Source organism: Xanthomonas indica, from assembly GCF_040529045.1.
Taxonomy (GTDB): domain Bacteria; phylum Pseudomonadota; class Gammaproteobacteria; order Xanthomonadales; family Xanthomonadaceae; genus Xanthomonas_A; species Xanthomonas_A indica.
The window spans coordinates 3735692-3847739 of the sequence record NZ_CP131914.1 but is presented as its reverse complement, the minus strand read 5'-3'; the positions used below and the strand labels follow the sequence as shown (position 1 = coordinate 3847739).

At 69.6% G+C, this 112048-nt stretch carries 100 protein-coding genes and 1 other RNA gene (2 of these 101 cut by a window edge); 35 read left to right on the top strand and 66 right to left on the bottom strand.

What is annotated here, in order from left to right:
- The 5 genes from Q7W82_RS16720 to Q7W82_RS16700 form a co-directional block, all read left to right on the top strand.
- Window positions 1–821, top strand: the 3' portion of a protein-coding gene (locus Q7W82_RS16720) for an aspartate carbamoyltransferase catalytic subunit (RefSeq protein ID WP_242159414.1). Its footprint begins 127 nt before the window's first position; 821 of the gene's 948 nt are visible here — the last part of the coding sequence; its start codon lies off the left edge, out of view; the stop codon is at window positions 819–821.
- A 193-nt stretch (window positions 822–1014) separates the two neighbouring features.
- Complete coding sequence (locus Q7W82_RS16715; protein WP_242159413.1) at window positions 1015–3018, top strand: M1 family metallopeptidase; 2004 nt, start codon at window positions 1015–1017, stop codon at window positions 3016–3018.
- A gap of 417 nt (window positions 3019–3435) precedes the next feature.
- A complete protein-coding gene (locus tag Q7W82_RS16710; protein WP_242159412.1) occupies window positions 3436–4500 on the top strand; it encodes a polysaccharide lyase family 1 protein in 1065 nt (354 codons plus the stop codon).
- 461 nt (window positions 4501–4961) lie between these two features.
- Complete coding sequence (locus Q7W82_RS16705) at window positions 4962–7226, top strand: methyl-accepting chemotaxis protein (protein WP_242159411.1); 2265 nt, start codon at window positions 4962–4964, stop codon at window positions 7224–7226.
- A gap of 798 nt (window positions 7227–8024) precedes the next feature.
- Entirely contained in the window at window positions 8025–10280 is a 2256-nt protein-coding gene (locus Q7W82_RS16700) for a methyl-accepting chemotaxis protein (protein WP_242159410.1), read from the top strand.
- 322 nt (window positions 10281–10602) lie between these two features.
- On the opposite strand, the gene Q7W82_RS16695 is transcribed toward Q7W82_RS16700, so the two are convergent.
- Window positions 10603–11085, bottom strand: coding sequence for a hypothetical protein (locus Q7W82_RS16695; RefSeq protein ID WP_242159409.1), 483 nt, complete (start codon window positions 11083–11085; stop codon window positions 10603–10605).
- Between the two features lie 516 nt (window positions 11086–11601).
- On the opposite strand from Q7W82_RS16695, the gene Q7W82_RS16690 reads away from it, so the two are divergent.
- A complete protein-coding gene (locus Q7W82_RS16690; RefSeq protein ID WP_242159408.1) occupies window positions 11602–12978 on the top strand; it encodes an amino acid permease in 1377 nt (458 codons plus the stop codon).
- 379 nt (window positions 12979–13357) lie between these two features.
- Here the strand turns inward: Q7W82_RS16690 and Q7W82_RS16685 are convergent, their stop codons facing one another.
- The 17 genes from Q7W82_RS16685 to Q7W82_RS16605 all read right to left on the bottom strand — a co-directional run bounded on the left by Q7W82_RS16685 (window position 13358) and on the right by Q7W82_RS16605 (window position 28816).
- Window positions 13358–14626: an arsenic transporter gene (locus tag Q7W82_RS16685; RefSeq protein WP_242159407.1), complete on the bottom strand. Its 1269-nt coding sequence runs from the start codon at window positions 14624–14626 to the stop codon at window positions 13358–13360.
- 487 nt (window positions 14627–15113) lie between these two features.
- Window positions 15114–15563, bottom strand: coding sequence for a hypothetical protein (locus Q7W82_RS16680; RefSeq protein ID WP_242159406.1), 450 nt, complete (start codon window positions 15561–15563; stop codon window positions 15114–15116).
- A gap of 189 nt (window positions 15564–15752) precedes the next feature.
- Window positions 15753–16571, bottom strand: a complete 819-nt coding sequence (locus tag Q7W82_RS16675) for a prolyl oligopeptidase family serine peptidase (RefSeq protein ID WP_242159405.1) — start codon at window positions 16569–16571, stop codon at window positions 15753–15755.
- Between the two features lie 287 nt (window positions 16572–16858).
- Window positions 16859–18217 (bottom strand): magnesium transporter, encoded by a 1359-nt coding sequence (mgtE, locus tag Q7W82_RS16670; protein ID WP_017913818.1) that lies wholly within the window; start codon window positions 18215–18217, stop codon window positions 16859–16861.
- A 377-nt stretch (window positions 18218–18594) separates the two neighbouring features.
- A complete protein-coding gene (gene ptsP, locus Q7W82_RS16665; RefSeq protein ID WP_242159404.1) occupies window positions 18595–20301 on the bottom strand; it encodes a phosphoenolpyruvate--protein phosphotransferase in 1707 nt (568 codons plus the stop codon).
- Between the two features lie 58 nt (window positions 20302–20359).
- Window positions 20360–20629 (bottom strand): HPr family phosphocarrier protein, encoded by a 270-nt coding sequence (locus Q7W82_RS16660; RefSeq protein WP_010344110.1) that lies wholly within the window; start codon window positions 20627–20629, stop codon window positions 20360–20362.
- Window positions 20622–21014 carry a PTS fructose IIA subunit family protein gene (locus Q7W82_RS16655; protein ID WP_160948445.1) on the bottom strand — a complete coding sequence of 131 codons (393 nt, stop codon included), beginning with the start codon at window positions 21012–21014 and terminating at the stop codon, window positions 20622–20624. Before Q7W82_RS16655 ends, Q7W82_RS16660 begins: the two co-directional genes overlap by 8 nt.
- Before the next feature lie 145 nt (window positions 21015–21159).
- Window positions 21160–22038, bottom strand: a complete 879-nt coding sequence (rapZ, locus tag Q7W82_RS16650; protein ID WP_019795905.1) for an RNase adapter RapZ — start codon at window positions 22036–22038, stop codon at window positions 21160–21162.
- Window positions 22035–22985, bottom strand: a complete 951-nt coding sequence (gene hprK / locus Q7W82_RS16645; protein WP_019795906.1) for an HPr(Ser) kinase/phosphatase — start codon at window positions 22983–22985, stop codon at window positions 22035–22037. The genes rapZ and hprK overlap by 4 nt, the downstream gene beginning before the upstream one ends.
- Window positions 22982–23434: a PTS sugar transporter subunit IIA gene (locus tag Q7W82_RS16640; protein WP_242159403.1), complete on the bottom strand. Its 453-nt coding sequence runs from the start codon at window positions 23432–23434 to the stop codon at window positions 22982–22984. The genes hprK and Q7W82_RS16640 overlap by 4 nt, the downstream gene beginning before the upstream one ends.
- Window positions 23435–23455: 21 nt before the next feature.
- The gene (gene raiA / locus Q7W82_RS16635) at window positions 23456–23773 is read right to left on the bottom strand and encodes a ribosome-associated translation inhibitor RaiA (RefSeq protein ID WP_010344105.1); all 318 of its coding nucleotides are present in this window, start codon (window positions 23771–23773) and stop codon (window positions 23456–23458) included.
- A gap of 50 nt (window positions 23774–23823) precedes the next feature.
- Window positions 23824–25281, bottom strand: a complete 1458-nt coding sequence (locus tag Q7W82_RS16630) for an RNA polymerase factor sigma-54 (RefSeq protein WP_242159402.1) — start codon at window positions 25279–25281, stop codon at window positions 23824–23826.
- A 43-nt stretch (window positions 25282–25324) separates the two neighbouring features.
- Window positions 25325–26044, bottom strand: coding sequence for an LPS export ABC transporter ATP-binding protein (gene lptB / locus Q7W82_RS16625; RefSeq protein ID WP_152239442.1), 720 nt, complete (start codon window positions 26042–26044; stop codon window positions 25325–25327).
- Window positions 26044–26637: a lipopolysaccharide transport periplasmic protein LptA gene (lptA, locus tag Q7W82_RS16620; RefSeq protein ID WP_242159401.1), complete on the bottom strand. Its 594-nt coding sequence runs from the start codon at window positions 26635–26637 to the stop codon at window positions 26044–26046. The genes lptB and lptA overlap by 1 nt, the downstream gene beginning before the upstream one ends.
- Window positions 26615–27181, bottom strand: coding sequence for an LPS export ABC transporter periplasmic protein LptC (gene lptC / locus Q7W82_RS16615; protein ID WP_019799409.1), 567 nt, complete (start codon window positions 27179–27181; stop codon window positions 26615–26617). The genes lptA and lptC overlap by 23 nt, the downstream gene beginning before the upstream one ends.
- Window positions 27178–27726 carry an HAD hydrolase family protein gene (locus Q7W82_RS16610; protein ID WP_242159400.1) on the bottom strand — a complete coding sequence of 183 codons (549 nt, stop codon included), beginning with the start codon at window positions 27724–27726 and terminating at the stop codon, window positions 27178–27180. Before Q7W82_RS16610 ends, lptC begins: the two co-directional genes overlap by 4 nt.
- 88 nt (window positions 27727–27814) lie before the next feature.
- Window positions 27815–28816: a KpsF/GutQ family sugar-phosphate isomerase gene (locus tag Q7W82_RS16605; RefSeq protein WP_242159399.1), complete on the bottom strand. Its 1002-nt coding sequence runs from the start codon at window positions 28814–28816 to the stop codon at window positions 27815–27817.
- A gap of 52 nt (window positions 28817–28868) precedes the next feature.
- Here Q7W82_RS16605 and Q7W82_RS16600 point away from each other — a divergent pair, with 52 nt between their 5' ends.
- Genes Q7W82_RS16600 through Q7W82_RS16590 form a run of 3 tightly spaced genes read left to right on the top strand, consistent with a single transcriptional unit; the run spans window position 28869 to window position 30745 of the window.
- On the top strand, window positions 28869–29111 hold the full coding sequence (locus Q7W82_RS16600) for a BolA/IbaG family iron-sulfur metabolism protein (RefSeq protein WP_242159398.1): 243 nt from the start codon (window positions 28869–28871) through the stop codon (window positions 29109–29111).
- Between the two features lie 48 nt (window positions 29112–29159).
- Entirely contained in the window at window positions 29160–30434 is a 1275-nt protein-coding gene (gene murA, locus Q7W82_RS16595) for a UDP-N-acetylglucosamine 1-carboxyvinyltransferase (RefSeq protein ID WP_017910669.1), read from the top strand.
- Complete coding sequence (locus Q7W82_RS16590) at window positions 30431–30745, top strand: EF-hand domain-containing protein (RefSeq protein WP_242159397.1); 315 nt, start codon at window positions 30431–30433, stop codon at window positions 30743–30745. Before murA ends, Q7W82_RS16590 begins: the two co-directional genes overlap by 4 nt.
- Window positions 30746–31092: 347 nt before the next feature.
- Here the strand turns inward: Q7W82_RS16590 and Q7W82_RS16585 are convergent, their stop codons facing one another.
- From Q7W82_RS16585 to purM, 4 genes are all read right to left on the bottom strand, one after another.
- Window positions 31093–31776 carry a DUF3108 domain-containing protein gene (locus Q7W82_RS16585; RefSeq protein ID WP_019797113.1) on the bottom strand — a complete coding sequence of 228 codons (684 nt, stop codon included), beginning with the start codon at window positions 31774–31776 and terminating at the stop codon, window positions 31093–31095.
- A 2-nt stretch (window positions 31777–31778) separates the two neighbouring features.
- A complete protein-coding gene (locus tag Q7W82_RS16580) occupies window positions 31779–32630 on the bottom strand; it encodes a DUF3108 domain-containing protein (protein ID WP_242159396.1) in 852 nt (283 codons plus the stop codon).
- 63 nt (window positions 32631–32693) lie between these two features.
- Window positions 32694–33347 (bottom strand): phosphoribosylglycinamide formyltransferase, encoded by a 654-nt coding sequence (gene purN / locus Q7W82_RS16575; protein WP_242159395.1) that lies wholly within the window; start codon window positions 33345–33347, stop codon window positions 32694–32696.
- A 157-nt stretch (window positions 33348–33504) separates the two neighbouring features.
- Entirely contained in the window at window positions 33505–34563 is a 1059-nt protein-coding gene (gene purM / locus Q7W82_RS16570) for a phosphoribosylformylglycinamidine cyclo-ligase (protein WP_242159394.1), read from the bottom strand.
- A gap of 106 nt (window positions 34564–34669) precedes the next feature.
- On the opposite strand from purM, the gene Q7W82_RS16565 reads away from it, so the two are divergent.
- Genes Q7W82_RS16565 through hda form a run of 3 tightly spaced genes read left to right on the top strand, consistent with a single transcriptional unit; the run spans window position 34670 to window position 37655 of the window.
- Window positions 34670–35773: a DUF2066 domain-containing protein gene (locus Q7W82_RS16565; protein WP_242080813.1), complete on the top strand. Its 1104-nt coding sequence runs from the start codon at window positions 34670–34672 to the stop codon at window positions 35771–35773.
- The gene (locus Q7W82_RS16560; RefSeq protein WP_242159393.1) at window positions 35770–36939 is read left to right on the top strand and encodes an AI-2E family transporter; all 1170 of its coding nucleotides are present in this window, start codon (window positions 35770–35772) and stop codon (window positions 36937–36939) included. Before Q7W82_RS16565 ends, Q7W82_RS16560 begins: the two co-directional genes overlap by 4 nt.
- Entirely contained in the window at window positions 36936–37655 is a 720-nt protein-coding gene (gene hda / locus Q7W82_RS16555; protein ID WP_242159392.1) for a DnaA regulatory inactivator Hda, read from the top strand. The genes Q7W82_RS16560 and hda overlap by 4 nt, the downstream gene beginning before the upstream one ends.
- Before the next feature lie 169 nt (window positions 37656–37824).
- On the opposite strand, the gene murU is transcribed toward hda, so the two are convergent.
- The 4 genes from murU to Q7W82_RS16535 form a co-directional block, all read right to left on the bottom strand.
- Window positions 37825–38556, bottom strand: a complete 732-nt coding sequence (murU, locus tag Q7W82_RS16550; RefSeq protein ID WP_242159391.1) for an N-acetylmuramate alpha-1-phosphate uridylyltransferase MurU — start codon at window positions 38554–38556, stop codon at window positions 37825–37827.
- Window positions 38553–39581: a phosphotransferase gene (locus Q7W82_RS16545; protein ID WP_242159390.1), complete on the bottom strand. Its 1029-nt coding sequence runs from the start codon at window positions 39579–39581 to the stop codon at window positions 38553–38555. Before Q7W82_RS16545 ends, murU begins: the two co-directional genes overlap by 4 nt.
- 73 nt (window positions 39582–39654) lie before the next feature.
- Window positions 39655–39924: a GlsB/YeaQ/YmgE family stress response membrane protein gene (locus Q7W82_RS16540; protein WP_010344083.1), complete on the bottom strand. Its 270-nt coding sequence runs from the start codon at window positions 39922–39924 to the stop codon at window positions 39655–39657.
- Window positions 39925–40175: 251 nt separating this feature from the next.
- The gene (locus Q7W82_RS16535) at window positions 40176–41666 is read right to left on the bottom strand and encodes a M20 family metallopeptidase (RefSeq protein WP_242159389.1); all 1491 of its coding nucleotides are present in this window, start codon (window positions 41664–41666) and stop codon (window positions 40176–40178) included.
- A 204-nt stretch (window positions 41667–41870) separates the two neighbouring features.
- Here Q7W82_RS16535 and Q7W82_RS16530 point away from each other — a divergent pair, with 204 nt between their 5' ends.
- From Q7W82_RS16530 to Q7W82_RS16520, 3 genes are all read left to right on the top strand, one after another.
- Complete coding sequence (locus Q7W82_RS16530; protein ID WP_017909203.1) at window positions 41871–42203, top strand: ComEA family DNA-binding protein; 333 nt, start codon at window positions 41871–41873, stop codon at window positions 42201–42203.
- 230 nt (window positions 42204–42433) lie between these two features.
- Window positions 42434–43042 carry a HutD family protein gene (locus Q7W82_RS16525; protein WP_242159388.1) on the top strand — a complete coding sequence of 203 codons (609 nt, stop codon included), beginning with the start codon at window positions 42434–42436 and terminating at the stop codon, window positions 43040–43042.
- 117 nt (window positions 43043–43159) lie between these two features.
- The gene (locus tag Q7W82_RS16520; RefSeq protein WP_260114919.1) at window positions 43160–43867 is read left to right on the top strand and encodes a response regulator transcription factor; all 708 of its coding nucleotides are present in this window, start codon (window positions 43160–43162) and stop codon (window positions 43865–43867) included.
- A gap of 189 nt (window positions 43868–44056) precedes the next feature.
- Here Q7W82_RS16520 and Q7W82_RS16515 read toward each other — a convergent pair whose 3' ends face one another.
- The 5 genes from Q7W82_RS16515 to Q7W82_RS16495 all read right to left on the bottom strand — a co-directional run bounded on the left by Q7W82_RS16515 (window position 44057) and on the right by Q7W82_RS16495 (window position 51525).
- Window positions 44057–44977, bottom strand: coding sequence for an FAD:protein FMN transferase (locus Q7W82_RS16515; protein ID WP_242159496.1), 921 nt, complete (start codon window positions 44975–44977; stop codon window positions 44057–44059).
- A 169-nt stretch (window positions 44978–45146) separates the two neighbouring features.
- Window positions 45147–45839 carry a Fe2+-dependent dioxygenase gene (locus tag Q7W82_RS16510; protein WP_242159386.1) on the bottom strand — a complete coding sequence of 231 codons (693 nt, stop codon included), beginning with the start codon at window positions 45837–45839 and terminating at the stop codon, window positions 45147–45149.
- Between the two features lie 63 nt (window positions 45840–45902).
- On the bottom strand, window positions 45903–48200 hold the full coding sequence (locus tag Q7W82_RS16505) for a catecholate siderophore receptor Fiu (protein ID WP_242159385.1): 2298 nt from the start codon (window positions 48198–48200) through the stop codon (window positions 45903–45905).
- Window positions 48201–48759: 559 nt separating this feature from the next.
- Window positions 48760–49779: a hypothetical protein gene (locus tag Q7W82_RS16500; RefSeq protein WP_353949494.1), complete on the bottom strand. Its 1020-nt coding sequence runs from the start codon at window positions 49777–49779 to the stop codon at window positions 48760–48762.
- Window positions 49780–50028: 249 nt separating this feature from the next.
- Entirely contained in the window at window positions 50029–51525 is a 1497-nt protein-coding gene (locus Q7W82_RS16495) for an aminotransferase class III-fold pyridoxal phosphate-dependent enzyme (protein ID WP_242159383.1), read from the bottom strand.
- 128 nt (window positions 51526–51653) lie between these two features.
- On the opposite strand from Q7W82_RS16495, the gene Q7W82_RS16490 reads away from it, so the two are divergent.
- The 3 genes from Q7W82_RS16490 (at window position 51654) to Q7W82_RS16480 (ending at window position 55446) form a co-directional block, all read left to right on the top strand.
- The gene (locus tag Q7W82_RS16490) at window positions 51654–52085 is read left to right on the top strand and encodes an Lrp/AsnC family transcriptional regulator (protein WP_010344072.1); all 432 of its coding nucleotides are present in this window, start codon (window positions 51654–51656) and stop codon (window positions 52083–52085) included.
- Window positions 52086–52230: 145 nt separating this feature from the next.
- On the top strand, window positions 52231–53280 hold the full coding sequence (gene queA / locus Q7W82_RS16485; protein WP_242159382.1) for a tRNA preQ1(34) S-adenosylmethionine ribosyltransferase-isomerase QueA: 1050 nt from the start codon (window positions 52231–52233) through the stop codon (window positions 53278–53280).
- Window positions 53281–53598: 318 nt separating this feature from the next.
- Window positions 53599–55446: a S8/S53 family peptidase gene (locus tag Q7W82_RS16480; RefSeq protein WP_242159381.1), complete on the top strand. Its 1848-nt coding sequence runs from the start codon at window positions 53599–53601 to the stop codon at window positions 55444–55446.
- Window positions 55447–55705: 259 nt separating this feature from the next.
- Here the strand turns inward: Q7W82_RS16480 and Q7W82_RS16475 are convergent, their stop codons facing one another.
- A complete protein-coding gene (locus tag Q7W82_RS16475) occupies window positions 55706–57520 on the bottom strand; it encodes a DUF885 domain-containing protein (RefSeq protein ID WP_242159380.1) in 1815 nt (604 codons plus the stop codon).
- A gap of 309 nt (window positions 57521–57829) precedes the next feature.
- Here Q7W82_RS16475 and Q7W82_RS16470 point away from each other — a divergent pair, with 309 nt between their 5' ends.
- A complete protein-coding gene (locus tag Q7W82_RS16470) occupies window positions 57830–58657 on the top strand; it encodes a DUF4349 domain-containing protein (RefSeq protein WP_242159379.1) in 828 nt (275 codons plus the stop codon).
- 371 nt (window positions 58658–59028) lie between these two features.
- Here the strand turns inward: Q7W82_RS16470 and Q7W82_RS16465 are convergent, their stop codons facing one another.
- The 5 genes from Q7W82_RS16465 to Q7W82_RS16445 all read right to left on the bottom strand — a co-directional run bounded on the left by Q7W82_RS16465 (window position 59029) and on the right by Q7W82_RS16445 (window position 63208).
- A complete protein-coding gene (locus Q7W82_RS16465) occupies window positions 59029–59322 on the bottom strand; it encodes a hypothetical protein (RefSeq protein ID WP_242159378.1) in 294 nt (97 codons plus the stop codon).
- Window positions 59323–59388: 66 nt separating this feature from the next.
- Entirely contained in the window at window positions 59389–60822 is a 1434-nt protein-coding gene (locus tag Q7W82_RS16460; protein ID WP_242159377.1) for a DUF2867 domain-containing protein, read from the bottom strand.
- A gap of 30 nt (window positions 60823–60852) precedes the next feature.
- The gene (locus Q7W82_RS16455; RefSeq protein ID WP_242159376.1) at window positions 60853–61167 is read right to left on the bottom strand and encodes a metalloregulator ArsR/SmtB family transcription factor; all 315 of its coding nucleotides are present in this window, start codon (window positions 61165–61167) and stop codon (window positions 60853–60855) included.
- A gap of 158 nt (window positions 61168–61325) precedes the next feature.
- A complete protein-coding gene (locus Q7W82_RS16450; protein WP_242159375.1) occupies window positions 61326–62105 on the bottom strand; it encodes a response regulator in 780 nt (259 codons plus the stop codon).
- Complete coding sequence (locus tag Q7W82_RS16445) at window positions 62102–63208, bottom strand: histidine kinase (RefSeq protein ID WP_242159374.1); 1107 nt, start codon at window positions 63206–63208, stop codon at window positions 62102–62104. The genes Q7W82_RS16450 and Q7W82_RS16445 overlap by 4 nt, the downstream gene beginning before the upstream one ends.
- Before the next feature lie 210 nt (window positions 63209–63418).
- On the opposite strand from Q7W82_RS16445, the gene Q7W82_RS16440 reads away from it, so the two are divergent.
- Window positions 63419–63805, top strand: coding sequence for a hypothetical protein (locus Q7W82_RS16440; RefSeq protein WP_242159373.1), 387 nt, complete (start codon window positions 63419–63421; stop codon window positions 63803–63805).
- Window positions 63806–64103: 298 nt separating this feature from the next.
- Here the strand turns inward: Q7W82_RS16440 and Q7W82_RS16435 are convergent, their stop codons facing one another.
- Window positions 64104–65045 (bottom strand): LysR substrate-binding domain-containing protein, encoded by a 942-nt coding sequence (locus Q7W82_RS16435; protein WP_242159372.1) that lies wholly within the window; start codon window positions 65043–65045, stop codon window positions 64104–64106.
- A 214-nt stretch (window positions 65046–65259) separates the two neighbouring features.
- Between Q7W82_RS16435 and Q7W82_RS16430 the strand changes: the two genes are divergently transcribed.
- Window positions 65260–66186: a DMT family transporter gene (locus Q7W82_RS16430; protein ID WP_242159371.1), complete on the top strand. Its 927-nt coding sequence runs from the start codon at window positions 65260–65262 to the stop codon at window positions 66184–66186.
- Window positions 66187–66283: 97 nt separating this feature from the next.
- A complete protein-coding gene (locus tag Q7W82_RS16425) occupies window positions 66284–66907 on the top strand; it encodes a DinB family protein (protein ID WP_353949493.1) in 624 nt (207 codons plus the stop codon).
- A gap of 30 nt (window positions 66908–66937) precedes the next feature.
- Here Q7W82_RS16425 and Q7W82_RS16420 read toward each other — a convergent pair whose 3' ends face one another.
- Window positions 66938–67858, bottom strand: coding sequence for a peptidylprolyl isomerase (locus Q7W82_RS16420; RefSeq protein ID WP_242159369.1), 921 nt, complete (start codon window positions 67856–67858; stop codon window positions 66938–66940).
- Window positions 67859–67956: 98 nt separating this feature from the next.
- Window positions 67957–69735, bottom strand: coding sequence for an XVIPCD domain-containing protein (locus Q7W82_RS16415; RefSeq protein ID WP_242159368.1), 1779 nt, complete (start codon window positions 69733–69735; stop codon window positions 67957–67959).
- A 171-nt stretch (window positions 69736–69906) separates the two neighbouring features.
- Here Q7W82_RS16415 and Q7W82_RS16410 point away from each other — a divergent pair, with 171 nt between their 5' ends.
- Both Q7W82_RS16410 and Q7W82_RS16405 read left to right on the top strand, forming a co-directional pair.
- Complete coding sequence (locus tag Q7W82_RS16410; RefSeq protein WP_242159367.1) at window positions 69907–70272, top strand: PadR family transcriptional regulator; 366 nt, start codon at window positions 69907–69909, stop codon at window positions 70270–70272.
- Complete coding sequence (locus Q7W82_RS16405) at window positions 70269–71198, top strand: sensor domain-containing protein (RefSeq protein WP_242159366.1); 930 nt, start codon at window positions 70269–70271, stop codon at window positions 71196–71198. Before Q7W82_RS16410 ends, Q7W82_RS16405 begins: the two co-directional genes overlap by 4 nt.
- A 51-nt stretch (window positions 71199–71249) precedes the next feature.
- Here Q7W82_RS16405 and phaZ read toward each other — a convergent pair whose 3' ends face one another.
- Window positions 71250–72560, bottom strand: coding sequence for a polyhydroxyalkanoate depolymerase (phaZ, locus tag Q7W82_RS16400; protein WP_242159365.1), 1311 nt, complete (start codon window positions 72558–72560; stop codon window positions 71250–71252).
- 63 nt (window positions 72561–72623) lie between these two features.
- Complete coding sequence (locus Q7W82_RS16395; protein WP_010344055.1) at window positions 72624–73229, bottom strand: class I SAM-dependent methyltransferase; 606 nt, start codon at window positions 73227–73229, stop codon at window positions 72624–72626.
- Window positions 73230–73310: 81 nt separating this feature from the next.
- Between Q7W82_RS16395 and Q7W82_RS16390 the strand changes: the two genes are divergently transcribed.
- Window positions 73311–73766: a CopD family protein gene (locus Q7W82_RS16390; RefSeq protein ID WP_019797166.1), complete on the top strand. Its 456-nt coding sequence runs from the start codon at window positions 73311–73313 to the stop codon at window positions 73764–73766.
- 171 nt (window positions 73767–73937) lie between these two features.
- Here Q7W82_RS16390 and Q7W82_RS16385 read toward each other — a convergent pair whose 3' ends face one another.
- The 23 genes from Q7W82_RS16385 to Q7W82_RS16275 form a co-directional block, all read right to left on the bottom strand.
- Window positions 73938–74897, bottom strand: a complete 960-nt coding sequence (locus Q7W82_RS16385) for an acetyl-CoA carboxylase carboxyltransferase subunit alpha (protein WP_242159364.1) — start codon at window positions 74895–74897, stop codon at window positions 73938–73940.
- 197 nt (window positions 74898–75094) lie between these two features.
- Window positions 75095–78682 carry a DNA polymerase III subunit alpha gene (dnaE, locus tag Q7W82_RS16380; protein ID WP_242159363.1) on the bottom strand — a complete coding sequence of 1196 codons (3588 nt, stop codon included), beginning with the start codon at window positions 78680–78682 and terminating at the stop codon, window positions 75095–75097.
- 158 nt (window positions 78683–78840) lie between these two features.
- A complete protein-coding gene (locus tag Q7W82_RS16375; protein WP_242159362.1) occupies window positions 78841–79536 on the bottom strand; it encodes a ribonuclease HII in 696 nt (231 codons plus the stop codon).
- On the bottom strand, window positions 79533–80816 hold the full coding sequence (lpxB, locus tag Q7W82_RS16370; protein ID WP_242159361.1) for a lipid-A-disaccharide synthase: 1284 nt from the start codon (window positions 80814–80816) through the stop codon (window positions 79533–79535). The genes Q7W82_RS16375 and lpxB overlap by 4 nt, the downstream gene beginning before the upstream one ends.
- Before the next feature lie 23 nt (window positions 80817–80839).
- Window positions 80840–81631 (bottom strand): acyl-ACP--UDP-N-acetylglucosamine O-acyltransferase, encoded by a 792-nt coding sequence (gene lpxA / locus Q7W82_RS16365; protein ID WP_010344049.1) that lies wholly within the window; start codon window positions 81629–81631, stop codon window positions 80840–80842.
- 19 nt (window positions 81632–81650) lie between these two features.
- A complete protein-coding gene (fabZ, locus tag Q7W82_RS16360) occupies window positions 81651–82106 on the bottom strand; it encodes a 3-hydroxyacyl-ACP dehydratase FabZ (RefSeq protein ID WP_242159360.1) in 456 nt (151 codons plus the stop codon).
- Window positions 82103–83125, bottom strand: coding sequence for a UDP-3-O-(3-hydroxymyristoyl)glucosamine N-acyltransferase (gene lpxD / locus Q7W82_RS16355; protein WP_242159359.1), 1023 nt, complete (start codon window positions 83123–83125; stop codon window positions 82103–82105). The genes fabZ and lpxD overlap by 4 nt, the downstream gene beginning before the upstream one ends.
- A 238-nt stretch (window positions 83126–83363) precedes the next feature.
- Window positions 83364–85784, bottom strand: a complete 2421-nt coding sequence (gene bamA, locus Q7W82_RS16350) for an outer membrane protein assembly factor BamA (protein WP_242159358.1) — start codon at window positions 85782–85784, stop codon at window positions 83364–83366.
- Window positions 85785–85864: 80 nt separating this feature from the next.
- Window positions 85865–87223, bottom strand: coding sequence for an RIP metalloprotease RseP (gene rseP, locus Q7W82_RS16345; protein WP_242159357.1), 1359 nt, complete (start codon window positions 87221–87223; stop codon window positions 85865–85867).
- Window positions 87224–87249: 26 nt separating this feature from the next.
- Window positions 87250–88410 carry a 1-deoxy-D-xylulose-5-phosphate reductoisomerase gene (gene dxr / locus Q7W82_RS16340; RefSeq protein ID WP_242159491.1) on the bottom strand — a complete coding sequence of 387 codons (1161 nt, stop codon included), beginning with the start codon at window positions 88408–88410 and terminating at the stop codon, window positions 87250–87252.
- Window positions 88411–88460: 50 nt separating this feature from the next.
- Window positions 88461–89285 carry a phosphatidate cytidylyltransferase gene (locus Q7W82_RS16335; RefSeq protein WP_017908843.1) on the bottom strand — a complete coding sequence of 275 codons (825 nt, stop codon included), beginning with the start codon at window positions 89283–89285 and terminating at the stop codon, window positions 88461–88463.
- Complete coding sequence (gene uppS / locus Q7W82_RS16330) at window positions 89282–90022, bottom strand: polyprenyl diphosphate synthase (RefSeq protein WP_160963978.1); 741 nt, start codon at window positions 90020–90022, stop codon at window positions 89282–89284. The genes Q7W82_RS16335 and uppS overlap by 4 nt, the downstream gene beginning before the upstream one ends.
- 38 nt (window positions 90023–90060) lie before the next feature.
- Window positions 90061–90618, bottom strand: coding sequence for a ribosome recycling factor (gene frr / locus Q7W82_RS16325; protein WP_019796890.1), 558 nt, complete (start codon window positions 90616–90618; stop codon window positions 90061–90063).
- Between the two features lie 193 nt (window positions 90619–90811).
- Window positions 90812–91534: a UMP kinase gene (gene pyrH / locus Q7W82_RS16320; RefSeq protein ID WP_160945796.1), complete on the bottom strand. Its 723-nt coding sequence runs from the start codon at window positions 91532–91534 to the stop codon at window positions 90812–90814.
- A gap of 81 nt (window positions 91535–91615) precedes the next feature.
- Entirely contained in the window at window positions 91616–93109 is a 1494-nt protein-coding gene (locus Q7W82_RS16315; RefSeq protein ID WP_242159356.1) for a GGDEF domain-containing protein, read from the bottom strand.
- A 119-nt stretch (window positions 93110–93228) separates the two neighbouring features.
- Window positions 93229–94107: a translation elongation factor Ts gene (tsf, locus tag Q7W82_RS16310; protein WP_017908840.1), complete on the bottom strand. Its 879-nt coding sequence runs from the start codon at window positions 94105–94107 to the stop codon at window positions 93229–93231.
- A gap of 151 nt (window positions 94108–94258) precedes the next feature.
- On the bottom strand, window positions 94259–95056 hold the full coding sequence (gene rpsB / locus Q7W82_RS16305; RefSeq protein ID WP_017908839.1) for a 30S ribosomal protein S2: 798 nt from the start codon (window positions 95054–95056) through the stop codon (window positions 94259–94261).
- A 278-nt stretch (window positions 95057–95334) separates the two neighbouring features.
- Entirely contained in the window at window positions 95335–96048 is a 714-nt protein-coding gene (locus tag Q7W82_RS16300; RefSeq protein ID WP_242159355.1) for a fimbria/pilus periplasmic chaperone, read from the bottom strand.
- Window positions 96049–96068: 20 nt separating this feature from the next.
- Window positions 96069–96389 carry a hypothetical protein gene (locus Q7W82_RS16295; RefSeq protein WP_242159354.1) on the bottom strand — a complete coding sequence of 107 codons (321 nt, stop codon included), beginning with the start codon at window positions 96387–96389 and terminating at the stop codon, window positions 96069–96071.
- An 81-nt stretch (window positions 96390–96470) separates the two neighbouring features.
- Window positions 96471–97493: a spore coat U domain-containing protein gene (locus Q7W82_RS16290; RefSeq protein ID WP_242159353.1), complete on the bottom strand. Its 1023-nt coding sequence runs from the start codon at window positions 97491–97493 to the stop codon at window positions 96471–96473.
- Window positions 97490–99805 (bottom strand): fimbria/pilus outer membrane usher protein, encoded by a 2316-nt coding sequence (locus Q7W82_RS16285; protein ID WP_242159352.1) that lies wholly within the window; start codon window positions 99803–99805, stop codon window positions 97490–97492. Before Q7W82_RS16285 ends, Q7W82_RS16290 begins: the two co-directional genes overlap by 4 nt.
- 4 nt (window positions 99806–99809) lie before the next feature.
- Complete coding sequence (locus Q7W82_RS16280; protein WP_242159351.1) at window positions 99810–100550, bottom strand: molecular chaperone; 741 nt, start codon at window positions 100548–100550, stop codon at window positions 99810–99812.
- Window positions 100551–100564: 14 nt separating this feature from the next.
- On the bottom strand, window positions 100565–101068 hold the full coding sequence (locus Q7W82_RS16275; RefSeq protein ID WP_242159350.1) for a spore coat U domain-containing protein: 504 nt from the start codon (window positions 101066–101068) through the stop codon (window positions 100565–100567).
- 226 nt (window positions 101069–101294) lie between these two features.
- Here Q7W82_RS16275 and map point away from each other — a divergent pair, with 226 nt between their 5' ends.
- The 10 genes from map (at window position 101295) to Q7W82_RS16225 (ending at window position 111852) form a co-directional block, all read left to right on the top strand.
- Window positions 101295–102071, top strand: a complete 777-nt coding sequence (gene map, locus Q7W82_RS16270; RefSeq protein ID WP_160946051.1) for a type I methionyl aminopeptidase — start codon at window positions 101295–101297, stop codon at window positions 102069–102071.
- A 29-nt stretch (window positions 102072–102100) separates the two neighbouring features.
- A complete protein-coding gene (locus Q7W82_RS16265) occupies window positions 102101–104701 on the top strand; it encodes a [protein-PII] uridylyltransferase (protein ID WP_242159489.1) in 2601 nt (866 codons plus the stop codon).
- Complete coding sequence (gene dapD, locus Q7W82_RS16260; RefSeq protein ID WP_242159349.1) at window positions 104701–105711, top strand: 2,3,4,5-tetrahydropyridine-2,6-dicarboxylate N-succinyltransferase; 1011 nt, start codon at window positions 104701–104703, stop codon at window positions 105709–105711. Before Q7W82_RS16265 ends, dapD begins: the two co-directional genes overlap by 1 nt.
- Before the next feature lie 556 nt (window positions 105712–106267).
- Entirely contained in the window at window positions 106268–106867 is a 600-nt protein-coding gene (locus Q7W82_RS16255) for a hypothetical protein (protein WP_242159348.1), read from the top strand.
- Window positions 106868–107090: 223 nt separating this feature from the next.
- Window positions 107091–107168, top strand: a non-coding RNA gene (locus Q7W82_RS16250) — sX9 sRNA.
- A 28-nt stretch (window positions 107169–107196) separates the two neighbouring features.
- Window positions 107197–107553 carry an arsenate reductase gene (locus tag Q7W82_RS16245; protein ID WP_242159347.1) on the top strand — a complete coding sequence of 119 codons (357 nt, stop codon included), beginning with the start codon at window positions 107197–107199 and terminating at the stop codon, window positions 107551–107553.
- Window positions 107550–108008: a GNAT family N-acetyltransferase gene (locus Q7W82_RS16240; protein WP_242159346.1), complete on the top strand. Its 459-nt coding sequence runs from the start codon at window positions 107550–107552 to the stop codon at window positions 108006–108008. The genes Q7W82_RS16245 and Q7W82_RS16240 overlap by 4 nt, the downstream gene beginning before the upstream one ends.
- A 162-nt stretch (window positions 108009–108170) precedes the next feature.
- Window positions 108171–109301, top strand: coding sequence for a succinyl-diaminopimelate desuccinylase (dapE, locus tag Q7W82_RS16235; protein WP_242159345.1), 1131 nt, complete (start codon window positions 108171–108173; stop codon window positions 109299–109301).
- A 251-nt stretch (window positions 109302–109552) separates the two neighbouring features.
- Entirely contained in the window at window positions 109553–111244 is a 1692-nt protein-coding gene (gene asnB / locus Q7W82_RS16230; protein ID WP_242159344.1) for an asparagine synthase B, read from the top strand.
- Window positions 111241–111852: a LysE family transporter gene (locus Q7W82_RS16225; protein WP_242159343.1), complete on the top strand. Its 612-nt coding sequence runs from the start codon at window positions 111241–111243 to the stop codon at window positions 111850–111852. Before asnB ends, Q7W82_RS16225 begins: the two co-directional genes overlap by 4 nt.
- 13 nt (window positions 111853–111865) lie before the next feature.
- Here Q7W82_RS16225 and Q7W82_RS16220 read toward each other — a convergent pair whose 3' ends face one another.
- Window positions 111866–112048 carry the 3' end of a GGDEF domain-containing protein gene (locus Q7W82_RS16220; protein WP_242159342.1) on the bottom strand. The gene runs 897 nt beyond the window's last position, so only the last 183 of its 1080 coding nucleotides appear in the window; its start codon lies off the right edge, out of view; it ends in the stop codon at window positions 111866–111868.

The following is a 112048-nucleotide window of genomic DNA, read 5'->3' as shown; positions in this document are numbered from 1 at the left end:
GGGTCGGCAAGCGCAACGTACTGGCCGGCACCGCGGTGTGCACGCTGTTCTTCGAACCGTCCACGCGCACCCGCAGCTCGTTCCACCTGGCCGCGCAGCGGCTCGGCGCCGACGTGCTGAACTTCGATGCCTCCACCTCGTCCACGCGCAAGGGCGAGACCGCGCGCGACACGCTGAAGAATCTGGAAGCGATGGGCGTGCGCGGTTTCATCGTGCGCCATCCGGAGGACGGCGCGGTGGAGCGCCTGGCCGAAGCCGCGGGCGAGGGCACCGCGCTGATCAACGCCGGCGACGGCCGCAGCGCGCATCCCACCCAGGGCCTGCTCGACATGCTGACCCTGCGCCACGCCAAGGGTGGTGATTTCTCCAAGCTCAAGCTGGTCATCGTCGGCGACGTCAAGCACTCGCGGGTGGCGCGCTCGGACCTGCACGCGCTGCGCACCCTCGGCGCCGGCGAAGTGCGGGTGTGCGGCCCGCGCGCGCTGCTGCCCGACGACGGCACCCTGGACGGCTGCGTGGTCGGCGAGGATTTCGACGCCATGCTCGACGGCGTGGACGCGGTGATGATGCTGCGCCTGCAGCGCGAGCGCATGGAGGAAGGCCTAGTGACCTCGCTGGAGGATTACCACGGCCAGTACGGCCTCACCGCCGAGCGCCTGCGCCGCGCGTCGAAGGATGCGGTGGTGCTGCATCCGGGCCCGATCAACCGCGGCGTGGAGATCACCGACGAGGTCGCCGACGGCGCGCAGTCGTGCATCCTGCGCCAGGTCGCCAACGGCGTGGCGGTGCGCATGGCGGTGCTGGAGACCTTGCTGGGCTGAGCCCCGGCGAGTAGCGCCACGCCGGCGTAGGAGCGGCTTCAGCCGCGACAGGCGTTACTGGGAATGCCTGTCGCGGCTGAGGCCGCTCCTCCCCCGTCTTGCCAGGCATCCGCTGCCGAAGATGGCGATCGGCACATCCACGCCCTCCCGATTCGGCCTACCATCGGCGGCGATCCTCCCCACGGACGCCACCATGATCCCTGTTCTGCGCCGCGCTGCGTTCGCCGCGGCCTGCCTCCCGCTTGCCGCCGCCGCCCAGGCCGGCACCGCCACCGCCACCAACGCCGCGGACCGCCCAGGCGGCTACGATCCGCAGGCGCTGTTCGCACCGCTGCAACTGCCGCAGCCGGCCAACGCCTACCGCAGTGGCGGCGGCGTGCCCGGCCCGCAGTACTGGCAGAACCGCGCCGACTACGACCTGCACGCCACCCTGGAGCCGGCCACGCACACGCTGCGTGGCCAGGAGACCATCACCTACAGCAACCGCAGCCCGGACACGCTGGATGTGCTGTGGCTGCAGTTGGACCAGAACCTGTACCGCGCCGACGCGCGTGCCCGCACCTTGCGTGCGGCGCGTGCCGACCGGCCCGCGCCGCAGAGCACCGACGGCTACCGCATCGCCAGGGTGGAACTGGAGCAGGGCGGCAAGCGCGTGCCGGCCACCTTCCTGATCGACGACACGCGCATGCGCGTGGACCTGCCGCAGCCGCTGGCCAGTGGCAAGGCGCTGAAGCTGCACATCGACTACGCCTACACCGTCCCCGGCACCTGGGGCGGGCGTACCGCGGTCACGCCCACCGCCGACGGCGACATCTACGAGGTCGCGCAGTGGTATCCGCGCATGGCGGTGTACGACGACCTGCGCGGCTGGGACACGCAGCCCTACCTGGGGGCGGAGTTCTACCTGGAGTACGGCGATTTCGACTATGCGGTGACGGTGCCGTGGAACTACCTGGTCGCCGGTTCCGGCGAACTGGTGAATCCGGCGCAGGTGCTCACCGCCACCCAGCGCCAGCGCCTGGCGCAGGCGGCTGCCAGCGACACGACGGTGACCATCCGCGGCGCCGATGAAGTGGGCAAGCCGGACAGCCGGCCCAGCGCCAGCGGCACCCAGACCTGGCGCTTCCACATGGACCATACCCGCGACGTGGCCTTCGCCGCCTCGCCGGCCTTCGTCTGGGATGCGGCGCGGATCAACCTGCCCGAGGGCAAGCATGCGCTGGCGATGTCGGTGTATCCGCGCAGCGCGGTCGGCACCGACAAGTGGGGCCGCTCCACCGAGTTCGTGAAAGCGTCGATCGAGCACTTCTCGCAGTGGTATCCGTACCCGTGGCCGGCGGCGGTGAACCTGGGCGGCCACGGCGCCGGCATGGAGTATCCGGGCATCGTCTTCGACGACATGGAGGACGGCGGCAAGCAACTGTTCTGGATCACCGCGCACGAACTGGGCCACGGCTGGTTCCCGATGATCGTCGGCTCCAACGAGCGCCGCCATGCCTTCATGGACGAGGGCTTCAACACCTTCATCGACGTCTACGCCTCCGACGCGATCAACCACGGCGAATTCGCACCCAAGCGCGACGGCGAATACGCGCCCGGCGGCGGCAACCCGGTGGACGAGATCCTGCCGCTGCTGGCCGACGCGCAAGCGCCGACCCTGCTCGATCGCGCCGACGCCACCAGCGAGACCTACCGGCATCCGCTGACCTACTTCAAGGGCGCGCTGGGCCTGGTGCTGCTGCGCGAACAGATCCTCGGCCCGGCGCGCTTCGATCCGGCGTTCCGCAAGTACATCGCCAGTTGGGCCTACAAGCATCCGACGCCGTCGGATTTCTTCCGGTTGATGGAGAGCGAGGCCGGCGAGGACCTGAGCTGGTGGTGGCGCGGCTGGTACTTCAACAACTGGCAGCTGGACATGGGCGTGCGCGCGGCGGCCTACGTCGACCACGACCCGGCCAAGGGCCTGCTGGTGACCCTGTGCAGTCGCCAGAAGCTGGTGATGCCGGCGACCTTGCGCATCGACTTCGCCGACGGCAGCCACCTGGACCAGCGTGTGCCGGTGGAGACCTGGATGCAGCAGACCCAGCCGCAGATCCGCGTGCCGAGCACGCAGAAGGTGCTGCACGTGACCCTGGATCCGGATCATGTGCTGCCCGACGCCGACCGCAGCGACAACCGCCTCGATACGGTGAGCTGATCGCGCCGTGGCCATCCGCGCCGTCGTCGGCGTCGGATGGCCCGCGCAAACGTGCTGCGGCCGCAACATTTGCCGTTGCGCGCCGCCAGTGCGCGCTTGTCCCGATGCAGTGCACCGGCGTCGATGCCGATGCGTGCGATGCGCGTGCGTTCGCCGTCATTGCCGGCTGCCTGCGCCCACCGCGGCGCGCGCGTGGCTTGCTTGTCCCCGCCTGTCGCTGGCTGTCTCCTGCGGACCGTGCGTGTCCGCTTGTCCTGTCCTGTGCGGCGAACGGAGTGCGGGATTCCAGTTCGGCGTCGCGGCGATTGCGCGGGCCGCCGCGCGCATTCGAAGAATGCGCCGGCCCCCACGCCCCCGTGCCGGCGCATGCGCGATGCCATGCGGCCTGCACTCATCGCGACAACTGGGAGACACCGCATGCAGCAGCAATTCCGAACAGGCGCACTGGCGCTCGCGTTGGCCGTAGGCGCCGCTCCGGCCTTCGCCGGCCCGGTCGGTTACGGGGCCAATACCACCGGCGGCGGCAATGCCATCCCGGTCAACGTCGCCACGATGGAGGCGATGCAGGCGGCGATCGACAACTACGCCGGCTCAGGCGGCCTAGTGCTCAACTACACCGGCAGCTTCAACTTCGCCAGCATCACCGACGTGTGCACGCAATGGAAGCTGCCGGCCAAGACCGTGCAGATCAAGAACAAGCGCGACATCACCATCAAGGGTGCCAACGGCTCCTCGGCGAACTTCGGCGTGCGCGTGGTCGGCAATGCGCACAACGTCATCATCCGCAACATGACCCTCGGCCTGCTGCCGGGCGGCGAAGATGCCGATTCGATTTCCCTGGAAGGCAATTCCAGCGGCCAGCCGTCCAACATCTGGGTGGACCACAACACCATCTTTGCCTCGCTGACCAAGTGTCCCGGCGCCGGCGACGCCTCCTTCGACGGCGGCATCGACATGAAGAAGGGCGTCAACCACGTCACCGTGTCCTACAACTACATCCACGACTACCAGAAGGTCGCGCTCAACGGCTACAGCGACAGCGACACCCAGAACGCCGCCGCGCGCACCACCTACCACCACAACCGCTTCGAGAACGTGGAATCGCGCCTGCCGCTGCAACGGCGCGGCTTGAGCCACATCTACAACAACTACTTCAACAACGTCTTCACTTCCGGCATCAACGTGCGCATGGGCGGGGTGGCGCTGATCGAGGCCAACTACTTCGAGAACATCAAGAACCCGGTCACCTCGCGCGACAGCAGCGAGATCGGCTACTGGGACCTGATCAACAACTACGTCGGCGGCGGCATCACCTGGACGGTGCCGGAGAGCACCAGCAAGCCCTACGCCAACGCGACGACCTGGATTTCGTCCAAGACCTACCCGGAGCCGCTGGGCTACCTGTACACGGCGATTCCCGCCGCGCAGGTCAAGGCCAAGGTCATCGCCACCGCCGGTGCCGGCACCAACCTGGCCGAGTGAAACACCCGGCCTCCGCGCGCGGCGGCGCGGAGGCCGTTGTTGGGTGCGTCATAAATCTGTCGCGAAATATATGCCGTTTGCAACATTTTGCGCGCACGGCCAAAAGCCCCGGATTGGTGCGCAACGCGACTGCGTTCGCACCCCGGGGGTGCCAAGTTTGTCGTTTTTTCACATGGATTTGACGTGGTCTGGCGAAATCCGGGGCGTGCGCGCGGGGCCATGCACACCAGTATCACGACGCTGAGGAAGTTCAAAAATTGTGCGTAGTTACGCATCAAGAATCGGGTGCGGCCGCCGCTACCTAAAGCGAGTCCCCGCACGTGACATTCCCGATGCGGCCGGTGCTGGAAGTGTCTTTGTCTTCTTCTCCGTCGCATCGCATCAGGCCTTCCGGCTGGCAGTGTCGTGCGCGATCCCGGGTCGTGACGCGGGGCTCCCCCCTTCCTCACTTGGTACTCCCCATGATCGGTTTCCTGCAACGCTACAACGTCGGGACGCGGCTTGCCTGCGCCTTCGGTGTCCTCATCCTGTTGTCCTGCGCCCTCGTCGTGGCCGGCTTGCTGACGTTGAAACAGTCACGCGACATGATGGACACCATCGTCAATCGGCGCATGCAGATCCTCGATTACACCGCCGAGATGCGCAACGCCAGCTCGCTGATCGCGATCAACCTGCGCAACATCGTGATGCCGACCACGCACGAGGAGAACGAGGGTTTCGCCAAGGTCGTCGACGAGCAGCGACGTTACTACGGCGAGATCCACGACAAGCTCTACGCGATCCCCACCACCAGTGCGGTCGGCGTGCAGATGCGCAAGGCGATCGACGATGCCTATGCGCGGACGCGGGTCGCCAACCAGGAGGTGCTGGACCTGGGCATGCAGGACAATGACGCCGAGGCGCTGAAGGTGCTGACGGCCCAGGCCGCACCGGCGACCCAGCAATGGCAGGACGCGCTCAACGTCTATGCGAACCGGCAGCGCGAGCAGGGCGCCCAGGCCTATGCGACCGCCGAGGCGGCGATGGATCGCGGCCGTGCGCTCTTGCTCTCCGGCGGCGCCATCGTCGTGCTCGTCAGCGGCCTGCTGGCCTGGCTGATCACGCGTAGTCTGACCGTGCCGCTGACCCGCGCCACGCGCGCTGCCGAGGCCATCGCCAGTGGCAAGCTCGACAACGACGTGCGCACCGACGCGCGCGACGAGACCGGCCGGCTGCTGGTCGCGATGCAGGGCATGCAGCAGCAGGTCAGCAACCTGATCGGCGCACAGCTGGAGATGGCCAAGCGCCACGATGCCGGCGAAGTCAGCCATCGCATCGAAGCGCAGGCCTTCCCCGGCGACTACGGCCGCATGGCCGCCGAGACCAATGCGCTGGTGGCCTCGCACCTGGCGGTGAAGACGCGCCTGGCGCAGATCATGGGCCGTTATGCGATCGGCGACCTGTCGCAGGACATGGACCGTCTGCCCGGCGAGGAAGCGGTGCTGAGCCAGACCATGGACGAGGTCAAGGCCAACCTGTCGGCGATGAACGGGCAGATCAAGCAACTGGCGACCTCCGCCGCCGATGGCGATTTCAGCGCCCGCGGCGACGCCGAGCGCTTCCAGTACGACTTCCGGGTGATGGTGGAGAGCCTGAACCAGCTGATGGCCACCGCCGACGGCAACCTGCAGGCGCTGTCGACGCTGCTGCAGGCGATCGCCGCGGGCGACCTGACCGCGCGCATGCACGGCGATTTCCGCGGCGTGTTCGCGCAGATGCGCGACGACGCCAACGCCACGGCCGAACAGTTGGCCGGCATCGTCGGCCGCATCAAGCATTCGGCGGCATCGATCAACGCCGCGGCCAGCGAGATCGCCGCCGGCAACGACGACCTGTCGCGCCGCACCGAGCAGCAGGCCGCCAGTCTGGAAGAGACCGCGGCTTCGATGGAGGAGCTGACCTCCACCGTGCGGCAGAACGCCGAACATGCGCGCCAGGCCAACCAGCTGGCGGCGGGCGCGGCCTCGGTCGCTTCGCAGGGCGGTAGCGTGGTCGGCCAGGTGGTGACCACCATGGACGGCATCGAGGCGGCCTCCAAGAAGATCGCCGACATCATCGGCGTCATCGACGGCATCGCCTTCCAGACCAACATCCTCGCGCTCAATGCCGCGGTGGAAGCCGCGCGCGCCGGCGACCAGGGCCGTGGTTTCGCGGTGGTCGCCAGCGAGGTGCGTACGCTGGCGCAGCGCTCGGCCAGCGCCGCCAAGGAGATCAAGAGCCTGATCGACGACTCGGTCAGCCGCGTCGCCGAAGGCTCGGCCCTGGTCGACCAGGCCGGCAAGACCATGGACGAGATCGTGAGCTCGGTGCAGCGCGTCACCGACATCATGGGCGAGATCTCCGCGGCCTCGCAGGAACAGTCGGCCGGCATCGAGCAGGTCAACCAGACCGTGACGCAGATGGACGAGACCACCCAGCAGAACGCGGCGCTGGTGGAAGAGGCCAGTGCGGCGGCGCGCTCGATGGAGCAGCAGGCGGTGGAGCTGAGCCAGGCGGTGGCGCTGTTCAAGCTGGACGCATCCGCGGCCACGCCGGTGGCGCAGGCGCCGCGGCACCTCGCCACCGCGCCGTCTGCCGCCAAGCCCAGCGCTCGTCCCACCGCAGCCAAGCCCGCGCCGGTGCGGCGCGCGGCGCAGCCGGCTGCGGCTGCGGCGGTGGCGCTGGACACGGACTGGCAGGAGTTCTGAACCACAGGGCGCGTGCGCCAGAGTGGGCGGCGCATGCGCGCCGTCCACTGTCGAAAGCCGGCACGGCAACGTGCCGCTGCCGGTGACGCATCCAGTCGCTGCAGGCGCCTGCTGCTGCGGGGCGCGATGCCGTACCTGCGGCGGCTCACCACCGGATCCTGACGAAGGCCGCGCCGCTTGCTGGGTGCCGGGCGGCCCTCGCCACTGCGTCGTCGCGCGCGCGTCCCAATGTGGACGCGCCGTCATGCTGCGTCACGTCCGCGACCACCGCTGTGCGGCCAACGCGTTGCGTTGAGGGTGACGTCCCATTGCATGAATGCGCCAAGGCGGCGGCTGCTCCGCCTCGGCGATGGCGCTGACGCCACCATGTGACTGCGATCGCATTCCTGGCCCAGCGCCGCGCGCTGGGAGATCACCGTGCAGGGAGCAATCGGAACATTTTTTCCTCGCGGTCCGATGACGCCGCAAGCAAGCGCCATGCCGACGATTGCAACACGGCGCGCACACGCTCTTCACGCAAAAACGCCGATTCGGGCGAGGCGTGAATCGACCCTCCACATCCCCATCATGTGCCTGAGGACGTTCAATAAATTCCCCGCAATCGCCTCTCAAGTCCCTTCGCAGCGAGCCGTTACTTCGCCCGCACATTGAGCGGGATGCGTCATCAAGCGTCTGATTCGAAACGCTTTTTCACGATTTGTTCATCCTGTTTCGATGCGGGCGCGCACGACGGCCATGGGCCGGCGTGCGTGGTCCGGGGCGCCCATTGCCCCTCATTCCCCCAAACAGGCCATGTCCATGATTGCATTCCTTCAGCGCTACAACGTCGGCGCCCGGCTCGCCACCGCGTTCGGCATCCTCATCCTGCTGTCCTCGGCGCTGGTCGTCGCCGGGCTGCTCACCCTGTTCCAGGCGCGCGAGCGGCTGGACGGCATCGTCCACCGCAACATCGCCGCCATCCGTGCCGCCAGCGACATGCTCAACGCGAGCTCGGCCGTGGCCATCAATGTCCGCAACATCGTGTTGCCCACCTCCCAGGAGGACAACATCCGCTTCGCCAAGGTCATCACCGAGCAGCGCGCGCGCTATCAGGAGGCACGCAAGCGGGCGGGCGCCATTCCCAGCGGCGCGCAGAGCCAGGCCGTGCTGGAGGAAGTCGATCGCACCCGGCAGAAGACCGTGGACGTCAACAACCGCGTCATCGACCTGGGCATGCACTACAAGCCGGACGAGGCGCTGGCCCTGCTGATGGGGGAGTCTGCCCCGCTGACGCAGAAATGGCAGGACGCGATCGCCCGCTATGCCGATCTGCAGGCCACGCGCAGCAGCGAGGCCTATGCGGCCGCGACGGCCGCGATGGCGCGTGGGCGCGCCATGCTCATCGCCGGCGGCCTGGCGGTGGTGTTGGTCAGCAGCGTGCTGGCCTGGCTGATCACCCGCAGCCTGACCGTGCCGCTCAACCGCGCCACCCGTGCCGCCGAGGCCATCGCCGACGGTCGCCTGGATAACGACGTGGCCACCGAGGCGCGCGACGAACCTGGCCGCCTGCTGCAGGCGATGGGCGGCATGCAGACCCAGTTGCAGCGTTTCTCCAGCGAAACCGCGTTGATGATCGAGCTGCATGCCGACAAGGACATGAGCCACCGCATGCCGCAGGACTTCCCGGGCGTGTACGGCGAGCTCAGCAAGGGCATCAACACCATGATGTTCGAGCACCTGGACGCCATCGTCGACGCCATCGGCGTGCTCAACGAATACGCCAACGGCGACCTGCGCCGCGATGCGCGCCGCCTGCCCGGTAGCCGTGCGGTGCTGCACGAATCGATGGATGCGGCCAAGACCAGCCTGTTGGCGATCAACACCGAGATCAAGCGCCTGGCCGCGGCGGCCGCCGCGGGCGACTTCAGCGCCCGTGGCGATGCGGCGCACTTCCAGCACGACTTCCGCCTGATGGTGCAGGACCTCAACGCGATGATGGAGGTCAGCGACCGCAACCTTGGCAAGCTGTCGGCGTTGCTGCAGGCCATCGCCGCCGGCGACCTCACTGCGCGCATGCACGGCGAGTTCCACGGCGTGTTCGCGCGGATGCGCGACGACGCCAACGCCACCGCCGACCAGTTGACCGGCATCGTCGGCCGCATCCAGACCGCCGCGGTCAGCATCAATGCCGCGGCCAGCGAGATCGCCACCGGCAACGACGACCTGTCGCGGCGCACCGAGCAGCAGGCCGCCAGCCTGGAGGAAACCGCTGCGTCGATGGAGGAACTGACCTCCACGGTGAAGCAGAACGCCGAGCACGCGCGCCAGGCCAACCAGCTCGCCAGTGGCGCGGCCTCGGTCGCCTCGCAGGGCGGCGCGGTGGTGGGTCAGGTGGTCGAGACCATGAGCGGCATCGAAGCGTCCTCCAAGAAGATCGCCGACATCATCGGCGTGATCGATGGCATCGCCTTCCAGACCAACATCCTGGCGTTGAATGCGGCGGTGGAGGCGGCGCGTGCCGGCGAGCAGGGTCGCGGCTTCGCGGTGGTCGCCAGCGAAGTGCGCACGCTGGCGCAGCGTTCGGCCAATGCCGCCAAGGAGATCAAGACGCTGATCGACGATTCGGTGACCCGCGTCGCCGAAGGCTCGGCGCTGGTCGACAAGGCCGGCAGCACCATGCAGGAGATCGTGGCCTCGGTGCAGCGCGTCACCGACATCATGGGCGAGATTTCCGCCGCCTCGCAGGAGCAGTCGGCCGGCATCGAGCAGGTCAACCAGACCGTGACGCAGATGGACGAAAGCACGCAGCAGAATGCGGCGCTGGTGGAGGAAGCCACGGCGGCAGCACGCTCGATGGAGCAGCAATCGGTGGAGCTGACCCAGGCGGTGGCGCTGTTCAAGCTGGAGGGCGCGCATGCTGCAACGCTGTCGCCAGCACCGTCGCCGTCGCGCACCAGGCCTGTTGCGCCGACCGCCACGCGCAGCCCGCGCCCGCTGGCTGCGGCGGCGCCGGCACGACGTGCGCCGGCGTTCGCGGCGGCGGTGGCCGTGGACAAGGACTGGCAGGAGTTCTGATCCGACGCGGTCCGATCGTTTGGGCCGTTCTTGCGCGGCCGCCTTCCTCGGAAGGCGGCCGCTTGCATTTGCGCGTGGCTGCCCGATGCGCGCGATGGAGCGCTGCATGCGAGCGGCGGCGATAGCCGGCGCGGGAGATGCGGTACGACGCACCAGGTTGCACCAGGCAGCCCCCCCGGCGGCAGGCGGGGGTGACGCAGCCCGCGGAGGCCATCGCCCTCACCGAGCGCGGCCGCGTGTTTCCACCACGCGACTGACGCCATGGCCGTCAGCAACCACTCGCGCCACGGCCGCAGGTGCGGCCGCGGCGCACAGGCAGTGCTTACTGCGGCGGACCGCTGCGCGGGGTCTTGATCACGTACGAGGTGATGTACTCGCCGTTGGAGCCGTAGACCACCACGATGGTGGTGTTGGCGTCGCGGTAGACCACGGTGGCGTTGCACGGGCAGCTCGCCGCGGCGGTGACCATGCCCAGCGGCTGGTTCTTCGCGTCGTTGACCGCGATCATCTGCTCCTCGGCGGCGCTGCCGATCGGCAGCCGGGTCTCGGTGCCCGGTGTGGCGCTGAGCACGGTGATGACCTCGTCCTGCAGCGAGTTGATCTGCACGAAACGCAGGCCGGCCTTCTCGAACGTGTAGACCTTGAACAGCGGCGACAGGCTCACGTTCTTCTTGCCGATGGGCAGGCGTTCGCCCATGCCCTGGATGGCATCGGCGGCATAGAGCGGCGCCCGCTCGGCGGCCCGCAGGCACGGAACGGCCAGCGTGGCCGCCAGTACCGTCAGGGTGAGCAGCGGTTTGATCATGGTGTCTCTCCTTGTCTGGATGTACGGACCTGTACGCCATGGGACGAGCGGCAGCCGTGGTCCTTTCCGGCCGGAGCGCCCGCAACGGGCCGTCTCCCGGTCCGTCGTCGCCTGCCGCCCCTGGCTCCGTGTTCGCGCCCTCATCGGCAGGTACGGAGAAAGGAGATCTGGCGGGCGTCGAGTTCAGTATTTCTGACGTTAGTATCGCTGTCAATACGCCAAATCAACGAGATGCGAGAAATCTGCGGTGTGAGTGATGGTTTGGCATTTCCGCACTTCGCGCGGTCGCGGCGATGGCGCCGCGTGGTCGGGGCAGGCAGCAAGCCACGGCGGTCTTCGCCGGCGCCCGGCGGCTGGTGCCCAGCGGCGGCCGCGTGCGCGGATCCGCGCTGCGTTGCAGCAGCCGTGCCGCTGCGGCGGGCCGATCCGCGGCCGTAAGCGGCCAAACGCGTGCGCAGCCGCACGTCGTCGCCCTCAGCCTGTATCGTGTCGCGTTTTCCGCACCCGACCGAGCCGATGCCGCATTCGTCCGCGCCTGTCCCGCCTGCCGCCGCACCCGCCCTGCGCCACGCGCTGAAACCGCGGCAATTGATCATGATGGGATTGGGCAGCGCGATCGGCGCCGGCCTGTTCTTGGGCTCCGGCGTCGGCGTGCACGCGGCGGGGCCGGCGGTGCTGATTTCCTACCTGGTCGCCGGCGCGCTGGTAATCATCGTGATGAACGCGCTGGGCGAGATGGCCGCGGCCAAGCCGGCCAGCGGCGCGTTCTCGGTGTACGCCGCCGACGCGATGGGGCCGACCGCCGGCGCCACGGTGGGCTGGCTGTGGTGGCTGCAACTGGTGATCGTGATCGCCGCCGAGGCGGTGGGCGCGGCCGGCCTGCTGTCCACGGTGTGGCCGGGCTTGCCGGTGCCGCTGGCCGCGATCGCGTTCATGGCCGCGTTCACCGCGATCAACCTGCTGGGCGTGCGCAACTTCGGCGAGTTCGAATTCTGGTTCGCCATCCTCAAGGTGGCGGCGATCGTCGGCTTCATCCTGGTCGGCATCGCCTTGCTGGCCGGCTGGCTGCCCGGCGTGGCCTCGCCGGGCCTGTCCAACGTCACCGGCAACGGCGGCTTCGCGCCGAAGGGCCTGGCCGGCATCGGCGCGGCGCTGCTGGTGGTGGTGTTCGCCTTCGGCGGCACCGAGATCGTGGCGGTGGCCGCGGCCGAGACCGCCGACCCGGAGCGCAGCATCGCCCGCGCCATCCGCACCGTCGCCTGGCGCATCCTGGTGTTCTACATCGGCTCGCTGAGCGTGATCATCGCGGTGGTGCCGTGGCAGAGCCAGGCGCTGAGCTCGCCGTTCGCTGCGGTGCTGCAGGTGGCCAGGATCCCCGGCGCCGCCACCGCCATCACCCTGATCGCGGTGATCGCGTTGCTGTCGGCGCTCAACGCCAATCTGTACGGCGCCTCGCGGATGATCTTCTCGTTGGCCCAGCGCGGCGAAGCGCCGCGCGCGCTGGCCGCGTCCAGCCGGCAGCAGGTGCCGTGGCTGGCGGTGCTGGCCAGCGTGCTGTTCGGCTTCGTCGCCGCGGTGCTGGAACTGCTGTATCCCAACCGGGTGCTGCCGGTGCTGCTGAACATCGTCGGCGCCACATGCCTGCTGGTGTGGACGATCTCGCTGCTGTCGCAGCTGATCCTGCGCGCGCGCGCCGACCGCGCCGGCACCCGCCTGCCGTTCCGCATGCGCGGCTACCCGGTGCTCACCGTGCTGGCGCTGGCGATCCTGGCGCTGATCTTCGGCCTGCTGGTGGCCTCGCCGGACACCCGCACGCAGTTCCTCTCGATGGCGGCGCTGACCGCGGTCATCGCCGTGGTCAGCGGCGTGGCGCGGCGGTTGCGCGCGGGGTAGGGCGGCGCATTCCATCGGTGTGTCGTGCCGTTGTGGGAGCGACTTCAGTCCCGACGGGGGGCGATGGCCGATGGCGTCGCGCGTCGCGACTGACGTCGCTCCCACGGGGGCTTCGTCCGCGTCACGTGTGCTGCCATAGCAGCGGCGCCTGTTGCTTCTTGGAGCAACCGCAGCAGGTCTTCGCGGTAAGGCCTGTCGCGGCTGAAGCCGCTCCTACGACGGCAGCGACAGCGCGCAGAATCCTCTGTAGGAGCGGCTTCAGCCGCGACGCGTTGCGGTAGAAGCTGTCGCGGCCGACCCGCGGTCGCCGCAGGCCAGGCCTTGGCGACCGTCCCGGGCGCCTGGCCATGGGCAATTCACCAAGTGCACGCGCACCCGCTCAGCCCAGCAGCAGGCGCGCGCCCAGCGCGCACAGCAACGCCGGCGGCATCACCAGCGCGCCGACCTTGAGGAAGCGCCAGAAGCCCACGTCCTCGCCTTCGCGGCGGATCGCGGTCAGCCACAGGATGGTCGCCAGCGAACCGGTGATCGACAGGTTCGGACCCAGGTCCACGCCGATCAGCAGCGCATCCACCACCAGCTGCGGCGGTTGCGCCTGGGCGACGGTGGTGCTGGCGATCAGGCCGGCCGGCAGGTTGTTCATCAGGTTCGAGCCGAACGCCAGCAGGGTGCCGGCGACGCCGGCGGTGGCCTGCGGCGAGTGCGCGGCGGCGTCGGCCAGGGTGCGTGCGAGCAGGCCGATCACGCCGGTGCGCGACAGCGCCTCCACCAGCACGAACAGGCCAGCCACCAGCGGCAGCACCGACCACGACACCGCCTTGGCCATCGGCAGCGGCGATTGCCGGCCGCCCAGACAGACCGCGCCGAGGGTGGCCAGGCCGGCCAGGCAGGTCGGCAGACCCAGGTCCAGGCCCAGCGCGGAGACGCCGACCAGCAGCACCGCGGTGGCGAGGATGCCGACCAGGGCGAAGGTGCCGCCGCGGGTCAGCGGTACCGTGTCCACGCGCGCGGCGCAGCGGCCGGTCAGGTCCTTGCGCTCGGCCCAGCGCAGCATCACGAAGGTCACGCCGATCGCCAGCAGCGACGGCAGCGCGAACGCGGCCATCCACGCGCCCAGGGTCGGCATCTTGCCGCCGTACAGCACCAGGTTGGCGGGGTTGGAGATCGGCAGCACGAAGCTGGCGGCGTTGGCGATCAGCGCGCAGGCGAACAGCAGCGGCAGCGGCTTGGCCCCGGCCTTGCGCGCGGCCGCGTACACCGCGGGGGTGAGCACCACCGCGGTGGCGTCATTGGACAGGAACGCGGTGACCACGATGCCGACGCCGAACACCAGCGCGAACAGGCGCTGGGTCGAGCCCTTGGCCAGGTTCACCGCATGCATCGCGACCCAGTCGAACAGGCCTTCGGCACGTGCGGTTTCCGACAACAGCATCATGCCGATCAGGAACAGGTAGACGTCCAGGCCCTTGAGCACCGCCTGCCAGGCCTCGCCGCCGGGCATCAGCCCCAACGCCATCAGCAGCAGCGCGCCACCCACCGCCCAGCACGCCTCGGGCAGCTTGAACGGCCGCGTGATCACCCCGGCGGTGGCCAGCGCGCAGATGCCCCAGGTGGCGAGATTGGCCGTGTGCGCGCCGGGCATGCTCATGCCGCCGCTGCCGTGTCGCGGGCAGGCAGACGCACGCGCGAGGAGGCCGCACGGGCAGGGCAGGGGCGGGCAGCGGGGGAGGGCACGGGCATGGGGCGTCGGGCAGCGGAGTCCGAGGGGCGTGCAGGATAGCAGCGGGACAGGCCCAACCCAGGCCAGCAGGGGCAGCCCGGCGCTTGCGGTTTAGCTTGCGTAGACGCGCCTTGTGCTGTCGCGCATCAGCACCTCGGCCGCGCGACGCGACGCGATGCGGTCGGGCGGTGTGCCGCGGACGCTGTCGGAACTGTCGGCGCTTCCTCGGCGAGGCTAGCCAGCACGCGGCGCATGCCACGGGCGAGTCGCGTCGTCCTTCGCCAGCCGCGATCGCGGCGGATCCCGAGAGGGCGCGCGAGCGCCATTCCTGCAGAACCGCACCGACCTTCGCCCGCTTCACCCATGGCGCACCGCCATGGACGCCAGCCATGCGCCCCACGGCCGTGTGGCGGCCTTACCCCAGATGACGCGCGATCCATCCTTGCACGAACGCCACCGGCCCGGTCCGTGGCGGTGGCGTCAGCCCGGCGCTGCGCACGAAGCCGGCCGCAGCCTGGGCCAGCGCCTGGTTGGCGCGGCGCAGCGCTTGCTGCGCGGCCGCCTGCTGCTGGCGCAACTGCACCAGGTGCAGCGAGGGCCGCCCGGGCGGCGCGAACTTCTGGTCGCGGCGCAGCGCATCGGCGGACAGACTGGTGGCCTGCGTGGCCTGGTGCAGGGCGTCCAGGGCGTCCAGCACCTGCAACAGCCAGCGTCCGCTGTCGCTGAGCTCCAGCGTCGTGGCGTCGTCGTGTGCCGGCACCAGCAGCGATGGAATTGCCGCGCCGGCGATCGCCGCAGCGCTCGGATCCAGGGCGCGCAGGCGGGCGTGGAAGGCGGTCTGCGATGCGGAAGGGATGGTCGCCATGCGTGCCTGTGCGCGAAAGCGTGGACTGTAAGCCGTTTTGGTGCGCTTGCTGCACAGGCCGCGACGACGCGTCGGTGCGGATCGATATGGACGGCCTTTTCGGCGAACGCTGAGCGTCGCGGTGCGGCCCAAGTTGCGCGGACTGTCGTTGGGCACCCACCGCGCACGGATGCCGATGGTGGGAACTGTTTACTTGTCGGCGGTGATCTCGTTGCCGGCGTCGCTGCGCTTCTGCGCGAACAGCCACTGCCACATCTTCGGATCGCGGTAGGTGGCATCCCAGGCGTTGTGGTTGCCCTGCGGGTACTCGGTGTAGCGCACGTCGGCGTCGACGTTCTTGAGCGCACGCACGATCTTGCGGTCGTCGTGCGGCAGCACCACGTCGTCCTGGGCGCCGTGGAAGATCCACACCGGCACGTGCCGCAGGCGCTGCGCCAGCGCCGTATACGGATCGGCCAGATAGGCCACCGGCGTGACCACCAGGTACTCGCGGTCTTCGTGCGGGGACAGGATCGCGCCGCAGATCGGCACCAGCGCGGCGAAGCGCTGCGGCTGCTTCAGGGCGATTTCCCAGGTGCCGTAGCCGCCCATCGACATGCCGGTCAGGTAGGTGCGCTGCGGGTCGCCGTTGAACTCGGCGCTGCTGTCGTCCAGCGCCTGCAGCGCCATGGTCGCGTTGACGCCGTTCCACTCCTCGCCGTCGGGCACCTGCGGCATCACCACCAGCGCCGGGAAATCGGCCAGGTGGCGGCGCAGGTACGGGCCCAGCCCGGCCGTGGTCTGGTCGCGGCCGTCGTCGCCGCGCTCGCCGGAGCCGTGCAGGAACAGCACCACCGGCACCGGGCCCTGGCGATGCGCCGGCGCCGGCACGAACACCTGGTAGCGGTAGACGCGCCCGTCGAGGGTGAGCTGGCGGCCGACGAAGTGGCCGGTGGCCGGGTTGCTGGGCAAGCTGCTGCATCCCACCATCGACAGGCACAGCAGAAGCAGCAACGAACGCATCGACATGGCCGGCCCTCGGGTGGGAAGGCCGCAGTATCGTGGCCTGGGCCTCTCCACGACAACCCGAGCGGGGGCGGCGGACATGCGCCAGTCAGCCGACGGGCGGCGGCGCGGGCGGCGCAGCGTGCGCTTGCCGCGCAGGGTGCCGATGGCGGCAGCGGGAGGGGGATGCGCCCGATCCGCCGCGGGCCGATCGTGGCCGGCAGCGCGCCGGCCGATCACGGCTGCGCGACGATCGCAGTTGCCGCTTCGAGCGGTGGGCGGGGAAGCCGCGCCCGCCGTCCGCACACGCCCTACAGCAGGACCAGGGTGGCCAGGCCGAGGAAGCTGAGGAAGCCCATCACGTCGGTCAGCGTGGTCAGGATCACCCCGCCGGCCAGCGCCGGGTCGAAGCCCAGGCGCTTGAGCGTCAACGGCACCAGCACGCCGCCCAGGGCGGCGGTGAGCAGGTTGATGGTCAGCGCCGAGCCGATCACCAGCGACAACAGCGGCTGCTTGAACCACAGCAGCACGATCAGGCCCAGGCCGATGCCCAGCGCCAGGCCGTTGATCAGCGCCACCGCCAGCTCCTTGCGCAGCAGCACGATCACGTTGGACGCGCCGATCTGGCCCAGCGCCAGGCCGCGCACCATCAGCGCCAGCACCTGGGTGCCGGCGTTGCCGCCCATGCCGGCCACGATCGGCATCAGCGCGGCCAGCGCCACCAGCTTGGCGATGGTGCCCTCGAACTGGCCGACCACGCTGGAGGCGATGAAGGCGGTGCCGAGATTGATCGTCAGCCACAGCAGGCGGCGGCGGAACGCGCGCCGCACCGGGCTGAACAGGTCCTCGTCCTCGTCCAGGCCGGCGGCGCTCATCGCCTGGTGCTCGGCCTGGTCGCGGATGATGTCGACCACGTCGTCGATGGTGATGCGGCCGAGCAGGATGTTGTTGTCGTCGACCACCGGCGCGGAGATCCAGTCGTGGTCGGAGAACTGCCGCGCGACCTCGTCGGCGCCTTCGCCGACGTCGATGGCCGGCTGCTCGTCGTCGATCAGCCGGTTGATCGGGGTGGAATCCTCGTGGGTGACCAGCGCCGCCAGCGACACCCGCCCCAGGTACTGGTGGCGGCGGCTGACCACGAACAGGTGGTCGGTGTGGTCCGGCAGTTCGCCGCGCAGGCGCAGGTAGCGCAGCACCACGTCGACGTTGACGTCGGCGCGCACGGTGACCACGTCCGGGTTCATCAGGCGGCCGGCACTGTCTTCGGGATACGACAGCACCTGCTCGAGCCGCTCGCGGTTCTCGCGGTCCATCGACTTGAGCACTTCGTCGATGACCGTGTCCGGCAGGTCCTCGACCAGGTTGGCGAGGTCGTCGATGTCCAGGTCTTCGACCGCGGCGACGATTTCGTCCGGGTCCATGTCCGCGAGCAGGCTCTCGCGCACTTCCTCGCCGACGTGGACCAGCACCTCGCCGTCGTCTTCCGGATCGACCAGCCCCCACACCACCTCGCGCTTGCCGGGCGGCAACGACTCCAGCAGGTTGCCGATCTCGGCCGGCGCCAGCGTATTGACCAGTCGCCGCACCGGGCCCAGGCGCCCGCTGTCCAGCGCATCGGACAGCATGCGCAGCTGCCGCGCGGTCTTGTCGTGGCGGACGGCATCGGCCATGCGCTGCTCCCTTGGGGTGAGGCCGCGCTCCGGAGAAACGCGGTCGGTCAGATGTTCATCCCAACATTATCGCCTGCATGTTGCGGGAAGCACAGTGTTGGAGGAGCCGGGAGTGGGGAGTCGGGATTGGGATTCGTAGGAGCGGGAAGTTCGGGTCCGCAAGAGCAGCTGCGAGGACTGGCGATTTTTTCATCGAGCCGCTCCGTGGCCTACGCAGGGTCCGGCATCCCGTCATTTCGGCTTTTCACGAAGGAAAGGGATTGGGAAGCACAGCAGTCAGGGGGCATCAGTGCATCAGCAGCGGTGGTGGTGTCGCGCAGACGGCCACGCTCGCGCTCGCTCTTGCGAATCCCCAATCCCGAATGACGAATCCCGGCTTACGCCAGCCAGCGCTCGATGCCCTTGCGGTCGCGGGCCTGCAGCAGTTTGGCGCCGCGCTGGCGCAGGGCCTGCAGGTCGGTGTCGCGGATCACCTGGCGCACCTCCAGCATCGTCGCCGGGTGCAGGCTGAACTCGCGCAGCCCCAGTGCCAGCAGCATGGGCGTCAATGTGGGGTCGCCAGCGATCTCGCCGCACACCGCCACCGGTTTGCCGTGGGCCTGGCCGGTGGCGATCACCTGCGCGATCAGCCGCAGCACCGCCGGATGCAGCGGCGAATACAACTCGGCCACCGCCTCGTTGTTGCGGTCGGCGGCGAGCAGGTACTGCACCAGGTCGTTGGTGCCGATCGACAGGAAGTCGATGGTGTCGATGAAGGTATCCAGGGCCAGCGCCGCTGCCGGTACCTCGATCATCGCGCCGAGTTTCACCTGCTCGGCGATGGCATGGCCATCGCGGCGCAACTGCGCGGCGATGCGCTTGAGGTGGCGGCGCATCGCCAGCAGTTCCTCGCGCGCGCTGACCATCGGCACCAGCACCCGCACCGGGCCGTAGGCGGAGGCGCGCAGCAGCGCACGCAACTGGGTGTCGGAGACCTTGGGCCGGGCCAGCGACAGGCGCACGCCGCGCAGCCCCAGCGCCGGGTTTTCTTCGTTGCTCATGGTCAGGCCGGTGCGATCGGCCTTGTCCGCGCCCAGGTCCAGGGTGCGGATGGTCACCGGCCGCCCGCTCATGCCCAGCACGGCGTCGCGGTAGGTGTGGAACTGTTCTTCCTCGTCGGGCAGCGCGTCGCGCTGCAGGAACAGGAATTCGGTGCGGTACAGGCCCAGGCCGTCGGCGCCGAGCGCGTGCGCGCGGGCCACGTCGTCGCGCGACTCGGCGTTGGCCAGCAGGGTGATGTCCACGCCGTCGCGGGTGCGGCTGGGCTTGGAGCGCAGCTTGCCCAGGCTGCGCTGCAGCTTGGCCTGCTCGCGCACCCGACTGCGGTAGTCGCGCAGGTCGTCCGGGGTCGGGTCGACCAGCACCGCGCCCTGGGTGCCGTCGATGATCAGCACGTCGCCGTCGTTGATCTTCTGCAGCGCGTCGGCGACGCCGACCACCAGCGGCAGGTGCAGGCTGCGCGCCAGGATCGCGCTGTGCGACAGGGTGCTGCCGGCGCTGGTGACGATGCCGACCACGCCCTGCGCCTGCAGTTGCGCCAGTTCCGATGGCGCCACGTTCTCGCACACCAGGATCTCGCCGGCCAGGCCTTCGCTGTCCGGCTGGCGTTTCTGCAGGAACGCGTGGATCCGCCCGATCACATGGTCCAGATCGTCCATGCGGCTCTTGAGGTAGGCATCCTCCATGTCGTCGAACACGGTTGCCAGGCGGTCGCGCTGCAGGCGCAGCGCGTAGTCGGCGCTGTAGCGGCCGGTGCGGATCAGTTCGTCCAGGCCGTGCAGCAGTTCAGGGTCGTCGAGCAGCAGTGCGTGCAGGTCGAGGAATTCGCCGACCTCCTTGGCCAGGGCGCCGTGCAGGCGCTGGCGCAGGCCGTGCATCTCCTCGCGCGCGGCGTCCACGGCGCGGTGCAGGCGATCGAGTTCCTCGGGGATCTGCGCGGCGCCGATGCGTTGCTCGGCCACCTCCAGCGCATGCGGCAGGCGCACCCGCGCCCGGCCCAGGGCATTGCCGCGCGAAGCGCCATGGCCGGCGATGCGCACGCTCACCGCGCGTGCCCCGTGCGGCGGCACCGCGTCCCTGCCTGCGGCCGCCGGCGGCGCATGCTCAGCTGTCCTCGTCGAAGCGCCGCTCGAACAGGTCGACCACGGCCTTGAGTGCCTCGGCTTCGTCGGCGCCGTCCACCCGCACCGTCACCGGCGTGCCTTGCGCAGCGGCCAGCAGCATCACGCCCATGATGCTCTTGGCGTTGACCTCGCGGCCCTTGGCCGCGAGCGTGGCGTTGCAGCGGAACGAGGACAGCGTCTGCACCAGCTTGGCGGTGGCGCGGGCGTGCAGGCCAAGGCGGTTGGAGACCAGCAGTTCGCGTTCAAGCATCGTCGATCACCACGCCGTTGCGCGAGCCGGCGGCGGCGGTCGCGGGCAACTGCTCCAGTCCTTGTTCGGGGTAGTTCATGATCCGCAGCAGCATCGGCAGGCTCAACGCCGAGACCCGCCGCACCGGCGTGCCCAGGCGCGCCAGCCGCGCGGCAAGATTGCTTGGGCTGGCCCCGTACAGATCCGTCACCACCAGCACGCCATCGCCGTCGTCCACCCGCCGCAACGCCGCCGACGCCTGCGGCAGCAGCGCATCCAGGTCGGCATCGAACGGCACGTCGAACGCTTCGGTCTTCAGCGGCAACTGCCGCAACAGTCCGGTCGCCACGCGCAACAGCGCCGTGCCGATCCCGGGATGAGTGATGAGGAGAATGCCGCAAGCCATGGGAGAACGTTAACAGGTCAGGCAGGGCACAGGGAATGCCTGTGGGGAGCCGGGATTGGGGATTCGGGATTGGGGATTCGCAAGAGCCAGCGCAATGCCGCTTTTGCCAATCCCGAATCCCCAATCCCGAATCCCGGCTTTTCGATCAATCCTGCTCGCGATGGAAGGTCGCCACTTCCGGCCAGCCCTGTTCGCGGGCGTGGCGGGCCAGGCGTTCGGCCAGGTACACCGAGCGGTGCTTGCCGCCGGTGCAGCCGAAGGCGATGGTCACGTAGCTGCGGGTGTCGTTGCGCAGCCGCGGCAGCCAGGTGTCGAGGAAGTCGATCAGCTGCGCGGTGTAGCGCTGCACGTCCGGTTGCGCGTCCAGGTATTCGCGCACGCCGCTGTCGCGGCCGGTCATCGGGCGCAGTTCCGGGTCCCAGTGCGGATTGGGCAGCACCCGCGCGTCGAACACGAAATCCGCCTCGGCCGGTACGCCACGCCGGTAGGCGAAGGACTCGAACAGCAGCGACAGGGTGTTCTCGGCGGACAGCGCGAACTCGGTGGTGACCCGCCGGCGCAGCTGGTGCACGTTGAGCGTGCTGGTGTCGATCACCGCGTCGGCCGCCTCGCGCAGCGGCTCGGTCAGGGCGCGCTCGCGCTCGATCGCCTCCGGCAGCGACAGGCCCTGGTGCGACAGCGGATGGCGCCGGCGGGTGTCGGCGTAGCGCTTGATCAGTGCCTCGTCGTTGGCGTCGAAGAACAGCAGGCGCGCGTCCAGGCCGAACTGCGCCACCGCCTCGCGCCAGCGCGAGAGCTGGGTCAGGTCGCTGTGGCGGCTGCGCACGTCGATGCCCACCGCCAGCTTGCTGGGGCCGGCATCCTCGCGCACCAGGCTCTTGACGAAGGCCGGCAGCAGTTCCACCGGCAGGTTGTCGACGCAGTAGTAGTCCAGGTCCTCGAAGGTCTTCAGCGCCACCGACTTGCCGGAGCCGGACAGGCCGCTGACGATGACCAGGGTGGAGGTGTTGGCGCCGGCGGTCATGGATTGCGCCGCTCCAGCAGGTTGCTGTGGCGGGCGATGAACATCGCCGCCGGGTCGATGCCCTTGGTGCGCAGGATGTGCAGGCGCGTGGCGGCCTCGGTCAGCACCGCCAGGTTGCGGCCGGGCATCACCGGCAGGGTGATCAGCGGTACGTCCAGGTCCAGCACGTGGCGGGTACCGGAATCGCCGGTGAGGCGCTCGTAGCCGTGGGGCGTGGGCTCGGTCATGGGCCGGGTCAGGTGCACGATGAGCCGAAGGTACTTGTTCTTCTTTACAGCCGTGTCGCCGAACATCTCGCGCACGTTCAGCACGCCCAGCCCACGCACTTCCAGCAGGTCCTGCAGCAGTTCCGGGCAGGTGCCGTCGAGCACGTCGGGGGCGATCTGGGTGAATTCGGGCGCGTCGTCGGCGACCAGGCGGTGGCCGCGGCTGAGCAGTTCCAGCGCTAGCTCGCTCTTGCCCGAACCGGCCTCGCCGGTGATCAGCACGCCGATCGAGTAGATCTCCATGAACACGCCATGCAGGATCACCCGCGGCGCCAGCGTGCGTGCCAGGTGGTAGGACAGGTGATTGAGCAGCTCATGGCCGCGCTTGGGCGAGACCCACAGCGGCGTATCGGATTCGTCGGCGGCCGCGCGCAGGTCTTCCGGGCACGACTGGTTCTTGGTGACCACCAGCGCCAGCGGCCGCACCTGCACGATCTTCTCGATGGTCTCCCAGCGCTGGCGCGCGTCCAGCGAGTCCAGCCAGGCCAACTCCTCGGTGCCGAGGATCTGCACCTTGTTGGGATAGATGGTGTTGAGATAGCCGGCCAGCGACGGACGCCGCGAGACCGCATTGCCGGCCTCCAGCACCCGGTGTTCGCCCTTGTGCCCGGCAATCCAGCGCAGGCCCAGGCGGTCGCGCTGCTGGTCGAAGAGTTCGCGTGCGTCGATGCTGGTGTTCATGCGGCGGCCCGTGGCGCGCCGCCGAGCAGCGCATACAGTGCGGCGGCATCCGGCGCGTTGCGCAGGGCGTCGCGGAACTCTTCGATGGAGAACTGCTCGGCCAGTTCGGACAGCAGCATCAGGTGTTGGTGGGTGTAGTGCGCCGGGACCGCCATGGCGAAGATCAGGTCGACCAGGGTGCCCTGGCCGTCGAAATCGATCGGCTGTTGCAGGCGCAGCAGCGCGCCGCGTGGGGCCTCCAGGTCCGGCGCGCGGCCGTGCGGGATGGCGATCCCATGGCCGATGGCGGTGCTGCCGAGCTGTTCGCGCTCGCGCAGGCTGGCGAAGAGTTCATCGGCGCCGGCCTGCTGGCAGGCCAGCAGACCGGCGGCGGTGTGCAGCAGGGTGTCGCGATCGGCGGCCGGAAGCACCTGGGTGCTGACGGCCGCCATCAGATCGGTCAAGGGCATGGCGGCGCAACGTGGGGAGGATCACGCGAGATTGTCGCGCACCTCGGCCGCATGGTGGTCGTGCTTCTTTTCCTTGTGCTTGATGATCAGCCGGTCCAGCTTGTCGGCGAGCAGGTCGATCGCCGCGTACATGGTCTGTGCGCTGGCGTCGGCGTGCAGGGTGCGGCCGGGAACGTTGACCGTGGCCTCGACGTGGTGGTCGGGCTTGCGCAGCGCCAGTTGGGCGCGGACCTCGATGGTTTCCTCGTAGTGTCGCTTCAGCCGTTGCAGCTTGGTCTCCACATACTCGCGCAGGGCGGGGGTGACTTCGATCTGCTGGCCGTAGGTCTCGATACGCATCGGATACTCCTTGGTTCGGGTTTCACACCTATGAACCATCGCCGCCGCCGCTAGCCGATTCGGACGCGTTCGTGGGAGGCGGAAATGTTCATGGCCTCACGATACTTCGCCACGGTGCGGCGCGCTACAGGGACCCCGGCACTTTTCAGCAGGTCGGCCAGCTTGGCGTCAGAAAGCGGCTTGCGCGGATTCTCCGCATCGATCAGCCGCCGGATCATCGCCTGGATCGCGGTGCTGGAGGCTTCGCCGCCGCTGTCGGTGTCGATGCCCGAGGCGAAGAAGGCGCGCAGCGGGATGGTGCCGCGCGGGGTGCGCACGTACTTGCGGGCGATGGCACGCGAGATGGTGCTTTCGTGCAGGCCCAGTTCGCCGGCGATCTCGCGCAGGGTCAGCGGCCGCAGTGCCTGTTCGCCGAATTCCAGGAAGCCGGCCTGCTGTTTCAGCAGGCAGCGGGTCACCTTGAGCAGGGTCTCGCCGCGCGCCTCCAGGCTCTTCAGCAGCCAGCGCGCTTCCTGCAGTTGTCCGCGCAGGTAGCCGGCGTCGCTTTCGCCGCATTGGCGGATCAGCCGCTCGTAGCCGCGGTGGATGGTGACCTTGGGCTGGGCGTGCGTCGACAGCGCCGCATGCCACACCCCGCGCTGGCGCCAGACCACGCAGTCCGGCACCACGTATGTGTCGCTGCCCAGTTCGCCGATCTGCTTGCCCGGGCGCGGGTCCAGCGAGCGCAGCAGCGCGACCGCGGTGTCGACCTCCGCCGTCGGGCGCTTGAGCTCGTGGGCCAGCCCGGCCACGCCGCTGCGCGGCAACCGTTCCAGCGGACCATGGGCGATGGTGCGGGCGAGCGCCAGCCCCGGCGTGTCCTCGGGCAGGGTGTCCAGTTGCAGGGTCAGGCATTCGCCCAGGGTGCGCGCGGCGATGCCGGCCGGGTCGAAGCGCTGGATCTGGTGCAGCACGGTGAGGATCTCGTCCTCCTCGGCGGCGATGTCCGGGCGCAGGGTCTCGGCGATCGCGGCCAGCGGCTCGCGCAGGTAGCCGTCGTCGTCCAGCGCATCGATCAGCGCCGCGCCGATGCTGCGGTCGCGCGCGGACAGCGGCGACAGGTGCAACTGCCACAGCAGGTGGTCGATCAGGGTATCCGGCTCGGCCACGCGCTCGGCCGCGCTGCCCAGGTCGTCGTCGTCGAACGAACCGCCGCCGCCGCCGCTCCAGGCCGATTCGGTGTCGGACCAGTCGGCGCCGTCGCTGGCCGGCGCGGCCTCGCCGCGGTCGCCATCGCCGTCGCTGCGTGTGTCGCCTGCCGCGTGGTCAAGCCCTTGGTCGGCGCCTTCGCTGCGTTCGAACGCCGGTGCGGCGTCCTCGGACCATTCCAGCAGCGGATTGCTCTCCACCGCCTCGGCGATCTCCACTTCCAGCTCGGCGCTGGACATCTGCAACAGCTTGATCGCCTGACGCAACTGCGGCGTCATGACCAGGTGCTGTCCCAGCGATGTCTGCAGCCGTGCTTTCATGCCTGTACCGAGCGCGGAAGGAGCGTAGCCGGCGCGTGCGCGGTCAGAGCCTGAAGGTTTCCCCGAGGTAGACGCGGCGCACGTCGCTGTTGGCCAGCAGCGCTTCCGGCGCCCCCTGCGCCAACACGCTGCCCTCGTTGAGGATATACGCCCGGTCGCAGATTCCCAAGGTTTCGCGCACGTTGTGGTCGGTGATGAGCACGCCGATGCCGCGCTGCTTGAGGTGGGTGACGATGCGCTGGATTTCGCCGACCGAGATCGGGTCGACGCCGGCGAAGGGTTCGTCGAGCAGCATCAGCCGCGGCTTGGCCGCCAGCGCGCGGGCGATTTCGCAGCGGCGGCGCTCACCGCCAGAGAGGCTGGCGCCGAGTTGGTCGGCGACGTGGCTGATCTGCAGTTCGTCCAGCAGCGCCACCAGTTCGCGTTCCTGGCCGGCATTGTCCAGATCCTCGCGCAGTTCCAGCACCAGGCGGATGTTGTCGGCGACGCTGAGCTTGCGGAACACCGATGGTTCCTGCGGCAGGTAGCCGACGCCGAGCTTGGCGCGCTTGTACATCGGCAGCGCGGTGATGTCGTTGCCGTCGAGCACGATGCGCCCGGCATCAGCGTCGACCAGGCCGACGATCATGTAGAAGCAGGTGGTCTTGCCGGCACCGTTGGGGCCGAGCAGGCCGACCACTTCGCCGGCCTCCAGGGTCAGCGCGAAGTCGCGCACCACTTCGCGCTGCTTGTAGCGCTTGCGCAAGCCTTCGGCGAGCAGCATCACTGGCCTCCTTGCTTGGTCGGCTTGGTAGCCTTTGCGGGCGTCGCGGCAGGCTTGGCGGCGGGCTTGGCGCCGTTCGCAGGCGTGCCGGCCGGCGCAGCGGCCGCGTTCTTCGGCTGGATCACCGTGTGCACGCGCGTGCCGTCGCCGCCGCCCTGCATGTCGCCGCTCTTGGTGTTGTAGACCATGCGCTGGCCGGCGTTGGTGCCCTTGGGCGAGGTCATCCGGTAATTGCCGGTGAGGATCACCGTGTCGGTCGGCACCTTGTAGTCGATGTTGTCGGCGACCGCGTCCATCGGCGAACCGTCGTCCAGTTCCTGCTTCAGGGTGGCCTGCTTGCCGGTCAGGACGACACGGTCGATGTCGCCGTTCTTGCGGAACAGGTCGGCGGTATCGGCATGGATTTCCAGCGTGCCCTGGGTGATCACGACGTTGCCGAAGAAACGGACCTTGCCGTCGTCGGCCATCATGTTGCCGTCCTGCGCATCGGACTTGATGTCCATCGGCTGGTTGCGGTCGGTCGACTTGGCCAGCGCCAGGGTCGGCAGCAGCAGGGCGAGCAGGGCGAGCTTAGCGGGCAGCATTCGGTTCATAACGGGACTTGACCTGTGAAAGGAGCTTGTACTGCCGGGATTTCAGGTCGACCTGGAAGCCGACGCCGGTCTGCATCATACCGGGCCGGGTCATGGTGACCGGGTCGGCGGTGCGCGCGCTGTTGGTCTGCGGGAAGACGTCCAGGCTCTGGGTACGGAAGGTGGTGGGCGGGATGCTGGGCACCTTGGGGCTGTCGCCGGCGACGTCGCCGCGCAGGCGCAGTTCGTCGCCGTTGGCGCTGACCCAGCCGGTCTTGCTGCGCATTTCCCAGTGCTGGCCGTTGGCGTCGGGCAGCAGGAACAGCGGGGTCACGATCGACATCGTCTGGTCGGCGCGGCTGCGTTCCATCTGCGGCGCGCGCAGGGTCATCGCTTCCTTGCCCTGCTTGTCCAGGCTGACGATCTCGAAGTCGCGGGCGATGTAGTCCACGCTGGCTTCGTCGGAAGGGTTGCGGCTCGGCTTGCTGCGTTGGTTCCAGGCCGACCAGCCGCTGATCAGCGCCCCGACCAGCAGCAGGCCGCCGAGGGTGGTGCGCCAGTTCATGCGCCATGCTCCTGCAGCAGGGTGGGGACGTGGCCCTGGGCGGCCAGCAGCACGTCGCACAGTTCGCGCGCCGCGCCTTCGCCGCCGCGGGCACGGGTGGTCCAGTGCACGTGTTCGGCGGTCCAGGGGTGGGCGTTGGCCGGGGCCACCGCCAGGCCGACCACGCGCAGCGGCGCCAGGTCGGGCAGGTCATCGCCCATGAAGCAGACCTGCTCCAGGCCGATGCCGCGCTCGTCGCACAGGGCCTGCACGCCGGCGCGCTTGTCCTTGACCCCGATCTGCACCAGCAGGCCCAGCTCCTGGCCGCGCTTCTCCGCGGCCAGGCTCGGCCGCGCGGTGATCAGCGCCACCTCGATGCCGTGCCGGCGCAACTGCACCAGCCCCTGGCCGTCGAGCACGTGGAAGGCCTTGCTCTCGTTGCCGTCGCGGTCGTAGTACAGGCGGCCGTCGGTCAGCGTGCCGTCCACGTCGAAGCACGCCAGGCGGATCCGGGCGGCGCGGTCGATCAGGTCGGCGGGGAGGTCGGCCAGCGGGGAATAGGGCATGTTCGGGATATCGGGGCGGGGAGGCCGGCTTTCCAGCGGCCAGGGCCAGCGGTGTGGGGCACCGCGGGCAGTGAACGGGTTCAGCCTGTTAAACCACTCTGGCGCGCAACAGGTCGTGAATGTTGAGCGCGCCGACCGCGCGGCCGGCCGCGTCGACCACGATCAGGCCGTTGATCTGATGGGTCTCCATCAGCCGTGCGGCCTCGGCGGCGAGCTGGTCGGCGCCGATGGTGCGCGGCTGCCGGGTCATCACCTCGGCGATGCGGGTCTGGCGCACGTCCAGCGCGCTGTCCAGAGCGCGGCGCAGGTCGCCGTCGGTGAACAGCCCAAGCAGGCGGTCGTCGGCGTCGACCACTGCGGTCATGCCCAGGCGCTTGCGGCTCATCTCCACCAGCGCCTCGCTGAGGCTGGCGTCCTCGCGCACCTTGGGCAGTTCGTCGCCGCGGTGCATGACGTCGGTGATGTGCAGCAGCAGGCGCCGGCCGAGGCTGCCGGCCGGGTGCGAGCGGGCGAAGTCGTCGGCGGTGAAGCCGCGCGCGTCCAGCAGCGCCACCGCCAATGCATCGCCCAGCGCCAGCGAGGCGGTGGTGCTGGAGGTCGGCGCCAGGTCCAGCGGGCAGGCCTCGGCCGGCACGCTGACGTCCAGGTGCAGGTCGGCCTCGCGCGCCAGCGTGGACTGAGGGCGGCCGGTCATCGCGATCACCGCGTTGCCCTGGCGCTTGAGCACAGGCAGCAGCATCAGGATCTCGTCGGACTCGCCGGAGTAGGACAGCGCCAGGACCACGTCGGCGTCGGTGATCATGCCCAGGTCGCCATGCCCGGCCTCGCCCGGGTGCACGAAGAACGCCGGGGTGCCGGTGGAGGCGAGGGTGGCGGCGATCTTGCGCGCGACGTGGCCGGACTTGCCCATGCCGGTGGCGACCACGCGCCCGCGCGAGCCCAGGATCAACCGGCACGCGGCCGCGAACTCGGCACCGATGCGGGCGCCGACCGCCGCCAGTGCGGCCTGCTCGATCTCGACCACGCGGCGGCCGCTGGCGATCAGGCCGGCGTCGTCGGGCGTCGTGGGAGACAGGGGCGATACATCCATGCGGGTGCCGGTCGGAGGGTAGAATGGCCGACCATTTTAGGAGGAAAGCCCGGTGGACGCCGATACCATCCGTAAACTCATCGAGGCCGGCCTGCCGGGCGCGCGCGTGCAGGTGCAGGGCGACGACGGCGTGCACTTCGAGGCCACCGTGGTCAGCGACGCCTTCGCCGGCAAGCTGCCGCTGGCGCGCCATCGCATGGTCTACGCCACCCTGGGCGATCTGATGGGCGGCGCGATCCACGCGCTGGCCCTGAACACCCTGACCCCCGAGCAGGCCGAGCGCGCCGCCGGCTGAGCCACCGCGCGCCCGTTTCTCCCCTTTTCCTTTTCCCCCACGAGACCCATGGCCAAAATCGTAGTGACCGGCGGCAACGCGCTGCACGGTGAAGTGAACATTTCCGGCGCCAAGAACGCCGTGCTGCCCATCCTCTGCGCGACCCTGCTGGCCGATGCGCCGGTGGAGATCACCAACGTGCCGCAACTGCACGACGTGATCACCACGGTGAAGCTGCTCGGCGAGCTGGGCGCGGAAGTCACCATCGACGAAGGCACGCTCTCGCGCGGCAGCGCGATCACCGTCGACCCGCGCAAGGTCCACCAGCACGTCGCCCCGTACGAACTGGTGCGCACCATGCGCGCCTCGATCCTGGTGCTGGGCCCGCTGCTGGCCAAGTTCGGCGCGGCCGAAGTGTCGCTGCCGGGCGGCTGCGCGATCGGTTCGCGGCCGGTCGACCAGCACATCAAGGGCCTGCAGGCGCTGGGCGCGGAAATCAGCGTCGAAAACGGCTACATCAAGGCCAGCAGCAATGGCCGGCTCAAGGGTGGCCGCTACGTGTTCGACATGGTCAGCGTCACCGGCACCGAGAACGTGCTGATGGCCGCGGCCCTGGCCGACGGCACCACCGTGCTGGAGAACGCGGCGATGGAGCCGGAGGTCAGCGACCTGGCCGACTGCCTGATCGCGCTGGGCGCGAAGATCGAAGGCGCGGGCACCTCGCGCATCGTGGTGCACGGCGTGGAGCGCCTGTCCGGCGGCCGCCACGCGGTGCTGCCGGACCGCATCGAGACCGGCACCTTCCTGGTCGCCGCGGCGATGACCGGCGGCAGCGTCACCGTGCGCCGCGCGCGCGCCGACACCCTCGACGCGGTGCTGGACAAGCTCACCGAGGCCGGCGCCAGCATCGAGACCGGCGAGGACTGGATCCGCCTGGACATGCACGGCAAGCGCCCGCGCGCGGTCAGCCTGACCACCGCGCCGTATCCGGCGTTCCCCACCGACATGCAGGCGCAGTTCATGGCGCTCAATTGCGTGGCCGACGGCGTCGGCGTGATCAACGAAACGATCTTCGAGAACCGTTTCATGCACGTCAACGAGCTGCTCCGCCTGGGCGCGGACATCCAGATCGAAGGGCATACCGCGATCGTGCGCGGCAGCGAGCGGCTCAGCGGCGCGCCGGTGATGGCCACCGACCTGCGCGCGTCGGCCTCGCTGATCCTGGCCGGCCTGGTCGCCGACGGCGACACCACCATCGACCGCATCTACCACCTGGACCGGGGGTACGAGAACATCGAGGAGAAGCTGGGGGCGCTGGGCGCGTCCATCCGGCGCGTCGCATGATCCTCAGCGGCCGCTTCAGCCGCCGGCGCAAAATGTTGCTGGCGATCGTGGTGGTGCTGCTGGCCTGGGTCGGCTATGCCTGGTACACCGGCATCGCCATCACCCAGGGCATCGAAGAGCGCGACATGGACTGGAACGGCGACGGCCAGGTCACCCGCGACGAGATCTGGCAGTCGTTCTACGCGGTCGGCGTGAGCCGCACCCAGAACGGCCCGCGCGAGTGCAGCACGTTCTACTGGCGCAGCAGCGGCGCGCAGATCCGCGTGGATTGCCGCACGACCTTCAAGGCCGCGCCGGCGGAGAAGAAGTAACGGCGTGGGGCAGGGCGCTGCCTAGGCGGCGCCCGCGTTAGGAGTGGGGTAGAGAAAGGCACGGCCCGTCGTCATGCGCTATGTGCCGTGGATAGAAGTCGACGCGCGCCTAGGGTCTGCTGCAAGCCGCCAGCTGGCTTCCGCAAGACGATTCGCATCCGCGCGTCGGGGCTGAAGCCCCTCCCACATGGGAAACACCACGCCCGGGGAATTGCTGTTGCGATTCCCCAATCCCCACTCCCCATTCCCGGCTTCACTGCGGCTGAAGCCGCTCCTACATGGGGAAAAACCCCAGGCGGGGAGCCGCTGTTGCGATTCCCCAATCCCGATTCCCCAATCCCGGCCCCTCAGCGCAACGCCTTGATGGTCAGGTCCAACGCGTCCTGGCCGTTCTCGCGCTGCAGGATGCGCACCGGCACGGGCATGTCCGGCACGATCCAGGCCACGATTTCCTTGGAGCCGTCGGTACGGCTGACCTTGGTCGCCTGCTCGGTCTTGCCGTTGACGGTGACCGCTTCCTTGCCGGCGACGCGATAGGTCATCGGCTTGGCGCGGCCCTCGTCGACCATGCGGTAGCTCGGGGTCTTGCCGGCGTTGACGTCGCGGGCGATCGCCAGGTTGATCAGCAGCGCGTCCATGTCGCCCGGCTGCAGCTTCACCGGGCCGCGGCGGTCGGGCTTGAGGTCGCCGCCCCAGGTCGCCTGGCCGGTGCTCCAGTCGTAGTTGGCCGTCACCGCCTTCTTCTTGATCAGGAACACCGAGCGGTCGTCGCTGCTGAGCGGACGCAACTGCCCGCCCTTTTCCTCGAACACGGTGCTCTGGCTGAGGTCGGCGACCTGGTTCTTGATCGCCAGGCTGTAGCGCCAGCGGTTGCCGCCTTCCTTGGCCAGCGTCATCACGCCGTTGGCCTGCATGCCCATGTAGCTCGCCTGGTAGTCCGCGGTGAACGGCTCCAGGGCCAGGGCGGGCAGGCTGGCCGTGGCCAGCAGGGCGGCGGCGAGGGCGGTCAGCGGGCGGGCGATGCGGGTCATGGTCAGGCTCCTTGGTATTCGGTCAGGCGCAGGTCGATGCGGTCTTCGCCGTCTTCGCGCTGCAGGATGCGCACCGGCGTCGGCACGCCGTTGGCGATCCACAGGATGGTCTCATTGCGGCCGCCGTTGGTACGCGACACCCGCAATGCGTCGTAGCTGATGTCGCCGACCTGCACGGTCTCGGTCTGGTCGGCGGCGCGGTAGACATGTTCGCGCACCCGGCCGACGTCGACGAAGCGGTAGGTCATGGTCTTGCCCGGCTGCGCGTCGCGCATCAGCGAGAGGTTGAGCAGCAGCGCGCTCTGGTCGCCGGGTTGCAGCGGAATCGGCGCCTGCCGGTCCTTCTTCAGGTCGCCGTCCCAGCGCGCCACGCCCTGTTTCCAGTCGTACACGCCGGTGACCTTCTTGCCGAAGAACACCGCCTTCTTGACCGTGCTCTGGCTCTGCGGAACGTAGCGGCCGTCCTCCACCGTGAACACCGTGCTCTGCTCGATGTTCAGGCCGAGGATGCTGGCGAAACCGCTGCGGCCGTGCACGCCCAGGTCGACCCGCCATTGGTCGCCGCCGGTATGGACCACGTCCATGCGCGCGTCGCCGGCCGGCTTGCCCTTGTACAGGGCATCGTAGGTGGCGACGAACGGCTGCAGCGGCGGCGGCGTCCATGCCTCGGCGGGCAGCGCTGGCGAGGCGGCGGCTGGCGCAGGGGTGGCGATGGCGGGCGCGGCCGGAGCCGGGGCGGTCTGCGGTGCCGGCTGCGCGGCGGGCGCCGGCGCGACCTGCGCGCCGACGATGGGCGCCAGCAGGCCGAGGCCGGACGCGACGAGGAAGGCGAACGGACGCGGAGCGAGCTTCATGGGATCGGCTGGCGTGAGCGGGAGGGAGGAGGGGAGGGGCCGCGGACGGGTGCGGCAGCGCATTCAGGGAAGCAGCACGTCGTCGCAATCTAGGCGCAGCGGACTAAACCGGCACTGACCGTCCAGCCAGACCTTGCCGTCCCGTTCAGCCAGGCGGCCCGCCGCCGCCAGCCGCAGCACCGCGCACAGCAGCCGGTGCTCGCGCGGCAGCAGGCGCTGCGCCAGGTCGTCGGGACCGTCGCCGGCCTGCACCGGCACCCGCACCTGTGCGATCACCGCGCCGGCGTCCAGTTCCGGCACCACGAAATGTACGCTGGCGCCGTGTTCGGCGTCGCCGGCCGCCAAGGCCTGCGCATGCGTGTGCAGGCCACGGTACTTGGGCAGCAGCGAAGGGTGGATGTTGAGCAGGCGCCCGCCGAAGCGCTGCACGATGCCGGCGCCGAGGATGCGCATGTAGCCGGCGCACACCACCCAGTCCGGCTGTACCGCGGCGACGGCGTCGCCCAGTGCCTGGTCGAATGCGGCGCGGTCGGGGAAGGTCTTGGGCCGCGCCGACCAGCGCCGGTCCGGCGCGACCATGGCCAGCGCCGGCGCCTCGGGGCGATCGCCGAACACGCCGACCACCTCGGCGTCGAGGGTGCCGGCGGCGATCGCGGCGAGGATGGCCTGCAGGTTGGACCCGCGGCCGGAGGCGAGCACGGCGAGGCGAAGCGTCATCGGGCGAACGTCCGGGGCAGGGCACTGGCGGACGGACGGTGCCGCGCCTGCAGCGGCCGCCGGCCCGACACCGTGTCGGGCAGGAACGCCGCTGCCGGCAGCGCCGCACCGAACCGGCACGTGGCCCGCCAGGCGCACTTGGCTGCCGCCACGCGGCTCAGCCGATGTGGACGCGTTCGCCGGCGTCCGCGGCGGCCACGACCGCGCCGATCTGCCAGTGCGCCAGGCCCAGGCTGTCCAGGCTGCGTTCCAGGGCGGCCACCTGCTCCGGCGCGGCGACCAGCACGAAGCCGATGCCGCAGTTGAAGGTGCGCCACATCTCGCTGTCGGCCACCGCGCCTTCGCGCTGCAGCCACTCGAACACCGGCGGCAGGGTCCAGGCGCTGGCGCGGATGTCCAGGCCCAGGCCGTCCGGGATGACGCGGATGATGTTCTCGGTCAGGCCGCCGCCGGTGATGTGCGCCATGGCGTGGATGCCTTCGCCCTGGTCGCGCAGCAGCGACAGGATCGGCTTGACGTACAGGGCGGTCGGCGCCATCAGCGCGTCGGCCAGGGCCACGCCGCCCACCTGCAACTCGGCCGGGCGCCCGGCGCGGTCGTAGATGCGGCGGATCAGCGAGTAGCCGTTGGAATGCGGGCCGGAGGAGGCGATGCCGATCAGCACGTCGCCCTGGCGCACCCGGGCGCCGTCGAGCAACTGCGACTTCTCCACCGCGCCGACGGTGAAACCGGCCAGGTCGTACTCGCCCGGCGGGTACATGTCGGGCATTTCCGCGGTTTCGCCGCCGATCAGCGCGCAGCCGGCCAGTTCGCAGCCACGGGCGATGCCGCCGACCACCGCCACGGTGGTCTCCACGTCGAGCTTGCCGGTGGCGAAGTAGTCCAGGAAGAACAGTGGCTCGGCGCCCTGCACCAGCACGTCGTTGACGCACATGCCGACCAAGTCGATGCCGATCGTGTCGTGGCGGCCGAGCTGCTGCGCCAGCTTCAGCTTGGTACCGACGCCGTCGGTGCCGGATACCAGGACCGGCTCGCGGTACTTGCCGGACAGGTCGAACAGCGCGCCGAAGCCGCCCAGCCCGCCCATCACCTCGGGGCGGAAACTGCGCTTGACCAGGGGCTTGATGCGTTCGACGACGGCGTTGCCGGCATCGATGTCGACGCCGGCGTCGCGGTAGGTCAACGGGGCGGCGGCGGGGGGCTGGGAAGTGGTCACGGGCGGCGGGGTCGGCGGAAAGACGGCGATTTTAACAGGCCGCATTGGCGCTAGGCCCGCATTCGGGCAACAATTCGCCCCGGATACGCCGAGTACTGGACCCTTCATGCGCCGCAGCCTTGCCTTCCTCCTGTCTTTCGCGCTGTGCCTGCCCGCCGCGACCGCCCTGGCCCAGGCCGAGCTGCGCACCGAGGGCGACGTGGCCGGCGCTACCGGCCCCTACGATGCCGAAGTGCCGGTCAACAGCCAGAGCGAGGGCGACCGCAACGGCGCGCTGTCCCGCGCGCTCGGCGTGGTGCTGGGCAAGATCTCCGGCGACAAGGGCGTGATGTCGCGGCCCGGGGTGACCCAGGCGCTGCGCAACGCCAAGAACCTGGTGGATACCTTCGACTACCGCCAGGACCAGGGCACCTCGCCGAGCGGCGCGCCGACCTTCCGCACCATCCTGGTGGCGCGCTTCCGCCCGCAGGACGTGGACGGCCTGGCCGCGGCGCTGGGCCTGCCGGTGTGGCCGCAGCCGCGGCCCAAGCCGGTCGTGTGGCTGGCCATCGACGACGGCAGCGGCCCACGCCTGGTCGGTGTGCAGCAGTCCAATGCCGCGCGCAGCCTGCTCGACCGCGCGATCGAGCGCGGCTTCCGCCTGGGTCTGCCCACCGGCAACGCCGCCGAGCAGGCCCTGGCCGGCGCGATCTGGCGCCAGGACACCGCCGCGGTGGCCAGCGCCTCGTCGCGCTACAGCCCGCCGATGCAGCTGATCGGCAAGCTCTACCGCGGCAAGGCCGGCGGCTGGACCGCCGACTGGACCTTCGTCGACGGCGGCAAGGTACTGTCCACCTGGTCGGCCAGCGACGCCGACGCGCGCCGCGCCATGGCCAGCGGCGCCGACGGTGCCGCCGACGCCCTGGTCAAGCGCTACGCCAAGGCGGTCAGCGCCGGCCCGGCCGGGATCTACCGCGTGGTGATCACCGGCATCCGCAGCGCCGACGACTACCTGCGCGCCTCCGCCGCGCTGCAGAACGCCTCGGTGGTGCGCCGCATCGTGCCGATCCGCGCCGACGGCGATCGCCTGGAACTGGATCTGGACCTGCTCAGCGGCGTGTCCGGCCTGAACCGCATGCTCGGCCCGGACGGTGCGCTGCAGCCGGTGGTCGCGCCGGTCGAGGGTCCGGTGATCCTCAACAGCGAGCCGACGGAGTACCGCCTCAAATGACGTTGTCGCCCGAAGCCGAGATCGCGCTGTTCCTGCGCCGCCTGAAATGGACGGCGGTGATCGTCGGCGTGCTGTGGGTGGTGTGGCTGCTGGCGCCGATCCTGACCCCGTTCGTGCTGGCGCTGCTGCTCGGCTGGCTCGGCGATCCGCTGGTGGACCGCCTGGAGCGCGCCGGGCGCTCGCGCAACATGGCGGTGACCCTGGTGTTCGTGCTGATGGTCCTGCTGCTGGTGCTGGCGCTGGTGATCCTGGTGCCGATGCTGGAGCGGCAGATCGTCACCTTCATCGACGTGCTGCCGCAGGCGCGCGACTGGTTCATCGGCACCGCGATCCCGTGGGCCGAGCAGAAGACCGGGCTGGAATTGATGGCCTGGCTGGACCCGGAGCGGCTGATCGACTGGATCCGCGGGCACTGGCAGCAGGCCGGCGGCGTCGCCGCGACCTTCTTCGGCTACCTGTCGCGCTCGGGCTTCGCGATGGTGACTTGGGTGGTCAACCTGGTGCTGCTGCCGATCCTGACCTTCTACTTCCTGCGCGACTGGGACCTGCTGGTCGCGCGCGTCGCCGCCACCATTCCGCGCAACCACGTCGGCACGATCACCCGCCTGGCGCAGCAGTCCAACGAGGTGCTGGGCGCGTTCATCCGCGGCCAGTTCCTGGTGATGCTGGCGCTGGGCGTGATCTACGCCGGCGGCCTGACCCTGGTCGGGCTCAAGCTCGGCCTGTTGATCGGCATCGTGGCCGGCCTGATCAGCTTCATTCCCTACCTGGGCGCCACCACCGGCATCCTGCTGGCGGTGCTGGCCGCGCTGGTGCAGGCCAAGGGCTTCGACCTGCAGTTGCTGATCCTGGTCGGCGTGGTGTTCACCGTCGGCCAGTTGCTGGAGAGCTACGTGCTGACCCCGCGCATCGTCGGCGACAAGATCGGCCTGCATCCGGTGGCGGTGATCTTTGCGGTGATGGCCGGCGGCCAGCTGTTCGGTTTCCTCGGCATGCTGCTGGCCTTGCCGGTGGCGGCGGTGGCCAACGTGCTGCTGCACTACCTGCACGAGCAGTACCGGCAGAGCGAGCTGTACGCGGGCGAGAAGTCGGCGATCCTGCTGGACACCGTCACCGAGCGCACCACCATCATCGAACTGCCGCCGCGCAGCCCCGACCAGCCGTGAGCGTGCCGCAACTGCCGCTGGCTTTGCGCTATCCGCCGGAACAGCGCCTGGACCGCTATCTGGGCGCGCCGGACGGGCTGCTGGCGCAGCTGCAGGCGGTGGCCGACGGCGCCGCCGACGACTGGGTGTACCTGTCCGGCCCCGCCGGCACCGGCAAGACCCATCTGGCCCTGGCGGTGTGCGCGGCCGCCGAACAGGCCGGGCGCAGCGCCGCCTACCTGCCGCTGCAGGCGGCCGCCGGGCGCCTGCGCGATGCGCTGGAGGCGCTGGAAGGACGCAACCTGGTCGCCCTCGACGGCCTGGAAGCGATCGCCGGGCAGCGCGAGGACGAAGTGGCGCTGTTCGATTTCCACAACCGCGCGCGCAGCGCCGGGGTGACCCTGCTGTACACCGCGCAGGCGATGCCCGACGGCCTGGCGCTCAGCCTGCCGGATCTGCGCTCGCGGCTGTCGCAGTGCACCCGCATCGCGCTGGCTCCGCTGGACGACACCGGTCGTGCCGCGGTCCTGCGCGAACGCGCCCAGCGCCGCGGCCTGGTGCTGGAAGACGCGGCGATCGACTGGCTGCTGACCCATGCCGGACGCGACCTGGCCGGCCTGATCGGCCTGCTGGAGCGCCTGGACCGCGAATCGCTGGCGGCGCAGCGGCGGGTGACGGTGCCGTTCTTGCGGAGGCTGGGAATGGGGAGTGGGGAATCGGGAATGGGGAAAAGCTGAAGCGCCAAAACTGAAGCAGTACGCAGAAGCCGGAAAAGCAAAAAGCAGTTGCAATCGATGCACTGATTGCCGCTGCAGGCAAAGATAGTGGCGGGGGCAGGATTTGAACCTGCGATCTGGGGTGAGCGACAACACATGCCGCGGTTGAGGCTGCCGAAGCTCGCGGGGCTCAGCTTTTCCCCATTCCCGATTCCCCATTCCCGATTCCCAGCACCTCATCCAATTCTGCCAACCGCTGCGGCGTCCCCACATCGGTCCAGCGGCCGTAGTGCCGCAGACCGTGCAGGCGCCCCTGTTCGGCCTGCGCGCGCAGCAGCGGTACCACCGAGAAGCGGGGCGGCGCGCCGGACGCGGCGGGTGCCGGCGCGGCGATGGTCTGCCAGTCGCGCAGCAGGGCCGGGCGGTACATGCCGATGCCGGCGTAGGTCAGCAGCGGGTCGCCGGCGTTGTGCACGTGCCCGTCGTCCTGCAGGGCGAAATCGCCGTGCGCGGCATAGGCCGGCGGGTCCACCAGCACCAGTTGCGCCAGGCCGGGCGGCTCCGGCGCCAGCCGGGCGAAATCGAAGTCGGTCCAGATGTCGCCGTTGACCAGCAGGAACGGCGCCTCGCCGAGCAGCGGCAGCGCGTGCAGCATGCCGCCGCCGGTTTCCAGCGGCGTGGCGCCTTCGTAGGAATAGGCGATGTGCAGCCCGAACGCGCTGCCGTCACCGAGCGTCTGCGGGAACTGTTCGGCCAGCCAGGAGGTGTTGATCACCACCTCGCGCACGCCGAGCGCGGCAAGCTTGCGCAGGTGCCAGACGATCAGCGGCGTGCCGCCCACCGCCAGCAGCGGCTTGGGCGTGTGCGCGGTCAGCGGACGCATGCGCTCGCCCAGGCCGGCGGCGAAGATCAGCGCCTTCATGCGCCGGCCGCCGCGCGCTGCGCCAGGGCCGGCTTGATCCGCGTCTGCAGCAACTGCGCCAGCGGCTGCAGGCTGGGGTGCCGCGGCAACGCCTCGTCGAGGTAGGCGATGAAGCGCGGTACGTTGTCCAGGTACCAGGCCTTGCCGTCGCGGTAGTTGAGCCGCGCGAAGATGCCCAGGTTCTTCAGGTGGCGCTGGATGCCCATCCATTCGGCGTCGCGCAGGAACTGCGCCAGCGGCGGCACCGGGATCCCGGCCTGCAGCGCGCGCGCGTGATAACCGGCCAGCCAGGCGTCCACCTGCGCCAGCGGCCAGCTGACCGTGGTGTCCTTGAACAGGCTGACCGGGTCGTAGGCCACCGGCCCGACCACGCAGTCCTGGAAGTCCAGCACCGCCGGGCCGTCGGCTGCCGGCATCAGGTTGCGCGGCATGAAGTCGCGATGCACCAGCACCTGCGGTTGCGCCAGCGCGTTGTCCATGAGCTGGCGCTGCACCCCGTGCAGGGCTGCGCGCTCGTCGGCCTCCAGGGTGATCCCCAGGTGGCGCTGCAGGAACCAGTCTTCGAACAGCCCGGCATCGCGTTGCAGCAGCGCCTCGCCGAACACGCCCAGTCCCGGCGGCGGCGCGATGGCCTGCAGCCGCAGCAACTGGCCGAGCGCCGCGTCGAAGTGCGCGTCCGCCGTGGTCGTGTCCAGGCGTTGTGCCAGGGTCGGTTGCCCCAGGTCTTCCAGCAGCAGGAAACCGGCCTCCGCGTCCTGCGCCAGGATTTCCGGCACCCGTACCCCGCCGCCCTGCAGCAGGGCGTGCATGCGCAGCCACGGCCGCACGTCTTCCAGGTCCGGCGGCGAATCCATCACAATGCGGCTGATGCCGCGGCCGTGGCTGCGCCAGTAGCTGCGCTGGCCGGCGTCCACCGAGGCGCGCTCCAGCGTCGCCTGTGCATCGTCGAGGGCCGTGCGCGCCCAGGCCAGGCGGTGCGCGGCGCGTGCCGCAAGGACATCGGGAACGGTCGGGCTGGCGCTCATCGGCAGGCTGTGGCGGAAACGAGCCGCACAGCGTAAACGGGCGCCGCCGCCATGGCGAGCGGCGCCGCGTGCCTCAGCGTTTGCTGGAGAACAGCCGCAGCAAGGCGAGCAGGGCGATGGCGCCGAGCAGCGCACCGAGGAAGCCCGCCGGCTCGCCGCGGCTGTACCAGCCCATGTAGTGGCCGAACCAGCCGGCCAGCAACGCGCCGGCGATGCCCAGCAGCACGGTGAACAGGCAGCCGGAGCGCCCGCTGCTGGGGCCGAGGAAACGCGCCAGCAGGCCGACCACGAAGCCCACCAGGATGATGTAGAGCCAGCTGTCGCTGCCGAACAGAGTGTGCATGGAGAGCATTCCGGACGCGGAGGGGAATCAGCGTCGGATCGTGCCAGATCGACGGTGATGGCGTCGATGCTTGCGTGCGCCGCGCAGGCGGCCCAGCCCAACGGGGCTGGCCGCTCACGCTACCCAGCGATCACGCCACGGATGAGGCGTCGCGTTTGGACCGACGCCTCTCCTGCAGCAAACCAGGGAAGTCAGGCAGCCAGGAAACCGGCTCCGCCAATCCCCAATCCCGACTCCCCAATCCCGGCCTCTCAACAGCAGCCGTGCCCGCCATGCTGCTCGCCGCCGGCCACCGCGGCGCTGCCGGTGGTCTCGCCGCGCAGGCTGGCGGCGTGGTGGGCCGCAATCACCCGCGACACGCAGGCGGTGACCCGCTTGCCCATCGGGATGTGCAGGAACTCGTTGGGGCCGTGTGCGTTGGAATGCGGGCCGAGCACGCCGGTGATCATGAACTGCGCGCCGGGGAACTTCTCGCCGAGCATGCCCATGAACGGGATCGAGCCGCCTTCGCCCATGTACATCGCCGGCTTGCCGAAGGCCGCCTGCGAGGCCGATTCGATCGCGTCGGTCAGCCATGGCGACTGTGCCGGCGCGTTCCAGCCGGAGGAGGATTTCTCCAGCGCCAGCGACACCTCGGCGCCATACGGCGGGTCGCGCAGCAGCACCTCTTTCAGCAGTTCGCCGGCGCGCTTGCCGTCCAGCGTCGGCGGCAGGCGCAGCGACAGCTTCACCGCGGTCTCCGGGCGCAGCACGTTGCCGGCCGAGGCCAGCGGCGGCAGCCCGTCGGCGCCGGTCACCGACAGCGCCGGGCGCCAGGTGCGGTTGAGCACCAGCTCGGACAGGTCCTCGTGCATCGGCCGCATGCCGGGCAGGAACGGGAACTTGCTGTAGACCTCGTCGCCCAGCACCTCGGCGACCTTGCGCGCCTGCGTCAGTCGCTCCTCGGGAATCTCGGCGTACAGGCCGTCGACCTTGATCTTGCCGGTGGCCTCGTCCTCCAGCCGCGACAGCAGGTCGCGCAGCACGCGGAAGCTCGACGGCACCACGCCGGAGGCGTCGCCCGAATGCACGCCTTCGCTGAGCACCTTGACGCTGAAGTTGCCGCCGGCCAAACCGCGCAGCGAGGTCGTGCACCACAGCTGTTCGTAGTTGCCGCAGCCCGAATCCAGGCACACCACCAGCGAGGGCTTGCCGATCCGCGCCGCCAGGTGGTCGACGTAGGCGGGCAGGTCGTAGCTGCCCGATTCCTCGCAGGCCTCGATCAGCACCACGCAGCGTGCGTGCGGGATGCCCTGGTCCTGCAACGCCTGGATCGCCGCCAGCGAACCGAACAGCGCGTAGCCGTCGTCCGCGCCGCCGCGGCCGTACAGGCGGTCGCCCTTGAGCACCGGGGTCCACGGGCCCAGGTCGGCGTCCCAGCCGGACATTTCCGGCTGCTTGTCCAGGTGCCCGTACAGCAGCACCGTGTCCTCGCCGGTCGCCTCGCTGCTGGCCGGCACTTCCAGGTAGATCAACGGAGTGCGGCCTTCCAGTTGCACCACCTCCACCTGCAGGCCCGGGATCGCCTGCGCCCGCGCCCAGCGCTCCATCAGCGCCACCGCATCGGCCATGTAGCCGTGCGCGACCCAATCGGCGTCGAACATCGGCGATTTATTGGGGATGCGGATGTAATCGACCAGTTGCGGGACGATGTCGTCATCCCACTTTTCGCTCAGGAAACGGTCGATCTTGGCACTGTCCATGAAAAACTCCGAAGTGATTGCACACGTGTGCAGTCATTCTACGCCCCGGTGCCGGTGTAGGGTTTTTCCTACACGTCGACGCGCCGTTTACCTGCTGTTTGTGACGCGCTCCGACGATAGGCTGTACCCATGTGGCGAGCGATGCTGACCACGCCGGCAGGAAAGGCCGGCGAAGTCCCCATCCAAGTCACAAGGAGCGTTGCCATGCAGTCTTTTATCGTGGTCCTGAAGTCGCTGGTCGTTGCCCTGATGCTGTCCGGTTCCGCGCTCGCCGCGGACAAGGTCAACATCAACTCCGCTGGAGCGGAGGAAATCGACCAGGTGTTGGTGAACGTGGGAGCCTCCAAGGCTCAGGCGATCGTCGACTACCGGCAGGCGCACGGACCTTTCAAGAGCGCCGAGGAACTGGCCCTGGTGAAAGGCATCGGACTCAAGACGGTCGAACGGAACCGCGACCGGATCGATGTGGGCGCCACGAAGGCACCCGCGCCGACAGCCGCCAAGCAGGCAGCTGCCAAGCCGGTGGAAAGGCGTTAAAGGGATTTGCAACGAAAGGATAGGGCCGGCGCTGGACGCGCGGCCGCAGCCTCACTGAGCAGGACGCGAAGGGGGAAGGCAGGAAGCCGACAGGGAGGTACATCGTCGCCCGGCGTTGCACAGTGACGTGCAGCCGGGCGATGTTTTTTTTGGGGCCATGGCGCGTCTTGCGTGGCCCTGCCGGCTGGCCGGGGACAGGCGCCGATGCCGCGATCGTGCAGAATGTGCGGATGGACCGGTACATGCTGCCCGCGCGGGTGATTCCCGCCAACGCGTATCGCCGCGAACGCTGGCGCAATGGCCTGGGCTGGACCCGGGAGATCCTGCGCCTGCCGGCATCCGGCGACGACTGGCTGCTGCGCCTGTCCATCGCCGAGATCGAGCAGGATGCCGCGTTCTCCGCCTTCCCCGGGATCGACCGCGAACTGGTCCTGCTGCGCGGCAACGGCGTGCGCCTGCGCTTCGACGATGGCGAGGAGCAGGTGCTGCAGGACCCGTATGCGCGCCTGCGCTTCGCCGGCGAGCGGCCGCTGCGCGGCGAGTTGCTGGACGGGCCGACCCACGATTTCAACCTCATGTGGCGACGTGACCGGCTGCGCACGCAACTGCTGCACCGGCCGCTGGTCGGGCCGATGTTGTTCTTCGCCGAACCCGGCGTCGCCTGGGCCGTTCATCTTCTGGCAGGGCAAGCGCAGTTCGATGCGGCCAGCGGACTGCCGCCACTGGCGGCCGGCGACAGCGCCTGGTTGGCCGCCGATGCCAGGCGCCGCTTCGCTTTGAGCGGGGGTGGGGAGTTGCTGGCGATGCGTATCGAGGCCGCGCCGACGCCCACGGACTGAGCCTGCGCGACCCCGCGCGCGGGTCTTGCGGCGTCGGCGCCGACCGCGTCCAATGCGCGGGCGCGGCCATCCGGGCCGCTCAGCGGAAGCCGACAGGTGCTCTCGGACAACAGGTGGTTGGCAAAAATCCTGGTAGCGGACGCGGACGCGGCCTTGCGCGACCGGATCCGCGATTACCTGGCCTGCTTCAACCTGCAGACGCACGACGCCGACAGCGCGCCGCACCTGCAGGCGCAACTGGCGGCCGGGCATTACGACGCGGTGGTCCTCGATGCCGGCCTCGACGGCGCCGAAGGCCTGCGCCTGTGCCGGCAACTGCGCGACCGCGGCGACATCGCCATCGTGATGATGGCCGACCGCGCCGAACCGGTGGACCGGGTGATCGGGCTGGATCTGGGTGCGGACGACTTCCTGGTGCGGCCGCCCGACCTGCGCGAACTGGTAGCGCGGCTCAACGCCGTGCTGCGCCGGGTGCGTGCGACGCAGCCACCGCCGGCCGCGCACGGCGGCTGGCAGGTCGATGCCGCGCGTCACCAGGCGGTGGCGCCGGACGGACGGACGATCCCGCTGTCGCCGGGCGAACTGCGGCTGATGGCGGTGTTCCTGGAACAGCCGGGCGAGGTGCTCAGCCGCGAAGTGCTGCGGACGGCGCTGGGCGACGGCGAGGCCAGCGCAGTGGCGGGCAGCCGCGGCATCGATCTGCAGGTCTCGCGGCTGCGCCAGAAGCTCGGCGACGACCCGCTGGTGCCGCAATGGATCCGCACGGTGCGCGGCAAGGGCTATGTGTTCGAACTGCAGCGCATGGGGCTGCCGGCCGCGCGCTGAGGGCGTGACGGCATGAAGGTGTGGTGGTGTGGCACGCCTGGCGTCGCCGCCGCAGAAGCAGAGCCCGCAGTTGTCACCGCAGCCTCCAAAGGCGGGGTAGCGGCGTGTCGTCCGGCACGCGCCGGCGCGGTCTGTCGCGCGGTGACGGGTGTGCCTCGTGACCGCGGCGCGTGGAGCAGCGCGCTGCGCTCAGGCCTGCGCCAGCGCGGCGAAGGCGCTGCTGCGCCGTTCCTGCACGCCACCGTCCTGGCGCAGCAGAAAGCGCACCGCGATGCCTTCGCGCTCGGCACAGGCCAGGCCCACCTCGGCGCCCAGCACGCCGAGCGCGGTGGCCCAGGCATCGGCCCGCATGGCATCGGCGGCGGCCACGGTGACCGTGGCCAGCGTTGCCGCGATCGGCTGGCCGCTGCGTGGGTCCAGCAGGTGCCCGTAGCGCCGGCCATCCTGTTCGAAGTGGTGCCAGCGGTCGCCGGAGGTGGCCACCGCCAGGCCGTCGGCCGCGAGCGTGCGCGGCGGTGCATCGCTGCGCACGCCGTCCTCCGGGGCCGCCTCGAGCAGCACCCGCCACGCCTGCCCATCCGGCTTACGGCCATAGCCGTAGAGATCGCCGCCGACCTCCACCAGCGCGCTTTCCACGGCACGCGCCTGCAGCGCCCGGACCGCCAGGTCGACGCCGTAGCCCTTGGCGATCGCCGACAGATCCAGCTGCAGCCCGCCCGGCTGGTGCCAGCGGCCTTGCGCGTCGACGCTCAGCCGGCGCCAGTCGCCCGCGGCGCGGGCCTGTCGCAGCGCCGTGGCGTCGGGCACGCGCCGATTCCCGGCGGTGGCGCCGAAGCCCCATAGGCCGAGCACGGTGCCGATCGTGGGATCGAAGGCGCCGCTGCTACGTTGCGCCACCTCCACCGCGCAATGCAGCACCGTGTCCAGCGCGCCGGGCAAGGTGTGCCAGGTGCCGGCATCGGCGTGGTTGTAGCGGCTGAGGTCCGATTGCGCGTCCCAGGTGCTCATCTGCGCGACCAGCAGATCGAGCTGCGCCTGGATCGCTGCGCGCAGCGTGTGCGGGTCGCTGCCGTGGGGCGGCAGCAGCCTGGCGCTCCAGCGCGTGCCCATGCTGCTGCCGTGCAACGTGGCGATGCCGGCGCTGGGGCGTATCGCCGGCGGCGACGCGGGGCCGCTCACGCGACAACGAAGCGCGGCGGTGCAACGCCGGCGTGATTGCATCCGCCGCCGCGCGAGCGTGCGCCGATGGCGTGTGCGGCGTTCCGATTGCCGCGCGCGCTCATGTCTCCGACCAGTCGCGCAGCAGGTTGTGGTAGACGTTGGTCAGGCGCAGCAGCGCCGCCGCGTCCGCGCCGCTGGCGGTCAGCGCCTGGATCGCGGTGTCCAGGTCGAACAGGGTCTGCCGCCGGCCGGCGTCGCGCACCAGGCTCTGTACCCAGAAGAACGAGGCCAGGCGCGCGCCGCGGGTCACCGGCGCCACCCGGTGCAGGCTGCTGGACGGATACAGGATCAGATCGCCCGCAGGCAGCTTGACCTCGTGCTCGCCATAGGTGTCGTGGATCAGCAGCTCGCCGCCGTCGTACTCCTCCGGCGCGCTGAGGAACAGGGTGCAGGACAGGTCGCTGCGCACGGTCAGCGCCGGCCGCGCGGCGGTGGCGGCCTGGGTCATCACCGCGCCATCGACGTGCAGGCCGTAGCTGCCGCCGCCGGTGTAGCGATTGAAGCGCGGTGGGATGGTGCGCAGCGGCAGCGCCGCGGCGAAGTACAGCGGGCTGCGCGCCAGGGCGCTCAGCACCGCCTGGCCGAGGTCCTGCTTCAGCGGCGAGGCATCGGCGAGTTGCTGGTTGCGCTTGACCTGGGCGCCCTGCGTACCGACGGTCTCGCGGCCGTCCACCCAGTCAGCGGATTGCAGTGCCTGGCGAAACCGCGCGACCTCATCGGCCGTCAGGATGTCGGGAATGTGCAGCAGCATGGGGCGCTCCGGCGGTGGACGCCCAGGATAGGGCGTCCACCGCGCACTGGCAGGTGCGGTCGGTCAGAACCGGACCTCGGCGGTCAGCAGCACCGAGCGCGGCGCGCCGGGCGTGTAGCGGAAGCCGCTCTTGTTGATGGCGGCGACGTAGTCCTTGTCGAACAGGTTGTAGGCATTCAGGCGCAGCGCCACGTGGTCGTTGACCGGATAGCTCAGCACCGCGTCCCACACCGTGTACGACTTCACGAACGCCGGCGTGCCGACCGCGCCGTCGCGGCCGCGCTTCATCTCGCCCGAGTAACGGACACCGCCGCCGACGGTCAGTCCGAACGGCAGGGTGTAGGTGGTCCAGGCGGTGAACGCACTGTCCGGCGTGTAGGCCAGGTCCTGACTGCCGTCCTGCGAGACGGTCGTGCCTTGCCGCACCCGCGCATCCAGCTTGGTGTAGCCGCTGGACAGCGACCAGCGCTCGGTCAGCTTGCCCACCGCCGACAGTTCGATGCCCTGCACGCGTTTCTCGCCGCTCTGGTAGTACAGCCCGTCGCTGCCCTGCACGATTTCGTTGTTCACGTCGGTGCGGAACAGCGCCAGCGTCGCGAACAGCGCGTCGTCGAGGAAGTTCCACTTCGTGCCGACCTCGGCAGTCCTGGCCTTCTGCGGGTCGAAGCGCGGGTTGTTGGCGTTGTTGGCCGAGGCGCTCAGTTCCAGCGTGCTGCCGCCGGGCGGCTGCTGCGAGGTGGCGAAGTTCGCGTACACGCTCACGTCCTCGTTGGCCTTGTAGACCGCGCCGAGTTTCCAGCTGAACAACGTGTCGGCGATGTCGGTGTCCAGGCCGACCACGGTGGCGCAGGGCGCGGCGGTGGAGGTGGCGGACGTGCAGACCAGGCTGTCGAAGTCGGTCTTGTAGCGGTCGGCGCGCACGCCGGCGGTGACCAGGAAGCTGTCGCCGAACTTCAGCGTATCGAAGGCGTAGGCCGAGTAGGTGGTGGTGGTGCCATGGCTGCGCGCGCCGTTGCGCGCCGTGCGCAGCGGCGTGGTGTTCCAGTCCGGCGCATACAGGTTGGCCGGATTGGCCGCCAGCCAGGCGGCGCGGTCGACGAGGTTGTGCCCCCAACTGCGCAACTCCTCGCGCGAGACTTCCACGCCGGTGCTGAGGTTGTGCTGCACCGCGCCGGTGGCGAAGTCCACGCGCAGGTTCAACTGGTCGGCGAGCAGGGTGTACTGCTGGTCCTTGAAGGTCGGCAGGCTGCGCGCCACCGTCCAGGTCGCCGGATCGGCCGGATTCGGCGTGCGCAGGTTGGCGGCGTTGGGCATGAACGCGAACAGCAGGTAATCCTGTTCGTTGCGGCCCCAGCGCGCGGTATTGGTCAGCTTGACCGTGTCGGACACGTCGTGCTCGATGCGGAAGGTCGCCATCTTCGCGGTCACGTCGTCGTGGTCGGCGCGGGTGCCGTAGAAGTTGGCGCTGTCCACGCGCGCGGCGCCGCCGAGCCACGGCCGCGTGGGATCCGGCGAGCTGTAGCCGGGCAGGCCGATGGTCGGCACGCCGCCGTCGGGCACGTTGTCCTGCTTCACGTACAGCAGGTCGAGCAGGTAGCGCGTCTCGGTGCCCAGGCCGAACGCCAGCGACGAGGCCAGGCCCCAGCGCTTGTTGGCGACATGGTCGCGGCCGATGGCGTCGCTGTCCTGGCCCATCACGTTCACCCGCAGCGCACTGCTGGCGCCCAGGACCTGGTTCCAGTCCGCGGTGGCGCGGCGCTGGCCATGGTCGCCGCCGGACAGCGTGGCGCTGCTGGCGTTGTCCAGGTGCGCCTGCTTGCTCACCAGGTTGATCGCGCCGGTCGGCGCGCTACGCCCGTTGTCGGTGCCGGCCGGGCCTTTCTCGACCTCGATCTGCTCGATGTTGAAGACGTCGCGCGAGATCGAACCGAGGTCGCGCAGCCCGTCGACGAAGATGCTGCTGGAACTGTCGAAGCCGCGCATGTAGATCGCATCGCCGGTGCTGGTATTGCCGTTCTCGCCGACATAGAACGTGCCCACGCCGGGGCTGTTGCGCAGCGCTTCGGTGAGGGTGGTGGCGCCCTGTTCGTTGAACAGGTCCTTGCCGATGATGTTGAGGGTCTGCGGGGTGTCGATCAGCGGCTGGGTGAACTTCGGCGAATCCGGCACTTCCACCAGGTAGCGCTTGGCGCGCTGGGCCTGCACGTCGACCTGGTCCAGCGTCGTGGGCTGGTCGGCCGCCGCCGCGTGCGCGGAGGAGAGCAGGCTCAGCCCGCCGAGCAGCATGGCGGTGGTGAGGGTCGTCGGTGCCGCGGCCTGGCGGGTCACGGTGTGTTTGCGGCGCTTGATCGGAGAGGTCATGGGCGGTTCGGTTTGCAGGATGGAGGACGGACCGACGGCGGACAGCGCCGTCCCCCAGTGGGCGGACGCGGCGCCGGGGTCGGGTGGCTGGCGAAGGGCGCTGCCGCTGGTGCGATGCGGGCAGTGCGTTCATTTTCCATGCAAATGCGAATTGTTTGCAATCTCTTTGTCGTTTTTGCGCCAGCGGTATTCCCGCCGCATCACCGTCGGTGCCGAGGCGGTGTGCGCTATCCGCTTGGGTTGGACGAATGCCGGTTCGCGCTCGGACGGCGGCTGGGGCGTTGCCGGAAGCCCTGGTCGGACCTGGTGCCCGTGGCGACGTTTGCCCTGCGCGCGACAGCGGGGGGGGGGGGGGGGGCGGGCCACGTCGCGTACGCGGCGGGATCGCGCGTCATCGCGAGGATGGCCGCCGACACCGCCGGCATCGGAGCGCGCCGGCGTGTCGGGAAACTCGCGCCGGCGACGCGGAGTGGCCGGAAGATGCCGGCATGACACAGCCTCGGGACGCGCTATCGGGTCGATCACCTCGACCCGAGCGCGGTCTCAAGGCGAAAACGCGCTAATCGAGTTTCCCCTCGGACCAGCAGATCTCCCAGGTGTTCGGATCGCCGGATCCGCTGCACCCATAGCGAATGGAAATCGTGGGCAGGATCCCGTCCAGGCTGCCGTAAATGTTGGTCAGGAAGCCGGGTTCGACTTCCACCGGCTTGATGTGCGCGCTGTCCAGCACCTTGGTCCAGGTGCCGGTAAATGCGTCCTCTCCTTCCGCGCGATACACGCAGACGCCTTTTGCCGTCCCCCACTCGGGATAGGCGGGGCCATAGCTGGAGTCCAGATGCGCCTCGCAGACGCTGGCCATGTAGTAAAAATAGTGCCCGTTGTAGGATCCTGGCGCAAAGCCGAGCGCGGGCTTGGCATGCGAGATGCCGCTTTGCCCGTTCAAGGTGAGGCCTTTCTGGCTGAGCTTTCGCTTCTCGCCGAAGTTGATGGCGTCCGGCGACTCCCGGTAGAAATAAGTGATGTCGCCGTTGCCATCCACATAGGTGTAGATGGTTCTGATGCCGGCTGCGCCGTCCGCGCTCCAGGCAACGGATTGTCCTGTGCCATAGGTGCCGGGGTCACCGTCATGGATCACGGGCGCGTCGTGCTTCTTCCAGTTGATGCCATCGTTGGAAAACGCCACGGCGATGCGATTGTCGATGCCGTTGCTGCCGGGCCGCTCCGTGGTGTAGTACATCACGTAGCTGTATTCCTGGCCTTGGTAATTCCACCGTCCACGGGTCACCGTGGGGTCGCAGGTGTGGACGCCTTCCCAGGTAAGCGGGCGTGCGCCGCGCAAGAACTGATTGGCTTGAAGGACAATCACGGGAGCGCTCCAACTGCCCGTTCCCGTGCGCTCGCGGTATTTGACGACGTCATGGCCATTCAAGTGACCGCACCACCACACTTTCTCTTTTCCATCCAGATCGATGAGCGAACTGGGGGAGTAGTCCCATCCAGGCTGGTCGAATAGCAGTTCGCCGTCGGAAAACGTAGCGGCGTTGGCCACGGGATGAGCGGCCGCAAACAGCAGGCTCATGGAGAGGAGGAGAGAGGTGCGCATTCGTTGGACCATCGCTGAATTCGAATCAGTATAGGTGACTCGGTGCGAGCCGAGGCGGGCGAACGCTCCAACTCGATACGCGAATTGTCTTGCGATTGTCGCGGTTCGCGAGCGCCACAAAACAAGCGCATGGCGATCGCGCATGCGCTTGTGGCGGGCACGAGCGAACTGCCTGCCCCATGCTGGCGGGTCATGGGGCCGTAATGCTTGCAGCCCCGAGCGAACTCAGGCTGCCGCGGCTTGGGCGATGCGTGGGCCTTCGCGCAGGGCGCGGCCGATCAGCCCGACCAGCAGGTCCAGTTCCTCGCTGTCCATCGCGAAGTGCGGAGTGAAGCGCAGCGAGTTCTCGCCGCCGTGGATCACGTTGACACCGTGCTGGCGCAGCCACTCCTCGGTGGAACCGGCGCCGTAGCACTTGTACTGCGGGGCCAGCGCGCAGGAGAACAGCAGGCCCGTGCCCTGCACCTGGGTGATGGCGCCGCCGAGTTCGGCCTTGAGCTTCTCCAGCTTCTGCACCGCCTCGGCGCCGCGCTCGCGGATGTTGGCGCGCACCTGCGGGGTCAGCTGTGCCAGGGTCGCGGTGGCCACGTCCAGCGCGCGCGGGTTGCTGGTCATGGTGTTGCCGTAGGTGCCCTTGCGGTACACCTGCGCCGCGTGATCGGTCACCGCCAGCACCGACAGCGGGTACTGCGCGGCGTTGAGCGCCTTCGAATAGGTTTCCAGGTCCGGCGGGTCGAGCTGCTCGAAGCCGGGATAGTCCACCACCGACAGCACGCCGTGCGCGCGCAGGCCGGCCTGGATCGAGTCCACCAGCAGCAGGCTGCCGTGGTGGCGGGTCAGCTCGCGCGCGGCGGCGTAGAACGCCGGCGGCAGGGCACGGCCGGGGTCGCCTTCGCCCATCACCGGCTCCAGGAATACCGCCTCGATGAACCAGCCGTGCTGCTCGGCTTCGGCGAAGGCGCGGCGCAGCGCCTCCACGTCGTAGGGCGCGATGGCGATCAGCGCATCGTCGCCGCGGTAGCTGGCCAAGTGCTGCAGATAGGTCTTGCGGCTGGAGTCGGAGTACATGCCCGGCCGGTCGGTGCGGCCGTGGAAGCTGCCCTTGACCACCAGGCGCTTGATCTTGGCGCCGGCATGGCGCGCGCCCGGATCGGTCTGCAGCTTGGCGTTGATGTCGACGATGCGCGCGGCCAGGCCCACCGCTTCGGAGCCGGAGTTGAGGCACATGAAGCGGCTGTACGGACAGCCGCCGCGGCGGTGGCCGATCTCTGCGCGCAGCGCGCGCTCGAAGCGCAACTGCGACAGGTTGGGGGTCATCACGTTGGCCATCACCTGCGGCCGCGCCATCGCCTCCAGCACCGCCTCCGGCGTGTGGCCGAAGCCGAGCATGCCGTAGCCGCCGGCGTCGTACAGCACGGCGCCCTTGAGCGTGACCACCCACGGGCCGCGTGCGCTCAGCGCCACGTAGGGAGTGACCGCGTCGTCGGCGTAGAAATTGACGAAACCGGCCTGCAGATGGCGGATCTGCTCGGCTTCGTCCAGTTCCAGCAATTCGCCGAATTCGGCAGCGATGCGCGCATAGTCTTCGCCTGCCGCCTCGATCGCCGCGTGCAGCGCCGGATGCGAGGCCGCCAGCCGCTCGATGCTGGCGTCGTCCAGGCCGTGGGTCAGGCGGTCGCCGGCATGGGCACGGAGCGGGGCGAGGGGGCCGAGTACGGTCATGGGCGATCTCCTGAAGGCGGGCTGTCTGGTGACGATCCTGCCTATTATCGGGACAGGATCGTCGAATGGCAGCGTGAATCCGTGCAGGAATTGACGCAATTTCGTCGATTCGACGAAAATCCCTGGCCATGAAGATCACCGCCTCCGACGACGCCCTGCTGTCGCTGCTGCGCGAGGACGCGCGCGCCTCCACCGCCCAGATCGCCCGCCGCCTCGGCCTGTCGCGCACCACGGTGCAGAGCCGGATCGAGCGGCTGGAGCGCGAGGGCGTGATCTGTGGCTACACCGTGCGCACCCGCGACGACTACGAACAGGGCCATATTCGCGCGCATATCCTGATCACCGTGCTGCCGAAGAAGATGACCTCGGTGGTCAAGGCGCTGCGCGAGATCGATGCGGTGCGCGTGCTGCATTCGGTCAGCGGCTCCTTCGACCTGATCGCGCTGGGCGTGGTGCCGGGCGTCAACGACATGGACGAACTGACCGACCGCATCGGTGCGCTGGATGGGGTGGAGCGCACGACCTCGTCGATCATTCTGTCCACCAAGTTCGAGCGCTGAGGGGCCGGGATCCGGGATCCGGGATTGGGCATTGGGGATTGGCAAGAGCGCGGTCCCGCTTCTGTCTAGGCAACTCCCCAATCCCGAATCCCCAATCCCGGCGCCGCTACAATGGCCGGCCAAATTCCCGATCTCCCCCGGCGCCTTGAAAAAGTCCGATTTCCACTACGACCTGCCCGAAGACCTGATCGCGCAAGCGCCGCTGGCCGAGCGCTCGGCCAGTCGCCTGCTGCTGGTGCCACCGGCGCCGGCGCCCTTCGCCGACCGCCACGTGCGCGACCTGCCGGAGTTGCTGCGTGCCGGCGATCTGCTGATCTTCAACGATACGCGGGTGATTCCGGCGCGGCTGTTCGGGCAGAAGCGCACCGGCGGGCGGGTCGAGATCCTGATCGAGCGGCTGCTCGGCGGCCAGCGCGCGCGGGCGCAGTTGGGCGTGAGCAAGTCGCCCAAGGCCGGCGCACGCATCGCCCTGGACGCCGGCGGCGAGGCCGAGGTGCTGGGCCGCGACGGTGAGTTCTACCAGTTGCAGTTCCATGTGGATGGCGCGCTGGAGCACTGGCTGCAGCAGGCCGGACGGTTGCCGTTGCCGCCGTACATCCGCCGCGAGCCGGGCCTGGACGACCGCGAGCGCTACCAGACCGTGTTCGCGCGCGAGGCCGGCGCGGTCGCCGCGCCGACCGCCGGGCTGCACTTCGACGCGCCGCTGCTGCAGGCGCTGCAGGCGCGCGGAGTCGAGGTCGGGCATGTGACCCTGCACGTCGGCGCCGGCACCTTTCAGCCGGTGCGGGTGGAGGCGCTGGAACAGCATCAGATGCACCGCGAGTGGCTCAACGTCGGCGCCAGCCTGGTCGAACAGGTGCGGCGCACGCGCGCGGCCGGCGGCCGCGTGATCGCGGTCGGGACCACGGTGGTGCGCGCGCTGGAGAGCGCGTCCAAGGACGGCGAATTGCATCCCTTCGCCGGCGAGACGCAGATCTTCATCCTGCCGGGCTACCGCATCCGCAGCGTCGACGCGATGGTGACCAACTTCCATCTGCCCGAGAGCACGCTGCTGATGATGGTCTCGGCCTTCGCCGGCCGCGAGCGCATCTTCGCCGCCTACCGCCACGCCATCGCACAGCGCTACCGCTTCTTCAGCTATGGCGATGCGATGTTGCTGTGGAGCAGCGAGACGCCGGCCGACCGCGCTGCGTGATACGCCGTGTTGCCGCGCCCGCACACGAGCGGGCGCGGTGCGTCGTGCCGTGGGGGCAGGCGCGTCATGCAGCGTGCATGGGCGCACGATTGCGGCGTTGCATCGCGGCCTCGGTGCCCACTTCATGGCGGCTTGCCGGCGCTGCCGCGGCGATGCGACGAATGCGCGGACTGTGATGCACAGCGTGCAGCGTCTGCCTGAGTAGACGATGTCGCCCGTGCGGTAGGGGAGGTGCGCGCGCCCCTCGTCCTTGATGGATGGAACCCCCTGTTCCGGTGTCCCGACGAGCGGGGCATCCCCCAGTCAAAGGATGAGTCCATGAAGAAGACATCGACCGAACTGCTGCTGGCTGCGTTGCTGGCGAGCCTGGCCGTCGCCTCCGCGCACGCGCAGCCGCACGCGACGGGCGGCGGCAAGTTCCCGGCCAAGCGCACGTTGCAGGAAGCGACCCTGCCGCGCACCGACACCCAGGGGCGGCGCCTGTACGCGATCGACCTCAACCCGTTCGTGCTGCAGGAGACCACGCGCCTGTATGCCAAGTCCCGTCCCTCGGACTACCGCACGCTCGACCCGGCGATCCGCGCGCACGAGAACAGCACCGGCATGGTCCACTTCGCCGACCAGATCGCGCAGCTGCCGGGAGTGAAGATCGAGCGGGTGCTGTCCACGGTCTCCAGCACCGTCTATGCCTGGATGCCGGAGCGCACCGCGGCACAGGTGCTCAAGGCCGACTGGGTGGTGTCGGTGCGCGGGGTCGAGGCGGCGCACGCCACGTTCTCCGCCGCGGGCGACATCGTCAATGGCGGCGAGATCACCTCGTGGGCGCTGCCGTATACGCAGACCAACGATGGATTCACCACCTCCAATCCCGCCTATCTGCTGGATGCGGTGCTGGACAATCCGCCACATTCCGAGCTCAACGTGGTGTATCGACAGGATTTCCCGACGCTGTCGCCCAACCCGCTGCACAGTACGGCGACGGCCGGCCTGATCGGTGCCAGGCAGAACGGGCAACTGGTGCGCGGCGTCAATCCTGGTCAGCCGATCAAGGCGTTCGGCCTTGCCGATCTGAACGAAAGCACGGTGGCCACGGCGCTGGATGCGGCAGTGCGCTACGCCGAAGCGTCGGGTGAATTCGCCGTCCTGAACATGTCGTTCAATCAGAGCCCGGGCGGGACGTACAACCCGTTCAACGCTAGCAATCGCTGGGGCCGTCGGATGCGCGCGGCGAGCAATCGCTTCTTCATCACCCAGTCGGCGGGCAATGCCTACAGCGTCGGGCTCTCGCCGCAGGAGCAGGACGCGTGCAAGGTGGCGTTCGGCTACATCGATCCGCAGACCCAGCAGGGAGCCGCACGCGACATGGACGGCATCGTCGTGGTCGGCGGCTTGCAGCGCGACGGCGCGCGCTTCGGCGGCGCCCAGAACAGCGATCGCTGGGGTGGCTACGCCAAGGGATCGACGGTCGGACCCTGCATCGAGGCCTGGGCGCCCGCACACGAGATCACCAACCTCATTTACGACGGCGGCACCGAAGCAGTCTCAGGCACCTCGTTCGCCGCGCCGATCGTCGCCGCGATCGCCTCGCGCTACGGCAACACCCAGACCCGGCCGATCGAGCGCGAGGCCTACATCAAGGCCGGCCTGAGCAACACCGGCTACAGCGAGGCGGGCCTGCCGCTGCGCAAGGTGCAGTACGTGGCGCCGTCCTCGCTCAACCTGATCAAGCGCCTGCCGATCGTCGGTGCGACCTCGCCGACCAATTCGGACAACCTGGCCTCGCTGTACGACGGTCGCTTCTTCAGCGACACCGACTACTGGAACGCGCGCACCAACTGGGGTAGCGTCACCGTAAACCTGGGGCAGACGCGCAAGGTCACCGGCGTGCGCATCACCGTGCGCACCGCGGCCAGCGAGACCACGGGCACGCCGCAGCCGATCGACTTCGCCGTCTCCGCCGGCCGGCATGGCGCGGTGTTCGGCGGCAGCACCAATCCCGGACCGGTGTACTTCGACAACCCGCAGTACTACACCGAGCCCGACCAGTCCGACGTGGCACCGGTGTACATCGCCTTGAATGGAAGCAGCGCCCAGTACCTGAAGATCGAGGCGAACAACCTGTACTCGTGGTTGGCGTACTCGGAAATCGAGGTCTACGGCGAGTGAGCAGTGCCGGCGCCGCCGCTGAATGCGGCGGCGTCGGGCAACGCCTTCGCTGCTGCGTCCGCCTCGGGTTGACGCGGTCTCGGTGTGCCGCAGCGCGATGGCCGCTGCGCGCATGCACGACAACCGCAGCCACACACTCCCGGCTTCGCCGTTTTTCGCCTGCTTCGGCAACCCCCTCATCCGAGGGGGCTCTTCTCCAACTGCCTCAGCGACCGGGACGGGACGTTGCCCATCCCCAATCCCGACTCCCCAATCCCGATTACTTGATCGGCTCGTCCAGCATCAGCTCGCGCACGAACCGCACCGGCGGCGCGCCGTAGGACAGCACCTGGTCGTGGTAGGCCTTGAGGTTGAACTTGGCGCCGAGCTTGTCCTGCATCGCCTTGCGCAGGTCCAGGTGCTCCTGCACGCCGACGAAGTAGGTCGGCAACTGCGCCGAGGTCAGCTGCGCGCGCACCCACTTGCCCTCGGCCTCGCTCTGCTGCTGGAACGTGTCGTGGACCATCAGGTGCAGCGCCTGTTCCTTGCTCCAGCCGTCCACGTGCACGCCCTGGTCGAGCAGCGCATTGGCGATGCTGCGCAGGTAGAACTTCAGCTGCACCAGGTGGAACAGCGGATCGTTGTCCAGGTAGCCCTGCTCCTGCATCATCCGCTCGGTATACACCGCCCAGCCCTCGGCGAACACGCCCGAACGCAGCACGCCGCGCAGCGTGGACGGGAACTTGGCCGAGTGCCAGCCTTCCACGTAATGCCCGGGCACGCCCTCGTGGATGCTCAGCAGGTGGATCATGCGGCTGTTGTATTCGCGCAGGAACGAGTCGGCTTGCTGCGCGGTCCAGTCGTCGGGAATCGGCGACACTGCGTAGAAGGTCTTCAGGTTCTTGTCCAGCGGACCGGGCGAATCGCAGTACGCCACCGCCACGCCGCGCTGGAATTCGGGCATCAGGATGATGTCCACCGGCGCGTCGGGCAGGGTCACCAGGTCCTTCTTGCGCACGAAGTCGGTGGCGTCGGCCAGCGAAGCCTTGGCGGCCTCGACCACCTTGTCGCGTGCGGGATGCTGCGCGTAGGCCAGCTCCAGCGCCGCCTCGATCGCCTTCTGCTGCTGTTCGTCGCTGGGCGCATCGACCAGGGCCGGCGCGCCGGGCTTGTCCTTGAGCACGGTGCGGGCGATGCCGTACATGTCCTGGCGCACGCGCTTGAGTTCGGCGTCGGCGCGCTGCTTGATGTCGGCGCGCGACAGCGAGGAGTTGAGCGCGAACTTCAGCTTCTGATCGTACTTCTCCGCGCCCAGGCGGAAGTCGCCCTTGGCGTTGGGCACCAGGGTCTGGTCCAGCCAGGTCTGCTGCTCGGCCACGGCCTGCTTCAGGCCCTCGATCGCGGCCTGCAGGCGCTGCGCGTCGGCCTGGGGCAGTTCCTGGATGTGCGGGACGATGAAGCTGTCGACGATGCTGAGGATGCCGCGGTTCTGCTTGGCCACGGTCTTGGCGCTGATCTCCGACACGCGCGCCGGGTCCAGGTTGGCGCGCGCCTGCGCGAACAGCGCCGGGATCTTCTCCATGCGCGCGGTGGCCGACTTCAGCCGCTCCGGCAGCGGCGCGAACTCGCGCGCCATCAGCCCGTAGATCGCGCCGCCGGCCAGGCCGTTGTAGACCTGCGGATCGGTCGCCCAGCCCTGCGCCACCTCGCTGTTCCAGATGTCGGACTGCAACTGGTTGCGCAGGATCGCCGCGTCCACCTGGTTCTCGCGCGAGAGCTTGGCGACGTCGAGCTTGTCCAGTTCGGCCAGCAACTGCTTGCTCGCGTCCAGGCTCTTCTGCCGGCCCGCGGCGCTGAGGTCGTCCAGTTCGCTGTCGTAGCGGTGGTCGCCGGTCTGGGTGGCGCCGACCGGGGACAGCTGCATCCAGGTGTCGACGGCGCGCTTGGACAGTGCGGCGAAGCTGGCGTCGGCGGCCGCGTCGGCCGTGGCTGCGGCCTGGCCGGCGGCGGCGTTGCCGGCGGCGGGCGCGTCGGCGGGTTTCTGGCAGCCGGCGAGGGCGGCGAGCAGGGCGGCGGCGAGCAGGTGCTTGCGCATCGGGGTTCCTGGAATGGGTCGATCCGCCAGGGTAGCGCCGGTGCGGCTGCCGGCGCCCCTGCCATTGGATTACCCTGGACGCTTTCGCCGTTCAGGAGCACAGGAATGCAGGACAAGGGACGTTGCCATGACGGTCGTGTCGTGTGCGATCGCTCGTTCGATCCGGAGACCGCCGCGGCGGCTGGCGCGGTCGATGCCGCGCTGCCAGCCGCCACAGCAGCAGGGCGCGCCGCGCCCGCAGGCGCTCGCCCCGGTCTGCCGCCTGCGCGTCGTGACTGGCGTCGCTGGGGCGCCTCCCTGGCACTGATGATGTCGATCGCTGCCTGCAGCCGCGATGGCGAGAGCGCGCGATTGCCGGCCGCCGACCTCTACGCCGCCGATGCCGCCGGGAGTGCTGCCACGGCCGCCGAGGCCGCGGCGCAGGCGGCAGACGCGTCGTTTGCCGCAGCCGCGCCTGGCGAAGAGCATCGTGCCATGGCGACGCTGGCCTACGAGCACGAGGTCAGCGTGGCGCTGCCGGCAGCGCAGATTCCCGCCCGACTCAAGCAGTTGCAGGAAGGCTGCCTGAAATCCAGTTTCGGCGCCTGCACGGTATTGCAGGTCGAACAGCGCGGTGGCGAGCGGCCGCACGGCGAACTGAGCGTGCGGATCGCGCCGGCCGGGGTCGAGCCGTTGATCGCGCAGGCGGGCAAGGATGGCCAGATCGAGAGCCGCACCACCCATGCCGAGGATCTGGCGCAGGCGGTGCAGGACAACGACGCGCAGCGCCAGCGCCTGCAGGCCGAGCAGCGGCGCCTGCAGGAGTTCCAGCAACGCCGCGATCTCAGCGTGGCCGACATGATCGCGCTGTCGGAGAAGCTGGCTGCCGTGGAAACGCAGTTGCTCACCACCAGCCAGGAGGCCGCGCAGCAGCGCCGGCGCCTGGATACGCAGCGGGTGACGTTGACGTTCTCGGCGCCGACCGCCGAGCGTAGCCGCAGCGACATCGGCGATGCGCTGCGCGACAGCGGCGAAATCTTCGCCGGATCGATCGCCTGGGCGATTCGCGCGGTAGTGGGGTTGGCACCGTTCGTGCTGCTCGGCTATGCGCTGTGGCGGCTGATCGCCTGGCGCCGACGTCGGCGTCGTTCCGCCTAGCGGAGGAAGCTGTTCCCGTCCGACGGGATCGGGCGGGAACGGTTGGAGGGGATGCGCGAGCAGCAGTGCTGCCATGTGTTGCCGACGAATGGTGGCACGTCGCCCAGCGGCAGCGGACGATGATGGGTTGCCGGTCGCGGCTGAAGCCGCTCCTACCGTTCTTCTCGTCTGACACCCACGCTTGAGCGACAGCAAAACGACTCCTGCTGGGGCTCGCGATACATTGACTGGGTGCACTGTGGAGGGACTTCAGTCCAGACGCCTTGAAGTCGGTTACCCGGGGCACGGCTGGCGCCGCTGGAAAGCAAGGATGCTGGCCATGGGCATGCCAGGGCGCTGCGTCAGACGGCGCAACGTCCCGCACGCAGGCCTCAGCCTTCGTCCTGTTCGAACTCCACGACCACGTCCAGCTCGAACGCCAGCGCTTCCACCGCCTCGCGCACCTTCTGCGCGGTGGCGGCATTGCCGGCCTCCACCTCCACTTCGTGGGTGCCGGGTCCCTGGTCGTCGGGCAGGCCGGCGGAGCTGGAATCGTCGTCGTCCATGTGCGGCATCAGGTCGTCGATCTCCTCGACGTGTTCGATGCCGTCCAGGCTCGACAGCAGGTTGATGATGGCGCGGGCGTCGTCCTCGCTGCCGGTGATGCGGATGCGGACCTGGGGCATGTGCCTTCCTCTTAGGGGGAAGGCGCAGGCTAGGCAGGCAGCGGCTAAGGCGGGGTGATGACGTGCTCAGCGCAGCGGCACGACCGCGTCCGGCCCGGCGTGCTCGGCCACCGGCAGCAGCAGTGCCTCGGCGGCCGTGCGCAGCAGCGTCGGGGCGATGTAGCGGCGGTGCGCGGCAGCGATCAGTGCCATGTACAGGTGCCCGAAGCGGTTGCGGCACGTCACCCGCGTCTCCAGGCTCAGCTCGGCACTGCCATCGTCGCGCAGCGCCACGCCGACGCAACTGCGGAACAGCAGGTGGCGATCGTCGGCGCCGAGCAGCACCTGCACGCGCTGCGCCTGCGCGGTGGAGGCCTGCGCCAGCACCGGAAAGCGGCCGGCGAACACCTGATCGCGCTGCGGCGACAGCAGCGAGGACACCGGGCAGCCCAGCGGCGAGGTGCGCAGCCGCAACGGCGCGACCAGCAGGTTGCGCAGGCGCATCAGCCAGGTCACCCCACGCGGCGGGTGCTGCAGGAAGCCATCCAGCAACGCTGCCATCAGCGCGTGCGCGCCCAGCGGCCGCAGCGCCTGCGCCGGCACCGTCAGCCGCACGCTGTCCTGGTGGTGATGCACGGGCAGCTGCGGTTCGAGCAGCGAGCCGGGCAGCAACTGTGGCGTCACCCGCGCCCGCGGCAGGCGCGGCGCCAGTGCCGCGAAGCCGGCCGGATGCCGCCAGGCACCCAGCCGCTGCCGCACACGTCCGCTGAGCGCACGCAGGCCCGCGCACCAAGCCAGGCGCCGGCTGCCCGGCGAGGCGGCCAGCGACAGCTGCACCGTCGGCACGGAGAGCGCCTGCGCCTGCGGCGAGGCCAGCAGCGAGGTGACTGCGGGCGGCAGCAGTTCGGTGAGGGTGGCGATGTCGGCGGTGCCGGCCAGCACCTGCGCGCGCACGTCCTCGGCCAGCGTGCCGCCGGCTTCGTCGCTGTGGCAGGACAGGGCGAAGAACGCCGGGTGCCCGGACTGCGCGCGCAGCGGCGCGAACTGGTGCCAGGTGCCGCCGCCGAAGCGCACGCTGAACAGGCAATCGGCGGGCAGTTCGACGTGCCGCAGCGCGGCGAGGAAATGCTGCGGATCCTGCGCCAGTTGCGCCGGCGAGGCGGTGCTGAAACGCAGCAGCGCGCCGCCGCTGCCGGTGATCGCGGTGAACATGCGATGCCCGGCATGGCAATGGAAGGGATGGCCGCCGCTGCCGACCGCGAACGAATACAGCGCGGTGGACTCGCCATTGCCGAAATCGGTGCCGGCCAGGCGCGCCGACGGTTCGTCCAGCGCGTCGCGGAACTGCGGATGCGCGCGCTGGCGCAGGCACGCCTGGGCGATCAGCGGATCGCCGGCACCCACGCCGAGCTGGGCGATCAGAATGACCTCCACCGGCAGGCCGCCGCTGTAGGAGGGCAGGCGCACCGAGGGGAACCCGGTTTGCGCGGCGGCGTGTTCGCTGAGCGGTGCGGCGGTCATCGGCGGACTCCTGTTGCCGGGGCGGAAGGGTCAGGCGGTGCGCTTGGCCTGCCTGCGCGATTCGCGTTTGAGCGGGCCGGCGCTGGGGCAGATCTCGAAGGCGAAACCGCTGAGGGTGTTGACCAGGTTGTCGGGCGTGAGCCGGTACACCACGAACTGGCCGCGGCGCTCGCTCGCCACCAGCCCGGCCGCTTCCAGCACGGACAGGTGCCGCGAGATCGCCGGCGCGCTCATCGCGAAGCGCTGCGCGATCGCGCCGGCGGTGAGTTCCTGCGCCGACAGGTAGGCCAGGATCTCGCGGCGCGGGCGCGAGGCGAGGGCTTCGAAGATGCGATCGATGGACATCGGGGCTTAGCTAATTAACGAATTAGTTAATTAATGACGTGTCGCCTAGTCCATGTCAAGTGTCGAATCGACGCGCTGACGCGGTTTCCCCCATGACGTTCTCCGTCCATGAGGAGAGTCGCTGTCGCAAAAGACGTGACCGGCGAGGTGCGCGCGTTTCAACTTTCCTTGCGTGTGGTGACCAGGCGCAGGAAGGCTTCATGCTGGTAGCGGCTCATGCGCAGTTGCTGCCCCGTCTCCATCGTGACCACGTGGTGGCCGTTGAACCAAGGATGGATCGCCCTGACCCGACGCAGGTTGACGATCGCCGATCGATGCACGCGGGCGAAGTGGCGCGGGTCCAGCCGCGCGGCCAGCGTGGCCATGGTCTCGCGCAGTTCATGGGTGCGGTCGGCCAAGTGGATCAGCACCGTGTTGCGACTGGCCTTGATCCAGACGATGTCCTCGACCGCGACCAGCACCACTGCTTCGTCGACGCGCACCGGAATCCGTTGCAGATAGTCGTCGCGCTGGCGCAGCGCATCCAGGGTCTGCAGAATGCGCGCCTCGGCGAAGGATCCCATGCCGTTGCCGGCGGACAGGCGCCGCTTTGCGCGCTGCAGTGTCTCGGCGAAGCGTTCGCGGTTGAAGGGCTTGACCAGGTAGTCCACTGCATTGGCCTCGAACGCACGCACCGCGTACTGCTCGTAGGCGGTGACGAAGATCGTTGCCGGCATGTTGGCCGCACCGATCGTGGCCACGACGTCCATGCCGGTCAGTGCCGGCATCTGGATGTCCAGGAACACCAGGTCGGGCGAATGGCTGCGGATCGCGATCACCGCAGAGGCGCCATCGCCGCATTCGCCCATCAGTTCGATCTCCGGATCGGCGCGCAACAGCCGCACGATGGCGTGGCGCGCGATCGGCTCGTCGTCGATGACCAGCGCCGTGATACTCATACGGCGACGTGCTCCGGGGCTTCCTCGGCATCCAGTTCGCGGAAGGGCAGCCGGATGCGGCAGGAAACGCCTAGCGGATAGAGCATGTCGAGCCGGATGTCGGCCTTGTCGCCGTAGAGTTCCTTCAGCCGCAGGCGAGTATTGGAGAAACCGATGCCGTGTCCGCTCGCACTTCCGTCTTCCTCCAGCGTACTGTTGCCGTTGCGCACTTCGATGGACAGCGTTTCGCCTTCGCGCCGGCTCTCGATCTCGATGCGGTCGCTGCCGACACGCTGGCCGATGCCGTGGCGGATCGCATTCTCCACCAGCGGTTGCAGCAGCAGGCTGGGCACTGCGCAGTGCAGGGTGCCGGGCGCGACATAGATCTTCGCGCTCAGGCGGTCGCCATAGCGCTTGCGCTGGATGCCGAGATACAGGTCGAGCAGGGCCAGTTCGCGTTCCAGGGTGATTTCCTGGCCGTCGTAGTCTTCCAGAAACGCGCGCAGCAGCTCGCTCAACCGCAGCAGCATGTCCTCGGCGGCGAGTGTGTCTTCGTCCAGCAGGGTGACGATTGCATGCAGCGTGTTGAACAGGAAATGCGGTTGCAGTTGGCTCTTCAGCGCTTGCAGACGCGACTGCGCGAGTTCGGCGGCCAGGCGGCTGGCTTCCACTTCGCGCCGTGCCTTCTCGGCGTGGAAGTGCAACGCTTGCTGGATCGCGAACAAGGTCCAGTAGGTCAACAGCCCGATCGCGAAGTGCTGCTCCAGGAAATACCCCAGTTGTTCGGCGAAACCGCTGGGTTCGAACAGGGGGGAGACCAGTGCGCCGATGACCATCGCGGCAAACGTCACGCACAGGCTCGCGACTGCCTGCGCGCCAAGTCCATGGAAGCGCTGGGCGCCGCGGACAGGGAAGCGTTCGGCGAGCCGGAAGACGGTGGGCGCCAGGAGGGCCCAGCTGTACCACTGGATCAGCGACCACCGGATGAGCACCTCCAGAGGCCACCTGCCGGCAGACGCACCGTTGTTGATGATGTTCTGGAGCATGAACACCATGGCCACCAGCGTCCACAGCGCGATATAGCGCCCCAGGCGGATTTCGGTAGTGCCGAGTCGGACGTTCATCCAGAGGCGGTCGAGGGGGGACGGGCGCATCCTAGGCGCAGCGACACGCCGTGGAAAGCGCCGGTGCGTGCGCACTACGATTGGGAGCGCGAGAGCGACGATTCGTCCCGAATCGATTTGCAGCCGCACGATCACGCGGCCCGATGGGGCGCCGGTACAGGGGAATCTACCCCGTGTGGCTGGCGAATCCTTCCCATCGGAGATCCCGTCATGCCCTCGATCCGTCTCTTTGCCTTCACCGTCTCCCTGTCCGTCGCGACCGCACCTGCGGCCGCCGCCGAACCGGTCCGCTATCTGGAACTCAGCAACCGTGCCTATGACGCGCTGACGTCGCTGGCGGTCGCTGCGCCGGGCAGTGGAGCGTTCCGTGAGGTCGCACTCCACGCGCCGTTGCTGGGCGGTGGCGACGCAGCGACCTTCCCGCTCGCAGGCGCTGCCTGCCGCTACGATCTTCGCTTCACCTTTCGCAACGGACGTTCGATGCTGTATCCGGATGTGGACGTCTGTGCGCACCGGGTGCGCATCCGGCCGCTGCCGCATTCGCAGTCCGGCGGGCATGCGCCGCAGGTCGCTGAGACGGCTGGAACCTCACCTTGAGCTGCGCTTCCGATCGGAGAGCGGCGACGGCGCTTCCTTCTCCCATCGGGACCATGGCCTCCTTTTCGGGGGAAGGCGCCCCGCAGCGGCGGATGAGGGAACGGGCGCAGCCTCGTACATCCAGGCTCCCCGAGTCGCCTTTGCGCAGGACCCTCACCCAACCCCTCTCCCGATCGGAGAGGGGCTTCCGCCCTCTGTGGGAGAGACTTCAGTCCCGACGCGACCCGCCGTGAGACTTAAGGTCTCTGTCGCGCCACCACCTCACTGCGCATTCGCTGCGCACGCACGGCGAAACGAACTAACCCGCCGTCGGCGGCAAGCCGAGCAATTCCGCCGGCAATGCCGGCAGCGGCGTGCGTTCGTCCAGCGCCTCGCGCTTGAGCCAGTCGATGAAGTGGCTGGCGGCCGGGCTGAGCAGGCGGTGGGTCGGATGCACGATGTAGTAGGAATAGCGCGCGGTCAGTGCCGGGCCGGGCAGGCGCACCAGCTCGTAGCGCTGCAGGTAGGGCTGTGCGATGTGCTTGCGCGCCAGCACCGCGCCCACGCCGTACACCGCCGCGCGCATCGCATCGGTGCTGTCGTTGAAGGTGTGCATCGGCGGCAGCGCCACGCCGCGCACGCCGGCGGCGCGGAACCAGTCGCGCCAGCCCTGCGGCGACATGTCGGTGAGCAAGGGCAACTGCGCGATCTGCTCGGGCCGGCGCAGCGTCGCCAGTTGCGGCAAGGCCGGCGAGGCCACCGGGAACAGTGCGTCGTCCATCAGGTGGTGCGAGGTCAGCCCCGGCCAGTCGCCCTGGCCGTAGCGGATGCCGAGCTCGGGGCCGCCCTCTTCGAAGCGCGAGAAGGCGGAGTCGGTCTGGATCTCCAGGCGCACGTGCGGGTAGGCCTGGCAGAAGCGCGGCAGGCGCGGCAGCAGCCAGCAGTATGAGAGCGAGCGCAGCGTGGTCAGGCGCAGCGGCGCGGTGTCGGCCTGCGGATGCAGGTTGCCGGCCACCGCGGCGATATCGGCCAGCGCCGCGCTGGCGGCATCGGCCAGTTGCCGGCCTTCGGCGGTCAGCTTGACCCCGCGCGCGTGGCGCTGGAACAGCGTGGCGCCGAGCAGCGCTTCCAGGCGCCGTACATGGTGGCTGACCGCACTGGCGGTGAGATGCAGTTCCTCCGCGGCATGGGCGAAGTTCTGGTGGCGTGCCGCGGCGGCGAACACGCCAAGCGCGGGCAGCAGGGACGGGCGCAGTTGCACGGTCAGACACGCGGCAGATTTGTGGCTCGCGACGATACTACGCGCTTGTCCGCCGTGTGGCGCAGGACGATGCTGGCAGCCGAACACGACATGCGCGGCGGGCAGCAGCGATCTGGGCGGTGCGGGGGCGCCACCCGGCATCCGCAGCCGGCGGCGGATGCGTGGCGTCGCAGGATCGCTGCGGCGCGTTCCCGGTCGACCGCGAGCCTCCTCCATGCCTACTTCCGACACCTCCCTGCAACCTGGCATCGTCTCCGCCCCTCCCGCGCCCGTAGCCGACGGCGCTGCGTCGCGCGACTGGCGCACGCCGCTGGAATTGGGCTTCCTCGGCGTCGTCTGGGGCTGCTCGTTCCTGTTCATGCGCGTGGCGGCGCCGCAGTTCGGCGCCTACGCACTGGTGGAACTGCGCCTGGCGCTGGGCGCAGCGGTGCTGCTGCCGTTCCTGTGGCTGGCGCGGGCGCGTTTCCCGCTGCGGCGCTGGCCGACCCTGGCGGCGATCGGCGTGCTCAATTCCGCGCTGCCGTTCCTGCTGTTCGCGTGGGGCGCGCAGCATGCGCCGGCGGCGATCGGCGCGATCTGCAACGCGATGACGGTGCTGTTCACTGCGTTGATCGCCTTCCTGTTCTTCGGCGAGCGCATCGGCACCCGCCGCGCGCTGGCCTTGCTGGTCGGCTTCATCGGCGTGCTGGTCTTGGCCACCGGCAAGTCGGCCGGGCTCAGCGTCGGTCCGTCCGCCTTCGCCGGCGCCACCGCCTCGCTGCTGTACGGCATCGGCTACAACCTGGTGAAGCGGCACATGGGCGACCTGCCGCCGGCTGCGTCGGCGGCGGCCACGCTTGGCTGCAGCGCGCTGCTGCTGGCGCCGCTGGCGTGGACGCATTGGCCAACCGCGCCGGTATCGGCGCTGGCCTGGGCCTGTGCGGGCGGCCTGGGCGTGGTCTGCACCGGCCTGGCCTACCTGATGTACTACCGGCTGATCCAGCGCATCGGCCCGGCCCGCGCTTCGACCGTGACCTACCTGATCCCGGTGTTCGGCGCGCTGCTGGCCTGGTGGTTCCTGGGCGAGCCGTTGACCTGGACCATGCTGCTGGCCGGTGCGCTGATCCTGGGCAGCGTCGCCTTCAGCCAGCGCGCGCGGTAGGGCCTGGCATCCAGTCCCTGGCCACATCGCCGGTTGGCTTGGGCCTGCCAGGTGCCGCATGGCGGCGTCGTAACGCGAGCGCAGGTCCGCGGACGCGATGGCCGATCCGCAGAGAGCAGGCGTGGGTGAGATGCAGGATACTGGCGCGGACGCGTGGTGCCGCCGCAAACGCCGCGTGGCACGACCACCTGGCCTGGAGGACGACGCAATGACCGATTCCCTGCTCGCATCGCAGTTCGCTTTCAAGGCGTGGGCCAACGCCGAGATGCTGCAGGCGCTGGCGCAGATCGATGCGGCCGCGTATCCGGCGCAGCGTCAGCGTGCGATCCGGCTGTTGAACCACACCTACGTGGTGGACCGGATCTTCGCCGCACACCTGGAGGGCGGCACCCATGCATTCACCGCGAGCAACACGCCGCAGACGCCGGAACTGGAGGCGCTGGGCGCGGCCGTGATCGAATCGGACCGGTGGTATGCCGACTATGTCGCCCGGCTCGACGCGCCCGCCTTGCAGCAGACGCTGGCGTTCCGTTTCACCGATGGCGACACCGGCCGCATGAGCCGCCAGGAAATGCTGTTCCACGTGCTCGCGCATGGCGCCTTCCACCGCGGCAACATCGCCATGCTGCTGACTGAGTGCGCCGTGGAGCAGCCGCGCGAACTGTTCACCCGCTTCCTACACGCGCAGCAGCCGCAGCGGCGCGGCGTCGGCGGCGCCTGAGCGCGCGCCGTCCGGCGCGCGCATGACGCGTCACTTCGGCGGCGCGCGCACCGGCAGCGGCACGTTGCACAGGTCGATGTGCCCGGCCGGGCGCTTGTAGAACGCGTCGCGGCGATTGCGCCGCGCCTCGGCCACCTCGCGGAAGGTGCGGGTATCGGTACGCAGCAGTTGCAGCGGGGTGCGCTCTGCTTCCGGCACGTCGCTGGCCAGGCGGATTGCGCGGATCGGCGTGCGCTGCTCGGGTTTTTCGTAGAAGCCCATCGGGTCCGGCCCGCGCGGGATCACGCTGAGCAACTCCATGCCCTTGACCACGCGGCCGACCACGGTGATGTTGCGGTCCAGTTGCCGCGGCGACTGCCCGGTGACCACGTACAGTTCGGCGCCGATGCTGCTGTCTTCGTCGTTGTTGCGGCCGGCACCCACGGTGCCGTAGCAATGCGCCAGCCAGGCGGTGCCGGCCTTGGGATCGCGCGCCACCGGAAAGCCGTCGACGAAGCCCACCTGCGGCGCCCAGCCGTCGCGGTCGGGCAGGGGCTGGAACGCGAGGCCGGCGGCGGGTCGCTGGAACTCGGCGGGCAGATGGGTCTTGGCGCTGCCCAGCGACTTGGCCTTGCCCGGCTCCTCGCCATCGGGGTCGCCGAACTGCACCACGAAATTGTCCTGCGAGCGGTAGATGCTCAGGCCGTCCCAGAAGTGCTCGTGGGCCAGGGTACGGATGTTGCCGACGTGCTGCGGCGCGAACGCCGGCGCCAGCTCGATGATCACCCGGCCGGTGTCCAGCTCCAGGTACAGCGTGTTGGCCGGATCCAGCGTGCGCCAGTCGCTGGGCTTTGAGGCGTCCAGGATCTGTTGCGGGCTGCGGTACGGCACGGCCGGCGGTGGTGCTCCCGCCCATGCGGCGGAGGCGGACAGCGACAACGCGAGGGCGAGCAGAGAAGTGCGCAGCGGCATGAGGGCGGCCCGGTCGGTGAGCGCTCGATTCTCACCGAAGCGGTGGCCGCTGCCAATGCGCCGGCGGCGCGGCGCGATCGCCGTGCCACCGGCAGCGCCTACGACAGCGCGCGCCTCTGCGGTTCCTGCATGTCCGGCATCGGAGCCTGATTCGGCGTCGGCGGCAGCGCGGCCAGTTGCCTGGCGCTTTCCGCGGCCGGGATGGTTGCCGCCTGCGCAGCGTCCACGTAGGCCACGCGCTTGTCGGCGGACATCGGGTCGCCCTGTACCGCGAACACGCGGCCGTTGTCGTTGCGCAGCACGTGATCGACCTGGGTCAGGCCATCGCGCCGCGCCGCCAGCAGCAAGCCGCTCGCGACGTTGGCGTCGTAGGGCGTGAGCTTGCGCGCGATCGCCTGTTGCATCGCCTCTTGCTGCGGATCGGCGGCGGCACGCGCAGCGGGCATGGCGCCGGTACTCGGGGCGGCGCGCGTGGGCGCTGACGGTGATGGCGGGTCGGCGCGGTCGACCTGCGCGTCGATGCGCACCAGGTCGCCGCCCGGCGTGCCGCCGGCGCTGCTGGCCACGCGGAACAGGCGCTCGCTCAGGCCGTACTGGGAATTGCCGAGGTTGCGCGCCAGGCCGATCGCGAAATCCTGCGGACTCTGCTTCTCATACTGTGCGGCCTCATGCGCGGTCATCGGACTGGCCTGGGCGGCGCGCTGGTACTGCTGGCGCAGCGCGTCCATCTGCTGCTCGGAGAAGCGCAGCGTGGCGTTCTGGCCGGCCGCGATCGGCGTATCGGCCGGGGCGGTGTCCTTGCCGGCGAGCGCGGCGTTGAGCAGTTGCGCCTGGTTGTGGTCGACCTTGTCGAAGGTGAACTGGTAGCTGCGTTCGTCCACGCGCTCCTTGCCCGCCGGGTCGAACTGGCGGGTCAGCGTCATCGGCACGTTGCCGGCGTACTGCACCTTGCCGACCACGCTGGAGCTGCCGTCGGCATAGGTGGTGCGCACGTTCTCGCCAGTGTTGCGCTGGCCGCCCAATTCGGCCTTGAACGGGCCCAGGCCGAGCTGGGCGCGGGTCTCCGAACTCATGGTCAGGCTTTCGACCTTCTGCACGTCGCCGACGCCGGGCGCGTTGGCGGCGAGCTTGCCGCTGGCCAGGAACGCGCGGTACGCGGCCTGGGCCTGCGGATCGCGCAGGTCGAAGGTGGCGGTGTTCATGGTCGCCTGGCCGAGCGCATCCTGCCGGCCCAGCATGGCCTGGGCGATGTCGGTCTTCAGCCCCACCGCCTCCAGCCGCTCCACCGCCTGGGTCGGACCGACCGCGACGCGGACGCGATCGGCGTCCAGGCGCTCCACCGCATAGCTCATGCCGGCCGCGTCGGTGCGCTCGCTGGACGTGGCGAAGCCGCGGAACGCCGCTTCCATCGAGGTCTTGGCGAACACCTGGCCATCGAGCTTGACGCGGCCGCCTTCCGGGATGGTCGTGGGGTCGAAGGGATTCACCCGCGCAGCGGCGTCGGCCGTGGCGTCGCCGCGCAGCCGGACTTCGTAGCGGCCGCGCTCGCCGGTGGCCTGGGTCAGGCTGCCGTCGGCGGCCAGGCGACCGGCTTTGAAGTCGCCCTGGATGCGATGGCCCTGGGTGAACTCCATCTCGACGTTGAACACCGTGTCGCCATTTTCCTGCTTGCGCCCGGCGCCGACCTTGCCGGTGTGCACCGCCGCGTATTCCAGCGGGCCGTACTTGGCCTGCGCAGCCGTGCGGCTGTACTCGACCGAGGCCGAACCGGCATCTGGATCGCGCTTGAACGCGCCGGTCGAGAACTGGTTGCCGGAACTGGCGAAGCTGGCCTCGGTGGCCTGCCCGGGCTCTGGGGTGGCGGGCGTCGAACTCATGCGTGACCTCCTGGATGGCATGCACAAAGGAAGGCCACGCAGTGTAGTCAGCGCGGTGTTGCCGAAACGTTTGTCGCCTGGAACGCCGGCTGGGGCGGCGCATATGACCAACGGCACGGGGACTATGTCGAACTCTGCACTAGTATCCACTTCAACCTAGTGAGGGGCGCCATGGTCGAGCCGGATGCGCAGCTGAAGAAATTCCAGAAGGAGCTGAGCGCCGGCACCGTGTCGCTGGCCTTGCTGGCGGTGCTGGCCGCCGCCGAGGCGCCGCTGTACGGCTATCTCATCGCCAAGCGCATGGAGCAGGTGGGCGAGGGCGTGCTCAGCGGCAAGCAGAGCGCGCTGTACCCGGTGCTGCGCAACCTGGAGGCGGCGGGGCTGCTGTCCAGCCATGTCGAACCGTCGGTGGCCGGGCCGCCACGGCGTTACTACCGCATCACCGCGGCGGGCCTGGCCACGCTGCGGCAATGGGCCGCGGCGTGGCGCGCCACCCGCGATTCCGTCGATTCCGTGCTGAAGGGGATTCCAGAATGAGCAGCGCACACACCGCACCGCGGCCCTTGCCGACCACCATTCCCGACTACCTGGCGCAACTGCGCGCGGCGCTAACCGGCGCCGACCCGGCGCTGGTCCAGGACGCGCTGTACGACGCGGAGGAATACCTGCGTTCGGAGCTGGCCGAGCAGCCGGGCAAGAGCGAGGCCGAGGTCATTGCCGGTGTCGCCGGCAGCTACGGCGCGCCCGATGAAGTGGCCGAGATCTACCGCGATACCGAGGTGACGGTGAACCGCGCGCTGAAGCCGCCGGCGCCGCCCAAGCGCAAATCGTTGCTCGGTCGCTTCTTTGGTGTGGCCGCCGACCCGCGCGCCTACGGCAGTCTGTTCTACATGTTGTTGTCGCTGGTCACCGGCATCTTCTACTTCACCTGGGTGGTGACCGGGGTCAGCGTGTCGGCGGGCATGCTGATCCTGATCGTCGGCGTGCCGCTGCTGGTGCTGTTCTTCGGTTCGGTGCGGCTGCTGTCGCTGGTGGAAGGCCGCGTGGTGGAAGTGCTGCTGGGCGAGCGCATGCCGCGGCGGCCGCTGTACAGCGAGCGCACACAACCCTGGCTGCGGCGCATCGGGCAGATGTTCACCGACGCGCGCACCTGGACCACGATGCTGTATTTCCTGCTGATGCTGCCGCTGGGGATCTTCTACTTCACGGTATTCGCGGCCTTGCTGAGTACGTCGCTGCTGATGCTGCTGGCGCCTGCCGCGCTGTTTGCCCCGGATGTCGCGGATCTGACCGTTCATGTCGGTCCGCTGCATTGGATCGGCAGCGAGGCGTGGCTGCCGTTGCTGCTGGTCAGCGTGCTGGGCGCAGCGCTGTTCTTCGTCACCCTGCACCTGTCGCGCGGCTTCGGCAAGGCGCATGGCCTGCTGGCCAAGCACCTGCTGGTGCGCAGCGAGGCGCCCTGATGTCCTGATGCACGATCGCCCGCGGCGGGGTCGCAGCGGGGGAGATGCCGCTCAGCCCGCCTTGCGGCTGCCGCGACGCTTGAGCGGGGTGACGTTGCCGGCCGCCGGCGCGCGGCTGGCGCCGGCGTTGGCGGCGATGAAGCTGCGCACCTGCGGATACACGATGTCGCGCCAGCGGCGGCCGCTGAAGATGCCGTAATGGCCGGCGCCTTGCACTTCCAGGTGCTGGCGGCGCGCGGCGGGGATGCCGGTGCACAGGTCCTGCGCGGCGGCGGTCTGGCCCAGGCCGGAGATGTCGTCCAGTTCGCCCTCGATGCTGAGCAGCGCGGTGTCGCGGATCGCGGCCGGGTCGACGCGTTCTCCGTCGATCACCCATTCGCCGCGCGGCAGCAGGAACTCCTGGAACACCACGCGGATGGTGTCCAGGTAGTAGGTGGCCGGCATGTCCAGCACCGCGTTGTACTCGTCGTAGAAACGGCGGTGCGCCTCGGCGTCCTGCAGGTCGCCCTTGACCAGGTTGGCGTAGAAATCCCAGTGCGACATGAAGTGCCGGCTCGGGTTCATCGCCAGGAAGCCGATGTGCTGCAGGAAGCCCGGGTAGACCTCGCGGCCGTGGCCGGGGTAGGCCGGCGGCACGGTGTGGATGACGTTGTGCTCGAACCAGGACAGCGGATTGCGCGTGGCCAGGTTGTTGACCTCGGTAGGGCTGCGCCGCGCGTCGATCGGGCCGCCCATCATCACCAGCGAACGCGGCGTGGTCTCGCCGCGCCCGGCCATCAGCGACACCGCGGCCAGCACCGGCACGGTCGGCTGGCACACGCTCATCACGTGCAGCGACTCGGCGCCGATGTGGCGGATGAAGTCCTGCACGTAGCGCACGTAGTCGTCCAGGCCGAAGTCGCCGTCGGCCTGCGGCACCATGCGCGCGTCGATCCAGTCGGTGACGTAGACCTTGTGGTCGCGCAGCAGGGTGCGCACGGTGTCGCGCAGCAGCGTGGCGTGGTGGCCGGACAGCGGCGCCACCACCAGCACGGCCGGCTGCTTCTTGAGTCCGTCCACGACCTTGGCGTCGTCGCTGAAGCGCTTGAAGCGCAGCAGGCGGCAGAACGGCTTGCGCAGCACTTCCTGTTCGACGATCGGCAGCGCGTGGCCGTCGACCTCGACATGGTCAAGCGCCCAGGCCGGCTTCTCGTAGTCCTTGCCCAGGCGGTGCATCAACTCGTTGCTCGCGGCCAGGCGCTCGGCGCCGGGCAGCGTCGACCACAGGCTGTTGGGGTCGGAGAAGATCTTGGCGTTGGCTTCGGCCTGGTGCACCCAGGGGGCGAGCAGGTTACGGGTCAGTTCGTGCCACTGGTAGAGCATGCCGGCGTTTCCATCCTGAGCGTATGCTGCCGTGCAGCATAACCCATCCCGGGCATTTGCACCTTAATGGGGCACCAGACCAATCGTCTCCAGCGCCGCCGCATCGCCCGCCAGCGCTGGCGCCAGCCAGCAATGACTGCCCACCGGGCGCAGGCCGAGCGCACCGAACTGGCGCCGGTACCAGCGTGCCGCGCGTGGCTGGAAGCCGGCGTGGTCGCCGTCGAAGTCGTCCTCGGCGGCGAAGGTCTCCAGGAACGCCACCCCGCCGCACAGCTCCACCAGGCCAGGCAGGCCCTGGCGCAGTTCGCGGCTGGGCACGTAGTGCAGCACGTCCGAGCACACCAGCAGGTCCACCGGCGCGCATGGCCGCAGCCAAGCGAAATCGCCGAAGCGCGCCGGGTGCAGGTTGCGGTGGCGGCCGTAGCGGGCGACGGCGTAGTCGCTGCTGTCGAAGCCGAGGTAGCGCAGCTTGGGCCGCAGCTTCAGCAGCGGCGCGCGCCAGGCGCCTTCGCCGCAGCCGATGTCGAGCACGCTGCGGATCGGCCGTTCCAGGTAGTACTCGGCCTGGGCCACGGCGAGTGCGACCTTGCGCGCCAGGCGCGCGGCGTCGCCGATGCCGTCGCGGCGATACCAGCGCTGGAAGTAGTCGGCGTCGTACTGTTTGTCCATGCGGGCGTGTGGTCCGTGCGGGCGCCGGATGAATCGGCGAAAATGGCCGCACATCCTACGCCAGCGACACGGAGCCAGCGCATGCAACTCTACCTGTGGATCAAGTCCCTGCATCTGCTGTTCGTGATCGCGTGGATGGCGGCGGTGTTCTACCTGCCGCGGATCCTGGTCAACATCGCCGAGAGCGCGGGCCAGCCGCAGGTGCAGGAGCGCCTGGCGCTGATGGGGCGGCGCCTGTACCGCTTCGGCCACAGCATGTTCGGCCTGGCGCTGCTGCTGGGGCTCACCCTGTGGCTGGGCTACAAGGTGCTGCCGGACTTCCCGACCATGGTCGCGCCCGGCCACAGCGGCTGGCTGCACGCCAAGCTCGGCCTGGTGGCGCTGATGCTGGCCTACTACATCTTCACCGGCCGCTGGCTCAAGCGCGTGGGGCAGGCGCAGCCACTGCCGTCCTCGCGTGCGCTGCGCCTGTTCAACGAACTGCCGGTGCTGGGACTGCTGGTGGTGATCTGGCTGGTGCTGGCGAAGCCGTTTTGAGTGGGGCTGGGAATGGGGAATGGAGAGACGGGAATGGGTGAAGCGGCGCGACGCTAGCTGTTAGAGCGCGAGCTGGATTCGTCTCGCATGCCACAGCGTCGAGGCGGCCAGCTTGTCCCATTCCCCATTCTCGATTCCCGTTTCCCCCCCGCAGCGGCAACGCCGCTGCGATCACGCCGTCTCGTACGCGCCGTAGCTGCGCAGGCGGGCGTAGCGCTTCTCCAGCAACTGCTCGATCGGCAGCTGTTCCAGTGCGTCCAGTTCGTTGAGCAGGACCGCCTTCAGGCGCTTGGCCATCTGCGTGGGGTTGCGGTGGGCGCCGCCGATCGGTTCGCGGATCACCTTGTCGACCAGGCCCAGCGCGGACAGGCGCTTGGCGGTCAGGCCGAGTTGTTCGGCGGCGTCCTTGGCCTTGGACGCGTCCTTCCACAGGATCGAGGCGCAGCCTTCCGGCGAGATCACCGAGTAGGTGCCGTATTCCAGCATCAGGGTGCGGTCGCCCACGCCGATCGCCAGTGCGCCGCCGGAGCCGCCTTCGCCGATCACGGTGCAGATCACCGGCACCTTCAGTTCGGCCATCTCCAGCAGGTTGCGCGCGATCGCCTCGCTCTGGCCGCGCTCCTCGGCGCCGATGCCGGGGTAGGCGCCGGGGGTGTCGATGAAGGTCAGCAGCGGCAGCTTGAAGCGCTCTGCCAGCTTCATCAGGCGCAGTGCCTTGCGATAGCCCTCCGGACGCGGCATGCCGAAATTGCGCGCGATCTTGCTCTTGGTGTCGCGGCCCTTCTGGTGGCCGATGATCACCACCGCGCGGCCGTCGATGCGGCCCAGGCCGCCGACGATGGCCTTATCGTCGGCGAACGCGCGGTCGCCGGCCAGTTCCTGGAACTCGTCGCAGAACACGTTGATGTAGTCCAGCGTGTACGGACGCTGCGGATGCCGTGCCAGCTGCGAGATCTGCCACGAGGACAGGTCGCGGAAGATCTGCGCGGTACGCACCCGCAGCTTGTCCTCCAGCGCCCCGACCTCGGCGTCGACGTTGACCGCCGGGCCGGTGCTGGCGTTGCGCAGTTCCTGGATCTTGGCTTCCAGATCGGCGATGGGTTGCTCGAAGTCGAGGTAGTTCGGGTTCATTGGAAGCCGTGGTGAACTAAAGGGGGAAGTGTAGCCGAAGCGATGCGGATGGCCCGTACGGGGGGGAACGGGGGGACGAGGCCGGGAATGGGGAATCGGGAATGGGGAATGGCAAGAGCGGGGCGGCTCCGCGCGATGTTCACGCCATCGAGAGGCCGGCTTCTACGATTCCCGACTCCCGATTCCCCATTCCCGGCTCACGCCCACGGCGGGCTGTACTTGACCTTCACCGCGCGCACCGCCGGGTCGCCGCGCAGGGCGTCCAGCAGCTGCGGGTCCACGCGCACCGAATGGCTGCCGTTGAGGTCGAGCATGCCGGCGATGCCGCCCTGCGCCGACTGCAGCAGCAGGTCCAGGCGCAGTGGCGTCTTGCCCGGACGGTGGCGGGCGAGCAAGCCGTCGATGCGCGGCCAGGCGCTGCGCTGGCGCAGGTCCAGGCGCAGCGACAGGCGCTGCGCGTGGTGCGTGCAGATCTGCTCGTAGTCCCAGCACTGGCGGATGCGCATGGCGTAGCCGCCGTTGAATTCGTCCTCGCGCACGCCGCCCTTGACGATGAGGATGCGGTCGCGGGTCAGCAGGTGGCCGAACTCGGCGATGGCGTCGGAGAACGCGCTGCACTCGATGCGGCCGCGGCCGTCCTCCAGTTGCACGAACACCTGGCTGTCGCCCTTGCGGCGCACGCCGACCACCTGGCCGGCGAGGATCGCGCTGACCTCCGGGCGCCACGCGCGCTTCTCGCCGTCGCCGCCGCCACCGCGGCCGCCGCCGGATTGCGCGCAGATCTTTTCCAGCGCGCTCAGGTCGCAGCCGACCAGTTCGCGCACTTCGTCGCGGTACGGATCGAACGGATGGCCGCTGAGGTAGAAGCCCAGCGTCTCGCGCTCGCCGGCCAGCAACTGGCCCAGCGGCCATTCCTTGCTCTCCGGCAGGTCCAGGCGCAGCGCCGGGGCGCTGGTGTCGGCGCCACCGAACAGCGAGTTCTGCCCGGAGGCGCGCTCGCGCGCCATCTGCTCGGTGGCCTTCATCACCTCCGGCAACTGCAGCATCAGCGTGGCGCGGTTGCTGCCCAGCCCGTCCATCGCGCCGGCGTTGATCATCGCCTCAAGGGTGCGCTTGTTGAGCTTGGCCGACTCCACGCGGGTGCAGAAATCCAGCAGCGAGGCGTATTCGCCGCCGCGCTCGCGCTCGGCCACGATCGCCTCGCAGGCGCCGCGGCCCACGCCCTTGATCGCGCCCAGACCGTACTGGATGGTGTCCGGCGTGGCCGCCTCGAACATGTAGGCCGAGGCGTTGATGCGCGGCGGCAGCACGGTCAGGCCGAGGTTGCGCACCTCGTCGAGGAAGCCGACCACCTTGTCGGTGTTGTCCATGTCCGAGGACAGCGTGGCCGCCATGAACTCGGCCGGGTAGTGGCGTTTCAGCCACGCGGTCTGGTAACTGACCAGGGCGTAGGCGGCGGCGTGCGACTTGTTGAAGCCGTAGCCGGCGAACTTCTCCATCAGGTCGAAGATTTCGTCGGCCTTGGCCTCGCCGACGCCGCCCTTGGCCGCACCCTCGCGGAAGATCTCGCGGTGCTTGGCCATTTCCGCCGGCACCTTCTTGCCCATCGCGCGGCGCAGCAGGTCGGCGCCGCCCAGCGAGTAGCCGCCGACGATCTGCGCCATCTGCATCACCTGCTCCTGGTACACCATGATGCCGTAGGTGTCCTTCAGGATCGCTTCGGTGCGCGGATCGGGATAGACGATCTCTTCCTGGCCGTGCTTGCGCGCGTTGAACGAGGGAATCAGGTCCATCGGGCCGGGGCGGTACAGCGAGACCAGCGCGATGAGATCTTCGAAGCGGTCGGGGCGGGCGTCCTTCAGCAGCCGGCGCATGCCCGAGGATTCGAACTGGAACACCGCGCCGGTATTGCCCGAGGCGAAGATGCCCTTGTAGGTCGGTGCGTCGTCGAGCGGGATCGCGGCGATCTCCACCGGCGGAATGCCGGCGCGCGCGTGGCGCACGTTGATCGCCTTCACCGCCCAATCGATGATGGTCAGGGTGCGCAGGCCGAGGAAGTCGAACTTGACCAGGCCGACCTGTTCGACGTCGTCCTTGTCGAACTGGGTGACCGGGTTCTTGCCGAAGTTGTCGACGTCGTGTTCGGCGAACAGCGGGCAGAAGTCGGACAGCGGCGTCGGCGCGATCACCACGCCGCCGGCGTGCTTGCCGGCGTTGCGGGTCAGGTCCTCGAGCTGCCGCGCCAGGTCCATCAGGTCGCGGACGTCGTCCTCGGCCTGGTAGCGCTGGATCAGCTCCGGCGAGGCCATCTCGCTGTCCTTGCCTTCGCCCATCGCATCCTTCAGCGTGATGCCGAGGATGTTGGGGATCAGCTTGGCGACGCCGTCGACCAGGCCGTACGGGAAGCCGAGCACGCGGCCGCAGTCGCGCACCACCGCCTTGGCGGCCATGGTGCCGTAGGTGATGATCTGGCTGACCCGGTCGCGGCCGTACTTGCGCGCCACGTAGTCGATCACCTCGTCGCGGCGATCCATGCAGAAGTCGATGTCGAAGTCGGGCATCGACACGCGTTCCGGGTTGAGGAAGCGCTCGAACAGCAGGTTGTACGGCAGCGGGTCCAGGTCGGTGATCTGCAACGCCCACGCCACCAGCGAGCCGGCACCGGAGCCGCGGCCCGGGCCGATCGGGATGCCCTGATTCTTGCCCCACTGGATGAAGTCGGCCACGATCAGGAAGTAGCCGGGGAAGCCCATCTTGATGATGGTGTCCAGCTCGAACTCGAGCCGGTCCACGTAGTCCTGGCGGGTCTTGCCGGGCGCCAGCGGGTTCTTTTCCAGGCGTGCGGCCAGGCCGTCGCGCGACTGGCTGCGGATCCAGCTGTCCAGCGTCTCGTCGTCGGGCACCGGGTAGGCGGGCAGGAAGTAGGTGCCCAGCTGCATCTCGATGTTGCAGCGTTGCGCCAGCGCCAGCGTATTGTCGATCGCGTCGGGGATGTCGGCGAACAGCGCGACCATTTCCTCGGCCGACTTCAGGTACTGCTGGTCGCTGTAGTCGCGCGGACGCTTGGGATCGTCGAGCACGCGGCCGGAGGAGATGCACACGCGCGCCTCGTGCGCGGCGAAGTCGCTGGCGTACAGGAAGCGCACGTCGTTGCTGGCGATCACCGGCAGGCCGCGGGTGCCGGCGGCGTGCAGGGCGAACTGGTTGAACGCCTCCTCGCCGTCGCGGCCGGTGCGGGTCAGTTCCAGGTGCAGGCCGTCGCCGAAGATGCGCTGCCAGTCGGCCAGTTGCTGCTCGGCCAGGTCGTGGCGGCCTTCGCTGGCCAGGCGCCCGGCCAGGCTCTCGCGGCCGGCCAGCGCGAACAGGTTGTCGCTGCCGGTCTGCAGCCATTCCGGGCGCAGCGCCACGCCGCCTTCGCTGCGGTGGCCTTCCAGCCAGGCGCGGGTCAGCAGTCGCGACAGGCTGAGGTAGCCGTCGCGGTTGCGGCACAGCACGGTCAGCCGCCACGGCGCCTGGGTGCCGTCGGCGATCAGCAGGTCGGCGCCGGCGATCGGCTTGATGCCCACGCCCTCGGCGGCCTTGTAGAACTTGACCAGCGCGAACAGGTTGTTGAGGTCGGTGACCGCCAGCGCAGGCAGTTCCAGCTCCACTGCGCGGCTGAGCAGGTTGGCCTGCTTGGCTTTCTTCGGGTCAGCCTGATCCGGTTTCTCGGGCACACGGATGGTCGAATCCGCCAGCGAGAACTCGGTGTGGATGTGCAGATGGGCGAAGCGGGAAGTGGACATGCGGAACCAGAGCGATGCCCGGGCAGGGTAGCGGCGGGGGGCGAGCCGGGCAAGGCTTGACAGGTGGGCGCGGGGATTCGGGAGTGGGGATTGGGGATTGGTGGCGGTCTCAGTGGGCGGTGAGGGCGCGTGATTGCCCGCCTATCCCAACTGAACTCCTACGCGAGCTGCAGCGACTCCAGCGAATCCCCAATCTCCACTGCCGAATCCTGGCCCGCCAGGGCCATCCTGACCGGCGCGAAGCTGCGCCGGTGGTGGATGCAGGGGCCGTGCGCGGCCAGTGCCGCCAGGTGCGCCGGGGTGGCGTAGCCCTTGTGCAGGTCGAAGCCGTAGTGCGGGTGCTCGTCGTGCAGGCGCTGCATGATCCGGTCGCGGGTGACCTTGGCGACGATCGAGGCGGCCATGATCGCGCGGTCGCGGGCATCGCCGCCGACCAACGCCTCGGCGGCGCAGGGCAGGCCCTTGGGCACGCGGTTGCCGTCGATGCGGGCGAAGCCGGCGACGTGGGCCACGCCTTCGACCGCGCGGCGCATGCCCAGCATGGTCGCCTGGTAGATGTTCAGGCGGTCGATCTCCTCGGCCTCGATCAGCACCACCTGCCAGGCCAGCGCGCGCTCGACGATGCGCGCGTACAGCGTCTCGCGCCGCGCCGCAGTCAGTTGCTTGGAATCGTCCAGCCCGTTGATGCGGGTGCGCGCCGGATCGAACACCACCGCCGCCACCGCCACCGGCCCGGCCAGCGGACCACGGCCGGCCTCGTCGACGCCGGCGTAAAGCCGGGAATCGGGAGTGGGGAATGGGGAATGGGACAAAAGCGACTGCTGCGGCGACGGCGGGGAAAGGAGGCGCTTCATGCCGTTGCTCCTGACGATTCCCGATTCCCGATTTCCGAATCCCGGCCCTCCAGCAATTCGAGCACCGCATCCGCCGCGCGGGCCGAGGCGTCCTGGCGCAGCAGCAGGTGCAGGCGCTCGTACTCGGGCTGCAGCGCCGCCACCGCCTGCGGGTTGCGCAGCCAGTGTAGCAGGGCGGCGGCCAGCGCATCGGGCGTACAGGCGTCCTGCATCAGTTCCGGCGCCAGATCGTGGCCGGCCAGGATGTTGGGCAGCGCGTAACGATCCACCTTCAGCAAGCCCAGCGCCTTGACGATGCGGTAGGTGAGCGGGGCGACCTTGTAGCCGACCACCATCGGCCGCTTCACCAGCATGGCTTCCAGGGTCGCGGTGCCGGAGGCCAGCAGCACCGCGTCGGCGGCGAGCAGCGCGGTGCGCGCGTTGCCGTCCAGCACCTGGGTGGCGGCAGGCGGCAAGGCCGAGCGCGCGAGTTGCTCGGCGATCAGCGCCTTGCACGCGGCATTGGCGGCCGGCACCAGCACGCGCGCGTTCGGCAGCTGCTGCAGCACCTGCGCGGCGGCGGCGAAGAAGGTGTCGCCGAGCTTGCCGATCTCGCCCAGGCGGCTGCCCGGCAGCACCGCCAGCACCGGCACGTCGGCGGCCACGCCGAGGGCGGCGCGCGCGGCGTCGTGGTCGGCGTGCAGCGCGATCGCGTCGGCCATGGGATGGCCGACGAAGCGCGCATCCACGCCGTGCCTGGCGTAGATCGGCGGCTCCATCGGGAACAGGCACAGCACCCGGTCGGCGCTGGCGCCGATCTTGGCCGCGCGCTGCTCGCGCCAGGCCCACACCGACGGGCTGACGTAATGCACGGTGCGCAGCCCGCGCTGCTTCAGCCAGCGCTCCACGCCAAGATTGAAGTCGGGGGCGTCGATGCCGACGAACACGTCCGGCTGCCAGGCCAGCACCCGCTCGCGCAGCGCGCGGCGCAGCTTGAGCAGGCGCGGCAGGTGCCGCAGCACTTCCAGCAGGCCCATCACCGCCAACTCGCTGGCGTCGAACCAGGTCGCGCAACCGGCCTGGCGCATCGCCTCGCCACCGACCCCGGCGAACTCGGCGTTGGGGTAGCGCGCGCGCAGCGCCTCGATCAGCCCCGCGCCCAGCAGATCGCCGGAGGCCTCGCCGGCGACGAGGGCGATGCGCAGCGGTGCTGCGCCGGGAATGGGGAATGGGGAACGGGGAATGGTTGAAGCAACAGCGGAGCCGGGGCCGGGCGGGCGACCGCTCTTCCCATTCCCCATTCCCGATTCCCCATTCCCGGCCGTCATCGCAACAACGGCCGCTCGCTGGATTCGATGAATTCCAGCATCGCACGCACGTCCTCGCTGCCTTCGGCCAGCACCGCCAACTGGTGCTTGGCCTCGGCCAGCGGCAGGCCGGCCACGTACAGCGCACGGTAGGCGCGCTTGATCGCGGCCACGCGTTCGGGATCGAAGCCGCGGCGCTTCAGGCCTTCGCTGTTGATGCCGCGCGGGCGCCCCAGCGAATTGCCGCCGACCATGGTGAACGGCGGGACGTCGCCGTTGATCAGCGCGCCCATGCCGAGGAAGGCGTGATCGCCGATGCGGCAGAACTGGTGCGCGCCGGCGAAGCCGCTGATGATGACGTGGTCGCCCACTTCCACATGCCCGGCCAGGGTGGTGTTGTTGGAGAACACGCAATGGTTGCCGACGATGCAGTCGTGGGCGACGTGGGTGTAGGCGAGGAACCAGTTGTCGCTGCCGACCCGGGTGATGCCGCCGCCGCTGCCGGTGCCGCGGCTGACGGTGACGAACTCGCGGATCACGTTGCGGTCGCCGATCACCAGTTCGGTGCGTTCGCCGGCGAACTTCTTGTCCTGCGGGTCGCCGCCGAGCGCGACGTGGCCGACCAGGCGGTTGTCGCGGCCCAGCCGGGTCGGGCCGACGATGCTGCAATGCGAGCCGATCTCGCAGCCTTCGCCGATCTCCACCTCGGCGCCGATCACGGTGAAGGCGCCGACGCGCACGTCGGCGGCGAGTGTCGCGCCGGGGTCGATGATCGCGGAGGGGTGAATCAGGGGAGCGTTGGCGCTCATTGCAGGTCTCCTGCCAGGGTCATTCGCGGGTGCCGGCGCACAGCACTTCGGCGCAGGCCACGACCTTGCCGTTGACCTTGGCCTCGCCGTAGTACACCGCCATGTTGCGGATCACCCGCTTGATCTCCACGTGCAGCTCCAGCACGTCGCCGGGCACCACCTGGCTGTTGAAGCGGGCGTTGTCGACCTTGACCATGTAGAACAGCTTGGACTGCGCGTCGCGGCCCATCGCCAACTGGGTCAGGATGCCACCGGCCTGCGCCAGCGCCTCGATGATCAGCACGCCGGGCATGATCGGCTGGCCGGGGAAATGGCCCTGGAAATACGGCTCGTTGATGCTCACGTTCTTGTGCGCAACGATCCGGCGGTTCTCGAAATCCAGCGAGACCACCTTGTCCACCAGCAGGAACGGGTAGCGGTGCGGGAGCAGTGCGCGGATCTGGGCGATGTCCGGCAGGGGCTGATCGTGGCTCATTCCTTCTCCTTGCTGACAGACAGGATGCGACGGGCCAGGGCATCGAGCTGTTTGAAGCGCGCGGCGTTCTTGCGCCACGTGCGGTTGTCGGTCAATGGGGTGCCGGACGAGTACTCGCCCGGCTCGTGGATGGAGTTGCGCACGACCGACTTGCCGGTGACCACGACCTTGTCGCAGATCTCCAGGTGGCCGACCACGCCGACCGCGCCGCCGAGCATCACGTAGCGGCCGATCTTGGCGCTGCCGGCGATGCCGGTGCAGCCGGCGATGGCGCTGTGCGCGCCGATGTGCACGTTGTGCGCGACCTGCACCAGGTTGTCCAGGCGCACGTCTTCTTCGAGGGTGGTGTCTTCCAGCGCACCGCGGTCCACGCAGGTGTTGGCGCCGATCTCGCAATCGTCGCCGATGCTGACGCCGCCCAGTTGCGGCACCTTGATCCAGCGGCCGGCGTCCATCGCCAGGCCGAAGCCATCGGCACCGAGCACCGCGCCGGGATGCACGCGCACGCGCTGGCCCAGGCGCACCCGGGTGACCAGGGTGACGCGGGCGATCAGTTCGCTGCCGGCGCCGACCTGGCAGTCCTCGCCGATCACGCAGCCGGGGCCGATCACGCACCCGTCGCCGACCACGCTGCGCGCGCCGATGCTGACGAAGGCGCCGATGTGCGCGTTGGCCGCGACCTGCGCGCTGGGATCGATGCTGGCGCTGGGATGGATGCCGGGCGGCCGCAGCGGGGCCACGTCGAACAGCGCGGCGATCTTGGCGAAGGCGACATACGGATCGCGCGCGATCAGCGCGGTGCCCGGTGCCGCCTCGGCGTCGTCGGCGCGCAGCACCACGACGGCCGCGGTGCTGTCAGCCAGTTGCGCACGGTAGCGGGGATTGGCCAGGAAGCTGAGCTGCCCCGGGCCGGCCTGCGCCAGCGTGGCCACGCCGCGCACCGCGACGCTGCCGTCGCCATGCACCTGCAGGCCGAAACGCTCGGCGATCTCGTCAGCGGTATAGGTCGAAGTATTCACTGGGAGATTCTACCGTGTGCCACCAGTACGGTCATACGTACGGCCGCGTAGGGCGCGACGGACCCTGCCCAAGCTTAGCTGCGAGCAGATAGCGATCAACGGGCTGGAGTAAAGCCCCCTTTTGTTAAAGGGGGCGCGCCGAAGGCGCGGGGATTAGGCAGGCCAAGCCCCAGCAGGTTTTCGCGCCGCGAAAACCTGGCTGCCAGGGCGCAGCCCTGGCAGCGGGTGGGCAGTTCTTTTAGAACTGCCCGCCAAAGGTGAACTGCAGACGCTCGATCTCGTCGTTGTCTTCCTTCTTCAGCGGAACCGCATAGCTGATCGAGATCGGGCCGACCGGCGCGCGCCACAGCAAGGCGATGCCGGTGGACGCGCGCAACTCGTTGGACTTGAAGTTGTCCACGCCGTTGAACACGTTGCCCACGTCCACGAACGCCGAAATGCGCGCCGACGGGCTGTCGAACAGCTTCGGGAAGTACATTTCCGCCGAGCCCACGGTCTTGAACGAGCCGCCCAGCGGCTGGCCGCGGCGGTACGAGGCGGTGGCTTCGGAGCGCGGGCCGAGGGTGTTGTCCTCGAAGCCGCGGACCGAGTTGGTGCCGCCAGCGTAGAAGTTCTCGTAGAACGGCAGGCCCGAGGCGGTGACGCGGCGGATCAGGTTGGAACCGTCGCAGGCCTGCGGGTTGTAGGTCGTGGTGCCTTGCGCATCGCTCACGTAGGTGCCGCAGATGTCGCGCGACACGTCGCTGCCGTAGCTGTCGCCATAGCCGAATTCGGCACGCGTATTCAGTACCAATGCCGGCGAGATCGGCCAGTACTTGGAGATCTGGTAGTTGAGCTTCCAGTACTCCACGGTCGAACCGGGCAGGGTGGCTTCCAGGCCCACGCGCTGGTACATGCCGCGGGTCGGCATGAAGTAATCGTTGCGGGTGTCGCGCGCCCAGCCCAGTTCGGTGCGCCAGGCGTGGAAGGTCTTGGTCCCCATCGCGTCGATGTAGTTGATGATCGCCTGCGGGGTGAAGCCGGGATAGGTGGTGATCTGGTTGCTGTCCACGCCGAACATCAGCGAGACGCTGTCGGTCTCGGTGATCGGCACGCCGAAGATCACCTGCGCCGCGCCGTTGGTGCTGTTGTACTGCGCGGTGCCGAAGTCGGAGTAGTCCAGCTTGCGCCACGACAGGTTGTAGCCCAGCGACACGCCGTCGTCGGTGAAGAACGGGTTGGTGTAGGAGAACGCGTAGCGCTCCTGGTAGCTGCTGCGCGAAGCGTCGACCGCGACGCGGTTGCCGCCGCCGAGGAAGTTGTTCTGCGACAGCTGCACCGAGGTGGTGACGCCGTAGGTCTGCGAGTAGCCCAGGCCGAAGGTGAAGCTGCCCGAGGTGGTCTCCTTGACGTTGTAGACCACGTCGACCTTGTCGTTGCTGCCCGGCACCGGTGGCGTTTCCACGTCCACCGTCTCGAAGTAGCCCAGGCGCTGCAGGCGGATCTTGGAGCGGTCGATCGCCGCCTGCGAGTACCAGGTGTCCTCGAACTGGCGCATTTCGCGGCGCAGCACTTCGTCGGAGGTGCGGGTGTTGCCGCGGAACACGATGCGCCGCACCGACACGCGCGGGCCCGGCGTGACCTGCAGGTTCACCGCCACCGTGCGCTTCTCGCGGTCGGTGGTCGGGATCGGGGTGACCTTGGCGAAGGCGTAGCCGATGTTGCTCAGGGTGTTGGTGATGGCGTCGGAGCTGTATTCCAGCAGTGCGCGCGAGAAGGTGTCGCCCGGCTTGGGGATCACCAGCTTCTCGATCTCTTCCTGCGGCAGGATGGTGTCGCCGGTGACCTTGATGTCGGAGATCTTGTACTGCTCGCCTTCGGTGATGCCGGCGGTCAGGTACATGTCGCGCTTGTCGGGGCTGATCGCCACCTGGGTGGAATCGACGCTGAAGTCGACGTAGCCGCGGTCCAGGTACCAGGAGTTGAGCTTCTCCAGGTCGCCGGACAGCTTTTCCTTGGAGTACTGGTCGTCGCGACGGTACCAGGACAGCCAGTTGTGCTCGCGCGACTCCCAGTTTTCCAGGATGTCCTTGTTGAGGAACTTCTCGGTGCCGATCAGGTTGACGTGGCGGATCTTGGCCGCCTTGCCTTCCTTGATCGCGATGGCCACGTCGACGCGGTTGCGGTCCAGCGGACTCACCGTCGGGGTGATCTCGACGTTGTACTTGCCGCGGTTGTTGTACTGGCGGGTCAGCTCCTGGGTCACCCGGTCCAGGCTCAGCCGGTCGAAGGTGCCGCCTTCGCTGAGGCCGATGTCGGACAGGCCCTTGAGCAGTTCCTCGCTCTTGATGTCCTTGTTGCCGGTGACGGTCAGCTTGTTGATCGCCGGGCGCTCCTTGACCGTGACCACCAGGATGTTGCCCTGGCGATCGACGCGCACGTCCTCGAAGAAGCCGGTGCGGTACAGCGCACGGATCGCCTCGGCGACCTTGGCCTCGTCCACGGTGTCGCCGCGCTCTACCGGCAGGTAGGTGAACACGGTGCCGGACGAAATGCGTTGCAGCCCGTCGACGCGGATGTCGCTGGCGGTGAAGGGCTCCGCTACCTGGGCCAGGGCCGGCAGGCTGAGGCTGGCGGCGAGGGCGAGGGCAAGCAGGCGGCGAGTGGGAAATCTCGTCATGTCACGTCCGGTAGAGGTCGATATCGTTGTTGCATGGGCGCCGGCGCAAGACGACAGCGGGTCGAGTGAATCGGCGCGGGTCATCGCAGTGCCTGGCCGAAGAGGTCGTTGTAGAACGCCAACCCCATCAGCCCTGCCAGCAACGTCAGGCCCACGAATTGTCCCGCCGCCATGGCGCGCTCGCTCAGCGGGCTGCCCTTGACCAACTCGATAAGGTAATACAGCAAGTGCCCGCCGTCCAAGATCGGGATCGGCAGCAGGTTCATGATCGCCAGGCTCAGCGACAGCAGGGCCAGGAAATTCAGGAACCAGTCCGGGCCTTGCTTGGCCGAGACATTGGCGACCTTGGCGATGGTGATCGGGCCGGAGACGTTCTTCAGCGAGGCCTCGCCGGTCAGCATGCGGCGCAGAATGCCGAGAGTGTCGCCGGCCATCCGGCCGGTCTCGCGGAAGGCGACCGGGATCGCCGCCAGCGGGCCGTAGCGCAGGGTGGCATCGTAGGCGGGGCGGCGCTGCTCGCCGATGCCGACGCCCAGCTTCCAGGTCGGCGCGCCGGCGCCGGCGGCCTGCTTGAGATGGACCTCCAAGGCCAGCCGCTCGCCGTTGCGCTCGACCTCGATCAGGCCGTTGCCGCCGTCGCGGCCCAGGGCCTGCACCCGCGGCGCCACCTGGTCGGCGCTGGTGATCGGGCTGCCATCCACCGCCAGCACGCGGTCGCCGGGGCGCAGCACGCCGTCGGCGGCCGAGCCGGGGGTGACGTTGGCGATCACCGCCGGCTTCAGGGTGAAGCGCCAGGTCAGGCCGGCCAGGGCCGGCACCTGCTGCTCGTCGAAGCCGACCGGCAGTTGCGACAGGCGCAGGGTGTGGGTGCGGCTGGTACCGTCCTGCGCGTCCTCGGTCAGCACCGGCACGTCTTCGCGATCCATGGCGGCCACGGTCAGCTGCATGGCGGCCTCGCTCCAGGTGGCGACGTCGCGGTCGCCGACGCGGACGATGCGCTCGCCGGGCTGGAACCCGGCCTGCTGCGCCAGGCCTTCGGCGCGGCCGACGATGGGCGCGTAGTCCTGCTTGCCGATCACGAACATCGCCCAGAGGAACGCCACGCACAGGATCAGGTTGGCGATGGGGCCGGCGGCGACGATGGCGATGCGCTGCCACACGCTCTTGTTGTTGAAGGCTTGCGCACGTTCGGCCGGGGCCACCTCGCCCTCGCGCTCGTCGAGCATCTTCACGTAGCCGCCGAGCGGGATCGCGGCGATCGCGAACTCGGTGCCGTGGCGGTCGTAGCGCGACCACAGCGGCTTGCCGAAGCCCACCGAGAAGCGCAGGACCTTGACCCCGCAGCGGCGCGCAACCCAGAAATGGCCGAACTCGTGGAAGGTCACCAGGATGCCCAGGCTGACCAGCATCCACCAGATGGAGCCGACGACATTACCCATGCGCGTGGCTCATGGCGGCGTGGGAATCAAGCATGGGCGAAGTGGCGGGCAATGGCGAGTTCGGTGATCTTGCGCGAGTGCGCATCCGCCGCCAGCAATGCGTCCAGGGAATCGGCCGCGACCGCAGGCAGCTCGGTCAGGGCGTTCTCGACCAGCGCAGGAATCGATAGGAAACCGATCCGGCCCTGAAGAAAGGCTGAAACGGCCACTTCGTTGGCCGCATTCAGGATCGCAGGAGCGCTGCCGCCGGCCTGCATCGCGCGCCAGGCCAGGGCCAGGCAGGGGAAAGCGCCCAGGTCCGGCGCCTCGAAGTCCAGCCGGCCCTGCGCCAGCAGGTCCAGCCCGGCGACCCCGGAAGCGATGCGCTCCGGCCAGCCCAGGCCCACCGCCAGGGTGGTGCGCATGTCCGGCAGGCCCATCTGCGCCAGGGTCGAACCGTCGATGAACTCGACCAGCGAGTGCACCAGGCTCTGCGGGTGCACCAGCACCTCGATGCGCTCGGGTGCCAGCGCGAACAGGTGGTGGGCCTCGATGACTTCCAGGCCCTTGTTCATCAACGTCGCCGAGTCGACGGAGATCTTCGGCCCCATCGACCACTTCGGGTGCGCCACGGCCTGCGCCGGGGTCACCGCCTGCAGGCGCGCGCGGTCCCAGCCGCGGAACGGGCCGCCGGAGGCGGTCAGCAGCACCCGCCGCACCTCGGCGCCGGTCTGGCGCGAGCGCAGGCACTGGAAGATGGCGTTGTGTTCGCTGTCGATCGGGATGATCTCGGCGCCGGCCGCGGCGGCCGCGGCGGTGACCAGCTCGCCGGCCAGCACCAGCGCCTCCTTGTTGGCCAGCAGCAGGCGCTTGCCGGCACGCGCGGCGGCCAGGGTCGAGGCCAGGCCGGCGGCGCCGACGATCGCGGCGACCACGCTGTCGCAGGCGTCGCTGGCCACCAGTTGGTCCAGGGCGACGTCGCCGGCATGCGCCTGGGTCGACAGCCCGGCCGCGCGCAGGCCGTCACGCAAGGCCGGGTAGAGGGCCGGATCGGCGATCACCGCATGCGCGGGGCGGTGCGTGGCGCACAGCGCCAGCAGTGCGTCGACATTGCGCCCGGCCGCCAGCACGCTGGCGCGCAGGCGCTGCGGATGGCGCGCGATCACATCCAGCGCCGAGGCGCCGATCGAGCCGGTGGCGCCGAGCACGGCGATGGTGCGGACCGCCGGGTCCTTGCTGTGTCGCGTGTTCACTGGCCTCAGAACCCGAAGATGTCCTTGCCCAGCGCGAAGATCGGCAGCGCCGCCAGCACGCCGTCGATCCGGTCCAGCACGCCGCCGTGGCCGGGGATCACGTTGCCCGAGTCCTTGGCGCCGACGTGGCGCTTGAGCAGGCTCTCGAACAGGTCGCCGACCACCGAGGCCAGCACGCTGACCGCGGCCACGATCAGCAGCCCGGGCAGGTGCGGCAGGGTCACCCCGGCCAGCCAGCCGAAGCCGGCGGCCACGATCAGGCCGGCCAGCAGCCCGCCGACCAGGCCTTCCACGGTCTTGTTGGGGCTGATCCGCGGCGCCAGCTTGTGCTTGCCGAACTGGCGGCCGGCGAAATAGGCGCCGGAATCGGCGGCCCACACCGTGGCCAGGGCGGTCAGCAGCCAGCGGTGGCCGTTGGGCTCGCTGGCGTGGATCAGGCCCAGCGCGGCCCAGGCGGGCACGATCGCCAGGGTGCCGGCCGCCAGCTTGAACACCCGCGCGTAGGTGGCGTGGTCGGAGCCGAAGCGGTAGAAGCCCAGCCACAGCAAGGCCACGCACCACCAGCCGGCGCCGATCAGGGTGGTCAGCTGGAACAGCACCAGCGAGCCGGCCGAGGCCCACACCAGCAGCACCATCAGCAGCAGGTTGAGCATCAGCAGGATGGTGCGCGGCAGGGTGTCGTCGACCTCGGCCAGCTTCAGCCATTCCCACAGGCCGATCAGGAAGATCAAGGCGGCCAGCGCGACCAGCCACTGGGTCGGCAGCAGCAGGATGGCGCAGATGGCCAGCGGGGCCATGATCAGCGCGGCGATGACGCGGGTACGGGTCATGCGGAAACGTTCTCCGTCGCCGCTTCGGCGACCTGCGCGCTGGTGAGGCCGAAACGCCGCTCGCGGCGGGCGTAGTCGTCCAGGGCTTGTTGCAGCACCTCGGGGCCGAACTCGGGCCAGAGGGTCTCGGTGAACCACAGTTCGGTGTAGGCCAGCTGCCACAGCAGGAAGTTGCTGATGCGCAGGTCGCCGCCGGTGCGGATGAACAGGTCCGGCGGCGGCAGGTCGGCCAGCGCCATGCGCGCCGACAGCGCGTCCTCGTCGATCTGCTCCGGGCGCAGGCGCCCGGCAGCGACGTCCTCGGCCAGCGCGCGCGCGGCCAGGGCGATGTCCTGGCGGCCGCCGTAGCTGGCGGCGATCGACAGGTGCAGGGCCTGGTTGTCGCGGGTGCGCGCCTCGGCCTGGGCCATGCGCTCGCACAGCGACGGCGCAAAGCGCGAGCGGTCGCCGATGAAGCGCACGCGCACGCCGCGCCGCTGCAGTTCCTCGACCTCGCGGTCGAGCGCGTGCAGGAACAGCTTCATCAGCGCGTCCACTTCCTCCTGCGGGCGTCCCCAGTTCTCGCTGGAGAACGCGAACAGGGTCAGCGCGGCGATGCCACGCTCCAGGCAGAAGTCGATGGTGCGGTTGACCGCGCGGGCGCCGGCACGGTGGCCGATCACGCGCGGCCGACGGCGGCGCTGCGCCCAGCGGCCGTTGCCATCCATGATGATGGCCAGGTGGCGGGGCAGGGACATGGGGACGGGGTCGGAAGGCATGGCCGGCAGGCGCAGGCTCAGACCGCCATCAGTTCCTGTTCCTTGCCCTTGACCACTTCGTCCACGTCCTTGATCGCCTTGTCGGTCAGCTTCTGGATGTCGTCCTCGCTGGCGCGGGCCTCGTCCTCGGTGACCTTCTTGTCCTTCAGCAGGTCCTTGACCTGCTGGTTGGCGTCGCGGCGGATGTTGCGGATCGCGACCTTGGTGTCCTCGCCTTCGCCATGCACGACCTTGGACAGCTCGCGGCGGCGCTCCTCGGTCAGCGCCGGCAGGTTGAGGCGGATGGTGGTGCCGGCGGTGTTCGGGGTCAGGCCCAGGTCCGAGGCCAGGATCGCCTTCTCGACCGCGCCGACCATCTGCTTTTCCCACGGGGTGATGGTCAGCGAGCGGGCATCGGCGACGGCCACGCTGGCGACCTGGCTCAGCGGCATGTCAGAGCCGTAGTAGTTGACCTTCAGGTGCTCGACCAGGGCGGTCGACGCGCGCCCGGTCCGCACCTTGATGAGCGCATGACGCAGCGCGTCGATGCTCTTGGCCATGCGGGTCTGTGCGTCTTGCTTGATTTCGTTGAGCATCGCCGGTGTCCGTGCTGAATCTGAATCGGACGATTATAGCCTGCTGGGAGTGGGGAATCGGGAATGGGGAATGGCAAGGCGGATTCCGGCTCGCCTAAACAACGCCAATGTTGCGAGAATCGGGGCCAGCGCCAATGTTGCAGCGCGCAACGCTGTGGCGATTCCCCAATCCCGATTCCCCATTCCCGGCGTTTCAGCCCCGACCCTTCACCAACGTCCCGATCTCGGCGCCGCGCAGGATCTTCAGCAGTTCGCCGGGCTGGCCCATGTTGAAGATGCGCAGCGGCAGGTCGCTGTCGCGGGCCAGGGCGAAGGCGGCGGTGTCCATCACCTCGAGGTTGCGGGCGATGACCTCGTCGTAGGTCAGGCTGTCGAAGCGCACCGCGTCGGGGTGCTTCTTCGGGTCCTTGTCGTACACGCCGTCGACCTTGGTCGCCTTCAGCAGCAGGTCGGCGCCGATCTCGATCGCGCGCAGCGCCGCGCCGGAGTCGGTGGTGAAGAAGGGGTTGCCGGTGCCGGCGGCGAAGATCGCGATGCGGCCCTTTTCCAGATGGCGGATCGCGCGGCGGCGGATGAAGTCCTCGCACACGTCGTTGATCTTGATCGCGCTCATCACCCGCACCTTGGCGCCGAGCTTCTCCAGCGCGTCCTGCATCGCCAGCGCGTTGATGACGGTGGCGAGCATGCCCATGTGGTCGCCGGTGACCCGGTCCATGCCGCCGGCGGCCAGGCCGGCGCCGCGGAAGATGTTGCCGCCGCCGATCACCAGCGCCACTTCCGCGCCGGCCTGCTGGGCCTCGATCACCTCATGGGCGAGGCGGTTGATGATCTTGGGGTCGATGCCGTAGTCCCCATCCCCCATCAGCGCTTCGCCGGAAAGTTTCAACAGGATGCGGCGATAGGCGAGCTGGGACATGGCGACCTCGTTGGGGGATGACGGGCAAACCACACGATTTTAGCCGATGCGCGCCAGCGCGTCTGCGGCGCCGGGCAGGCTTCAGCGTTGCGCTTCGCCGCACGAACGCGCGGTGACGCGGTTGCGGCCGCCGTGCTTGGCGCTGTACAGCATGTCGTCGGCCGCCTGCAGCAGTTCCTGCGCGCTGTTGAAGCGCTCGCGGCCGCCCTGGGTGGCCACGCCCGCGGAGAAGCTGATGTGCAGCGGGCCCTGCCTGGTCTGGGCCATCTGCCGCTGCGCGATCTCGGACAGGATGCGCCGCATCACCCCGAGCGCGGCTTCCTCGCCGGTGTTGGGCAACAGCACCAGGAATTCCTCGCCGCCGAAGCGCGCCACGATGTCGCTGCTGCGCAGCAGCGGCTGCAGGGTCTGGGCGAACGCGCGCAGCACCTGGTCGCCGACCAGGTGGCCGTGGGCGTCGTTGATCTTCTTGAAGTCGTCCAGGTCGATGAAGGCCACCGACAGCGGCCAGTCGTGACGGTTGGCCAGTTCGAACTGCTGCTGCAGCAGGGTGTCCAGCTGGTGCCGGTTGAACACGCCGGTGAGGGCGTCGCGGCTGGCCTGCTCGGCCAGGCGCCGGGCGTGCTGCTCGTATTCGTCGGCGCGCTGGCGCACGCGATTGGCCTCCTGCACGTCGCGCAGGTTGCGCAGCACCATCAGCTCGCGGGCGTGGCTGATGATCGCGTCGACCCGCTCCGGCTGCGCGATGCGCACGTCGAAGATCGGGCTGACCGACGGCAGCGCCTCGGCGATATGGCCGATCACTTCGTCGAAGCGGCGGCTGTCCAGTTGCAGGTCGCGATAGGCGCGCTGCATGGCGTGGCTGCGTGCGGCTTCGGTGTCCTCGTTGAGCCAGATGTCGGCGATCGACCCGGACAGGCGCACGCAGATGTCGAAGGGTTCGCTCGCCTCGGCGTCGCCGCCGTTGCCGATGCTGCGCTGCAGGTAGCCGGGCAGCTTCCATTTCTTCGCCAGCCAGGCGCCGACCTCGGCGCGGTCGGCGCCCAGGTGCTCGCGCTCCAGGGCGCTCAGCCGCTGCGGATCGCCTTCGGCCTCCTGCAGCAGTGCCGCGTACCGGTCGTGGCAGACGTGCAGCAGGGCCAGCGCGCCCATGTCCTGCAGCAGGCCGGCCAGCATCAGTTCCTCGTGCTTGCGCAGGCCGGCGGCCTGGCCGAGCAGGCGGCTGGCCAGGGCGGCCAGCACGCTGCGCCGCCACAGCCGTTCCTGCGGCGCGCTGGCGTCGCCACGCAGGCTCTGCACCATCGAAAAGCCCAGCGCCAGGCTCAGCGCGGCGTTCAGGCCGAGCATGGTCAGCGCCTGGCCGAGGTTGTCGATGCGCCGGCGGCTGGCGTACAGCGGGGAATTGGCGATGCGCAGCATCCGCGCGCTCAGCGCCATGTCCATGGCGATGGCGTCGGCGGTGGCAGCCAGATCCACGTCCGCGTCCTGCGCCAGCTCGATGATGCGCAAGGCAATGCCGGGAGGCGAGGGCAGGTCGCGGGAGTGGCTCAGGATCGCTTCGAGTTCAGGATGCATGCACTTCCGATACGGCATGGAATAAGAGATGGGGCAGCGGCCTGTCCCAGCCCGCGCAGCGTACACCCGCAAAAAAAAAGCCGCGACAGTGCGCGGCTCTTTTCTTCCCGGACGCGGGATCAGGCCAGGCCGGCCTGCTTCATCACTTCGGCGGCGTAGTCTTCCACCACCTTCTCGATGCCTTCGCCCACCGCCAGGCGCTGGAAGCCGACCACGTCGGCGCCGGCGGCCTTCACCGCCTGCTCCACGGTCTGGTCGGTGTTCAACACGTAGGGCTGGCCGTACAGGGTGACCTCGTTGACGATCTTGGCGATCTTGCCGCTGATGATCTTTTCCAGGATGTCGGCCGGCTTGGCCTTGTCCTTCTCGGACATCTTGGCCAGCTCGATTTCCTTTTCCTTGGCCACGAACTCGGCCGGGACGTCGGACGCCTTGACGTGCGGCGGGTTCATCGCCGCGATGTGCATGGCGATGCCGCGGGCCAGGTCGGCGTCGCCGCCCTTGACCTCGACCAGCACGCCGATGCGGCCGCCGTGCACGTAGGCGGCGACGTTGTTGGCGCTGTCGATGCGCACCAGGCGGCGCACCTGCACGTTCTCGCCGACCTTGGCGATGACCGCGGCGCGGGCTTCCTCGACGGTCTCGCCGCTGGGCAGCTTGGCGCTCTTCAGCGCTTCGACGTCGGCGGCGCCGGAGGCAAGGGCGGCCTGGACCACGGCATCGGTGAAGGCCAGGAAGTTGTTGTCCTTGGCGACGAAGTCGGTCTCGGAGTTGATTTCGACCAGGACCGCCTTGCCGCCGTCCTGGGCCATCGCGATGCGGCCTTCGGCGGCGACGCGGTCGGCCTTCTTGTCGGCCTTGGCCAGGCCCGACTTGCGCAGCCACTCGGCGGCGTTGTCGATGTTGCCGGCGTTCTCGGTGAGTGCCTTCTTGCACTCCATCATGCCGGCGCCGGTGCGCTCGCGCAGTTCCTTGACCAGGGAAGCAGTGATTTCCACGGGATGTCCTCACGAAAGGTGGGAAAAGGCCGGCTTGCGGCCGGCCGGTAGATCTGGGAAGCGGGCGCCGCAGGCGGCGCTCGCGAAGCCGGGCGCGCCGAACGCGCCGGGCAGCGGCTGCGCATGATCGCGCAGCCGCATGGCGCGCCGGTTACTCGGCGGCGGGAGCGGTTTCTTCGGCCTTCTTGCCGTTCTTGCGCGGGCCGCGGCCCTTGTCGTCGCCGCCCTCGGCGAACTCTTCCTCGCGCACGCTGGCGGCGTTCGGCGCAGCGGCCTTGCCTTCCAGCACGGCGTCGGCGGCGGCACGGGCGTACAGCTGCACGGCGCGGATGGCGTCGTCGTTGCCCGGGATGGCGTAGTCCACTAGGTCCGGGTTGTAGTTGGTGTCGACCACCGCGATCACCGGGATGCCGAGCTTCTTGGCTTCCTTGATGGCGATGTCTTCATGGCCGATGTCGATGACGAACAGGGCGTCGGGCAGGCGGTTCATTTCCTTGATGCCGCCCAGCGAGGCTTCCAGCTTGTCGCGCTCGCGGCGCAGGGTCAGCACTTCGTGCTTGACCAGCTTATCGAAGGTGCCGTCGGTTTCGGCCGCTTCCAGCTCCTTCAGGCGCGCCACCGACTGCTTGACGGTGCGGAAGTTGGTCAGCGTGCCGCCCAGCCAGCGCTGGGTCATGAACGGCTGGCCGCAACGCTCGGCTTCTTCCTTCACCGCGTCGCGGGCGCTGCGCTTGGTGCCCAGGAACAGGATGGTGCCGCGCTTCTGCGCGACGCTGGAGATGAAGTTCATCGCGTCGTTGAACAGCGGAACCGTCTTCTCGAGGTTGATGATGTGGATCTTGCCGCGCGCGCCGAAGATGTACGGCGCCATCTTGGGGTTCCAGTAGCGGGTCTGGTGGCCGAAGTGGACGCCGGCTTCCAGCATCTGACGCATGGTGACCTGGGGCATTGCAGTGACTCCTGATGGGGAACCGGCCGTGCGCGGGCAGGGATGGGTGAAGCGCGCGCATGACGGTGCGGCCTTGTGGGTCCGCACGACGATTCCGGGGTTGGGCCTCCCTGCTGTCTCCGTGACCGAACTCCTTGCGGAGCACCCCGGCACGGGCGATGGCAGCAGGTGTGAATTCGCCGGTGCGTCCGGCGTGGACGGTTCATCGGGCCATGACAGGCACGACGAAGCCGCGCACTATACCTGGCGGGGGGCGGTGGCGCAATGCGCCGGCCGGCTCACTCGGCCGGCAGCGGCTGCAGCGGTGCCTGCTCGTCGAGCCGCGCCGCGAAGCGGCCGCCGGGGGCGGCGGCGGCGGCCGGCAGCGGCCAGCGCTTGTAGGCGCCGGCCAGGATGTAGCCGGCGAGGCTGGGGAACAGGGTCTGGGTGCGGCCGTCGGCGCCGATGAAGCTCAGGTCGCTGAGCCGGGCATGGGCGCTGCCGCGGTTGTGCACCACCAGCTCCGGCCCCTGCGCGCCGGCGATCAGGTGGGCGCTGAGGCGCGGCGCGGCCGCCGGGTCCGCTGGGCGCAGGAACACCGGCGTGGAATAGCGCAGCAGCAGCGGCGCGCCTGCCGTGGCGGGTGCGGGCGCTGCGGCGTCGGGTGGCGCGGCGCGTTCCTCCAGCACCAGCCGGTAGGCGCGCTCGGTGGCGGCGCCGGGGCCGGTGCGCACCAGTCGCAGCAGTTGCCGCCCCTGCGCCGGGATGTCGATCGATTGCGGGCTAGTACGCACCTCGTCGGTGCTGTCCAATGCGTCCATCCCGTCGCGCTGCTGCCAGCGGTACACCTGGACCTGCGCCCGCCAGGGGCGGCCCTGGGTGTTGTTCAGCCAGATCTCGGTGCTGGTCTCCTCCGGCGCCAGTTGCACCAGGGTCGGGCTGATCCGCACCCCGGCCGCATCGGCGCTACCGGCCAGCGCCAGCAGCAGCGCTGGCAGCAGGCCTGTGCGCATTCGGCGGCGGGCACCGCCCACTAGAACGCGACCGTGGCGTAGCGCGCCGCGTCGCGCGGCGCGGCGCCGGTCGTGGACAGGCTCAAGGCCAGCGCGGTGCCGGCGCTGGGCACGGGCGTGCCGTCGATGCTGACCTGGTAGGCCAGCGGGCGGTTGCAGGCGATCGTCGGCAGCGCCCCGGGCTGGGCGCCGCCGGCGGTGCCGATCTCGCAACTGCGCTCGATGCGGATGCCGATCCGCAACGTGGCGCTGCCGCTGCCGAGCGTGGGCTGCGCCGCCGCATCGACGCCGGCCACGCACAGGCTCGCCAACAGCAGCGGTCGCAGGAACGGCAGGCGCATCGATCGGGGCTCCGAAGTAGACACAATCGATAACGGCTCCCATCCCGGCAACTTGACCCGCGCCGCGGCCCCGTTCAGGCCTCAGTAGGTGACGGTGACCTTGACCACGTCGCTGTAGCTCCCCGGGGCCGGGGTCTGCTGGGCCGGCACCTGGCCGTACAGGGTCAGCGACTGCGCGCTGCCGGTCCCGGTGCCGGTCTGGGTGTCGGTGTTCAGGGTGCTGCCCCAGCGCTGGGTCCGCGCGGCGTCGCGGTACAGCTCGTAGGTCAGGTACTGGCCGCCGGCGCTGCGCATGCGCCGCACGGTGCCGCTGGCGTTCTGGCCGTTGTCCAGGCTGACCTGCCAGGCGGTGCGGGCGCGGCAGGTCATGCTGAGCGCGGTGGTGTAGTTCAGCGGGGTGTCGATCAGGCCCGACTGGGTGCCGAAATCCAGGTCGGCGATGCTGGCGATGGTGCAGGTCGGCGTGGCGGTGGCGCTGGCCACGAACGGGAACTGCACCGAGGTGCCGCCGCCCTTGCCGCCGGTGGTGCAGGAGGTGGGGATCACCGCGGGGTTGCCGATCAGCGGTTCGTCGTAGCGGTACTGCAGGTTGGTGTACACCCCGCTGAAACTGTTCTGGTACAGCCCGGTGGCGATGCCGCTTTGCAGCGGCACCCGCGCGTAGAGGGTGTAGGTGGCGGTGCCGCTGCCGCCGGTCGCCAGCGACGAGTAGGTCAGGTCCACCTGCAGCGGCGTGGAGCCGCTCAGCGTGCTGCCCCAGATCAGGCTGCGGGCGCTGTCGCGATAGAGCTGGAAGCCGAGGCTGTCGTTGAGCGGGTTGAGCATGCGCCGCGGGGTGATGCCGAGACCGCCGCCTTGCGCGCCTTCGTCGATGTTCAGGCACATGCGCACGTAGATGGTGCCCAGCACGCTGATCGCGCCGGTCTGGCAGGTGACCACGATCTGCGCGGTGGCGTCGGTGGCGGCGCTATCGGAAAGCGTGCCGAAGCTCAGTGCCGTGGCCTGTGCGGTACAGGTGGTGGTGGCCGCGGCGCGCGACGGCAGCAAGGCCGCGGCCGCCAGCAGCAGCGCCGGCGGCAGCAGGCGCCAGGCGCGCGCGCTCACGGGGCGGTCTCCGGCAGGCAGCGCAGCGGGCTCAGCCCGGTGGGCGGGGCCTGCGTCGTGCGCTCGATGCGGAACCGGCAACGGCTGCCGTGCATGTCCACCTCCAGGTCGTTGCGGCCGGCGCCGAGTCCTTCCACATAGGCTTGGCCATCGTAGCCGACCACCGTGTCGACCCCGGGGCCATGCACCCGGCTGCCGACCGGCAGCGGCACGCCGTCGGCATCGTGCAGTTGCACCAGCACGCCATCGCTGCGGTGGATCGGGAACGCCACCACCACCCCGGTGCGGTCGCGCGGCACCACGATCTGGTCGACCTGCTCGGGCCGCAGCTCCGCCGACAGGCGCATCGGATCGATCGACAGCCGGTTGTGCTGCCAGGCCAGCAGCGGCGTGACCAGCAGGAAGCCGCGCGCATCGGTGCGGCCGATCGGCCGGTTCTCCAGCAACACCGGCACGTCGGCGACGCCGCCGGTGGAGACCAGGGCGAAGGCCTGGTCGAGATCGCGGCCGGGGAACCAGCCGCCGCCGATCCAGGCCACGCCGCCGGAGGCCTCGGCGTAGCCGTAGGTCTGGCCGCCGGTGCTGGCGATGCCGCCGGCGTAGCGGGCGCTGGCGCCGCGCCAGCTGGCTTCGGCCAGGCCGCCGCCACCGTCCTGCCCGCCGCGCGCCTGCAGCCGCCAGCCGCTGCCGCCGTCGGCCGCCGCCGCCTGGCTGAGGTCGGCCGTGGCACTGGTGCGCGCGCCGATGCGCTGCATGGCGACGCCGGCCTGGCGGCGGCCGTCCAGGGCCACCGACCAGCCCAGGTACACGCTGCGGTCGCGGGCCTGGTCCAGGTTCTGGTTGATGCTCAGGTTCAACGACGATTGCCGCGGCAGGGCGCGGGTCCAGAACAGGCTGGCGTAGCGCTGGTCGTCGCTGTCCGGGTAGGCCAGGCGCACATAGCTCAGGGCGATGCTGCCCAGGCCGTTCCAACTGCTGCCGAACAGGGCGCGCTCGCTGACCCGCGGCGGCGCGGCGCCGTAGCGCGCGGCCACGTCGCGGTAGCCGGATTGGGCGCGCTGGGTATCCAGCGCCAGGTTGAAGCGGCCGTTGTTCCAGCGGTAACTGAGCGCGTATTGCAGGCCTTGCTGGCCGGCCCCGCCGCCGTGCGCCAGCGAGGCGCCGAACACGCCGGCGCGCGGCAGCAGCCACAGCCCGCCGACGCCGGCGTTGCGCACGCCGGCCCCGGCTTCGGCATGCGCCTCGGCGGTGAAGCGCGGCCCGACGCCGCGCCGCCAGCTGGCGCTGCCGACCGTGTCGCCGGCATAGGCGAAATCGGCGACGCCGTACTCCTCGCGCACCCGGCCCAGCGCCAGCGACCAGTCGGTCAGGCCGCTGGCCAGCAGATCCTGGGTCGCATAGAACGGAAAGGCCAGCGAGCGGGTGCGGCCATAGGCATCGGTGATCACCACCTGGGCATTGCCGGCACCGTCCACGCCCGGTGCCGCGGACAACTGGAACGGCCCGGCCGGCAACTGCGCGCCGTACTGGCGGATGCCGTTGACGTACAGGTCTACGCTGGAGGGCACCGCCACCTCGCCGAGGAATTCCGGCAACGGGGTGATCGCGCGGTACGGCTGCAGGCCGAAGTCGCTGCCGACCCGCACCCCGCCCAGGCGCAGGGTGCGGCTCCAACTGGTGCTGCTGCTGAAGGTGTCGCCCAGCACCACGCTGGTCATGCGCTCGGGCAGCGACCACTGCCACTGCGTGTCCAGGCGGATCGCCTGGGCGCGCCAGTCCTGCTGCGGTTCGCGGTACAGCCGGCCGACGAAGGACTGCCGCAGCAGGCCGTCGCCCAGGCCGAACACGCGCAGTTCGCCGCTGGCGGTGAGATTGCTGGTGCTGCCCTGGCGGCTGGCATAGAGGTCGTAGTCGAGCAGGGCGCCAGGCGAACTGGTCGCCGGCAGCGACGGCACGCCGCCGCGGGCGTCGATCCGGGTGGTGGCGACGTCGAGCAACGCCACCGGCGCATCGATGGTCACCTGCTGCAGGCTGGCGTCGTAGCGGAAGCGCACGCCGTCCAGGTCGCCCAGGGCGATCGCCGCGGTAGCGTCGCCGCCGTCCACGCGCAAGCCGAGCTGGCGCAGGGTCGCGGCACTGGCACGCAGTTGCTCGCCGTCGCGCTGGAACTGGAACAGGCCGGGCTGGCGGGTCTGGTTCAGGGTGACCTCCAGGTACAGGGTCTCCTGCGCCGGCGCAGCGGCCTGGGTTGGGGGGAGGGTCTGAGGCTGGGCGACGGCGAGCGCGGCGGTGCCGGCCCACAGGGCCAGCAACAGCTCAGGGCGCCGCGGCGTCCACGACCAGCGACTGCGCGCGCGGCTCGCCATTGATCCTGGCCTCGAACGTTCCCTGTGTCTGCGCCAGTGCCGCCGGCAGCGGCCAGCGCTTGCGCTGGCCCGGCAGTACGTAGCCGGCCAGGCCAGCGGCGATGGCGCTGCGTTGCCCATCGCCGGCGACGAACTGCAGGTCCACCAACTGTGCGTGGCCGTTGCCCTCATTGCGCACTTCCAGCGCCGCGCCCGCGCCCTCGCGGACCACCCGCGCGCGCAGTACCGGCGCGGTGGTCACGGCCGGCTTGAGGAACACCGGCACCGAGTAGCGCAGCACGAACTGCAGCCCGGCGCTGGCGGTGCCGCCGGCGTCCTGGCTGGGCAACTCGTCGACCAGGATGCGGTAGGCGTCCTCGCCGGCAACGGGCGCGGGATCCAGGCGGATCACCCGGACCAGTTGCCGCGAGTGCGGCGCCAGTTCCAGCATCGGCGGGCTGAGCGCGATGCGGTCGCTGGGGTCGAGCACGTCCTCGCCGTCGCGCTGCTGCCAATGGAACACGCGGACCTGCGCGCGCAGCGGCACGTCGCCGCTGTTGCTCAGCCACACGCCTTGCGCGGTTTCCTCGGCGCGCAGCGACACCGACGTCGGCGCCACCTGCAGGCTTGCCGCCACCGCCGCGCCGGCCGCCATCAGCCACAGCGCGGCAAGCGCCGGCAGGCGCAGGAAGGAATGCGGTCGCAAAGGCATGCAGGCGGCTCCGGTTACCAACTGACCGTCGCGGTGACGATGTCGCTGTATGAGCCAGCAGGGTAGTTGGTGTTGGCGACCTGCCCGTAGACGGTGATTGGCTGCACCGCACCATTGCCGGTGCCGGCCTGGGTGTCGGTGCCGATGGTCGAGCCCCAGTTCTGCGTGCGCGCGGCATTGCGGTACAGCGCATAAGGCACGCGCGTGGTATTGCCGGCGACGGCGCTGCCCATGGTGCGGGTGGTGACCGTGGCGCCGGAGCCGGAACCGGCGTTGAGCGCGATGTTGTACGGCGTGCCGGAGGTGCAACGCACGTTCAAGGTGCCGGTGCTGTTGATCGCGGTCTGGTTCGAATTGACGCTGCCGAAATCCACGTCGGTCGGGGCGGTCTGGATGTCGCAGACGCTGGTGATCTGGATCTTGACGTTGAAGGTGCGCGAGTCGGACTGGGCCCAGGCCAGGCCGGTCCCGGCGGCGAACAGCACGAGGAAGGCAAGCACGCGATGGAAGAGGTACATGGCAGGGTTCTTCGATGATGGCGGTGAAACGCCGGTGTCGCCTTGCTTGCAAACTGCAGGCCAGTTCACACTTTTATGGATCGCGATCCAGTTTTCACATGAGATGGCGACCACGGGGGGCCGCGTTCAGTGCGATGAAGGCGGCGGGAGGCGAACCGCGACGCCGGAAAACCGCCGACACGCCCGGCGCGTTCAGCCAGCGCAGGGATGAGCGATAATGACGACCATGACCGTCAATCTGAAAACTCCGCAGGACATCGAGAAGATGCGCGTGGCCGGCCGCCTGGCCGCCGAGGTACTGGACCTGATCGGCCCGTACGTGAAGCCCGGCGTCACCACCGCCGAGCTGGACCGCATCTGCCACGACCATATCGTCAAGGTGCAGGGGGCGGTGCCGGCCAACGTCGGCTACCGCGGCTTCCCGAAGACCGTGTGCACGTCGGTGAACAACGTGATCTGCCACGGCATCCCCAGTGAGAGCAAGGTCCTGAAGGACGGCGACATCGTCAATATCGACGTCACCGTGATCAAGGACGGCTGGCACGGCGACACCAGTCGCATGTACTGCGCGGGCACCCCCTCGGTGATGGCGCGGCGCCTGATCGAGGCCACCTACGAGGCGATGTGGCGCGGCATCCGCGCGGTGAAGCCGGGCGCCACGCTCGGCGACATCGGCCATGCCATCCAGCAGTACGCCGAGAGCGAGCGCTTCAGCGTGGTGCGCGAGTACTGCGGCCACGGCATCGGCAAGGTCTACCACGACGAACCGCAGGTGCTGCACTACGGCCGGCCGGGCGATGGCCTGGTGCTGAAGCCGGGCATGACCTTCACCATCGAGCCGATGATCAACGAGGGCACGCGCTACACCCGCGTGCTGCCGGACGGCTGGACCGTGGTCACCAAGGACCGCAAGCTCTCGGCGCAATGGGAGCACATGGTCGCCGTCACCGAGGATGGGGTGGAGGTGCTGACCCTGTCGCCGGGCGGCCTCGGCGAACCGTGAGTCTGCTGCCGGCCGGTGCCGATGCCGGCATGCCCGACGCCGGCGCCGATGACGCCGGCTGGGCGGCCGCGGTCCGGCAACTGCTGGCGCAGACCGATGCGCGGCTGAGCAAGCGCTTCGACCAGGGCGACGACATCGATCGCCTGCTGGCGTTGCGCGCGCGCGCGCTGGACCAGTTGATCCGCCATGCCTGGAGCCGCTGCGTGCCGCGCGAGGCCGGGCTGGCGCTGTTCGCGGTGGGCGGCTACGGCCGCGGCGAACTGTTCCCGCGCTCGGACATCGACCTGCTGGTGTTCGGCGAGCTCGACCCGGCGTACGAACCGGCGCTGGCGCGGCTGTTCCCGCTGCTGTGGGACGCGGGCGTGCCGGTGAGCCATGCGGTGCGCTCGGCCGCGCAGTGCACCGCGGCCTGCGCCGACCAGACCGTCCTGACCGCGCTGATCGAGGCGCGCCCGCTGCAGACCGACGCCGCGGCCAAGGCGGCGCTGGCGGCGGCCATCGCGCCGCCGCGGGTGTGGCCGCCGCGCGAATTCTTCATCGCCAAGCGCGAGGAACTGCAGGCCCGCCACCAGCGCTTCGGCGACACCGCCGACAACCTGGAGCCGGACATCAAGGACGGCCCTGGCGGCCTGCGCGACCTGCACACGCTGGGCTGGATGGCGCTGCGTGCGTTCGGCGTGCGCGACCTGGAGCCGTTGATCGGGCTGGGCCACGTCGGCGGCGACGAAGCCGCCGCGCTGCGCCGCGAGCGCCGCGAACTGGCGCGCTTGCGCTACGGGCTGCACCTGGTCGCCAATCGCCCGGAAGAGCGCCTGCGCTTCGATTACCAGAAGACCCTGGCGCAGCGCCTGGGCTTCTCCGACGACCCCGAGAGCCTGGGCGTGGAGAAGATGATGCAGCGCTTCTATCGCAGCGCGGCGATCGTGCGCCGGCTCAGCGACCGCTTGCTGCAACGCTTCGAGGAACAGTTTGACGGCGAGGCGCAGCCGCAGCCGCTGGACGGCGGCTTCTCGCTGCGCCGCGGCTACCTGGCCGCCGACGACGAACGCTGGCCGCAGGCCGATCCGGTGCAGGTGTTCGCGCTGTTCGCCACCTGGGCGGCGCACGGCGAGATCCGCGGCCTGCATTCGCTGACCGCGCGCGCGCTGGCCGAGGCGCTGCCGCATCTGCCGGCCTACGCCGACGCCAGCCCGAGCGCGCGCGAGCGCTTCCTGGCGCTGTTGCGCGGCCCGCGCGCGGTGCAGACGCTGACCCGGATGGCGCGGCTGGGCGTGCTCGGACAGTGGATCCCGGCGTTCGCGCAGGTCTCCGGGCGCATGCAGTTCGACCTGTTCCATGTGTACACGGTCGACCAGCACACGCTGATGGTGCTGAAGAACATGGCGGTGTTCGCCAATGCGCGCGCCGACGAACGCTTCTCGATCGCGCATGAAGTCTGGCCGCGGCTGCGCAAGCCGGAACTGCTGCTGCTGGCCGGCCTGTTCCACGACATCGCCAAGGGCCGCGGCGGCGACCATTCGGAACTGGGCGCGGTGGACGCGCGCGCGTTCTGCGCCGCGCATGCGCTCAGTGCCGCCGATACCGACCTGGTCGCCTGGCTGGTCGAGCAGCACCTGCGCATGTCGGTGACCGCGCAGAAGCAGGACATCGCCGATCCGGAGGTGATCCATCGCTTCGCCAGCCTGGTCGGCGACCGCGAGCGGCTGGACTATCTGTATCTGCTGACCTGCGCCGACATCGCCGGCACCAGCCCCAAGCTGTGGAACGCGTGGAAGGACCGGCTGCTGGCCGATCTGTACTTCGCTACGCGCCGCGCCCTGCGCGAGGGCCTGGAGCATCCATTGCCGATCGCCGAGCGCCTGCAGGAGGCGCGCGAAGCCACGCGCGCGCTGATGCACCTGCAGGGCCACGACGACGTCACCATCGATCGCCAGTTCGCCGGCATGCCCGACGAGAGTTTCCTGCGCTTCCGCCCCGAGCAACTGGCCTGGCAGGCCACCTCGCTGATGGAGGTGGAACTGGGCGGCACCCTGGTCAAGGTGCGTCCGGTCACCCCCGACGACGCGGCGCTGGAGGTGTTCGTGTACTCGCCGGATCGCGACGGCCTGTTCGCCGCGATCGTGATGACCCTGGACCGGCTCGGCTACGGCATCCACCGCGCGCGTGTGCTCGATGCCCCGCACGAGGCGATCTTCGATACCTTCGAGGTGATGCCGGCCGATGCCTTCGCCAGCGGTGACCTGGTGCAACTGCAGGCCGCGCTGCGCGAGGCGCTGGCCGGCGACCTGGCGCGCCTGCGCCCGGCGCGGCGGGTGGTGCCGCGGCAACTGCGGCATTTCCGCTTCGCCCCGCGCATCGAATTCCGCGAGAGCGTGGACGGTCGGCGCACCCGCCTGAGCCTGGTCGCGCCGGATCGCCCCGGGCTGCTGTCGGACGTGGCCCAGGTCCTGCGCCGGCACCACCTGCGCGTGCACGACGCGCGCATCGCCACCTTCGGCGAGCGCGCCGAGGATCTGTTCCACATCACCGACGAGCACAACCTGCCGTTGCCCGACGCCTCCCGCCAGGCGCTGCAGGCCGCGCTGCAGGCCTGCCTGGACCCCGATACCCCGCCTGGAGACCCCCGCTGATGGCCACCAAGAAGCCTGCCGCCAAGACGCCCGCTGCCAAGACGGCGGCCAAGAAGAAGCCGGCCCCCAAGACGCCGGCCAAGCCGGCTGCCGCGAAGCCTGCGGTGCCGACCGCGGCGGCCAAGCCCGCCAAGTCCGCACCGAAGCCGCTGCGCGCCAAGCCGGCCGCCATGCCCAGCGCCGACGAGCTGAAGTTCACCATCGACAGCGCCTTCGAGCGCCGCGCCACGCTGACCCTGGACGAGATCGAGGGCTCGACCCGGCCGGTGGTCAACCGCGTCATCGATGGCCTGGAACGCGGGGAGTTCCGCGTCGCCGAGCCGGACGGGCACGGCGGCTGGAAGGTCAACGAGTGGCTGAAGAAGGCGGTGCTGCTGTACTTCCGGGTCAACGAGATGGCGGTGGTGGAAGCGCAGCCGGCGCCGTTCTGGGACAAGGTGGAAGCGCGCTTCGCCGGCTACCACGAAGCCGAGTTCCGCAAGGCCGGCGTGCGCGTGGTGCCGGGCGCGGTGGCGCGCCGCGGCAGCTATTTCGGCAAGGATGTGGTGCTGATGCCGAGCTTCACCAACATCGGCGCGCACGTGGGCGAGGGCACCATGGTCGACACCTGGGCCACGGTCGGTTCCTGCGCGCAGATCGGCAAGCATTGCCATCTGTCCGGCGGCGCCGGCATCGGCGGCGTGCTCGAGCCGCTGCAGGCCAGCCCGACCATCATCGAGGACCACTGCTTCATCGGTGCGCGCTCGGAGGTGGTGGAGGGCGTGGTGGTCGGCCACCACAGCGTGATCGGCATGGGCGTGTTCCTGGGCCAGAGCACGCGCATCTACAACCGCGCCACCGGCGAGATCTCCTACGGCTACGTGCCGCCGTACAGCGTGGTGGTGTCTGGGCAGTTGCCGTCCAAGGACGGGTCGCACTCGCTGTACTGCGCGGTGATCGTCAAGCAGGTCGATGCCAAGACCCGCAGCAAGACCAGCGTCAACGATCTGCTGCGCGGGCTGGCTGACTGAGGATGGCGAGACCGGGCCAGGCCCGGTCTCACGCTGGCATGCCGCTCCCCGTCGATGTCGTGGTCGGCCGGAGCGGCAAGCATGCGGCAGCTTCCGTCTGTCGCCGGCATGCCAAGCCGCTTGCGAATCCTGTACCACCGTCTTGTCTGCGGGCGGCCAGGACAGCACATGGTGGGCGCGCGCGGGCGCAAGGCGGTCGCCTGGTCCGTGCAGATTCGCAATCTCGTACCGAGGGCAGGGCGCATACCCGACGTACATCGGTGGCCGGATACGCTGCCACACACGGGTTCAGGCGCTGCCTCGGCGGCGCGTATCGGACCCGACGATGCCCGGCGCAGACCGTCGTCGGGTGCTGCCGCTGCGCCGACAGGAGACACCGATGCGAAAGATCAAATGGGCTTGCTGGATGACTGCAGCGTTGGCGCTGTCCGGATGCGGCCGTGAGGGTGCGCCGGCGCCGGCGGCGCCCAAGGATAGCGACACCCCGGCAGCGGCTACTGCGTCAAACCCCGTGTCGGCCGCGACAGCTGCACCTGCGCAACCGCCTGCGACGACGGTGCAAAGCGCCAGCGCCGCAGGTGAGCCGCTGTCCTGCGCCGCCGAGATCGGTGCCGATGCCGCGGCGGCGCGCGTGGCCACCTGCCGCGCGGTGTCGCCGGCCACGCATCCGCCCTGCAACGCCGCCAACAGCTGCGCCATGATCGACGACGAGATCGCCCGCAGTTGCGCGCTGCTCGGTCGCGACGGACCGACCACCACCGCCGGGTGCGGTGCGGCCGCCGACAGCCCGCAGGCAGCGGCCGACGTGGTGCGGCGCTACTACGCGGCGATCAACGCGCGCGACTACCCGGTGGCCTGGCAGCAATGGGGCGAGGACGGACGCCCGGGGCAGTCCTACGACGCGTTCAAGGCCGGCTTCGCCAGGACCCGTGCGGTGACAGTGACGATCGGCGCGCTCGGCGCCGGCGACGGTGCCGCCGGCTCGGTGTATCAGCCCGTGCCGGTCACCGTGGAGGCGACGCTGACCGACGGCACCCGGCAACGCTTCCGCGGCGACTACGTGCTGCGCCGGGTCAATGGGGTGGACGGGGCCTCGGCGGCGCAGCTGCGCTGGCGTATCGACTCGGCGAAGCTCCAGGAGCTGCCGGCGCAGTGAGGCGGGGTCTAGCGAGAGGTGGCTGTCCGATCGCTCCGTCTCACTGCAGCAACGGCACCGATGGCGTCCGCGGGCGGTGAGGCAACGCGGGCTGTCTGCATGTGCCATGGCAGCACGGCGCACCGACCCTCACCCCGACCCCTCTCCCGATGAGAGAGGGGCTTGGAGCGGCTAACGGATCTGCTGCGCAGCCGCCAGGCGAGCGGGGAGGGTGCTCGGAATCATGTACGCACTTGTACACTCCGGTTCCTGCGCGCGCCGTCCCGGCCATCTGTCGGCTGCTCGCAACGTGTTGTTAGCCACGCTTCCTCGCTTGAAGGGATGTTTCGATGACGACGTTGTACGGATTGAAGAACTGCGACACCTGCAAGAAAGCGACCAAGTGGCTGGACCGCTTCGGCGTGGCCTACACCTTCGTCGATTACCGCGAGCATAAGCCGACGCCGGACACCCTGCTGGACTGGGCCGGCCAGGCCGGCGGGTTCGACGCCTTGGTCAACAAATCCTCCACCACTTGGCGGCAACTGCCCGACAACAAGAAGACACCTGGCTCCGATGCCGAGTGGAAGTTGCTGCTGCGCGAGTATCCGCAGCTGATCCGGCGGCCGGTGGTGGTGACCGACGACGGCCGGCTCAGCCAGGGCTTCTCCGACAACGGCTTCAAGCAGCGATTCGGGGTGGCGTGAACATCCGCCCGTACCGGGCCGAGGACTGGGCGCGGCTGTGCGCCATCCACGATGCCGCGCGTCTGGAGGAATTGCAGGCGGCGGGCCTGGTGGAGGCGTTCCTGCCGCTGCCGATCGCAGCCGAGCGCGAGGCCCTGTTCGACTACCGCGTGCAGGTCGCCGAGTGGCAGGGCCAGGTGCTCGGTTTCGTCGCCGACGATGGCGAGGAACTGGCCTGGCTGTACGTGGATCCGGCCGCGCGCCGGCGCGGCGTCGGCCAGGCGCTGGTGGCCGCTGTGCAGGACGCCAGCCCGGCCGGCCTGACCCTGGAACTGCTGGAAGGCAATGCCGCGGCGCTCGCGTTCTACCGTGCCTGCGGTTTCGTCGAGACCGGCCTGCAGCGTGGGCGCATGCCCGGCAACGAGGCCTTCGCGGTGCGCGTGCAGTGCATGCGCTGGCCCGGCGCCGTCCCGTAGCGGCGGCCGGAATCGCGGCCACACCCCCGCCAGGCGATCCTGGCCGACGCTTCGAATCCGCCAGTCCCGCTCGTACACTGCGTTTCCGGCGCCGCCCGCCCGCGACGCTGCCGCCGGCGATCCTCATCGCGTCTCCCTGGTGCTTTCCAATGGTGTCCCTGCATGTCCGATGTCCTTGAACTCGCCTGCGACCTGATCGCCCGCCCGTCGGTCACCCCCGAGGATGCCGGGTGCCAGGACCTGATTGCGCAGCGGCTGCAGCGCGCCGGTTTCGTCATCGAGCGGTTGCGCTGCGGGCAGGTCGACAACCTGTGGGCGACCCACCGCGGCGGCGACGGTCCGGTGCTGGCGCTGCTCGGGCATACCGACGTGGTGCCGCCGGGACCGCGCGAGGCCTGGGCCAGCGATCCGTTCGTTCCGCAGATGCGCGACGGCGTGCTGTACGGACGCGGCGCCGCCGACATGAAGGGCAGCGTGGCCGCGTTCGTGGTCGCCGCCGAGCGATTCGTGGCCGCGCAGCCGCAGCACCCGGGCACGCTGGCGCTGCTGCTGACCAGTGACGAGGAAGGCGATGCGATCGACGGCGTGCGCCACGTGGCGCGCGTGTTCGCCGAGCGCGGCGAACGCATCGACTGGTGCATCACCGGCGAACCCTCGTCCACCGAACGGCTCGGCGACCTGCTGCGGGTCGGCCGCCGTGGCAGCCTCTCCGGCGCGCTGCGCGTGCGCGGCGTGCAGGGGCACGTGGCCTATCCGCACAAGGCGCGCAACCCGATCCACCTGGCCGCGCCGGCGCTGGCCGACCTGGTCGCGCGGCACTGGGACGACGGCTACGAAAGCTTCCCGCCGACCAGTCTGCAGATTTCCAACGTGCACGCCGGCACCGGCGCCAACAACGTGATCCCCGGCGAGCTGCAGGTCGCCTTCAACCTGCGCTACACCCCGCACTGGGACGCGCCGCGGCTGGAGGCGGAGATCGCCGCCCTGTTCGATCGCCATGGACTGGACTACGACCTGCGCTGGCACCGCAGCGGCGAGCCGTTCTACACGCCGGAAGGCACGCTGCGCCGGGTGGCGCGCGAGGTGCTGGGGGAGGTTGCCGGCGCGCCGCCGGAGGAGAGCACCGGCGGCGGCACCTCCGATGCACGCTTCATCGCGCCGCTTGGCGCGCAGTGCATCGAGGTCGGCCCGGTCAACGCCAGCATCCACCAGGTCGACGAGCACGTGCGCGTGGCCGACCTGCAGGCGCTGCCGGATCTGTACCTGCGCCTGATCGAACGGTTGCTGCGGTAACAGTTGCACCGGCCCGCGCGGCGGGTTACGGTCGCTGCATGACCTCGCTGCCCGCCCTCCGCTCGAGCAACGCCAACGGCCGCAATCATGCGCTGGCGAATAATTGTGCGCGGCCGATGCGGGTCTGCGACTAGGCGCTACCAGAAACACCACGCCCAGCCACCAGAAAACCCGCATCGGCCGATGCGGGTTTTTTTGTGCCTGGAGTGTGCATCCCTCGCGACCACCACCCCACGATCAGGAGCTTTCCCATGTGTTCGATCTTCGGCATCTTCGGCCTGCAACCGGGCGACGACCTGCAGGCCCTGCGGCGGCAGGCGCTGGACTGCTCGCAGCGGCAGCGCCACCGCGGTCCGGACTGGAGCGGCGTGTATGTCGACGACGGCGCGATCCTGGTCCACGAGCGCCTGGCCATCGTCGATCCGGCCGGCGGTTCGCAGCCGCTGCTCTCCGACGACGGGCAACTGGCGCTGGCGGTCAACGGCGAGATCTACAACCATCGCGAACTGAAGAAGCAACTGGCCCAGCCCTACGCCTTCCAGACCGGCTCGGACTGCGAGGTGATCAACGCGCTGTACCGCGAGACCACGCCGGACGCGCTGCTGAACCGCCTCAACGGCATCTTCGCCTTCGCGCTGTGGGACAAGGCCGCCGGCCGCGTGCTGGTCGCGCGCGATCCGATGGGCGTGTGCCCGCTGTACTGGGGCCATGACGCGCAAGGCCGGCTGCGCGTGGCGTCGGAGATGAAGTCGCTGGCCGACAGCTGTGCCGACGTCGCCCAGTTCCCGCCGGGCCACTACTACGACAGCGCCAGCGGCGAACTCGTGCAGTACTACCGCAAGCCGTGGCGCGACTACGCCGCAGTGCAGGGCGTGGAGGTCGGCAAGCAGGAACTGCGCGAGGCCTTCGAGCGCGCCGTGCACCGCCAACTGATGACCGACGTGCCGTATGGCGTGCTGCTCTCCGGTGGGCTGGATTCGTCGCTGGTGGCGGCGGTGGCCGCGCGCTTCGCGCGCAAGCGCATCGAGGAGAACGACGAGGCCGAGGCCTGGTGGCCGCGCCTGCACTCGTTCGCGATCGGCCTGAAGGGCTCGCCGGACCTGGCCGCCGCGGCGATCGCCGCCGAGGCCCTGGGTACCGTGCATCACGGCTTCGAGTACACCTTCGAGGAAGGCCTGGACGCGCTGCCGGAGGTGATCCGGCACATCGAGACCTACGACGTCACCACCATCCGCGCCTCCACGCCGATGTTCCTGCTGGCGCGGCGGATCAAGGCGATGGGCGTGAAGATGGTGCTGTCCGGCGAAGGCAGCGACGAGATCTTCGGCGGCTACCTGTACTTCCACAAGGCGCCGAACGCGCGCGAGTTCCACGAGGAACTGATCCGCAAGCTCGACGCGCTGTACAACTACGATTGCCTGCGCGCCAACAAGTCGATGATGGCCTGGGGCGTGGAGCCGCGCGTGCCGTTCCTGGACGTGGAGTTCCTGGACGTGGCCATGCGCATGGATGCCCAGTACAAGATGGCCGGCACCCGCGCCGACGGCAGCAAGCGCATCGAGAAGGCGGTGCTGCGCGAAGCCTTCGAGGGCTACTTGCCCGAGTCGATCCTGTGGCGGCAGAAGGAGCAGTTCAGCGACGGCGTCGGCTATGGCTGGATCGACGGGCTGAAGGCGCACGCCGAGGCCCAGGTCAGCGACCGCGAACTGGCCGCGGCCGACAAGCGCTTCCCGGTGAACCCGCCGCAGACCAAGGAAGCCTATTACTACCGCAGCCTGTTCGAGCGCGTGTTCCCGACCCCGGCCGCGGCCGAGACCGTGCCCGGCGGCAAGTCGATCGCCTGTTCCTCGCCGGCGGCGATCGCCTGGGATGCCAGCTTCGCGGCCATGGCCGATCCCTCCGGTCGTGCGGTGGCGGGGGTGCACGCGCAGGCACTGGGATGACCGCTGCCAGCCTGCTGGCGATCGCAGGCGTGCTGCTGCTGGGGGCGATCAGCCCCGGCGCAAGCTTCCTGCTGGTGGCGCGGCTGGCCGCCGGACGCTCGCGCGCGGCCGGGGTCGCCGCGGCGCTGGGCATGGGCGTGGGATGCGCCCTGTTCGCGCTGGCGGCGTTGTTCGGCCTGCAGGCGGTGCTGGAACGGGTGCCGGCGCTGCACCGTGCGCTGTCGGTTGCCGGTGCCGTCTATCTGCTGTGGCTGGCCTGGCGGGCGTGGCGAACGCCGGCCCCGCCCGTCGCGTTGGCACAGGAGGTGCCGGCCGTGCGTTCGGCCTTCGTCATGGGCTTGTTGACCCAACTCGGCAACCCGCAGACCGCGCTGGTGTTCGCCGGCCTGTTCGCCGCGCTGCTGCCAGCGCAGCGCGTGCTGGAAGACGATGTCGCGCTGCCGCTGCTGGCCTTCGCCACCGATGCGGCCTGGTTCGCGCTCGTGGCCGGGGCGTTGTCCGCGCCGGCGCCTCGGCGCTGGTGGATGCGTGCGCGGCGGCCGCTGGACCGGCTCAGTGCGGTGCTGATGAGCGGATTGGGCCTGCGCCTGCTATGGCGGGCCGTGTAGCGGCCCGCACGGGTCATACCGTGCTCGTCGAGGGCATCGTGGCATCGCCGACCGCAATCGCCGATGCCGCGGCGGGCGCAGGGGCGGGCGCCGTGTCGAGCCGGATCACGCCCTTGCCGCTGCCCTTGGCGGCATACAGCGCGCGGTCGGCGCGTGCGAGCAGGTCGGACACCTCGCCGCCTGGCGACAGCGACGC

Bases quoted from the DNA above. Each gene is read 5' to 3' on its own strand.
- Q7W82_RS16585 (WP_019797113.1), bottom strand. From the start codon at position 31,776: ATGACCCGCATCGCCCGCCCGCTGACCGCCCTCGCCGCCGCCCTGCTG.
- Q7W82_RS16420 (WP_242159369.1), bottom strand. From the start codon at position 67,858: ATGCCGCTGCGCACTTCTCTGCTCGCCCTCGCGTTGTCGCTGTCCGCC.
- Q7W82_RS16660 (WP_010344110.1), bottom strand. From the start codon at position 20,629: ATGCTTGAACGCGAACTGCTGGTCTCCAACCGCCTTGGCCTGCACGCC.
- Q7W82_RS16405 (WP_242159366.1), top strand. From the start codon at position 70,269: ATGAGCAGCGCACACACCGCACCGCGGCCCTTGCCGACCACCATTCCC.
- Q7W82_RS16465 (WP_242159378.1), bottom strand. From the start codon at position 59,322: ATGCCCCAGGTCCGCATCCGCATCACCGGCAGCGAGGACGACGCCCGC.
- Q7W82_RS16540 (WP_010344083.1), bottom strand. From the start codon at position 39,924: ATGCACACTCTGTTCGGCAGCGACAGCTGGCTCTACATCATCCTGGTG.
- Q7W82_RS16385 (WP_242159364.1), bottom strand. From the start codon at position 74,897: ATGAACCCGAACTACCTCGACTTCGAGCAACCCATCGCCGATCTGGAA.
- lpxA (WP_010344049.1), bottom strand. From the start codon at position 81,631: ATGAGCGCCAACGCTCCCCTGATTCACCCCTCCGCGATCATCGACCCC.
- Q7W82_RS16490 (WP_010344072.1), top strand. From the start codon at position 51,654: ATGAAGATCACCGCCTCCGACGACGCCCTGCTGTCGCTGCTGCGCGAG.
- Q7W82_RS16455 (WP_242159376.1), bottom strand. From the start codon at position 61,167: ATGTCCATCGATCGCATCTTCGAAGCCCTCGCCTCGCGCCCGCGCCGC.
- Q7W82_RS16390 (WP_019797166.1), top strand. From the start codon at position 73,311: ATGCAACTCTACCTGTGGATCAAGTCCCTGCATCTGCTGTTCGTGATC.
- Q7W82_RS16450 (WP_242159375.1), bottom strand. From the start codon at position 62,105: ATGAGTATCACGGCGCTGGTCATCGACGACGAGCCGATCGCGCGCCAC.
- Q7W82_RS16275 (WP_242159350.1), bottom strand. From the start codon at position 101,068: ATGTACCTCTTCCATCGCGTGCTTGCCTTCCTCGTGCTGTTCGCCGCC.
- lpxB (WP_242159361.1), bottom strand. From the start codon at position 80,816: ATGGGGAATGGGAAGAGCGGTCGCCCGCCCGGCCCCGGCTCCGCTGTT.
- Q7W82_RS16700 (WP_242159410.1), top strand. From the start codon at position 8,025: ATGATTGCATTCCTTCAGCGCTACAACGTCGGCGCCCGGCTCGCCACC.
- Q7W82_RS16630 (WP_242159402.1), bottom strand. From the start codon at position 25,281: ATGAAAGCACGGCTGCAGACATCGCTGGGACAGCACCTGGTCATGACG.
- Q7W82_RS16530 (WP_017909203.1), top strand. From the start codon at position 41,871: ATGCAGTCTTTTATCGTGGTCCTGAAGTCGCTGGTCGTTGCCCTGATG.
- phaZ (WP_242159365.1), bottom strand. From the start codon at position 72,560: ATGCTCTACCAGTGGCACGAACTGACCCGTAACCTGCTCGCCCCCTGG.
- lptC (WP_019799409.1), bottom strand. From the start codon at position 27,181: ATGAACTGGCGCACCACCCTCGGCGGCCTGCTGCTGGTCGGGGCGCTG.
- raiA (WP_010344105.1), bottom strand. From the start codon at position 23,773: ATGCGTATCGAGACCTACGGCCAGCAGATCGAAGTCACCCCCGCCCTG.
- Q7W82_RS16335 (WP_017908843.1), bottom strand. From the start codon at position 89,285: ATGACCCGTACCCGCGTCATCGCCGCGCTGATCATGGCCCCGCTGGCC.
- Q7W82_RS16505 (WP_242159385.1), bottom strand. From the start codon at position 48,200: ATGACCTCTCCGATCAAGCGCCGCAAACACACCGTGACCCGCCAGGCC.
- Q7W82_RS16295 (WP_242159354.1), bottom strand. From the start codon at position 96,389: ATGCGCCTGCCGTTCCTGCGACCGCTGCTGTTGGCGAGCCTGTGCGTG.
- Q7W82_RS16610 (WP_242159400.1), bottom strand. From the start codon at position 27,726: ATGCCCTATTCCCCGCTGGCCGACCTCCCCGCCGACCTGATCGACCGC.
- dapE (WP_242159345.1), top strand. From the start codon at position 108,171: ATGTCCGATGTCCTTGAACTCGCCTGCGACCTGATCGCCCGCCCGTCG.
- Q7W82_RS16440 (WP_242159373.1), top strand. From the start codon at position 63,419: ATGCCCTCGATCCGTCTCTTTGCCTTCACCGTCTCCCTGTCCGTCGCG.
- Q7W82_RS16545 (WP_242159390.1), bottom strand. From the start codon at position 39,581: ATGAGCGCCAGCCCGACCGTTCCCGATGTCCTTGCGGCACGCGCCGCG.
- Q7W82_RS16580 (WP_242159396.1), bottom strand. From the start codon at position 32,630: ATGAAGCTCGCTCCGCGTCCGTTCGCCTTCCTCGTCGCGTCCGGCCTC.
- lptB (WP_152239442.1), bottom strand. From the start codon at position 26,044: ATGCTGCTCGCCGAAGGCTTGCGCAAGCGCTACAAGCAGCGCGAAGTG.
- Q7W82_RS16425 (WP_353949493.1), top strand. From the start codon at position 66,284: ATGGCCGATCCGCAGAGAGCAGGCGTGGGTGAGATGCAGGATACTGGC.
- Q7W82_RS16605 (WP_242159399.1), bottom strand. From the start codon at position 28,816: ATGGATGTATCGCCCCTGTCTCCCACGACGCCCGACGACGCCGGCCTG.
- Q7W82_RS16300 (WP_242159355.1), bottom strand. From the start codon at position 96,048: ATGCGCACAGGCCTGCTGCCAGCGCTGCTGCTGGCGCTGGCCGGTAGC.
- Q7W82_RS16695 (WP_242159409.1), bottom strand. From the start codon at position 11,085: ATGATCAAACCGCTGCTCACCCTGACGGTACTGGCGGCCACGCTGGCC.
- Q7W82_RS16500 (WP_353949494.1), bottom strand. From the start codon at position 49,779: ATGAGCCTGCTGTTTGCGGCCGCTCATCCCGTGGCCAACGCCGCTACG.
- Q7W82_RS16225 (WP_242159343.1), top strand. From the start codon at position 111,241: ATGACCGCTGCCAGCCTGCTGGCGATCGCAGGCGTGCTGCTGCTGGGG.
- dnaE (WP_242159363.1), bottom strand. From the start codon at position 78,682: ATGTCCACTTCCCGCTTCGCCCATCTGCACATCCACACCGAGTTCTCG.
- purN (WP_242159395.1), bottom strand. From the start codon at position 33,347: ATGACGCTTCGCCTCGCCGTGCTCGCCTCCGGCCGCGGGTCCAACCTG.
- pyrH (WP_160945796.1), bottom strand. From the start codon at position 91,534: ATGTCCCAGCTCGCCTATCGCCGCATCCTGTTGAAACTTTCCGGCGAA.
- Q7W82_RS16685 (WP_242159407.1), bottom strand. From the start codon at position 14,626: ATGAGCATGCCCGGCGCGCACACGGCCAATCTCGCCACCTGGGGCATC.
- Q7W82_RS16690 (WP_242159408.1), top strand. From the start codon at position 11,602: ATGCCGCATTCGTCCGCGCCTGTCCCGCCTGCCGCCGCACCCGCCCTG.
- Q7W82_RS16535 (WP_242159389.1), bottom strand. From the start codon at position 41,666: ATGGACAGTGCCAAGATCGACCGTTTCCTGAGCGAAAAGTGGGATGAC.
- murU (WP_242159391.1), bottom strand. From the start codon at position 38,556: ATGAAGGCGCTGATCTTCGCCGCCGGCCTGGGCGAGCGCATGCGTCCG.
- rapZ (WP_019795905.1), bottom strand. From the start codon at position 22,038: ATGACCGCCGGCGCCAACACCTCCACCCTGGTCATCGTCAGCGGCCTG.
- Q7W82_RS16415 (WP_242159368.1), bottom strand. From the start codon at position 69,735: ATGAGTTCGACGCCCGCCACCCCAGAGCCCGGGCAGGCCACCGAGGCC.
- murA (WP_017910669.1), top strand. From the start codon at position 29,160: ATGGCCAAAATCGTAGTGACCGGCGGCAACGCGCTGCACGGTGAAGTG.
- Q7W82_RS16395 (WP_010344055.1), bottom strand. From the start codon at position 73,229: ATGGACAAACAGTACGACGCCGACTACTTCCAGCGCTGGTATCGCCGC.
- fabZ (WP_242159360.1), bottom strand. From the start codon at position 82,106: ATGAGCCACGATCAGCCCCTGCCGGACATCGCCCAGATCCGCGCACTG.
- Q7W82_RS16590 (WP_242159397.1), top strand. From the start codon at position 30,431: ATGATCCTCAGCGGCCGCTTCAGCCGCCGGCGCAAAATGTTGCTGGCG.
- map (WP_160946051.1), top strand. From the start codon at position 101,295: ATGACCGTCAATCTGAAAACTCCGCAGGACATCGAGAAGATGCGCGTG.
- Q7W82_RS16430 (WP_242159371.1), top strand. From the start codon at position 65,260: ATGCCTACTTCCGACACCTCCCTGCAACCTGGCATCGTCTCCGCCCCT.
- rpsB (WP_017908839.1), bottom strand. From the start codon at position 95,056: ATGCCCCAGGTCACCATGCGTCAGATGCTGGAAGCCGGCGTCCACTTC.
- Q7W82_RS16705 (WP_242159411.1), top strand. From the start codon at position 4,962: ATGATCGGTTTCCTGCAACGCTACAACGTCGGGACGCGGCTTGCCTGC.
- Q7W82_RS16655 (WP_160948445.1), bottom strand. From the start codon at position 21,014: ATGGCTTGCGGCATTCTCCTCATCACTCATCCCGGGATCGGCACGGCG.
- Q7W82_RS16480 (WP_242159381.1), top strand. From the start codon at position 53,599: ATGAAGAAGACATCGACCGAACTGCTGCTGGCTGCGTTGCTGGCGAGC.
- bamA (WP_242159358.1), bottom strand. From the start codon at position 85,784: ATGACGAGATTTCCCACTCGCCGCCTGCTTGCCCTCGCCCTCGCCGCC.
- Q7W82_RS16525 (WP_242159388.1), top strand. From the start codon at position 42,434: ATGGACCGGTACATGCTGCCCGCGCGGGTGATTCCCGCCAACGCGTAT.
- rseP (WP_242159357.1), bottom strand. From the start codon at position 87,223: ATGGGTAATGTCGTCGGCTCCATCTGGTGGATGCTGGTCAGCCTGGGC.
- Q7W82_RS16495 (WP_242159383.1), bottom strand. From the start codon at position 51,525: ATGACCGTACTCGGCCCCCTCGCCCCGCTCCGTGCCCATGCCGGCGAC.
- dapD (WP_242159349.1), top strand. From the start codon at position 104,701: ATGGCCACCAAGAAGCCTGCCGCCAAGACGCCCGCTGCCAAGACGGCG.
- asnB (WP_242159344.1), top strand. From the start codon at position 109,553: ATGTGTTCGATCTTCGGCATCTTCGGCCTGCAACCGGGCGACGACCTG.
- Q7W82_RS16245 (WP_242159347.1), top strand. From the start codon at position 107,197: ATGACGACGTTGTACGGATTGAAGAACTGCGACACCTGCAAGAAAGCG.
- Q7W82_RS16510 (WP_242159386.1), bottom strand. From the start codon at position 45,839: ATGCTGCTGCACATTCCCGACATCCTGACGGCCGATGAGGTCGCGCGG.
- Q7W82_RS16375 (WP_242159362.1), bottom strand. From the start codon at position 79,536: ATGAAGCGCCTCCTTTCCCCGCCGTCGCCGCAGCAGTCGCTTTTGTCC.
- Q7W82_RS16280 (WP_242159351.1), bottom strand. From the start codon at position 100,550: ATGCCTTTGCGACCGCATTCCTTCCTGCGCCTGCCGGCGCTTGCCGCG.
- Q7W82_RS16410 (WP_242159367.1), top strand. From the start codon at position 69,907: ATGGTCGAGCCGGATGCGCAGCTGAAGAAATTCCAGAAGGAGCTGAGC.
- Q7W82_RS16515 (WP_242159496.1), bottom strand. From the start codon at position 44,977: ATGGGCACGCGCTGGAGCGCCAGGCTGCTGCCGCCCCACGGCAGCGAC.
- Q7W82_RS16315 (WP_242159356.1), bottom strand. From the start codon at position 93,109: ATGCATCCTGAACTCGAAGCGATCCTGAGCCACTCCCGCGACCTGCCC.
- Q7W82_RS16265 (WP_242159489.1), top strand. From the start codon at position 102,101: ATGCCCGACGCCGGCGCCGATGACGCCGGCTGGGCGGCCGCGGTCCGG.
- Q7W82_RS16710 (WP_242159412.1), top strand. From the start codon at position 3,436: ATGCAGCAGCAATTCCGAACAGGCGCACTGGCGCTCGCGTTGGCCGTA.
- lptA (WP_242159401.1), bottom strand. From the start codon at position 26,637: ATGAACCGAATGCTGCCCGCTAAGCTCGCCCTGCTCGCCCTGCTGCTG.
- Q7W82_RS16560 (WP_242159393.1), top strand. From the start codon at position 35,770: ATGACGTTGTCGCCCGAAGCCGAGATCGCGCTGTTCCTGCGCCGCCTG.
- Q7W82_RS16460 (WP_242159377.1), bottom strand. From the start codon at position 60,822: ATGACCGCCGCACCGCTCAGCGAACACGCCGCCGCGCAAACCGGGTTC.
- Q7W82_RS16640 (WP_242159403.1), bottom strand. From the start codon at position 23,434: ATGCCCTTGACCGATCTGATGGCGGCCGTCAGCACCCAGGTGCTTCCG.
- frr (WP_019796890.1), bottom strand. From the start codon at position 90,618: ATGCTCAACGAAATCAAGCAAGACGCACAGACCCGCATGGCCAAGAGC.
- Q7W82_RS16475 (WP_242159380.1), bottom strand. From the start codon at position 57,520: ATGCGCAAGCACCTGCTCGCCGCCGCCCTGCTCGCCGCCCTCGCCGGC.
- Q7W82_RS16675 (WP_242159405.1), bottom strand. From the start codon at position 16,571: ATGTCGATGCGTTCGTTGCTGCTTCTGCTGTGCCTGTCGATGGTGGGA.
- mgtE (WP_017913818.1), bottom strand. From the start codon at position 18,217: ATGGCCGATGCCGTCCGCCACGACAAGACCGCGCGGCAGCTGCGCATG.
- hprK (WP_019795906.1), bottom strand. From the start codon at position 22,985: ATGAACACCAGCATCGACGCACGCGAACTCTTCGACCAGCAGCGCGAC.
- Q7W82_RS16680 (WP_242159406.1), bottom strand. From the start codon at position 15,563: ATGGCGACCATCCCTTCCGCATCGCAGACCGCCTTCCACGCCCGCCTG.
- Q7W82_RS16445 (WP_242159374.1), bottom strand. From the start codon at position 63,208: ATGAACGTCCGACTCGGCACTACCGAAATCCGCCTGGGGCGCTATATC.
- uppS (WP_160963978.1), bottom strand. From the start codon at position 90,022: ATGTCCCTGCCCCGCCACCTGGCCATCATCATGGATGGCAACGGCCGC.
- Q7W82_RS16565 (WP_242080813.1), top strand. From the start codon at position 34,670: ATGCGCCGCAGCCTTGCCTTCCTCCTGTCTTTCGCGCTGTGCCTGCCC.
- Q7W82_RS16470 (WP_242159379.1), top strand. From the start codon at position 57,830: ATGTCGATCGCTGCCTGCAGCCGCGATGGCGAGAGCGCGCGATTGCCG.
- Q7W82_RS16715 (WP_242159413.1), top strand. From the start codon at position 1,015: ATGATCCCTGTTCTGCGCCGCGCTGCGTTCGCCGCGGCCTGCCTCCCG.